Origin of the sequence: Shewanella sairae, from assembly GCF_023283535.1 — a bacterium.
GTDB lineage: Bacteria > Pseudomonadota > Gammaproteobacteria > Enterobacterales > Shewanellaceae > Shewanella > Shewanella sairae.
Map to the genome: position 1 here is coordinate 1 of NZ_JAKILT010000012.1, position 115,214 is coordinate 115,214.

103 protein-coding genes, 1 tRNA gene, 2 pseudogenes and 1 riboswitch are annotated in these 115,214 nt (G+C 42.2%); of the genes and pseudogenes, 76 read left to right on the forward strand and 30 right to left on the reverse strand.

Annotation, left to right across the window (positions count from 1 at the left end; translation table 11 throughout):
• The 4 genes from tnpA to xapA all read right to left on the reverse strand — a co-directional run.
• Positions 1 to 148, reverse strand: a 148-nt coding sequence (gene tnpA / locus L2748_RS06820; protein ID WP_248957677.1) for an IS66 family insertion sequence element accessory protein TnpA, incomplete at its 3' end; no start/stop codon positions are given.
• A 77-nt stretch (positions 149 to 225) separates the two neighbouring features.
• Entirely contained in the window at positions 226 to 954 is a 729-nt protein-coding gene (locus L2748_RS06825) for a patatin-like phospholipase family protein (protein WP_220782300.1), read from the reverse strand.
• A 197-nt stretch (positions 955 to 1,151) separates the two neighbouring features.
• The gene (locus L2748_RS06830) at positions 1,152 to 2,414 is read right to left on the reverse strand and encodes a NupC/NupG family nucleoside CNT transporter (protein ID WP_220782299.1); all 1,263 of its coding nucleotides are present in this window, start codon (positions 2,412 to 2,414) and stop codon (positions 1,152 to 1,154) included.
• A gap of 12 nt (positions 2,415 to 2,426) precedes the next feature.
• On the reverse strand, positions 2,427 to 3,257 hold the full coding sequence (gene xapA, locus L2748_RS06835; RefSeq protein ID WP_220782298.1) for a xanthosine phosphorylase: 831 nt from the start codon (positions 3,255 to 3,257) through the stop codon (positions 2,427 to 2,429).
• A 223-nt stretch (positions 3,258 to 3,480) separates the two neighbouring features.
• On the opposite strand from xapA, the gene L2748_RS06840 reads away from it, so the two are divergent.
• On the forward strand, positions 3,481 to 4,446 hold the full coding sequence (locus L2748_RS06840) for a LysR family transcriptional regulator (RefSeq protein ID WP_246616215.1): 966 nt from the start codon (positions 3,481 to 3,483) through the stop codon (positions 4,444 to 4,446).
• A gap of 68 nt (positions 4,447 to 4,514) precedes the next feature.
• Here the strand turns inward: L2748_RS06840 and L2748_RS06845 are convergent, their stop codons facing one another.
• Complete coding sequence (locus tag L2748_RS06845) at positions 4,515 to 5,195, reverse strand: YccT family protein (protein WP_220782297.1); 681 nt, start codon at positions 5,193 to 5,195, stop codon at positions 4,515 to 4,517.
• Between the two features lie 166 nt (positions 5,196 to 5,361).
• Here L2748_RS06845 and L2748_RS06850 point away from each other — a divergent pair, with 166 nt between their 5' ends.
• Together L2748_RS06850 and corA are read left to right on the forward strand one after the other, a co-directional pair.
• Positions 5,362 to 5,733 carry a hypothetical protein gene (locus tag L2748_RS06850; RefSeq protein ID WP_220782296.1) on the forward strand — a complete coding sequence of 124 codons (372 nt, stop codon included), beginning with the start codon at positions 5,362 to 5,364 and terminating at the stop codon, positions 5,731 to 5,733.
• A gap of 112 nt (positions 5,734 to 5,845) precedes the next feature.
• Positions 5,846 to 6,793, forward strand: a complete 948-nt coding sequence (corA, locus tag L2748_RS06855; protein ID WP_220782295.1) for a magnesium/cobalt transporter CorA — start codon at positions 5,846 to 5,848, stop codon at positions 6,791 to 6,793.
• 52 nt (positions 6,794 to 6,845) lie between these two features.
• On the opposite strand, the gene L2748_RS06860 is transcribed toward corA, so the two are convergent.
• Positions 6,846 to 7,175 carry a DUF3135 domain-containing protein gene (locus L2748_RS06860; protein ID WP_220782294.1) on the reverse strand — a complete coding sequence of 110 codons (330 nt, stop codon included), beginning with the start codon at positions 7,173 to 7,175 and terminating at the stop codon, positions 6,846 to 6,848.
• A 126-nt stretch (positions 7,176 to 7,301) separates the two neighbouring features.
• Positions 7,302 to 8,558, reverse strand: coding sequence for a cyclic di-GMP phosphodiesterase (locus tag L2748_RS06865; protein WP_220782293.1), 1,257 nt, complete (start codon positions 8,556 to 8,558; stop codon positions 7,302 to 7,304).
• A 109-nt stretch (positions 8,559 to 8,667) separates the two neighbouring features.
• Here L2748_RS06865 and L2748_RS06870 point away from each other — a divergent pair, with 109 nt between their 5' ends.
• Positions 8,668 to 9,363 carry a 2OG-Fe(II) oxygenase gene (locus tag L2748_RS06870; protein ID WP_220782292.1) on the forward strand — a complete coding sequence of 232 codons (696 nt, stop codon included), beginning with the start codon at positions 8,668 to 8,670 and terminating at the stop codon, positions 9,361 to 9,363.
• 70 nt (positions 9,364 to 9,433) lie between these two features.
• Here L2748_RS06870 and L2748_RS06875 read toward each other — a convergent pair whose 3' ends face one another.
• Both L2748_RS06875 and L2748_RS06880 read right to left on the reverse strand, forming a co-directional pair.
• Positions 9,434 to 10,786, reverse strand: coding sequence for an ATP-binding protein (locus tag L2748_RS06875; protein WP_220782291.1), 1,353 nt, complete (start codon positions 10,784 to 10,786; stop codon positions 9,434 to 9,436).
• Positions 10,777 to 11,451 carry a response regulator gene (locus L2748_RS06880; RefSeq protein ID WP_220782290.1) on the reverse strand — a complete coding sequence of 225 codons (675 nt, stop codon included), beginning with the start codon at positions 11,449 to 11,451 and terminating at the stop codon, positions 10,777 to 10,779. The genes L2748_RS06875 and L2748_RS06880 overlap by 10 nt, the downstream gene beginning before the upstream one ends.
• Before the next feature lie 283 nt (positions 11,452 to 11,734).
• Here L2748_RS06880 and L2748_RS06885 point away from each other — a divergent pair.
• From L2748_RS06885 to L2748_RS06895, 3 genes and pseudogenes are all read left to right on the forward strand, one after another.
• A pseudogene (locus L2748_RS06885) lies at positions 11,735 to 12,588 on the forward strand (putative selenate ABC transporter substrate-binding protein).
• Between the two features lie 4 nt (positions 12,589 to 12,592).
• On the forward strand, positions 12,593 to 13,309 hold the full coding sequence (locus L2748_RS06890) for an ATP-binding cassette domain-containing protein (RefSeq protein WP_220782289.1): 717 nt from the start codon (positions 12,593 to 12,595) through the stop codon (positions 13,307 to 13,309).
• A gap of 2 nt (positions 13,310 to 13,311) precedes the next feature.
• Positions 13,312 to 14,907: a PhnE/PtxC family ABC transporter permease gene (locus L2748_RS06895; RefSeq protein WP_246616214.1), complete on the forward strand. Its 1,596-nt coding sequence runs from the start codon at positions 13,312 to 13,314 to the stop codon at positions 14,905 to 14,907.
• 63 nt (positions 14,908 to 14,970) lie between these two features.
• Here L2748_RS06895 and L2748_RS06900 read toward each other — a convergent pair whose 3' ends face one another.
• The 3 genes from L2748_RS06900 to L2748_RS06910 all read right to left on the reverse strand — a co-directional run bounded on the left by L2748_RS06900 (position 14,971) and on the right by L2748_RS06910 (position 17,007).
• A complete protein-coding gene (locus tag L2748_RS06900; RefSeq protein WP_220782288.1) occupies positions 14,971 to 15,315 on the reverse strand; it encodes a hypothetical protein in 345 nt (114 codons plus the stop codon).
• A gap of 139 nt (positions 15,316 to 15,454) precedes the next feature.
• Complete coding sequence (locus L2748_RS06905) at positions 15,455 to 16,267, reverse strand: regulatory protein RecX (RefSeq protein ID WP_220782287.1); 813 nt, start codon at positions 16,265 to 16,267, stop codon at positions 15,455 to 15,457.
• An 89-nt stretch (positions 16,268 to 16,356) separates the two neighbouring features.
• Positions 16,357 to 17,007, reverse strand: a complete 651-nt coding sequence (locus L2748_RS06910; RefSeq protein ID WP_220782286.1) for a LysE family translocator — start codon at positions 17,005 to 17,007, stop codon at positions 16,357 to 16,359.
• Positions 17,008 to 17,175: 168 nt separating this feature from the next.
• Here L2748_RS06910 and nadE point away from each other — a divergent pair, with 168 nt between their 5' ends.
• Positions 17,176 to 18,006 (forward strand): ammonia-dependent NAD(+) synthetase, encoded by an 831-nt coding sequence (gene nadE / locus L2748_RS06915; protein ID WP_220782285.1) that lies wholly within the window; start codon positions 17,176 to 17,178, stop codon positions 18,004 to 18,006.
• A gap of 120 nt (positions 18,007 to 18,126) precedes the next feature.
• Here the strand turns inward: nadE and L2748_RS06920 are convergent, their stop codons facing one another.
• A complete protein-coding gene (locus tag L2748_RS06920; RefSeq protein ID WP_220782284.1) occupies positions 18,127 to 18,606 on the reverse strand; it encodes a DUF6942 family protein in 480 nt (159 codons plus the stop codon).
• A gap of 86 nt (positions 18,607 to 18,692) precedes the next feature.
• On the opposite strand from L2748_RS06920, the gene L2748_RS06925 reads away from it, so the two are divergent.
• Complete coding sequence (locus L2748_RS06925) at positions 18,693 to 20,135, forward strand: alpha/beta hydrolase (protein WP_220782283.1); 1,443 nt, start codon at positions 18,693 to 18,695, stop codon at positions 20,133 to 20,135.
• On the opposite strand, the gene L2748_RS06930 is transcribed toward L2748_RS06925, so the two are convergent.
• Entirely contained in the window at positions 20,119 to 22,305 is a 2,187-nt protein-coding gene (locus L2748_RS06930) for a diguanylate cyclase (RefSeq protein ID WP_220782282.1), read from the reverse strand. The two genes, L2748_RS06925 and L2748_RS06930, sit on opposite strands and share 17 nt — an antisense overlap.
• A gap of 466 nt (positions 22,306 to 22,771) precedes the next feature.
• On the opposite strand from L2748_RS06930, the gene L2748_RS06935 reads away from it, so the two are divergent.
• The gene (locus L2748_RS06935) at positions 22,772 to 22,996 is read left to right on the forward strand and encodes a cytochrome c3 family protein (RefSeq protein ID WP_220782281.1); all 225 of its coding nucleotides are present in this window, start codon (positions 22,772 to 22,774) and stop codon (positions 22,994 to 22,996) included.
• A 102-nt stretch (positions 22,997 to 23,098) separates the two neighbouring features.
• On the opposite strand, the gene L2748_RS06940 is transcribed toward L2748_RS06935, so the two are convergent.
• The 3 genes from L2748_RS06940 to L2748_RS06950 all read right to left on the reverse strand — a co-directional run bounded on the left by L2748_RS06940 (position 23,099) and on the right by L2748_RS06950 (position 25,387).
• Positions 23,099 to 23,175 (reverse strand) — tRNA-Pro (locus L2748_RS06940).
• 135 nt (positions 23,176 to 23,310) lie between these two features.
• On the reverse strand, positions 23,311 to 25,095 hold the full coding sequence (locus L2748_RS06945) for a DUF3413 domain-containing protein (RefSeq protein ID WP_220782280.1): 1,785 nt from the start codon (positions 25,093 to 25,095) through the stop codon (positions 23,311 to 23,313).
• A gap of 73 nt (positions 25,096 to 25,168) precedes the next feature.
• Positions 25,169 to 25,387: a YejL family protein gene (locus tag L2748_RS06950; RefSeq protein WP_220782279.1), complete on the reverse strand. Its 219-nt coding sequence runs from the start codon at positions 25,385 to 25,387 to the stop codon at positions 25,169 to 25,171.
• A 464-nt stretch (positions 25,388 to 25,851) separates the two neighbouring features.
• Between L2748_RS06950 and yejK the strand changes: the two genes are divergently transcribed.
• The 3 genes from yejK (at position 25,852) to L2748_RS06965 (ending at position 28,993) form a co-directional block, all read left to right on the forward strand.
• A complete protein-coding gene (gene yejK, locus L2748_RS06955; RefSeq protein WP_220782278.1) occupies positions 25,852 to 26,880 on the forward strand; it encodes a nucleoid-associated protein YejK in 1,029 nt (342 codons plus the stop codon).
• Positions 26,881 to 27,251: 371 nt separating this feature from the next.
• Positions 27,252 to 28,130 (forward strand): 6-carboxytetrahydropterin synthase, encoded by an 879-nt coding sequence (locus tag L2748_RS06960; RefSeq protein ID WP_220782277.1) that lies wholly within the window; start codon positions 27,252 to 27,254, stop codon positions 28,128 to 28,130.
• A gap of 26 nt (positions 28,131 to 28,156) precedes the next feature.
• Entirely contained in the window at positions 28,157 to 28,993 is an 837-nt protein-coding gene (locus L2748_RS06965; protein ID WP_220782276.1) for a M23 family metallopeptidase, read from the forward strand.
• A 58-nt stretch (positions 28,994 to 29,051) separates the two neighbouring features.
• On the opposite strand, the gene L2748_RS06970 is transcribed toward L2748_RS06965, so the two are convergent.
• On the reverse strand, positions 29,052 to 29,558 hold the full coding sequence (locus tag L2748_RS06970) for a DUF2062 domain-containing protein (protein WP_220781965.1): 507 nt from the start codon (positions 29,556 to 29,558) through the stop codon (positions 29,052 to 29,054).
• Between the two features lie 77 nt (positions 29,559 to 29,635).
• Here L2748_RS06970 and L2748_RS06975 point away from each other — a divergent pair, with 77 nt between their 5' ends.
• From L2748_RS06975 to L2748_RS06990, 4 genes are read left to right on the forward strand one after another with little or no spacing between them, the layout of a single operon-like run.
• Positions 29,636 to 31,948 (forward strand): DNA internalization-related competence protein ComEC/Rec2, encoded by a 2,313-nt coding sequence (locus L2748_RS06975; RefSeq protein WP_246616192.1) that lies wholly within the window; start codon positions 29,636 to 29,638, stop codon positions 31,946 to 31,948.
• A gap of 32 nt (positions 31,949 to 31,980) precedes the next feature.
• Positions 31,981 to 33,804, forward strand: coding sequence for a lipid A export permease/ATP-binding protein MsbA (gene msbA, locus L2748_RS06980; RefSeq protein ID WP_220781967.1), 1,824 nt, complete (start codon positions 31,981 to 31,983; stop codon positions 33,802 to 33,804).
• Positions 33,805 to 34,797: a tetraacyldisaccharide 4'-kinase gene (gene lpxK / locus L2748_RS06985; RefSeq protein ID WP_220781968.1), complete on the forward strand. Its 993-nt coding sequence runs from the start codon at positions 33,805 to 33,807 to the stop codon at positions 34,795 to 34,797.
• An 11-nt stretch (positions 34,798 to 34,808) separates the two neighbouring features.
• Positions 34,809 to 34,982: a Trm112 family protein gene (locus L2748_RS06990; RefSeq protein WP_084221416.1), complete on the forward strand. Its 174-nt coding sequence runs from the start codon at positions 34,809 to 34,811 to the stop codon at positions 34,980 to 34,982.
• Between the two features lie 70 nt (positions 34,983 to 35,052).
• On the opposite strand, the gene L2748_RS06995 is transcribed toward L2748_RS06990, so the two are convergent.
• The 5 genes from L2748_RS06995 to L2748_RS07015 all read right to left on the reverse strand — a co-directional run bounded on the left by L2748_RS06995 (position 35,053) and on the right by L2748_RS07015 (position 45,145).
• Positions 35,053 to 35,634: a hypothetical protein gene (locus L2748_RS06995; protein ID WP_246616193.1), complete on the reverse strand. Its 582-nt coding sequence runs from the start codon at positions 35,632 to 35,634 to the stop codon at positions 35,053 to 35,055.
• Between the two features lie 266 nt (positions 35,635 to 35,900).
• Positions 35,901 to 38,996: an efflux RND transporter permease subunit gene (locus L2748_RS07000; protein WP_220781969.1), complete on the reverse strand. Its 3,096-nt coding sequence runs from the start codon at positions 38,994 to 38,996 to the stop codon at positions 35,901 to 35,903.
• On the reverse strand, positions 38,993 to 42,298 hold the full coding sequence (locus L2748_RS07005) for an efflux RND transporter permease subunit (RefSeq protein WP_220781970.1): 3,306 nt from the start codon (positions 42,296 to 42,298) through the stop codon (positions 38,993 to 38,995). The genes L2748_RS07000 and L2748_RS07005 overlap by 4 nt, the downstream gene beginning before the upstream one ends.
• A gap of 22 nt (positions 42,299 to 42,320) precedes the next feature.
• The gene (locus tag L2748_RS07010) at positions 42,321 to 43,385 is read right to left on the reverse strand and encodes an efflux RND transporter periplasmic adaptor subunit (protein WP_220781971.1); all 1,065 of its coding nucleotides are present in this window, start codon (positions 43,383 to 43,385) and stop codon (positions 42,321 to 42,323) included.
• A 470-nt stretch (positions 43,386 to 43,855) separates the two neighbouring features.
• Positions 43,856 to 45,145, reverse strand: coding sequence for a citrate synthase (locus tag L2748_RS07015; protein WP_220781972.1), 1,290 nt, complete (start codon positions 45,143 to 45,145; stop codon positions 43,856 to 43,858).
• Positions 45,146 to 45,557: 412 nt separating this feature from the next.
• Between L2748_RS07015 and sdhC the strand changes: the two genes are divergently transcribed.
• The 10 genes from sdhC (at position 45,558) to L2748_RS07065 (ending at position 57,066) form a co-directional block, all read left to right on the forward strand.
• A complete protein-coding gene (sdhC, locus tag L2748_RS07020) occupies positions 45,558 to 45,953 on the forward strand; it encodes a succinate dehydrogenase cytochrome b556 subunit (protein WP_220781988.1) in 396 nt (131 codons plus the stop codon).
• Complete coding sequence (gene sdhD, locus L2748_RS07025; RefSeq protein WP_220781973.1) at positions 45,947 to 46,294, forward strand: succinate dehydrogenase, hydrophobic membrane anchor protein; 348 nt, start codon at positions 45,947 to 45,949, stop codon at positions 46,292 to 46,294. Before sdhC ends, sdhD begins: the two co-directional genes overlap by 7 nt.
• Positions 46,295 to 48,061, forward strand: a complete 1,767-nt coding sequence (gene sdhA / locus L2748_RS07030; protein ID WP_220781974.1) for a succinate dehydrogenase flavoprotein subunit — start codon at positions 46,295 to 46,297, stop codon at positions 48,059 to 48,061. It begins immediately after the preceding gene.
• 12 nt (positions 48,062 to 48,073) lie between these two features.
• On the forward strand, positions 48,074 to 48,781 hold the full coding sequence (locus L2748_RS07035) for a succinate dehydrogenase iron-sulfur subunit (protein ID WP_220781975.1): 708 nt from the start codon (positions 48,074 to 48,076) through the stop codon (positions 48,779 to 48,781).
• Between the two features lie 206 nt (positions 48,782 to 48,987).
• Positions 48,988 to 51,807 (forward strand): 2-oxoglutarate dehydrogenase E1 component, encoded by a 2,820-nt coding sequence (sucA, locus tag L2748_RS07040; RefSeq protein ID WP_220781976.1) that lies wholly within the window; start codon positions 48,988 to 48,990, stop codon positions 51,805 to 51,807.
• 32 nt (positions 51,808 to 51,839) lie between these two features.
• Entirely contained in the window at positions 51,840 to 53,036 is a 1,197-nt protein-coding gene (gene odhB / locus L2748_RS07045; RefSeq protein ID WP_220781977.1) for a 2-oxoglutarate dehydrogenase complex dihydrolipoyllysine-residue succinyltransferase, read from the forward strand.
• A gap of 78 nt (positions 53,037 to 53,114) precedes the next feature.
• Positions 53,115 to 54,281 carry an ADP-forming succinate--CoA ligase subunit beta gene (sucC, locus tag L2748_RS07050; RefSeq protein ID WP_028766998.1) on the forward strand — a complete coding sequence of 389 codons (1,167 nt, stop codon included), beginning with the start codon at positions 53,115 to 53,117 and terminating at the stop codon, positions 54,279 to 54,281.
• Positions 54,281 to 55,153 carry a succinate--CoA ligase subunit alpha gene (gene sucD, locus L2748_RS07055; RefSeq protein ID WP_220781978.1) on the forward strand — a complete coding sequence of 291 codons (873 nt, stop codon included), beginning with the start codon at positions 54,281 to 54,283 and terminating at the stop codon, positions 55,151 to 55,153. The genes sucC and sucD overlap by 1 nt, the downstream gene beginning before the upstream one ends.
• Before the next feature lie 242 nt (positions 55,154 to 55,395).
• Positions 55,396 to 55,704, forward strand: a complete 309-nt coding sequence (locus tag L2748_RS07060) for a hypothetical protein (RefSeq protein ID WP_220781979.1) — start codon at positions 55,396 to 55,398, stop codon at positions 55,702 to 55,704.
• 435 nt (positions 55,705 to 56,139) lie between these two features.
• Complete coding sequence (locus tag L2748_RS07065; protein WP_220781980.1) at positions 56,140 to 57,066, forward strand: AEC family transporter; 927 nt, start codon at positions 56,140 to 56,142, stop codon at positions 57,064 to 57,066.
• 250 nt (positions 57,067 to 57,316) lie between these two features.
• Here the strand turns inward: L2748_RS07065 and L2748_RS07070 are convergent, their stop codons facing one another.
• On the reverse strand, positions 57,317 to 58,981 hold the full coding sequence (locus tag L2748_RS07070) for an FMN-binding glutamate synthase family protein (RefSeq protein WP_220781981.1): 1,665 nt from the start codon (positions 58,979 to 58,981) through the stop codon (positions 57,317 to 57,319).
• A gap of 153 nt (positions 58,982 to 59,134) precedes the next feature.
• On the opposite strand from L2748_RS07070, the gene L2748_RS07075 reads away from it, so the two are divergent.
• Positions 59,135 to 59,635, forward strand: a complete 501-nt coding sequence (locus L2748_RS07075; RefSeq protein ID WP_220781982.1) for a GNAT family N-acetyltransferase — start codon at positions 59,135 to 59,137, stop codon at positions 59,633 to 59,635.
• A gap of 57 nt (positions 59,636 to 59,692) precedes the next feature.
• Here L2748_RS07075 and fur read toward each other — a convergent pair whose 3' ends face one another.
• A complete protein-coding gene (gene fur / locus L2748_RS07080) occupies positions 59,693 to 60,124 on the reverse strand; it encodes a ferric iron uptake transcriptional regulator (RefSeq protein WP_220781983.1) in 432 nt (143 codons plus the stop codon).
• Between the two features lie 268 nt (positions 60,125 to 60,392).
• On the opposite strand from fur, the gene cobB reads away from it, so the two are divergent.
• The 3 genes from cobB (at position 60,393) to L2748_RS07095 (ending at position 63,097) form a co-directional block, all read left to right on the forward strand.
• A complete protein-coding gene (gene cobB / locus L2748_RS07085; RefSeq protein ID WP_220781984.1) occupies positions 60,393 to 61,118 on the forward strand; it encodes a Sir2 family NAD+-dependent deacetylase in 726 nt (241 codons plus the stop codon).
• Positions 61,119 to 61,173: 55 nt separating this feature from the next.
• Positions 61,174 to 61,632, forward strand: a complete 459-nt coding sequence (locus L2748_RS07090; RefSeq protein WP_220781985.1) for an AAA family ATPase — start codon at positions 61,174 to 61,176, stop codon at positions 61,630 to 61,632.
• Between the two features lie 553 nt (positions 61,633 to 62,185).
• Complete coding sequence (locus L2748_RS07095; RefSeq protein ID WP_248957673.1) at positions 62,186 to 63,097, forward strand: MBL fold metallo-hydrolase; 912 nt, start codon at positions 62,186 to 62,188, stop codon at positions 63,095 to 63,097.
• A 98-nt stretch (positions 63,098 to 63,195) separates the two neighbouring features.
• Here L2748_RS07095 and fusA read toward each other — a convergent pair whose 3' ends face one another.
• Positions 63,196 to 65,280 (reverse strand): elongation factor G, encoded by a 2,085-nt coding sequence (gene fusA / locus L2748_RS07100; protein ID WP_220783410.1) that lies wholly within the window; start codon positions 65,278 to 65,280, stop codon positions 63,196 to 63,198.
• Between the two features lie 544 nt (positions 65,281 to 65,824).
• Between fusA and L2748_RS07105 the strand changes: the two genes are divergently transcribed.
• Positions 65,825 to 66,763 carry a M61 family metallopeptidase gene (locus tag L2748_RS07105; RefSeq protein ID WP_220783411.1) on the forward strand — a complete coding sequence of 313 codons (939 nt, stop codon included), beginning with the start codon at positions 65,825 to 65,827 and terminating at the stop codon, positions 66,761 to 66,763.
• 58 nt (positions 66,764 to 66,821) lie between these two features.
• On the opposite strand, the gene bioA is transcribed toward L2748_RS07105, so the two are convergent.
• Positions 66,822 to 68,162, reverse strand: coding sequence for an adenosylmethionine--8-amino-7-oxononanoate transaminase (gene bioA / locus L2748_RS07110; RefSeq protein ID WP_220783412.1), 1,341 nt, complete (start codon positions 68,160 to 68,162; stop codon positions 66,822 to 66,824).
• A gap of 248 nt (positions 68,163 to 68,410) precedes the next feature.
• On the opposite strand from bioA, the gene bioB reads away from it, so the two are divergent.
• The 23 genes from bioB to L2748_RS07225 all read left to right on the forward strand — a co-directional run bounded on the left by bioB (position 68,411) and on the right by L2748_RS07225 (position 93,666).
• Positions 68,411 to 69,463, forward strand: a complete 1,053-nt coding sequence (gene bioB / locus L2748_RS07115) for a biotin synthase BioB (protein WP_220781989.1) — start codon at positions 68,411 to 68,413, stop codon at positions 69,461 to 69,463.
• Positions 69,464 to 69,698: 235 nt separating this feature from the next.
• The gene (bioF, locus tag L2748_RS07120; protein ID WP_220781990.1) at positions 69,699 to 70,892 is read left to right on the forward strand and encodes an 8-amino-7-oxononanoate synthase; all 1,194 of its coding nucleotides are present in this window, start codon (positions 69,699 to 69,701) and stop codon (positions 70,890 to 70,892) included.
• 69 nt (positions 70,893 to 70,961) lie between these two features.
• Entirely contained in the window at positions 70,962 to 71,732 is a 771-nt protein-coding gene (locus L2748_RS07125; protein WP_220781991.1) for a methyltransferase domain-containing protein, read from the forward strand.
• Positions 71,733 to 71,758: 26 nt separating this feature from the next.
• Positions 71,759 to 72,424 (forward strand): dethiobiotin synthase, encoded by a 666-nt coding sequence (gene bioD / locus L2748_RS07130; RefSeq protein ID WP_220781992.1) that lies wholly within the window; start codon positions 71,759 to 71,761, stop codon positions 72,422 to 72,424.
• Between the two features lie 345 nt (positions 72,425 to 72,769).
• Positions 72,770 to 73,633, forward strand: a complete 864-nt coding sequence (htpX, locus tag L2748_RS07135; RefSeq protein WP_220781993.1) for a protease HtpX — start codon at positions 72,770 to 72,772, stop codon at positions 73,631 to 73,633.
• Positions 73,634 to 73,924: 291 nt separating this feature from the next.
• Positions 73,925 to 74,272 carry a tetraheme c-type cytochrome CctA gene (gene cctA / locus L2748_RS07140; RefSeq protein ID WP_220781994.1) on the forward strand — a complete coding sequence of 116 codons (348 nt, stop codon included), beginning with the start codon at positions 73,925 to 73,927 and terminating at the stop codon, positions 74,270 to 74,272.
• A 501-nt stretch (positions 74,273 to 74,773) separates the two neighbouring features.
• A complete protein-coding gene (locus L2748_RS07145; RefSeq protein WP_220781995.1) occupies positions 74,774 to 77,740 on the forward strand; it encodes a nitrate reductase in 2,967 nt (988 codons plus the stop codon).
• Positions 77,737 to 78,795: a uroporphyrinogen-III C-methyltransferase gene (gene cobA / locus L2748_RS07150; protein WP_246616194.1), complete on the forward strand. Its 1,059-nt coding sequence runs from the start codon at positions 77,737 to 77,739 to the stop codon at positions 78,793 to 78,795. The genes L2748_RS07145 and cobA overlap by 4 nt, the downstream gene beginning before the upstream one ends.
• Entirely contained in the window at positions 78,788 to 80,224 is a 1,437-nt protein-coding gene (locus L2748_RS07155) for a glycosyl transferase (protein WP_220781996.1), read from the forward strand. The genes cobA and L2748_RS07155 overlap by 8 nt, the downstream gene beginning before the upstream one ends.
• Positions 80,211 to 80,774: an ANTAR domain-containing protein gene (locus tag L2748_RS07160; RefSeq protein WP_220781997.1), complete on the forward strand. Its 564-nt coding sequence runs from the start codon at positions 80,211 to 80,213 to the stop codon at positions 80,772 to 80,774. Before L2748_RS07155 ends, L2748_RS07160 begins: the two co-directional genes overlap by 14 nt.
• 360 nt (positions 80,775 to 81,134) lie before the next feature.
• Entirely contained in the window at positions 81,135 to 83,744 is a 2,610-nt protein-coding gene (gene nirB / locus L2748_RS07165; RefSeq protein ID WP_220781998.1) for a nitrite reductase large subunit NirB, read from the forward strand.
• Entirely contained in the window at positions 83,741 to 84,127 is a 387-nt protein-coding gene (nirD, locus tag L2748_RS07170; protein WP_220781999.1) for a nitrite reductase small subunit NirD, read from the forward strand. Before nirB ends, nirD begins: the two co-directional genes overlap by 4 nt.
• A 1-nt stretch (position 84,128) precedes the next feature.
• Positions 84,129 to 85,595 carry a NarK family nitrate/nitrite MFS transporter gene (locus tag L2748_RS07175; RefSeq protein WP_220782000.1) on the forward strand — a complete coding sequence of 489 codons (1,467 nt, stop codon included), beginning with the start codon at positions 84,129 to 84,131 and terminating at the stop codon, positions 85,593 to 85,595.
• Positions 85,585 to 87,465 carry a bifunctional protein-serine/threonine kinase/phosphatase gene (locus L2748_RS07180; protein WP_246616195.1) on the forward strand — a complete coding sequence of 627 codons (1,881 nt, stop codon included), beginning with the start codon at positions 85,585 to 85,587 and terminating at the stop codon, positions 87,463 to 87,465. The genes L2748_RS07175 and L2748_RS07180 overlap by 11 nt, the downstream gene beginning before the upstream one ends.
• Positions 87,466 to 87,659: 194 nt before the next feature.
• Positions 87,660 to 88,031, forward strand: coding sequence for a hypothetical protein (locus L2748_RS07185; RefSeq protein ID WP_248957674.1), 372 nt, complete (start codon positions 87,660 to 87,662; stop codon positions 88,029 to 88,031).
• Positions 88,032 to 88,817, forward strand: a complete 786-nt coding sequence (locus L2748_RS07190; RefSeq protein ID WP_220782002.1) for a tetratricopeptide repeat protein — start codon at positions 88,032 to 88,034, stop codon at positions 88,815 to 88,817.
• Positions 88,818 to 89,108: 291 nt separating this feature from the next.
• Positions 89,109 to 89,657, forward strand: coding sequence for a curlin (locus L2748_RS07195; protein ID WP_220782003.1), 549 nt, complete (start codon positions 89,109 to 89,111; stop codon positions 89,655 to 89,657).
• Between the two features lie 103 nt (positions 89,658 to 89,760).
• Positions 89,761 to 90,396 (forward strand): LuxR C-terminal-related transcriptional regulator, encoded by a 636-nt coding sequence (locus L2748_RS07200; RefSeq protein ID WP_220782004.1) that lies wholly within the window; start codon positions 89,761 to 89,763, stop codon positions 90,394 to 90,396.
• On the forward strand, positions 90,393 to 90,851 hold the full coding sequence (locus tag L2748_RS07205; protein WP_220782005.1) for a curli production assembly/transport protein CsgE: 459 nt from the start codon (positions 90,393 to 90,395) through the stop codon (positions 90,849 to 90,851). The genes L2748_RS07200 and L2748_RS07205 overlap by 4 nt, the downstream gene beginning before the upstream one ends.
• 12 nt (positions 90,852 to 90,863) lie before the next feature.
• Entirely contained in the window at positions 90,864 to 91,274 is a 411-nt protein-coding gene (locus tag L2748_RS07210) for a curli assembly protein CsgF (RefSeq protein WP_220782006.1), read from the forward strand.
• Between the two features lie 2 nt (positions 91,275 to 91,276).
• On the forward strand, positions 91,277 to 92,125 hold the full coding sequence (locus L2748_RS07215; RefSeq protein WP_220782007.1) for a CsgG/HfaB family protein: 849 nt from the start codon (positions 91,277 to 91,279) through the stop codon (positions 92,123 to 92,125).
• A 635-nt stretch (positions 92,126 to 92,760) separates the two neighbouring features.
• Positions 92,761 to 93,117, forward strand: coding sequence for a hypothetical protein (locus tag L2748_RS07220; RefSeq protein ID WP_220782008.1), 357 nt, complete (start codon positions 92,761 to 92,763; stop codon positions 93,115 to 93,117).
• A gap of 102 nt (positions 93,118 to 93,219) precedes the next feature.
• Positions 93,220 to 93,666 carry a hypothetical protein gene (locus L2748_RS07225; protein ID WP_220782009.1) on the forward strand — a complete coding sequence of 149 codons (447 nt, stop codon included), beginning with the start codon at positions 93,220 to 93,222 and terminating at the stop codon, positions 93,664 to 93,666.
• Positions 93,667 to 94,114: 448 nt separating this feature from the next.
• Here L2748_RS07225 and L2748_RS07230 read toward each other — a convergent pair whose 3' ends face one another.
• Positions 94,115 to 94,528, reverse strand: coding sequence for a TetR/AcrR family transcriptional regulator (locus L2748_RS07230; RefSeq protein WP_220782010.1), 414 nt, complete (start codon positions 94,526 to 94,528; stop codon positions 94,115 to 94,117).
• Between the two features lie 188 nt (positions 94,529 to 94,716).
• Here L2748_RS07230 and hinT point away from each other — a divergent pair, with 188 nt between their 5' ends.
• The 21 genes from hinT to lnt all read left to right on the forward strand — a co-directional run bounded on the left by hinT (position 94,717) and on the right by lnt (position 114,299).
• The gene (gene hinT / locus L2748_RS07235) at positions 94,717 to 95,073 is read left to right on the forward strand and encodes a purine nucleoside phosphoramidase (protein WP_220782011.1); all 357 of its coding nucleotides are present in this window, start codon (positions 94,717 to 94,719) and stop codon (positions 95,071 to 95,073) included.
• Positions 95,070 to 95,573 (forward strand): PaaI family thioesterase, encoded by a 504-nt coding sequence (locus tag L2748_RS07240; protein WP_220782012.1) that lies wholly within the window; start codon positions 95,070 to 95,072, stop codon positions 95,571 to 95,573. The genes hinT and L2748_RS07240 overlap by 4 nt, the downstream gene beginning before the upstream one ends.
• Complete coding sequence (locus tag L2748_RS07245) at positions 95,563 to 96,036, forward strand: PaaI family thioesterase (RefSeq protein WP_220782013.1); 474 nt, start codon at positions 95,563 to 95,565, stop codon at positions 96,034 to 96,036. The genes L2748_RS07240 and L2748_RS07245 overlap by 11 nt, the downstream gene beginning before the upstream one ends.
• A gap of 111 nt (positions 96,037 to 96,147) precedes the next feature.
• The gene (locus L2748_RS07250; protein ID WP_220782014.1) at positions 96,148 to 96,537 is read left to right on the forward strand and encodes a YcfL family putative periplasmic lipoprotein; all 390 of its coding nucleotides are present in this window, start codon (positions 96,148 to 96,150) and stop codon (positions 96,535 to 96,537) included.
• A 136-nt stretch (positions 96,538 to 96,673) separates the two neighbouring features.
• Positions 96,674 to 96,804: riboswitch (TPP riboswitch) on the forward strand.
• 52 nt (positions 96,805 to 96,856) lie between these two features.
• A complete protein-coding gene (locus L2748_RS07255) occupies positions 96,857 to 98,992 on the forward strand; it encodes a TonB-dependent receptor (RefSeq protein WP_220782015.1) in 2,136 nt (711 codons plus the stop codon).
• A gap of 76 nt (positions 98,993 to 99,068) precedes the next feature.
• A complete protein-coding gene (locus L2748_RS07260; RefSeq protein ID WP_220782020.1) occupies positions 99,069 to 99,329 on the forward strand; it encodes a hypothetical protein in 261 nt (86 codons plus the stop codon).
• A 123-nt stretch (positions 99,330 to 99,452) separates the two neighbouring features.
• Positions 99,453 to 100,115, forward strand: coding sequence for a nicotinamide riboside transporter PnuC (gene pnuC, locus L2748_RS07265; RefSeq protein ID WP_220782016.1), 663 nt, complete (start codon positions 99,453 to 99,455; stop codon positions 100,113 to 100,115).
• Positions 100,116 to 101,246, forward strand: coding sequence for a phosphotransferase (locus L2748_RS07270; protein ID WP_220782017.1), 1,131 nt, complete (start codon positions 100,116 to 100,118; stop codon positions 101,244 to 101,246).
• A 234-nt stretch (positions 101,247 to 101,480) separates the two neighbouring features.
• On the forward strand, positions 101,481 to 102,326 hold the full coding sequence (locus L2748_RS07275) for a DUF6279 family lipoprotein (RefSeq protein WP_248957675.1): 846 nt from the start codon (positions 101,481 to 101,483) through the stop codon (positions 102,324 to 102,326).
• Between the two features lie 210 nt (positions 102,327 to 102,536).
• On the forward strand, positions 102,537 to 103,130 hold the full coding sequence (locus tag L2748_RS07280) for an HvfX family Cu-binding RiPP maturation protein (RefSeq protein ID WP_220783176.1): 594 nt from the start codon (positions 102,537 to 102,539) through the stop codon (positions 103,128 to 103,130).
• Positions 103,131 to 103,413: 283 nt separating this feature from the next.
• Positions 103,414 to 103,962: an NAD(P)H nitroreductase gene (locus L2748_RS07285; protein ID WP_220783175.1), complete on the forward strand. Its 549-nt coding sequence runs from the start codon at positions 103,414 to 103,416 to the stop codon at positions 103,960 to 103,962.
• A gap of 130 nt (positions 103,963 to 104,092) precedes the next feature.
• A complete protein-coding gene (locus tag L2748_RS07290; protein ID WP_373317239.1) occupies positions 104,093 to 104,695 on the forward strand; it encodes a GNAT family N-acetyltransferase in 603 nt (200 codons plus the stop codon).
• A gap of 60 nt (positions 104,696 to 104,755) precedes the next feature.
• Positions 104,756 to 105,229 carry a GNAT family N-acetyltransferase gene (locus L2748_RS07295; protein ID WP_220783173.1) on the forward strand — a complete coding sequence of 158 codons (474 nt, stop codon included), beginning with the start codon at positions 104,756 to 104,758 and terminating at the stop codon, positions 105,227 to 105,229.
• A gap of 191 nt (positions 105,230 to 105,420) precedes the next feature.
• Positions 105,421 to 105,825: a hypothetical protein gene (locus tag L2748_RS07300; protein ID WP_220783172.1), complete on the forward strand. Its 405-nt coding sequence runs from the start codon at positions 105,421 to 105,423 to the stop codon at positions 105,823 to 105,825.
• Positions 105,826 to 106,124: 299 nt separating this feature from the next.
• Positions 106,125 to 106,514, forward strand: coding sequence for a hypothetical protein (locus L2748_RS07305; RefSeq protein WP_220783171.1), 390 nt, complete (start codon positions 106,125 to 106,127; stop codon positions 106,512 to 106,514).
• Between the two features lie 366 nt (positions 106,515 to 106,880).
• Entirely contained in the window at positions 106,881 to 107,567 is a 687-nt protein-coding gene (locus L2748_RS07310) for an ABC transporter ATP-binding protein (protein WP_220783170.1), read from the forward strand.
• Entirely contained in the window at positions 107,557 to 108,678 is a 1,122-nt protein-coding gene (locus L2748_RS07315) for an HlyD family secretion protein (protein WP_220783169.1), read from the forward strand. The genes L2748_RS07310 and L2748_RS07315 overlap by 11 nt, the downstream gene beginning before the upstream one ends.
• On the forward strand, positions 108,675 to 109,841 hold the full coding sequence (locus L2748_RS07320; RefSeq protein ID WP_220783168.1) for an efflux RND transporter periplasmic adaptor subunit: 1,167 nt from the start codon (positions 108,675 to 108,677) through the stop codon (positions 109,839 to 109,841). The genes L2748_RS07315 and L2748_RS07320 overlap by 4 nt, the downstream gene beginning before the upstream one ends.
• A complete protein-coding gene (locus tag L2748_RS07325; protein WP_220783167.1) occupies positions 109,838 to 111,103 on the forward strand; it encodes an efflux RND transporter periplasmic adaptor subunit in 1,266 nt (421 codons plus the stop codon). The genes L2748_RS07320 and L2748_RS07325 overlap by 4 nt, the downstream gene beginning before the upstream one ends.
• Positions 111,104 to 111,201: 98 nt before the next feature.
• Entirely contained in the window at positions 111,202 to 112,398 is a 1,197-nt protein-coding gene (locus L2748_RS07330) for an ABC transporter permease (protein ID WP_220783177.1), read from the forward strand.
• Between the two features lie 293 nt (positions 112,399 to 112,691).
• Positions 112,692 to 114,299 carry an apolipoprotein N-acyltransferase gene (lnt, locus tag L2748_RS07335; protein WP_248957676.1) on the forward strand — a complete coding sequence of 536 codons (1,608 nt, stop codon included), beginning with the start codon at positions 112,692 to 112,694 and terminating at the stop codon, positions 114,297 to 114,299.
• A gap of 4 nt (positions 114,300 to 114,303) precedes the next feature.
• Here the strand turns inward: lnt and L2748_RS07340 are convergent.
• Together L2748_RS07340 and L2748_RS07345 are read right to left on the reverse strand one after the other, a co-directional pair.
• Positions 114,304 to 114,556 (reverse strand): annotated as a pseudogene (locus tag L2748_RS07340) (transposase); the annotation flags it as partial.
• A 106-nt stretch (positions 114,557 to 114,662) separates the two neighbouring features.
• The gene (locus tag L2748_RS07345) at positions 114,663 to 115,013 is read right to left on the reverse strand and encodes a RidA family protein (protein ID WP_220783549.1); all 351 of its coding nucleotides are present in this window, start codon (positions 115,011 to 115,013) and stop codon (positions 114,663 to 114,665) included.
• Positions 115,014 to 115,214: the final 201 nt, after the last annotated feature.

The window sequence follows — 115,214 nt, forward strand, 5'->3', positions numbered from 1 at the left end:
TTGATAACTGGTTACGCCAGTGATGAAATGCGGATGGTGAAATATTCTCCTGCCGGCAGAATTCGGCTTGCGAGAGCGAGCTGGCACTCCACCGTTCTAAGACCGCTCGTTTCTGGTTAGTGGTGAGGCGGGGACGATACGTAGTCATAGGATGTTCTCAGAATGGGATTTGTTCTGAGATTATCTAAACGTTGCCCCTCAAGGAATCCGTCTTATATTGATCGCTTACATTGCTTTAGGGCATTGCTTAGAAGAGCAAACCCAGGACTTTAAGCGGTTTACCCACGGGGTGTGCGCAGCGTACTGTTTTGGCAGAGTACGTAGGACAACAATTTTACGTGCGCCACGTTTATAGGCTTCTTCAACCGGAAGTGGTGCAGATAAACCGCCATCGACTTGAAAATCATCGTTGATTTTTACACCTTCTCGATAAAGGAGCGGTAGGGCGCTAGAGGCCTTTAATAAGGTTAGCCAATTTTCCTGGTTTGGGTTAAAAAAGCTTGCTTGATAGTTAGAGCTATTAGTGGTCGAAATCAGTAATTGCCGATGTTCTAGTTGTGTTAGCCCTTTTTGTAGATCCAGTTGATGCGTTACTGAATTGTCCGCTGACTCGATAGCCACTTGGTCAAAGTACCAGTCTAAGTCGACAGTACTTTGTCCCTTAAGCGGGCGGCTTAAACTGAAGAATTTAGGCGAACTCGAAAACTCAGTAATGGATCGATTCGCAAAGCCTTTCTGTTGAGTGATGTAACTCGATAAGTTTTGCGCGCCTGCGGACGTACCTATTAATAACTTAAAAGGGTTAAATTTCTGCTCTAACCAAGCATCTAAGATTCCTGCAGTAAAAATTCCACGGTGCCCACCCCCTTCAGCAACTAATGCGGTGTGCGAAATAGGAGTATTGTTCATTAAGTTTTTTGTCTCTGTCGCTTTGGCTGCGATATTTGGTGGCATAACAAGTTAGTTAGTTTGTGGAAATTGATAAGGCTAATCTATGCTTTATTTTGCAACTTGTATAATTGGTAAAATCAATTGATGAGATAGAAAAATCCCATAAGTAATATCTAATCTTCGAGTGATAAAAAAAGGAGCCATTAGGCTCCTTGTGTAAATCGTAATCTGTATCCCGCGTGAGATAAGTTATTGCTAGATTAGACTGCTAGAGAAAAGAATATCCCCGCAATTGCAGCGCTCATAAGGTTTGAACAGGTTGCTGCAACGACGGTACGTAGTCCGTATTTTGCAATGAAATCAGTTCTTGATGGACACAGCGTACCAAGACCACCGATTAAAATGCCCATTGAGGCTAGGTTCGCAAAACCACATAGTGCAAAGCTGATAATCACTTTACTCTTCTCTTGTAATACTTGCAGACCCGCTGCTGTTACTTGGGCGTTATCTTTTAAGTACGGTGCTAAATCGCTATAAGCAACAAACTCGTTAACAATAAGTTTTTTACCTATCATAGAGCCAGCAATTGCCATGTCTGCAGCTGGAACACCCAGTAAGAATGCAAGAGGAGCAAAAATCCATCCTAAGATCCCTTCAAGTGAAAGCTGCATGCCGATGACGTCACCAAGGCTACCGAGTAGGTTGTTGGCAAGAGTAACAAGGCCAATCATGGCGATTAGCATTGCACCAATTGCAGCTGCTAGCTTAAGGCCACTTGCGGCGCCTTCACCTGCTGCTGCAAGTACGTTTACCGGCGGTTTTTCATCGAATTGGATTTTATTATCCATTGTGTATGTCGGTGTTGTTGTTTCAGGCAGAATCAACTTAGCAAACAACACACCACCAGGGGCTGCCATGAATGATGCGGCTAATAGGTATTCCATATCAACGCCCATCATCGCGTAGCCAGCCAATACCGTGCCTGATACAGATGCCATACCACCACACATTACGGCGAAAAATTCAGAGTCGGTCATTTTTGCCATGTAAGGTTTAATCACCAGTGGTGCTTCACTTTGACCAACAAAGATGTTTGATACTGCTGACATTGATTCTGGCTGCGAAGTACCAAGTACTTTTGCCATGCCGCCACCGATGATGCGAATGATAAACTGCATAATGCCTAGGTAGTATAGAACAGCAATAAGTGCAGAGAAGAACACTACAAGTGGCAATACGTTTAATGCAAAGACAAAACCTATTCCCTCTACAGAGAAGTTCACCAGGTTGCCAAACAGGAAGCGAATACCTGCTTTACCACTATCTAAAACAACGTGCACACCGTGTGACATTGACTCTAGAGCTTGTCGACCTAGTGGCACATACAGTACAAATGCACCTATTAATACCTGAAGACCTAGTGCTGCACCAACAGTGCGTAATTTAATAGATTTTCGACTTACAGAACACGCAACACCAATGCCTAAAAGCACTAGCATGCCAACAAATCCCATGAACATCATATCGGTTGCCCTTTATTTCTTTACGCTGCTAACGAACGCATTAATGAGTTTTAGGAAGTCACTTTCAGCGAGCTTGGCGCATTTTAGTGTTTGTTCGTGTGACAGCTTTACATCACCTAGACCTTCAGCCATATTGGTGATAGCACATATTGCTAGTACTGGTAGACCGCAATGTGCTGCTGAGATAACTTCAGGAACAACTGACATACCCACGACATCACCACCGATGATTTGCATCATGCGGATCTCTGCAGCAGTTTCGAAACATGGGCCAGGGTAGGATACAAATACACCTTCATTGACTGCAATGTCTTCTGTTTTAGCAATAGCGAGTGCTTGTTCACGTAGATCTTTATCGTATGCATTAGCAAGACTAAAGAATCGAGGGCCATATTTGTCGTCATTTGGGCCCGTCATAGGCGTACTAGGCATAGTATTGATATGATCAGAGAATACGACTAGTGACCCTACGTCAATGCGCTCAGGGCGAAGTGAGCCAGCCGCGTTTGTCACAAGCAGCATTTCACAACCTAAGGTTTTGAAAGTGCGCACTGGCGGAGTCATTACTTTCATCGACTCATGTTCGTAAAAGTGACCACGGCCCTTCATGCACGCAACAGGAACGCCGTTTAAGTAACCTAATACAAGTTCACCACTGTGGCCTTCAACTGTGCTGACTGGGAAGCCATCAAGTTCCTCATAACCAATGCTGACTTTGTCTTCAAGCGTATCAGCAAGGACACCTAGGCCTGAACCTAAGATCATAGCGATTTGCGGTTTAAACCCTGGTTTGTATTTCTCTATGGTGGCAACAGCATTTGGGACAGGATCGTACAGAGACATTTTTATATTCCTAAGATGGACTTTGTTATTGGCCTCACGATATTCCTAAGCTAATTTGATTAAAATCGCTAAAAATGACGCTATTGTGCTGTTTTTCGGTACATTTGTGGCCTTTAAAAGTAGCGCTAGTCGATCTGATAATTAAAACATCGACTAATGCAGAATTTTGATTACGGTATAATCAAAACAGATTAATGGCACGAAAATATTGGGTACTAAATTTGTGAACAAAGACCAAACTAAAAGTGCGTTAGATCTCAAAAGCCTGTATTGGGCTGAGCGGATCAGTATGAAAATGCTGCGCTATTTCTATGTCGCCAGTCACTGTCAAAGTTTGACGCAGGCTGCTGAGCAATTGCATATTTCTAAGTCGCCGCTTAGCGCGCAAATGCGAGAGCTCGAGTCTGTATTAGGGGTAAAGTTGTTCAATCGTGAACAAAGAAGTATCCAGCTAACAGAAGCAGGTTTGTTGCTTCGTGAGCAATGCCAATCGATTTTTAATGTGATGGAAAGTTCGATTAATCAAGTAACCCAATATGCGCGGCACAGCCAAGGATTATTAAGGCTTGGCATAGTCAGCTCAGTATTCTGGGCGGGATTTGGCCATGCTTGTCAGCAGTTGAAACAAGAGTTTCCGAAATTTCAATTCGAGTTCATCGAGCAGTCACCACAACAACAAAAGGTGGCGTTGTTTAATAATGAAATTGATATTGGTTTTGTTCGTTACGCAGATACGTTAGATATTGCTCCATTAGAATCATGCAACTTATATTGCGAACCTATGTGTGTGGCACTATCGGATAAGCATCCATTAAGTCAACACAAGCAGTTATGTTTGACAGAGCTGGCTAAAGAGCACTTTGTCATGATGAGCCAAAAAAACTCTGCCTCAGCGCAACTGGTGGTCAATCATTGTATTAAAGCGGGTTTTATACCAAGGCTAGTGCAAGAAGTGGTAGAGCCAATGACATTAATGAATGTGATTGAAAGCCGAGAAGGTATCTCTATTGTGCCACAGAGTTTTAGTCGTCAAGGTTGGCAGCATATTCGGTTTGTAGCGTTAAAGCAGCAAATCAATGCTCATATTTGTGCAGTATATAATCCGCAAAAGATTACGCCAGAAAAGCACTCACTTATTCGCTCAATTCATCTTTTTATGAATAATGAAAGCGTTAATCACGTTATATAAATTATAGCTATTTTTCTAGTGGCAATATTTTAAAAAGCCTGCCTAACTGCAGACTTTTTAAACGGTTTTTAGTTATTTATCCGTTCTTTAAAAGCTTTCCGAGTTTCTTCATCAGCTTGCTGATACCAAAAGTCGAGCATTTGGCCAACATTAACTTGCTGGTTAGTCTTTGCTGCTTGAGTAGCGCTCACCTGCTGAGTTTTGGCTGGAGCAGTAACATTCACCACAGCGATGGCGGGGACCGCGACCATTGCATTGTTCATTCCTGTTGAAGGTGTAAGCTGCAGTGAAGCGTTTTGAGACGTTAAGTTGTAGGCAGCAATTTCTTGTTCGTAATCTCGACCTAGTTGTAAGCCTTCTTTCAGTAGCTTGTCTTGCTCAAAATGAACGCTTTGATCATTGCTGTCGACTAAGGTGATCTGCGGGTTTTTATTAAAGTTGTCTGCGGCACTGTTTGAACGGATCCTTGGCAAAGAAAGGCGGATCTCGCTGTTTTGCTCATCGAATTTGAGAATAATAATGTCAGATTTAAACTGTGCTTGAGTACCATGTTGTTGATAGCGCCCAATATAGCGAAAAGCGATTTGATTGGTGCCATTATTAAGTTTGAGTGTGTCATTGCCACTACTATCGTTGCCGTTAACTAACACAAGATCGAGATTTGAAGGCAGATCAAGCGTTACCTCGGCAACAGCATAGGTATTAAAAAGTAATACAGAACTGCATAAGGCAGCGATATAACGATTCATTAGGGATCCTAACTAAGAGTAATGATCTCTTTATAGCAGAATGACATCAAACTTGCATGGCGAGAAGCCTATATTGCAACCTCGCATGCAAATGCTTGGAGCTTAATAACAGTTTATTAATTATTTTGTGAGTATAATCAGTACAAATGCTAATGAGGGAACTTGAGTGCTAACTAAAATACTGATTACCGTGCTGGTTATTGTAGCTGCTATGCTTTATATCCGAAGACCTAAAGAGCAAAGTCAAAGCACGCGGGTTAATACTAAAGAGCTGGCAAGTAATATCAAATTACGGGTTGTAGGCTATATTTTAATTGCACTATCACTTATTGCTACTGCTGCATATTGGTATTGGGATTGGAATGATAGCCGTCAGGTTGTCAGTGTAACTATAGTGTCACCAGTTAGTGATGAGTCGGTTGTTTATCAAGTAAGAAAGAAAGATATTACTAGCAATGAAATAACAACTATTAACGGTATTCGCATCAGATTATCGAATCAAGAGCGAATTATCGTTGCAAATCCTGTAAATGAATAATATTTACGCTCTTTTTTACGCTTTCCCCTTTGTAATATCGCTTTATGCGTTAGAATGGCGCACGTTTTATATCTAGACTATTTGTTGCTACACGCGCTTAAAAGGAGGAGCTATGATTACTGCCTATGCCTATAAGGATCGTAAACTGACGATTTTTGAATTGAGCATAAAGGACACTATCCCTCCCGGTATAATTTGGTTAGATCTATACAAGCCAGATGAGCAAGAGCGTGAATGGTTGAGCAATTTCTCTGTTGAAGATGTACCTGATGAGGAAGATATTAATGAGATTGAAGCGTCTGCTCGTTTTTATCAAAATAACGATGGTTTACATATTAACTCTCTTTTTCCGCAGCGTGCAGGACAAGATGTAAAAGGGGTTAACGTTTCATTTAATCTACGTCAAAACTATTTACTCACTCTGAGAGACGAAGATGTTGGCCTTATTCGTTTGCTACGTAACTACTTGCGATTAGGTAAGATTGAAGCGAGTACACCGGTTGCATTATTACTGGAGTTGTTTAATTTAAAAGTCGATTACCTTTCAGACTTGATTGAGGATGTGTACACAGTTCTTGAAAATGTCAGTGAAGAGGTTTTTAAAAACGAAGAACTAGACAATGTATTTAAGCTTATCACTCGTCAAGAAGACTCGAATGGTAAGATCCGCTTAAGTTTGCTCGATACACAGCGCTCTTTGCGATTTATGCAAAAGTACTATCGTGGTCAGTTGTCGGATGAAGAGTTTAAAGATCTACGAGAGATGTTGTCAGATATTGAGTCACTGATGCCTCATAGCCAGTTTATTTTTGATAAGTTGAACTTTTTACTTGATGCTGCGATGGGCTTTAGCGGATTACAGCAAAATAAGATCATTAAGATTTTCTCGGTTGCTGCGGTTGTTTTCTTACCGCCAACAGTAATAGCCAGTGCTTACGGAATGAACTTTGTTAATATGCCCGAGCTTGATTGGCGTTTTGGTTACCCCATGGCAATAGCCATGATGTTTGGTAGTGCCGCGGGGACATACTTTTTCTTTAAAAGAAAAAACTGGCTGTAAATAATAGTTTCAAACTAACAAAGAAAAGCTCGCACAAGCGAGTTTTTTTATGCTAAGTACTTTGTTTCTTTTGCGCATTTTTTTGAATTGGCATTACCTGCGCTTTATGTTGAAAAAATGCGTTTGGTTGGCTATAGACTTGATTAAGCACGGCTAATTTTTCAAACATTAACAGGCTCGTCACTTCACAGCGCTGGTAGGGAGTCTTGCACAATGCTAAACGTTTATTTAAATGGTCGAGTAAAGAAGTGAGGCTTGCTCGGTTTGCTTTACTGCTTTGAGCTATCGCTTCTTGATTACATTTTTGCTGTAACTCATCAAGTTGATGGGGGTTATTTTTTGCGAGCCATAATAATTTGTCAAAGTTAGGCAGCTCTGTCATGCGCGCCTCCTCTTACAAAACAACTTTAGTACTATTAAAGTTAGTTAGTCAGAGGAGTTACTGCAAGAATTTAACTATCGATATAGGGTTTCGTGCTGTTAATTTGTTCTTTATCGGCGTTTTGGTCTATTTTTCTACACCAAAAAAGTAACTAATTTTATCTCTAGGGTTTAGGTATTTGACGATCTTTTCAGGTAAGCCTGCCACCGGGAGGCAGCGGACAATCGTCAATCCTTCAGATGCGAGATCTACGATAGGAGCTTGATCTTTAGGTACGTGCGGGTCGTAAACTAACACTCTTGGAAGTAGCAATTGGCTTAAGTTTACAGACATGACCATGGCAAATTGGCCTGAGGTTAATTCAACAATACTTCCCGGAGGATAGACACCTAGCATTTTTACTAATCTACCAATAACTTGTTGATTAAGTTTTGTTTTGTAGTTTTTATATAGGTATCCTAGCGCAGCATATGGGGTTCTGCTTTTTCTACTACGATCAGAGTGGCATAAGTTATCGTAGGTATTTACAGCACATACCAATTGACTTAATTTATCCAATTCACTCTCTTTGCGCCCTTTAGGTGTTCCGCTCCCGTCTAAAAATTCATGGTGGTTTACAATAATGGGTAAGGCTTCTGCTGGAAAATTGTCGGCAACAGTGAGCAATTCAACAGCCATCGAAGGATGTTGATTAAAGTAGTTTTGCTCTGCTTGAGTAAATGGTTCTGATTTGCGTAATAACTGGGTGGGGATTTTTAATTTTCCGATATCATGAAATAACGCGCCCATGCCAAGAAGTTCAATTTCTGTACGACTCCAACCTAATTCTTTTGCAATAAGCATTGAAAGCACGGCGATGTTTAAAGAGTGGTAGTAGATACTCTCGTCACCTTTTGCATCTGCCATTAAATGCAGTACAAGTTTGTCATCAGTGAGTAATTGGTTGCATATATCATGAACTAACTCTTGTGCTTCAGTCACTGCAGCAAGTGGGCGATTACGTAACTTATTCATTAAGTTACGCATCATAGCGACATTACGAACGAACTGTTTTTCCGTTTTTTGTAAGTGCCTTCTTAAAGCTTGTTGGGCTTCAATGCTTTTCGTTTTTTGTTCGCTGAGTTTATTCGACAACTGATCAAGATTATTGTCTATAATGCGGGTATTTTTGTTCGTTTCTACCGCAGACATGGGGGCGGTGTCACTTCGTTCAGGTTGAACGACAACATATTCAATACCTAGATTCTTGATTATCTCTATTTGAGCTTGCTGTTTTATTTTGAAGCTATTAAAGATAAATGGATGGTCTTTCCATGCAAGGGGTAACTGGACAAAATTACCGACTTGAAGCTGGCCCACGGCGACTTTACTACTATTTGTCATGATTACTATTTTAGCGCATTTAAGATCTGTTATATTACCTTAGCTTTTATAATTTACAATTACTTAACTGTAATAAATTGGATCTCTAACGTAACTCAAAGGTGGATAAATGGACTTTATTGAGCTTTACCCTAATGCACTTCCGGATGCGTTTTGTGATGAGCTTATTCATCGGTTTGAGCAGCATTCTGGTATCAGACCTGGTGAAACGGGTAATGGAGTCGATAAGGCGAAAAAGACGAGCTTAGACTTAATGCTTGATTCTCACCGTGACTTGGCAGATCTTAAGAATCGGCTGCTTGGGTATACGCTTACTCATGCTACTCAATATTTTGATAAGTATTCAATGGCATTAATGGGCGCAGTGGCTGTTAATGTTGCTGGTGATGATGGTGAGTCACTGACGCTAACACCAGATAACTATCAGCAGCTTGGCAAAGGTAGAGCTGAAGCTCTCGTGAAGTATTTATACCGTAGTGGTACCATTAATATACAAAAGTACTCAAAAGGAAAGGGCGGATACCCTCATTGGCATTCTGAACAGTTTCCACAGCAAGGGCATAACGAGGCGCTGCATCGAGTTGTGCTGTATATGTTTTATCTCAATGATGTAGAAGAGGGAGGTGAAACAGAGTTTTATTACCAAAATAAATCGATCAAGCCTAAAAAGGGCACCATGGTTATAGCACCCGCAGGCTTTACGCATTCACATCGGGGAAATGTTCCTCAAAGTAATGATAAATATATTGCGACGTCTTGGATAATGTTTAACCGGGCTGAACAGTTATACCAAGCCACCAAGTAGCACTATCAATGTAGCTGTGGCTTTAGTATCAAAGGAAAACCTCAGAAACTAAAGCCATTTTTAATAAGCGCTAGATAGGGATAGAAATCCTAAAACAGGCGCCTTCAAGGTCGGATGTTTCTATACTGAGTCGACCGCCATAGCTAATCACGATTTCATTACATACTGCTAGACCAATACCTTGGCCGGCTTTTTGGGTGTCTGCGCGTACCCCGCGTTGGATGATATTTTGGCGAATGCTCTCTTCAACACCAGGGCCGTCATCTTCAACGAGTAATTCAAATTCGCCAGCATCATTGTAGTAAGATGACACTCTAACTTTAGTGATGCATAGCTTAAATGCATTTTCCATTAAGTTACCGCAAAGCTCCATCAAATCGCCTTTATCGCCGGGAAATACGTGTTCCTCGGGGATAACGGATTCAAACTCTACTTGTTTATCACGGTAAACTTTAAATAGCATTTGCGAGAGCTGCTCAACTAATGGCGAAATCTGAGTTTGTTCCTGTTTTAATCCCTTGCGGCCGAGCATAGCGCGTTTAAGCTGATATTTTACTAGTTGGTCCATTTGACTGACTTGCTCCATGATTTTCTCACTGCAAGCGTCTTTATCTAATGTTTTATCATCTGTAATAGCGTGCACTGCAGCCAAGCGTGTTTTAAGGCTATGTGCAAGATCATTCATGGCGTTTTGGTAGCGCTGTTGCTGAGCACTTGATTGGACGAGCAATTGGTTTAGTGCTTGGGTGACACCTTCCAATTCAACAGGGTAACCTTCTGAAAGTGATTTTGACTTACCGCTATTGACCGATTGCAACTCGTTTCTGAGGCGAACTAAAGGACGCATCCCCCAATAGGCGGCACTAATCAGTAAAACCAGTGCTAACGCGAGTACAAAGGCAAGGCGGATATAAGTGAGACGACTGAATTTACTGTATTCTTGCTCAAGCTTTTCAGCATCCTTGAGTACGAGCAAATTATATTTTTTGTTGGCTATTTCTAACGCTAATAGGTAGACAAAATAGCCTTTATTATCAGCCAAAGAAAGGTAATAGGGCGGAGAGGTATTTCTGATTTCATTAAAGCGTTCGCAGGTATCAAACAAGCCTCTATCTACGGCTAACGATGAAGTCCAAACTTGGTTAAAAGTGTGGTCGCAACTGGCTATGATATAACGTTGTGTTGCATTATTATCTTCTAACCATTCATCGCTATTATCAGGGATGAGATCATGCTCCCTAAGCTCTGCGGCAACTTGAGGGATTTCGGCTATCAATTCTGCCGTTTCTTCATTGTAGCTATTTTGCGCATGAAGAATATTCACCATCCAGGCTAGCCCGAAGCCCACAAGTGCGATAATGGATAAAGATGTTAGAAACATCCGCGTTAGCAGACGTTTCTTTGGCTTGAACCTTAACTGCATGGCAAATTAAATTTATAGCCTTGACCACGAATCGTCGCGATAGGGTTTTCAAGACCATCTTTAGTGAGTTTTTTACGTAAGCGGCTTACCATTACTTCAATCGTATTTGGATCCCCTTCTTTATCGCCATAGATAACATCAAGTAAACGTTGTTTGGCTACGACTTCATGACAATGGCGCATAAGGTACTCAAGAATAAGGTACTCAAACGCAGTGACCTCCATTGGCTGCTCATGCAAGGTGACTTGTTTTGCAGCAAGATCAATTTCAAGTGGACCGCTAGTAATTTGCGGTTTTACAAAACCAGCGCTGCGACGAACAAGTGCATCTAGACGAGCAACTAGCTCTTCTTTTTGAAATGGCTTTACAAGGTAGTCATCGGCACCAGCATTGAGACCTTCGACTTTATCTTGCCAATTAACACGCGCAGTTAATATGAGTACAGGCGCTTTAAGGCCTTGATCACGCAGGCTTTGGATCAAGCTTATACCGTCTTGGTCGGGCAAGCCTAAATCGACAATAGCGACATCAATGGGGTAATTAGTCGCTTGGTAAAATCCTTCTTTAGCTGTTAATGCTACTTGAACTTGATTGCCTAACTCACTCAGTTGCACTTTAAGGTGGTGAGATAGGATGGGATCATCTTCAACAACTAATATTCGCATAATCAAAATATCCTTGAATTCAATACAGATTAGTTTACGCAGAATTATCGTGACTGCCAACTATGTGTTTTTACTATTAAAGAGTTTACGCCCTATAAACTTAACAACGGCTGAACTTTGTCTTTTAAGGTTTTTATTGCGCTTTTTATAGCCAAATTAGCGATGTTCCTCTATAGATTTAATCAATTTCGGGGGTGAACGTTATTTTGTACGGTTATTTCTAGGTTTATTGCTGCTTTTTCGTTAAGGTTACGTAAAATTTTACCGATTGAAGGGTTGAAATATGTCAGTTGTTAAGCGATTAGCTGTTTTAGCTATGTTATTAGTGGTGCCGAGCGTAATGGCTCAAACGTTTACATTTACTGCCATTCCTGACGAAGATGAACGTCAGCTAAGAACCCGCTTTGATAAAGTGGCTGACTACTTGCAAACAGAGCTAGGTGTTGAAGTGAAATACGTACCGGTAAAGTCATATTCTGCCGCTGTTACGGCATTTCGTAACAATCAAGTGCAGTTAGCTTGGTTTGGAGGTTTGTCTGGCGTGCAAGCAAGGCGCTTAGTCGATGGTTCTAAGGCCATTGCTCAAGGTTATGAAGATCAGTTTTTAAAAGTTACTTTATTGCACATGCATCGACTGAAATCGTTCCTAGCGACAGTTTTCCAAATCTAAATGGCTACACATTTACGTTTGGCTCAAAAAACTCTACGTCAGGTCGCTTAATGCCGCAGTTTTTTATTGAGCGTAATTTAGGTAAAAACAGTAAAGATGTGTTTAAGCGTATTGGTTATTCGGGCGATCACAGCCGCACAATTACTCAAGTACAAGCCGGTGTTTATCAAGTTGGCGCGGTTAATTACAAAGTGTGGGAGAGTGCGGTTGCGAATGGCAAAGTTGATTTAAACAAAGTGAATGTCATTTGGGAAAGTCCTGCCTACCCAGATTATCAGTGGACGGTTAGAGGGGATGTCGATGCAAGCTTTGGTAAAGGCTTCAGCAAAAAGGTCGAAGCGGCATTGATTGGTATGACAGATCCCAAATTACTTAACAGCTTTCCAAGACAATCGTTTGTCCCTGCTGACAACCAAGATTATGAGCCAATAGAAGACGTGGCGAAAGCGATAGGCTTGATAGATTAATCCCATGTTAGCCCTGAGCAATGTCGTTATCCATTTTGATGGTAAAGAGGCGTTAAATATTGCTAGTTTAAGTATTAAGGCTGGCGAGAAAGTCGCTATAGTGGGCCCATCAGGTAGCGGCAAGTCAACGTTAGTTCATCATATATATGAGTTACTGCGCCCAAGCGCAGCGCTTTGCTCACAAAGGCAGGGGTTAGTCGAAAACTTAAGTGTTTATCATAATATTTTTATGGGGGCACTTAATCGCCATTCTTGGTTTTACAATTTAATCAATCTCGCTTTGCCCTTTAAACAGCCACTAAATGAAATTGGTCAGATTATGGATCGGTTAGAGCTAAGTTGCCCTTTAACACAACCCACGGCGAGTTTGTCTGGTGGTCAGCGGCAACGAGTTGCCTTGGGGCGGGCGTTGTTTCAGCAGCAAGCGGTATTTATCGGTGATGAGCCATTTTCAGCATTAGATCCTATTATGGGACAGCGTTTGCTAGCAGAAGTATTGTCTGCGCATGATACGGTCATTATGGTGTTACATGATGTGAATATGGCGCTCGAGAACTTTGACCGAATCATTGGCTTGCAAGCAGGACAGAAAATCCTAGATTGCCCTGTCGACGAGCTTAATTTTGAGACCTTACAAGATTTCTATCAACAAGCGGGTTCCTGTCAACAGAACTTAACCGCGGAGTATTCATCCGAGCTAGACCTGGCTAAGAACGTTTAATTTTGCCAGCTCAACTTGCTTCTTTTATCGCTAAATTCTGCTTTGTTGGTTATTGGCAAAAAGTCACTCTAGTACTCTGGTCTGTTGCGTGTTTGTGTTTTTACTTTGCAGATACCGAAATTATCGCGCTTGACCCTTGGCATGAGTTGTTGTTGATTGCTAAAGGCTTTATCACTCCTGATTTTTTTGCCACAGAATACTTGCTTTATGCACTGTGGCAAACCGTTAGCTTTGCGCTTTTAGGATGCTGCTTAGCTTTACTTATCGGTACTCCTTTATCTTTGGTATATCACAAGCCTTTTGTCGCTTCTGTGTGTGCATTTATTCGATCAATTCATGAGATTTTTTGGGCTTTATTATTCTTACAAATATTTGGGCTTTCACCATTAACAGGGATTTTGGCGATTGGTTTACCTTATGGCGCCACGTTTGCGCGGGTATTTAGTGATAATCTGCAACAGGCTCCTGCGACAACAATGCAGACCTTACCCCATAATGTCGATCGGGTAAGTCGTTATATATACGGTAAAGTTGTTCACGTTTTGGTGCCCATCAAGGCTTATATTCGTTACCGATTTGAATGTGCATTAAGAAGCAGTGCTGTTTTGGGCTTTGTGGGGATGCCGACGCTTGGCTTTTATTTAGAGTCGGCCTTTCGACAAGGGCATTATCAACAAGGTGCAGCTTTACTGATGTTGTTTATCGCACTGATAGGCACTATTCCTTATTGGGGGCGGGTAAAGCTATTGCCGGTGTATTTTATTTTAGCTATTTGGGCTTTGCCAAGCATTCCTGTTGTTGATAGCGCACTGATTGGGCGTTTTCTGAGCCAAGACATATTGCCGCCTATGTTGCAGGGGCAACAACTACAACAAGCGTTATCGGCAGATAACTTTACTGCCGTTAGCGACCTGCTTTACGAGTGTTCAACTTGGGTTGCAGGCTTGCTTTATGAACAAGCCTTGCCTGGCGTTGTTGGTATGTTGCTGCTGGCGCTCACCGCACTGGGTATGAGTCATATCTTGGCTGTTGTCGGTTGTGCTTTGAGTGACAAGCGATTTAGCGGCAAATGGTTGGCAAGGGGGAATCGGTTTTTGTTACTGATTTTACGCTCTGTTCCTGAGTATATTTTAGCTTTTATTTTTATGCTGTTACTTGGCCCCTCAATGTTACCCGCCATGCTTGCCTTAGCTTTACATAATGGCGCTCTGATTGCGTATCTTAGTCTACGTCAAGCTGATGGGGTTGAGGCCTCTCGTCATTTTAATGGCAGACTCGATGGTTATGCTTATGAGGTATTACCGGTTATTTATCCAAATGCAATGGCGCTACTGTTTTATCGTTTTGAAGTTATCTTACGTGAAACGGCTATTTTAGGCATGCTAGGAGTCGCGACTCTAGGGTTTTATATCGACAGTAATTTTGCAGAGATTCGTTTTAATGGAGCACTACTGCTAATGCTGGTGGCAGCATTGATAAATATTGCAGTTGATATTGCTAGTCGCAAAGTGTTGCAGGCAAGTTTATTGGCGTCAAATCGCAGCGGACTTGCTGATGTTGTACTGAATAAGAAAGCGCTATCAGCCTGTCAGAGGTGATAAGCGCTATCGCTTTTCTAACAGGCTATTCAAGGTTTACTGATTAAATTAACAGTTCAATGACTAGCTAAAAATCTTACGTTTGTTACGAAGGTTAATAATGCCATTCCCGCACCAGGCTGCTAATAGCGTAAAGGTAAAAACGCCTGCCATAATTGCACTTAATCGGTACCATGGCGCCTCTGCTAAGATCCGCAGCTGAATATATTCAAAACTGCTTACACCCCAAACTAAAAATGCTGAAGCGACCAAGCCTAGTTGCAGTAATCTTGTGGCCCAATTGGTTTTTATGAACAGCAGGAGAGGGCTAATGGCAAAAGCAATACAAGCTTCAGTTTGGCCAAAACGTAAAAAGTGTGCACCAATAAGAAGATACGCTAAACAAATAAGAACGATCCGCCACCACATAAGACTTTACCTTAGAAAGAGTATTGCTGATTATGTTTAAAGCTTACGCGAAAGTATAAGGGGTATTCTATAGGTGGCTTCACAATAATGATATTTGGTCATTTGTTAATTACAAAGAGCTGCAAAGTAGGTACTGCGCTTACTCTTCGTCATTACTCATGGCTTGTTTTATTTCATCACTACTAAAGCCTTTGCGGCAGAGATAAGCGTAAGCGTTAGATTTTTGTTTATAGTCAGATAAATCGTAACGTTTTTTATTTAATTCTGCTTGGCAGCTTTGATAAAAATCGACCCGTCCCTCTATGCTAAGTTGATATAAGGTTTGTTCAAAATCACTGACATCGATTAAACGCTGTTTTAACTCTTGAAAAATCAGTGTTTCTCCTTTGCCTTTATTAAAGAGTTTAATGATTTCAGTAGCTAAATCGGCTTTATCGGCTTTGACTGCAAGTTTACAACGTAAGGTATCTTTTGCTGGATGTTGCTCAAGGGCATACTCAATCTCTTGTTTGGAAAAGCCCTTGTTGGTCATCTGGGTATAAACTTTTTCTTTATTGGTTGCCTGAAAGTTTTCATATTTGCTTAGCAAGCGTTCTGTCGCCATGGCGTAACTGTCGATGGCTAATTCGTCAGAGACCTGTTCTAAGGCGTTTTCTATATCGGCAACGGCAACGCCACGAAGCTGTAGCTTTCGTTTTATCGCTATCGCGCCTAGTTGATGACTAAAGGCGAGCTCACAAAAACGCACTGAGAATGCAAAGTCAGTTTTTAAATAACCAGCTTCAATTAACCTTGCCAGTACGGTATCTATCCATGTTTGGTTATCGGTTTTACGCTCAAGTTTGCTGCGCATTTCATTAATCGTAAAATCTTGTTGGCCAAGGTGCCAGTAAGCGCTATTAAATACGTTTTCGATAGTCTTAGCTTGGCGAAGTGGCGGGCGTTGTGTCATGGACAAGTCTTAAGTTAAACAATAGTCAGAGCTAGTCTAGCAGAAGCACGGATGAAAACGTATGGCAGCGAATTTAACGAATGTTATAGCTAAGCTGAATGGCTTGCGATTAACCCGATAATGATGACTGTTGCAACACTAATAAACACCACTCCAGTGATAAAGTTTATAACAGGGCTGGCTTTTTTCATCTTAAGCTGGATATTAGGTTGAGATAACACCACTGCGATAAAGCTAAACCATAAAAACGATAAGCTAAATAGTAAAGTTGCCGCAAGCGTCTTGGTCATTATGGTGACTTGTGGGGTGATCAAAGTGGAGAACAGGGTAATAAAAAACACTAATGCCTTAGGGTTTAATATATTGGTATAGAGACCCTGTAAAAAACCTTGTCGTGCGGACACGCCAGTATGGTGGGTTGTTTGTTCAAGAATGACGGGATCTTGCCAATGCACAACAGCAGCTTTTATTGCACCAATACCCATCCATGCCAAATAACTCGCACCAGCAAGTTGTACAATACTAAAAAGAATAGCTGAGCTTTGAATAATTAAGCTAACCCCCGTTAAACTCAGTAACGTATGTCCAAGAATGGCGACTGCAATTCCTAATGCAGAAGCAACAGCAGCTGCACGGGACTCCTGAGTTGCCAGTCTGACGACTAAAGCAAAGTCAGGACCCGGGCTGGCGAGTGCAACAATATGAATGATTGCCAGAGAGATGAGTAATTGTGATTCCATTAAAAGTCCAGAGAGTTATTTATGCCACTTAGTTCGGATTATTTTTAAGCTGCACTTTCTTGTGGCTGATAAATTAACACGATTGTTATCAATCAGCCCGTGAATAATTGACAGAATTCACCCATAATAGAATCCGATTTTATGCCTATAGTCATTGGAGAGTAGAACGTGAAAGGACAGATCTTAAGAGAAATGAAAGTGCTTAAGGCAATTGACCCAACTTTTGAAATACAAAGACGAGTTGCTTTTATTAAGTCAAAGCTTAAGCAAGCGAGCACCACCTCGTTAGTGTTAGGGATCAGTGGTGGCGTTGACTCTTCATTAGCTGGTCGATTATGTCAACTGGCGATTGATGAACTCAATAAGGATTCTGAGTCGACTCAATATCAGTTTATTGCTGTACGTTTACCTTATGATGTGCAAAAAGATGAAGATGAAGCGCAAATGGCGTGTCAGTTTATTCAGCCGTCTAAGCAAGTTACAGTGAATGTTAAACAAGGCGTAAATGGCGTACATAACGAAACAATAAGTGCGCTCGAGTTGGCAGGAATTGCACTCCCTGATAGTGATAAAGTCGACTTTGTCAAAGGTAACGTCAAAGCCAGAATGCGTATGGTTGCCCAATACGAAATTGCCGGTTTAGTGGGCGGCTTAGTGGTCGGTACCGATCACAGCGCTGAAAACATTACTGGTTTTTATACTAAATGGGGCGATGGAGCTTGCGACTTAGCGCCGTTATTTGGCCTTAATAAGCGTCAGGTTCGTCAGCTTGCCGCCTTTTTAGGTGCACCAGAACGTTTAGTGATTAAGGCACCAACAGCCGATTTAGAAGAGGGTAAACCTCAGCTAGAAGATGAAGTTGCCCTGGGGCTAACTTATGAGCAAATTGATGACTTTCTTGAAGGGAAAGAGGTCAGCGACTTTGTTAATGATAAGCTAGTTGGGATCTACCGCATGACGCAGCATAAGCGTGCGCCAATCCCGACTATTTACGATTAACCCTTGGTTTAGGCATGTGTTATTGATACAAAAGGCGCTTCGGCGCCTTTTTGATGTCTAAGCGCTAACTTGATGTTTAGCACTAACGCGAGAGTATTGACTTCACGAGTTATTGAGCTGTTAGGATAAAAGCGGTAGGCCAACGCTTTGTCTTACGGTATCGATATAACGGTTAGGAAACTGGCGGTAATCAAGGTAAGGACATAAATATATGGGCTGATTAATATGTTTACGGATCAGCGCTTCGGTACCGATTAACGGTTTAAACTCCTCCAGATTAAGCTGCAGACGCTGGGCACTTTGTTGACCACAAACAAAATGCAATTGGGAATGGGCGTTAAGCTTTATCGCCTCGATAGCAATTGATTCGTTTTGTTTTAATAGTTGCAGGTCGCGATAGGTTTTCCAGTCAGTATTCCATACCGAAAGTTTGGCCATGATGGTCATAATTTTACGCCAGTGATTACCATTAGCTTTTATTAACTGTTCCACAGCATCACTACCTTGTGCACACCAACTAGCATCTAATTTAGGTGCGGTAGGAAGATAAAAACAACGGCTCGCCGCAGATTGACCGATAATGCGATTATTTTTATGCAAAGTAAGTCCTCATATTTACTGCCTTAGCCAAAAACGTGTAAGTTAACACTAAACTGATAGCGTATTTAGGATGAATAGCGACATTTATGAAAACCATTATCATCGGTTCGACCAAGCATCTTGCCTTCGCTGTGTTTTATTCTTCTGTCGGTACGGCGATTGCGCTGGTTGCTATGGCAGTATGGTACCTCAATTCAAGACCCGATCTGTCATCTTGGCATACGACAGACTTAACATCAGAATATAACGTTCGCTCAGAGGTCAATAGCTTTGCTGATTACCTTGCGCTTGAAGATCAGTTATTTGCAGAGTTAGACCAGAAACTTCACCAAAATCAGACTCAGCCGCAATATTTCGATATTCTTAATCGTTATGTCAAAGGCAGTTATTCTGACCCTAGTTATTTTTCTCAAGATTGGAATCGCAGTTTTGAATGGCCGCAAGCCAATGCTGAATTCGGCGTGATTTTGCTACATGGTATGTCAGACTCACCTTATGCGATGTCTCACTTCGCCAAACATTACCAAAAAAATGCTTATGTTTTAGGTTTACGGCTACCGGGGCATGGCACGCTGCCGTCGGCACTCACACGCGTTTCTTGGCAGGACATGGCTGGCGCAGTTGCTTTGGCCACTGAGCATATGAAGCAAGTTCTCGGCGATAAACCTTTATATGTTGTAGGTTACTCTACAGGTGCTGCATTAGCGCTAAATCATGAGCTTGAGCGGATTAACAGCAATAAGGAGCGCGATTATGCCGCGATGGTACTCTTGTCTCCTGCAATTGGGCTAACGCCTGTCGCCGCAGGGGCAAAATGGCAAGCAAGGCTGGGGTTGGTATTAGGTTTAGACAAGCTCAGTTGGAACAGCATTCAGTCAGAATATGATCCATTTAAGTATGGTTCTTTTGCGGTTAATGCTGGCGATGTTGTATATCGTTTATCGGAGCATAATTTGGCTCTCATTAACCAACTAGGTAAAGATCGACTTACTGGTTTACCGCCAATACTCACGTTTCAATCCTTAACCGATGATACCGTTGACACTCGCGCTGTGGTTGAGCGTTTGTATCAAAAATTACCGCAAGCTGGGCATGAGTTGGTTTTGTTTGATATTAATCGCAACGAGGTAAACTTGAGCCTGATACTTAATGACCCATTATTGCCATTTGAACCTGTATTAACTCAAGAAAGCTTCGATTACACATTTACGCTGATTGAAAACCAAAGCCCTAAAACAAAAAAAATACAAGCCCGTCGAATTAACGATAGTCGAGTTGAGAGGCTACCACTGAGTTGGCCTAAACAGGTATATTCCTTGTCTCATGTCGCGCTGCCCTTTCCGAAATCAGACCCTTTATATGGACCAGTTGGAGATGACAGTAAGCCACATATTCAAATCGGTATTGCAGCCTCAAGAGGGGAGCGCGGCGTGCTTACCGTTCCGGCGAGTGAAATGATGCGGCAGAAGTGGAATCCTTTCCACTCCTATATGCTCAACAAAATGGATGAGGTTATAGTGGCTCAGTAGGTGAGTCTTTTGCTTCAACTAAGGTGGTAAATACCAGTTTATTGCGCCCTGAATGTTTAGCTTGATAGAGGTTTTTATCAGCCAATTTAACCCAGTCTTCAAGTGATTGACTGTAAGTCCCACTGCCTAATACCGCGCCAATGCTGGTGGTCACATTAAATTGGTGGTTATCTTCACGATCATCAATAACAAGCTGTGATAGCCTCTCTCTAAAGCTTTCTAAATGTTGCTCAATCTTTAATGCATTACACTGTGGCATGATCAATAAAAACTCTTCACCGCCATATCTCACGACAATGTCTGAGGTACGCTTGAAGTCTGTTTTAAGCTGCTCTGCGACCGTTTTTAACGTTAAATCCCCGCTATGATGGCCATAGGTATCGTTAATAAACTTGAATTTATCCAGATCCAGCAAGGCTATGGCAATCACTTCATCAGTGCGTTGGCAAAGGTCTTGGACTTCACGGAACTTATCTTCCGCATAACGTCGGTTATACAACCCTGTTAGCGAGTCTCTTTCTGCTAAGGCTTGCAGCTGGCTATTGGCATGTTCCAACTCAACGGTCCTTATGGCAACTTTTTCTTCTAACTCAAGTTGGTAACCAATAAGTTGCCTTTTACTTTGCTGCAGTCGTTTAAATAGGGTATAGATCTCTTGCGGTGACTCTTCATCAACCGCATAGTCAACACCGCTACCATTTTTATTGGTGCTAAATTTATTGGCGATATTTTCAAGAGGTAGTGTCAATCTGCTACTGATTATTCGAGAGACATATAAGGTTATCAATAGTGATAATACTAATATGGCAAACGTTGCTAAATACATGTCTTCGACCAACTCAACAATGGGTCTAAATGGGTTGAGTATAAACAGTTTCCAGCCGTTTTCTAATGTGACGCTGGCATAGACATACTCCGGTGCCATATCCGTTTGTTGATTGATATTCAGCATTGGGAAAGGACTGATGTAATTAACATTAGGCTGTGAATAGCTAAATTCAGACAAGGTCGTTAGCTTTAGATTTTTAGAGGCATAGATAACTCGCCCCTTTTCATCAATTAACAGCATAGATTGATTTTCACTATGGGTATCAATGTCATCAATCGCTTTGAAAGCGTTTAGGTCTAAAGAGCCTTCAATAATTCCGATTGGCTTGTGCGGTTCGCTGGGGTAATACAGTGGGGCACTCACAGCAACAATAGGATCATTACCAAAACCTTTACCTACAAAAAGTGGCGACATATAGGTGCGCTGATTAATAAAGGCTTCAATAAAGTAATCTCGCTCAGCGATATTTAGCTTTTGAGCGCCGGACACTTTAGAGAGCAAAGATGCGGGACTTGCGGCGATTACATTGGCTTTATTATCAGCAAGTAACATAGTCACAAAACCTGGATAGCTAGCATGCAGTTGCGACAAGAGTATTTGTTCTTCAGCAATAGAATGCTTATTAAGGCTAAGCCATTGAGCAGCATTATTAATCGCTTGAGTGTGAAAGTCTAAATAGGCTTGTGTTGAGGACGCTAAGTGGCTCGCCGAATGGTTAATGTTGTTATAAAGCAAGTTTTGCTGGCGTTCGATAAACTGGTTATTAAACATCATCGCTGCAATTAACAAAGCAATCGTAATCACTAAGGTGAACGAGTAGGTGAGCTGATTGTTAAAGGTACGTCGTTGGCGGTCTTTTACTTTGCTTGTAAAGTGCCAGAAAGAGGGCGTAAGAATGATGATTAATGAAGCAATACTTGCGTATACAAGACCATTAATGCCTTGTTTTAGGCTAACAAATGCAATATGGCTACCTGGGAGATCGGTAAACAGGTAAATGTATAAATAAAATAAAGGCATCCCTAGCAGTAACCAGAAACCAAAACTTGCATAAAGAGCGTATATGTCACGGCGTCGGGCAAAGCCTAAAACGATGGCTTCAACACCAAACAAGATGTAAACATGTAAGCTATCCCAAGCTAGCATTAGACCGCTAACAGCAATGAGGGCTGTGTAAAGCGCATACCAAGGACCCAGCAGTATGGCACTAATAACATAGGCCACATTACCCAGTACGAGCTGAATATTGGCAAATAAGTGAATTGGGTAGAGGTTGACGACTAGGCCAATTAATCCAATTACGGTTGCAAACAGCAACTTGTTTTTATCTATTCTGTGCAAAAGCAATCAACCTTATTGGGTTGCCGTTACTTGTCGACGTATCACGCTATGTCGAAGTTGGCGGTCTAAACCGTTATTTACAATTTATTAACTTTAACAGTTACTGGCAACTATTTTACGCCTTTATGCGATTACTTGTTTAAAAATATCATTGCTTTAGATCTTAAGCTTTGACAAAAATAAGTCGGGTTAAGCTTTTAGATATTTTGAAAAATAAAATTGTAATTAAAAGCATATGTCAGACCTTGCTCACATCCTTTGAAAGTCATCGTGGCGCCATTCAGCATTTGTTCAACTATAACTGCGAATTTAAGTTTCAATTAAGGTTCATTCATATCATAGTTAATTAAGGGCTGCAGAGACTTTAAGTGATTAATTTTTCAAACAGCTTTAACAAAAATAAGCCTTAACAGTACTGTGACATCACAGCTATTAAGTGCGATAACTCCGATTTTAAGGAATGCATATGAAATATTTAACTTTAGTTGCTGCTCTAGCGTTTTCTGCATCTGCTATGGCCGTTAATTGTACTGATTGTCACGAAACAATTAACGTAGAAGAGCACACCGAAATGGAAGCAACCATTGCAACTTGTAATGATTGTCACGACATGGGTAGCGCTCACGAATTAGACAAAGAAATTCACACGCCAGATCTAACAATGAAAGAGTGTGCTGATTGCCACGAGTAATATCGTTGTGATTAAGAAAGCACTGCTAAGGCAGTGCTTTTTTGTTGCTAGGTAATCTATAGTTGCAAAAAAGCCAGCTAATAAGCTGGCTTTTTTAGTATTTGGTCGGGATAACAGGATTTGAACCTGTGATCTCTTGTCCCCCAGACAAGCGCCTTACCGGACTAGGCCATATCCCGAGATATTCATCAGAAGCATTTATAACTCGCTTTTTAAACGAGAAGAATTCTGAAGAGCAAGCACTTTATCAAGTCATAATAACTAGCGCAAGCTCTTCATGGAGCTATAGTATTCAATTGCTTAGTTTATAATCTCTAGTGTACGTAGAGCCGGCGACCTTCACGCATTACTTCAATCAGCTCTGGCGCACTGAGCTTTTTCTTTAGGCGCTTGCGATAGTCGTTGTCGTAAATTCGGTATTTGCCGTGGCGATCAATAACCGTGATTTCAGATTCTTGATAAATCGCAAAAATACGATGGTCACCGACATATACCCAACTTTTGTCACTTGGCTGCATTAGGCTTTGATCTGAGCTGTAATCAGAAGCAGGATTAGTGCAGCCTAATGTTTGAGTCATAATGGCCGGAACTAAACCATTGTGAGTTGTACGATAGTTAACTTGCTTACCTGAAGTTTCGTTCGGCCAGTGAATAATCATAGGTACATGAATACTCGCTGGCGATAAGTTGACGCTGGCTTCATTTGAATTACTGGTAAAGACTTTACCATTGACACCAGTAATGACCACTAAAGTCTCAGAGGGCAAGGTGCTGATCACTTGCTCAAGTTGTTTGTCGACAAAGTTAAGTGACTGACGATATTGGTTAAATAGCACTTTTTGCGCAGGCTTTAATTCTGTAGCTGCTTTAACCGTTTTAATCCCTAAAAAGCCTATTGGGGTGTCGTAGCTTTCTGGTGATTTCAGGTTAAGCAGGCTAAACCAAGGCTTTGTGGCGGCTTTACTCCATTGTTGCCAATTCGCGACCGACTGAAGATCTGAATGGGCAAAACTATCTGTGTGCTCAGCGTCAATACGTTCAAAATCGTTAAAAATCCCTTGGGGGATTGCCAATGTATCTTGTGTACTAAATAGCGCGAGTTGGTAGCCTTGGCTTGTTAGCTCTTGGGTTAATACTGGGCTTTGAAAGTGTAAATCGACGGCGTCAGCATAACTACCTTGTAAGCCGTAAAGCAGGCTAAAAATACCACTGTTAAACTGATTGCCACCGCTTAAATGCTGGGTGAAATTCATGTTATCTTTGGCGTAAGAGGCCAAAAATGGCATGGTTGAGGCGTCAATTAAATCTGCACGTAAGCTATCAACGGCAATGATTAAAATATTGGGCTGGGTGTCAGCCATACATTGCATTTTTGCTAGTGGGTACTTAAGGCTTGTTTTTGGTGGTGTTTGATCTTTACGGTTTTGGGTACCTTCAATACCATAACTTTCCATTAAGCTCTTTGCCGTTGCTGGATAAGAGAGCGGATATGCGTCATCAAAGTGAGTTATTTCAGTCACTTCTGCAGCATCTCCCCAAATATGGATGAGGTGACTAGCAACAAAACAGATCCCCACAACAGCGACAACTTTATTGCCAATATTACGTTTACGGATTTTCTCTACGCGTTTCCATAAAAAATTAGCCAGTGTTAACTCTATTGCTAAAATCGCCATCGGCGTAATGATATAAGAGGTGCCGCGCAACAAGGCATTTAAATCTGCCCAGGCTAGATCAAATACAAATGGACTTAAATGCAATCCATAATCGTCATAAATGACAGTATCGTATAGCAGTAAACATAAGCTCAAGGTTGCGACTAAAGCGGCATAACCTCGAAGGATTTTTGAATAAGGTAATAGCAAGGTGATGGGGAAAATGAGCACTAAATAAACCATAAAAGCTAAAAAGCTAAAATGACCTATGGTGCTAATGACTAAGTATCCCCAGCCTATAAATGTGTCTGGCAGGCCTATGGTGTCGAGGTACCGATAGCCAACAATAATGGCGAGTAATCCATTAATAAAGGCAAACCAATGCCCCCAGCTTACTAAGCGTGAAACGCGATCACGTCCAATTTGTTTTTGTCGCTCGACCATGTTGACCCATTTATTGTTTAGCTTTATTAAAGGCTAGCATTTCTAGCCTTTATTCTGTTCAGATATCTCTATCTTAGTTAGATTTTACTGATTGCGATAAGGCCTTAGCAAATTGCTCTGCCACAACTTCACGCGCTTCAGCTGGTACTTTGTTTTGCAATAAGTGAGTCACACAGTTACCTAGTGCCATTAGGCTTAGGTCTGTTGGTGATTGGTGCTTAGCAAGTACTGCAAGTAATTCTGCAATAATTGACTCAACTTGAGCATTAGAATATTTAGATTGAATAGCCATATTGATAAAGTTTCACTTTAAATCTTAATTAACGGCATATAATAACGGATTTTTTATCGAAGCTCCGCACTTTTTATCGTACTTTTTATAGAGTTTACAGTGAAACAGGCTTGAGGCTTGATTGGATTGGGTAAAATTTTAAGGCGAACGACTGCTGCTAAATTATAGGTAAGGGCATTGCTTAGTACTATAAGTTGTAAAATATTAATGTAATTTAAAGGTTTATGAAGAAAAGTTCGGTGCCTGCCGGTCAATGTATTGAGCAAGGATAACGCTTAATATTCGTTAAGTTCTCGTCTTAACATATATGGATTTATTGGCTCTCTCTGGTATGATAAGCCAGCATTACAGCGGGCCGAAAATAATGACTAATAATATTATTCAGGTGATTGCTGAACACCAATTCTATACAACTGAGCGTGAGCCTAAAGCTGACTCTCCTTGCCAAATTTTATCGAGGCTCAATGAGTATTAACGTCGAACAAGCAATTATCCACTTCATTTCACAAGATGGTGAAGGTCAACTAAGTTGTCGATTGCGTCCACAACCTTTGCTTAATAGCCAAGCAGTTGAGGCGATGCTAGAAGAGTTACACCAAACCTATACTACTAAAGCGGGTAAAGGATTTGGTCATTTTGGTATTAATGGCGAAGACGGCGAAGCAAACACCAAATTCAAAGAAGCGTTAACGACTTACCGTAGTGGTGATCTTGGCTTTGTCGAGTTTTCTGGCATTGCCGGTACCTTGCTTCAAGAAGAACTGTCTAAATATGACTTTAGCACGGGTGGTTTTTTACTCCTATCTTGCTACACCTACATGACAAGTGATTATTTGTTTGTGTCTTTATTGAATGCTAAATCATCAATGACAGTACTTGATGATATGGAACTGTCGCAAAACACTCACCTTGATTTAAATAATGTGCAGCTTGCTGCACGTATCGATTTAACTGAGTGGCAAGCAGAACCGGATTCAAAGAAGTATATCTCGTTTGTGCGTGGACGTGCCGGACGAAAAGTCGCTGACTTTTTCCTCGATTTCATGGGCTGTGTTGAAGGCGTAAATACTAAGGCGCAAAACAAGTCACTAATGAATGCGGTTGAAGACTTCGTTGGTAATAGCGAGTTGACTAAAGATGAACGTCAACAAGCGCGTGAGCGTGTATTTGACTATTGTACAGAGCGTTGTGATGAAGGTTCATCAATTCAAATTAAAGATCTGGCTGATGAATTAGCTGACCAAGGAATGGATTCGTTTTACGATTTTGCTCAAGGCGGTTCATACGACTTGGAAGAAGAATTCCCAGGTGACAAACCAACACTTAGACAGTTGAAAAAGTTCTCTGGTACCGGCGGTGGTGTAACCTTAAGCTTTGATGGTCAGCATCTTGGTGAACGAGTGATTTATGATCCAGTGTCAGATACCATTATTATTAAAGGCGTTCCTGCAAATCTAAAAGATCAGTTAGATCGTCGCTTAAAAGGCGAGTAACGGTGGCGATAAGCCCATTCATATTGCCTCGTCACTACATTATAGCGAGTGCATGATGCGCCATTGCTTTACTAAAAATACCGAGCCATAGTGCTCGGTTTTTTTATGAGCGATTATGATATTTATTTTAGCGCAGTAATTTCTGCATCAAGGGATATAAAGCTCTACAATCAAATCGCTTGTTATTGTATGTAACCTCTGCTTTAAAACACTGCAATCAGCATTAAAAAAGTCGAATGTTAGCGCTGTTCATTGTAAGCTACTGCAATACTCAACGCAGCTTCGTTCTGTCTGCGTTAAACCTTATTCATCCTGCGGCCACTGCTGTATGGACTATGACTGGTAGACTGTTTTTCTACCTAGGAGCAAAAATGCAACTGTTCGTTAAAGATTTGACCGTGATTGATTTTTCTTACCTGTGTCCGATCAGAGGTATGGTAGGTGAAAGCTGGATTGTTGATGTATTACTTGATGGTGGTTTAGACGAGCAAAACATGGTGCTTGACTTTGCTAAAGTAAAACGCACCATAAAAAACACCATTGATGATGTGGCAGATCATCGATTGTTGATCCCAACCGCCTGCAGTGAAGCGCGTTGGCAACAAAAAGGCGATCGCGTATGGATGGACTTTTCAAGTCAACAAGGTGATATTCATCTTGCGTGTCCGTCACAAGCTTTCGCTCTTATTCCTAGTGAACTCATTGATTTTGAAAGCGTGAATAAATTTTTGCGGCAAGCGTTAAAAGAAGTGTTGCCCGACAATGTAGAAGGGATCTCGTTAACACTTAGAAATGAACTGCACGATGCGCCTTATTATCATTATAGCCATGGCTTAAAGAAGCACGATGGTAACTGTCAGCGTATTGCTCATGGTCACCGTAGCCCTGTAACGGTTTTTGAAAACGGCGTTGCAGCACCAAAGTGGGATGAATATTGGGCTAAACGTTGGCATGATATTTACCTTGGCACAGTTGAAGATCAAGTTTCAGTTTCGACATTAGTTTTGTCGCCGCAGACTGAAGTGACAGATGACACTCATTTTGGCTTTCACTATCAAGCGCCACAAGGTGATTTCCAACTGGCAATGCCTAAAGGTCTTTGCGATATTTTACCGCACGATACCACCGTTGAATTACTGGCGGACTATATGGCACAAACCCTGTCAGATAAAGTACCAAGCAGTGACTTTAAGGTGATTGCTTATGAAGGCGTTGGCAAAGGGGCAATAGCAAGCCGACCCGCTCAATAATATAACCAAAGTTTAAAGGAGTCGCTTTGAGAGCAATAACCCAGATTATCTTTACAAGTGTGTTAAGTGGTTTAGCATTTCAGGCCAATGCAGCTGTTGAGCTCAAAGGGGAATTAGTCCAAGGCGCATTAGTGCGTGCTCAAGTCCAGCCTGGCACGCAAGTGTTTTTAAATGATGAGCCAGTGAAGGTTAACGCTCAAGGTGATTTCGTTTTTGGCTTTGCGCGAGAAGCACAGCTTGAGCAAATGCTTAAACTTGTCTATCCAGGCGGGTTAACTCAACTTAAGCCGCTTACGCTAAAAAAGCGCGCATACAAGATCCAAAATATCACCGGGATCAGTAAGAAAATTATGAAGCCAGATCCTAAGGCGCAAGCTAGAGCGGCTGAGGATTCAAAACAAGTTAAGGTTGCGCGTGCGCAATTTACAGCAAGCAACGCTTTCAATCAGGATTTTATCTGGCCACTTACAGGTAGAATTAGCGGGGTTTATGGTAGTCAACGTATCTATAATGGCAAACCCGGTACGCCACATTACGGTGTCGATGTCGCAGCAAAAACAGGGACTGTGGTCGTAGCCCCTGCAGACGGTGTAATTTCGTTGTCAGTGCCTGATATGTTTTATTCTGGCGGGACTATGATTATCGACCATGGTTATGGAGTGAATTCGAGCTTTTTACATTTGAGCAAGCTTTACGTCAAACCAGGCGACATCGTTAAACAAGGAGATAAGGTTGCTGAAGTGGGATCTACTGGCCGCTCTACAGGGCCGCATTTAGATTGGCGGATTAATTGGTACCAAATGCGATTAGATCCAACCACAGTTGTGCCTTCAATGAAAAGTGTCTTAGCAAGAGAAAAGTAATGCCGAGCACCCTTTAATAAAAAAGCAGCCATCAAGGCTGCTTTTTATTTTAAATCAGTTATTTGTAACGTTTTTTCCACTTAAATAATACCGAATATTTCCATAACGTCTGTATTAAAAAATATCCAATCAGTGAGAAAATACCAGCCAATACCACACAGCCCAATAAAAAGGGTGGCCCAATAGTTTCTATGGAAGCTTGAAACCATTGCCAACTGGCTTCAAAGTTGAATGCTTGAGGATCATGCCCAAGTAAAGTTGCCCCGAGTAGATAGGCAATATAAAACATAAACGGCATGGTGATAGGGTTGGTGATCCAAACCAGTGCTACGGCAACGGGTAGATTAACATTAAATAAAATAGCTAAAGCTGCTGCTAGCACCATTTGGAAAGGCATTGGTAGCCATGCGACAAATAAACCAACGGCAAAAGCGCCTGGTGCTGAATGGCGGTTTAATGTCCACAAATTAGGTTTTAAGAGCAGATCTCCGAACATACGCAAATTCTTGTGTTCGCGTAATGTTTCAGGCTTAGGCATGAATCTTTCAATAAATTTTTTTGGCATAACTTCTATTTGCTGTCTTAACTTAGTTCACTATGAATCGATTTATGTGCGGCTACTGCGTCACCATTGTGTCTACAATGTTCTGGCCATCCTTGGTTAATCTATACATCCTACCTTTATTAATCGTAGTGGTTATTACAGCTGGTCGGCGTTTTCCATTTGTCGCCGGTAGCTTGCTAGCTATCTGCTGGATTAGTATTTTTCATTCAATATTAATAGACTGGAACAAAGATAAAAATGCCAAAATATTAAAGGTTGAAGGGGAGATCATATCATTAGTTGGCTCTAACAGCGACTGGATTAGTGTGGATATTGTGCTGATTGATTCAATTTTACCCCGTGGCATGACAGGTAAATTGCGGCTTTTTTGGCAAAACCCACCGCCAATATCAGTCGGTCAGCGTTGGCAACTAACCATAAAGCCTAAACCTATCACCAGTATTTTAAATCAAGGCGGTTTTAATCAGCAAAAGCACTTTGTGGCTAATCATATTATAGCCAAAGGTAAGGTTATTAGTGGAAAACTTGTTTCTAAAAATAGTTCCTATAGAACGGGACTAATTGAAGAATTGACGCCCGTTTTGAGGTTACATGCTAGTGGTGATCTTATATTAGCCTTGGTTTCTGGGGATAAATCATTAATTCAGAACAAGCGTTGGCAAGAGTTAAGGGTCAGTGGTGCAGGGCATTTGTTTGCGATATCCGGTTTACACTTATCGGTTATTTCAATGTGGATACTGTTTTTTACTCGGTTTTGTTTGTACCGGTTTTTACCAGTAAACCATCGTCGAAATTGGCTGCTTTCGATAGGTATCGCTGCAGCAGGAGCAATGTTTTATGGGTATCTAGCAGGCTTTTCGATATCAACGAAACGTGCTCTAGTCATGATACTTGCCTATATATTATTTAGTGCACTCAGTCGGCATTCATCGAGTTGGGAGCGATTGTTATATGCACTCTTTGTGCTTTTATTGCTTGATCCGTTAAGTATATTAAGTGCCAGTTTTTGGTTATCTTTTAGTGCATTAGCTATTATTTTATGGACGATAACAAGGTATTACGACTCAAAGAATACTTTGAGGAACGCAAGAGTAGAGGAGAAAATTGAAAAGTGTGACACTGGCTATTTTGAACGAATGCAGCGGAAAATCTCCCCTGCTGTAAAAACGTTTTGGGCGGTGCAATGGCGGTTAACTATTGGGTTAGGCGTGATTCAGGCGATTTTCTTTTCGGGAACCTCAATGGTTAGCCTATTAGTGAATATTGTTTTGCTGCCTTGGTTTAGTTTTCTCTTAATCCCGGTCAGTTTATTATCTTTGCTTATGTTCATATTGGCTACCCGTTTCGGTTTTGATGGTAGAGGCATGTTTGATCTAAGTGCGCTACTGATGGAACCCGTTGTATGGATTTTAGATTATGCTAATAGTTTGACTTACGCTTGGCTACCGCTATCTGATGAGTTAATTGCAGCGCTCGCCCTCTTATGTTTAGGCTGTTATTTAGCATGCAATATCACGCACAGCCGCTGGCGCTGGGCGTTATCAATAATGATGTTGCCTATTGCACTCCAGAGTTTGTTTTTATTGTTTAGCCTTTATGACACCGCACGGTGGCAGGTGCATATTCTCGATGTTGGTCAAGGCTTGTCAGTCATTGTTGAACACAATAAACGTGCTTTGATATATGACACAGGTGCCCGTTATGGCGATAGTTTTAGTTATGCAGAGCGCGCAATTAAGCCTTTCTTAGTGAGTAAAGGTATAAACGATGTAGATTTTATCGTTGTCAGTCATGGCGATAATGATCATGCTGGTGGCGCTGGTTTTATGATTGATAATTATCCTGCCGCGGAAGTGATATCCGATATTAACCCGCTGCAGAATTTGAGCTGTAGACCGCAGTCGATTGCTTGGCAGCAGTTGAACATTGAAATATTAGCGCCGAGTACATCTTTGCCCGGTAATAACGGCTCTTGTGTGTTACGAGTTGATGATTCGAATAACAGCGTGTTATTAACGGGAGATATTGAAAAGCAGGCAGAGCTAGCACTTATCACTGCCGTTAAATTGCCGCATACGCTAAAAAGCCAGCTGCTTATTGCGCCGCATCACGGCAGTAAAACGTCTTCAACAGAGGGGTTCATTGATGCTGTTGCGCCTGAGTTAGTGGTGTTTCCTGCCGGATTTCGAAATCGTTATGGATTTCCCAAAAATGAAGTCGTAGCACGTTATCAAAAACGCAGGATCCCAAGTTTAACCGTCGGAAATGAAGGACAAGTGAGTGTTTTATTTGAGCAAAATACAATGAAAGTGCGTACATATCGAACAGATTTAGCACCATTTTGGTATAACCAAGTGTTTAGGTTTGGTCTGGTGCAAAATCCAGAGTAGAATGCTTCTTTTGCCAATATGTTAATTTCCCAATGACAACATCCCCTAAAAATGAAGTCTGGACTGTATTTAAGCGTTTACTTGGTTATTTAAAACCCCTTAAAGCAGTGCTGGCTTTAGCCATTTTTGGCTTAGCTATGTATGCCCTTGTTGATGCAACGTTTATCGCTGTTATTAAGCCATTTATTGATGAAGGCTTTGGTGGACAGGCAGGACAAGCTGCACAGGCTACTGGTGGAATTGGCGGTATCGATTTTGGAACCGGTGCAGGCTTTAATTCCGGAAGTGACGTATTACTGATAGCGCCATTAGTGGTTATTGGCCTATTTTCGCTTCGCGGCTTAGCAAACTTTTTGTCGACTTATTGTATCTCTTATATGAGTGCTCGGGTGATTATGGATATGCGTCAGGAAGTATTTGAGCATTACCTGACACTGCCTGTGAGTTATATAGATAAAGAGAACACGGGTAACTTAATTTCTCGTGTGACTTATGACACCGAACAGATTGCTCGCGCTTCGGGTAGTGCGTTGATAACGATTGTACGCGACAGTATTACCGTCATCGGCATGATAGCGATTATGTTCTATTTTTCATGGAAATTATCGTTGGTCATTTTAGTCGTTGGGCCGATTATTGGTTTAGTGATTACTATTGTCAGCCGTCGTTTCCGCAAAGTCTCTAAGCAAATTCAAACGGCAATGGGCGGCGTAACTGCAGCAACTGAGCAGATGATTAAAGGCCATAAAAACGTCTTGTCTTTTGGTGGTCAGCAAACAGAAGCTGAGCGTTTTGCTAAAGTCAATAATCAAAATCGTTACCAAACAATGAAGCTCGCGACAGCGCAGGCTATTAGCCAACCTTTAGTGATGATTATTGGTTCATTTGCTTTAGCGTTTGTGCTTTATGCCGCTAGCTTGGATAGTATGAAAAGTGAGCTAACCGCAGGTACGTTCGCCACTATTCTTGCCGCTATGCTGGCGATGTTGCAACCGATTAAAAACTTAACGCGAGTTAATGCTGAGTTCCAACGTGGTATCGCAGCCTGTACGACGGTATTTGAATTACTTGATACCGAACCTGAAAGCGATAAAGGCACACTTGAAGTTGAGCGCGTTAAAGGTGATTTATCATTTAACCAGGTGAACTTTAGCTACCCTGGACAAGAAAAGTTAGCCTTAGATGGTATCGACTTTACTGTAGAGCAGGGACAAACCTTAGCTTTAGTAGGACGTTCTGGCTCAGGTAAGTCAACCATTGCAAGTTTAGTAACCCGTTTCTACACCGGCTTAAAAGCCGGTGATATTACCCTAGACGGGCATAATATTGACGAATACAAATTAAAAACCTTGCGCAGCCAAGTGGCCTTAGTATCCCAGCAAGTGACATTATTTAATGACTCTATCGCCAATAACATCGCTTATGCTTATCCGGGCGTAGCGTCTCGAGAGCAGATCATTGAAGCGGCAACGCTTGCTCACGCAATGGAGTTTATTGAGCCGATGCCTGAGGGGCTAGATACCCAGATTGGTGAGAATGGTGTGATGCTATCGGGTGGACAGCGCCAACGTATTGCGATTGCGCGCGCCATTTTACGTAATGCGCCAGTACTTATTCTTGATGAGGCGACATCTGCGCTTGATACCGAGTCTGAAAAAGCGATTCAGCAAGGTTTGGATAATTTACGTCAAAACAGAACTTCTGTTGTTATTGCTCATCGCTTATCAACTATTGAAAGCGCTGATCAGATTTTGGTTGTTGACCAAGGTAAGATTGTTGAGCGTGGTAACCACGAAACCCTATTGGCTCAAGGTGGGGTATATGCCAACCTGTATCAAATGCAGTTTGGTAGTTAAATGCAGTCTTGGGTTAATCGACTATGGTATCAAGGTCACCCGCTTAGATTTGTATTGTGGCCTTTATCGTTACTGTTTGCTCTTGTTACAGCAACGAGACGACAGCTTTTTAAAATTGGGCTAAAGCAAGCGATTAAACTTCCCATGCCGGTGATTATTGTCGGGAACATTACTGTTGGCGGCAGCGGTAAAACCCCCACGGTGATCTACTTAATTGAATTGCTGCGCAGCCATGGCATGAAACCCGGGGTGATTAGCCGTGGCTATGGCGTTGAAATCGACGGTGTGAGAGCTGTATTGCCTGAAGACTCGGCTGATAGCGTTGGTGATGAACCTGCAATGATCGTAGCGCGCACCCAAGTGCCTATGGTTGTAGGGGCTAAACGAGTCGATGCGGCGAATAAGCTATTAGCAGACTTTGATGTGGATATCATCATTAGCGACGATGGTTTGCAACACTATCAGTTAGCACGAGATATTGAACTGGTGATCCTTGATGGTGAGCGCCGCTTAGGTAATGGAATGTTACTGCCTGCAGGCCCTCTACGTGAAGGCGCTTGGCGTTTAGATAGTGTTGACCATGTTATTGTAAATGGTGGCGATGCACTTGCTAATGAACAATTGATGACATTAGAGCCCAGCAAGTGGTTGCCTGTGTCAGCACTGCATCATGGTGGCTCAGTTCCTACAAAGAGTGATTCTATTGTGGCGATGGCTGGTATTGGTAATCCACAGCGGTTTTTTGATTCATTATTAGCTCAAGGTTATGAAGTCGAACAGGTTCAAGCTTTTGATGATCATAGTGATTACCAAGAATCTGTTTTGACTGAACTGGCAGATGGTCGAATCTTAGTAATGACAGAAAAAGATGCGGTGAAATGTCGCGATTTTGCAAAAGATAACTGGTGGTATCTCGCAGTTGATGCGAAGCTATCTTCCTCATTTGATAAACAACTACTGACTAAAATTGATCAGTTAGTAGCAGATAAGTAAAGGCATTCAAAATGGCATTTGATAAAAAATTACTCGAAATCGTTGCGTGTCCAGTGTGTAAAGGCAAACTTGAATACAATAAAGAAGCGCAGCAGTTAATCTGCAAGGCTGATAAGTTGGCTTATCCTATCAATGATGGCATTCCGGTTTTACTTGAAAACAAAGCTGAACCGTTAGCTGAGTAGTTTAGTTGCACCAAAAAAGCGCCTTAATGGCGCTTTTTTGTTGTTTAAATTTAGCTATAACTTGTTTTCCTTACTGTAATAGGTCTAATGTTTGCACTTGTAAGGTTGCTTTACCACCATGCTTGTCTGTCATACTTGGCGTCAAATAGAGTGCATTGATTTCATTTAGTATTATGCCATGGTCTACCGAGCTTTTTGGTGTCCAGTCTGGGCGAGAAAAAGTATCAAAACCGACTTCTACAGTATTCCAGTCATTGCTTGCTGGAAGCTTTGTTTGGTAGTGAGCATAAGTCTTGTCACCTTCTTTACCGTAGTGAGATTGCGATAACTTAATCAGTAATGGTATGTCGCATTTATAGGTAAGGCGGATCTTTTTAGTTCCCGCTAAGCTGGTGGCTTCAGGAGAATAAATGACTTCAACCCAAGAGTTACGTTGTGGATCGACTCTTGGGATCCGCTTGAACTTAACCCAAACTCCTTCATCAGTGATCATTTGATTTCGAAATGTGGCAGTACTGCCATATGGATCCGTTGCATAACTCCATTGGGTCGCATCGAGTGCAGGAGTCGTTTCTTTCGCTTGGCTATCGGAAGTATTGATTAGCATAGCAGCGACTAGTCCAATTAAAGCAAATTTCGCAAACGGCTTCATGATTATCCTTGTCATGTTAAAGGTAAACGATATGGGGGCGCAGGCCCTTAATCTGTGCGGTTAATTGAGAGTAGAATAACAAATTCTATTTTGCATATTGTCTTATTTTATAAACAGTTATTTTGCCAAACGCACAAAAGCTAGCTTTTATATTCAGCTATAGAGTAAAAAAGACTAAAACCTGATCATGGTTTTAGTCTTTTAGGTTAGCCGTTAATGCCATCTTTTAATATTAGTAGCTTGTATTGGGGCCAATTATATACGGGCTAATGTGAGCCACTCATCCAAGGCAAAACCTTTCTTGAAAACCTATCGGCTTGCCCGAGACGAATAGCACTGTTATGCCTCATTCTATAAAGCGCTTGATAACAGAGTGGCACTAAATACAAGCTGGTAACCGTTGAGAATGTCAGGCCGCCAATAATGGCAATGGCCATTGGTGAATATGAAGGGCCACCGCCACCAAGTTGGGTGTCTCCCATCGCGAGTGGCACTAAACCGAGTACAGTGGTGCCAACTGTCATCAATACAGGGCGCAATCTTGTATAACACACTGTACTAATCGCATTTGACAGCTCATCTAACGCGGGTGACATTTGGTTTATTTGGTCGACCAATACTATGCCGTTGTTTACCACTATTCCCATAAGAATCAATATGCCTATCATTGCCATAATCGACATGGGGGTGCCAGTAAATAATAAGGCCCAGAATACACCGGTTATTGAAAATAAAATCGAGGTGATAATTGCAGTTGGCAGTAAGAGTGACTCAAATAGCGCTGCCATTACGATATAAATCATCGCGATTGCTAAAATCATGTTTGTCGCCATTACTGCTTCGTCTTCATCTTGCTTTTGAAAGCCACCTCTAAGGGAGTAATCATAACCGGCAGGAAAGTTAACACTATCCATAACCTGAGTGATTTTTTCCTGTGCCTCTTCGGTAGTCAGTTCATCGAGGTTTGCGCCTATCGACAGCGCGGTTTGCCTGTCGTAATGCCTAATGGTATCGAAGCGCGGTAAGATCTCAATTTTTGCCAAGTTATCTAAGGTAAATACGCGATTATCGATACGGATAACCGGTAACTGTTTTAGTTTCTCTAGGGATAGGCGCCACTGTTGCTCATAGGCCATTTCAATGCGGAGTTCACCGCTTGGATCGTGGCGAAATGAACGTAAAGGCGTACCACGTAGCGCCATAGAAATACTGGAAGCCACTTCATTTAGCTTTAAGTCCAGTCTAGCGGCCATTTGACGGTCGATGCGGATCACCACTTCTTGCTGGGCACCGTTAAGCTCTGAGCGCACATCGGTTAAACCATCAATTGCGCTGAGTAACGGTACCACTTGCTGGCTAATACGGATAAGTTCGCTGGTAGAGCGTCCGGTTAATGACACCCGCACACCATTGTTTTCACCGCCCCAGCCAAATTGCGGTTTGGCAATCGCAAATTTAGGAAAGCCTTCGCGTATGGTCTTTTTCAGTGCTTTCATATCAACTTCGGTATCGTCTTTTAAGATCAGTGTTGATTGGCCTCTGTCTGCAGAAAAGTAGCTGTATACCGAGTCAATTTGGAACTTGTCTTTATTGGCATAAAGGTAAGTTTCCATTTTGGTGATCATCGCTTCTGTAACATCTAAGCTATGTCTGCCTTCGACTTGATAATTGATATATAAACGATTATTGCCTTCGCCATCAGACTGATCTTGGCTGACCATACTCAGTGGTAGGGCTGTTGATGCCAATATCATTAGCGCCAAAACCCCAGATATACGCGGGTGAGCCAAAATCCAATTAAGGCTGGTTTGATAGCCTGTTTGTAAGCGGCTCTTTTTGGCGACGGGCTTAACTTTAAAACTTAGTTTACTGAGCATCAGCGGCAATAGTGTTTTTGCAACTAGTAAAGAAGCGGCGAGTGAGATACAAATTGCAATTGCAACGTGCTCTAAAAAAATCGTCAATTCGACTTTAACGCCGAAAATATTCGGTAAAAAAACAATTGCAGTAGTGAGTGTTCCCGCTAGTACTGCAAGTGAAACTTTATCGACACCACGTAAAATCGCGCTGCTTTTTATTCCTTGGTTAGGAGAATATGTGGCAGTAGCGTCAGAGGTATTGTCCCTATTAGCCTGTTTTTCCTGCAGTACGCTTTCAGTCACCACAACGGCGTTGTCAATCAGCATACCTACAGCCAACAATAGCCCCATCATAGATAAGATATTGAGGCTATAGCCTAAAAAGTACATAGCAGCCAAAGTCATACAGATGGAAATAGGTACCGATGAAACGATAACTAAGGTCATCTTCAAATCGCGTAGGAACAGATACAAGACCACAAAAGACAGTAGTGCGCCAATTAAGCCTGCTGCAAGTAAGTCGCGCAGCGATGAGGTTACGCCATATGCTTGATCTTCCATCACAAACAGTTTGATGCCGTCAAATTGAGAGTTTTGTTTAGCCTCATCAATCACCTTCATGACGCGCTGTGATACGTCAACTAGATTCGCGCCAGACTCTTTAAATACATCCAGACCCACAGCATAATTTTGATCTAAATGACGTCCATCGAGGCGTTCTGGCAGTGAAAAGCTCACAGTTGCAATATCTGCAAGGGTAATGCCTGGAGCTAAAACAATCCTATTTATATCATCTAAGTTTCTAAACTCACCTTTAGGTGATACTTGATATACTCGTGATTGAGTCTTTAGTACGCCGGCATTAATAACAAAGTTTTCTTGTTGTAAACGGCGATTAAGCGCTTGCACTGAAATATTACTCGCAGCCAGTTTGTCGGCATTAACACGTATTTCAATCTGCTTTTGCTCAACGCCGTAAAGCGTGACTTGCGATACGCCAGCTACCCGCTCAAGAGGCTTTTTAAGCTGTTTATCGAGTAAGTCAAAGGCGCTTGATAATTCACGGTCGCTGGAAATACGCAGATTGAGCACTGGCATATCAGCAGTACTGAACTGCCTGATAAACACTCGTTCTACATCTTTTGGCAGTAAATGACGCACCGCATCGACTTTTTCACGCGCTTCTAAGCTTTTAGTCGCAACGTTTTCGCCCCACTTCATTCTTAGGTCTATTTCTGCACCATTTTGCGAAGAGCTTGAACGAAGCTCTTCAATGCCGCCCATAGTGGCTAATGACTCCTCTAATATATTGGTGATATCGCGTTCAACTTCAGCGGGAGTTGAACCTTTATAAGGCACCTCAACAATTACTTGCGGAATATCGATGCCAGGGAACATTTCCAGCGGCAGTAATCTGCTTGAAGCTAACCCAAATAACAGTATTGCCATAAAAAACATGGTTGTGGTTACAGGTCGTGCTAAGGCAAAGCGGGTGATATTCATGCTTTACCTCCTTCAAGAGTTTGATTATTCATTGCACCAGTGTCGTTGCTTTTCCCTGATTCAATTTGGTCAAACTGTTTTCGGTCAAAGACGGCATAAAGCACAGGGATAACAACAAGAGTAAGTAGGGTAGAGAGGCATAAGCCAAAGATAACCGTTATTGCCATTGGCGCTCGAACTTCACTACCATCGCCTAGCCCAAATGCCATTGGCGATAAACCTAGCGCTGTGGTCATGGTGGTCATAATGATTGGGCGTAGGCGCGATTTAGCCGCGTTTGAGATTGCACTCAGTTTATCTTCACCGCTTTGGCGCAGTTGATTAATTCGATCAACTAGCACAATGGCGTTATTCACAACAATACCTGCGAGCATGATAAGACCAATGAACACCACCACACTTAAGTGAGTTTGAGTGATAAACAAGCCAAAAATACTGCCGCCAACAGCCATAGGAACGGCGATGAGAATAAGTAGCGGGTGCAGTAAAGATTCAAACTGACTTGCCATCACTAAGTAAACTAAGAATACTGCTAATACGAGTGCAATTTGTAATGACTTAAACGAGTGCTCCATCTCCTCGTTTTGTCCGCCAAATCGAGCTTGAATCGAAGTGGGGAGAGTTTGCGCTGCCAAAATCTCACGAGCAGTTAACACAGCGTCATTTAGATCGCCATAAGCGAGGTTGGCAGACACAATAGCAACGCGTTGTTGACTGATACGGTTAATTGCAGACGGACCTAATTTTAGGCTGACATCTGCTACTGCACTAAGCGATATTGGATGGCTGCTATTTGGATTAATAATCATCGAGTCGATGTCGCTTATTTGGTTGCGTTCATCAATTTCACTGCGCACCAAAATATCAATCTTGCGGTCACGAAATGTGTATTGGCTAGCAATAGTACCGCCAATGCGCTGGGCAATCCGGTTCGCTACCGTTGGCGCGTCCATTCCCAGAGCTGCTAAACGTTGATGGTCAAACTGAATGCTTAGCTCAGGTTGGCCGTCTCGTAGACTCGTATTGATATCAGCGAAACGCTCAGAATCACCCAGTGCATCAACAAGATTGTCTGCCGTTTGTTTAAGCTGAGCTAAATCATAACCAACAAGTTCGATTTCAAGTGGTGTTTTAAAACTAAATAGTTCTGGGTGCTGCACTTTGGCTTCAAGTTCAGGAATTCGCATCGCGGTTGTACGTAATTTATCGGCTACCGCATCAAATGCATTATGGTCGCTAAGTACCACTTGTAAGCGCCCCCAGTTTTCTCCACCTCGAGAGGTGTCAGAGGTCATCAGTCCGCCACTACCTGCTTGACTATAGGCATGTTTAACGTCCTTGCGATCTTTTATCGATAGCGCGAGTTTACGCAGAACGCGATCGGTTTGAGCCACTTCGGTGCCTGGTGGCAATAAAACCTCAACATAAAACTCGCCTTGATTCATAGGTGGGATGAGCTCCATACCTAAACGAGGGAGCAGCAATCCTGCACTCGCTGTAACCATGAGCGCTATAGCTAAAGTGACAACGCGAAACTTAAGCGCTGCGGCTAGCAGCTTATGGTACAAGACCTCAAGTTTGCTGTAGCCCCAGTTAAAGCCACTACTGATCGGACGCATAACCAGTCCTGTTAGCCAAGATAGGCTGCGACCAACAATAAGCACGAGTGTTAACAGCGCGCTTGGCAAGTAGTTAAACAATAATACAAATGGGAAAGAGAATACCGTGGCACTGTAATGCTTTAATTTGGCCATCTTGGTAACGGGTTTTGGTTTGGCTGCTTTTTCTAATAATGGTGGCAGTGCTTTGAATCCTTCACGAGATGCAAGCATTGGGATGGTGGTTAATGCCACAAGTAATGAAGCGAGTAGAGCAAAAGTTACGGTTAATGCTTGATCTGAAAATAGTGCGCCAGCCACGCCATCAACAAACACCAGAGGTACAAATACCGCAAGCGTAGTTAAAGTGGAAGCAAAGATAGCGCCGGCCACCTCTTTGGTGCCTGTTACGGCAGCTTCAAGTCTGTTCATGCCAAGAGATTTGCAGCGGTCGATATTTTCTAATACCACAATGGCATTATCGACCAAGAGGCCAACCGCTAAGGCAATACCGCCAAGTGACATGATGTTTAGACTGATACCGGCAAAGTACATCATGTTAAAGGTGGCAATAACCGAAAAGGGGATTGAGATAGAGATAATCAATGTAGGGATGATATCGCGTAAAAATAGATAGATAACCAGCATCGAAAGCAAACTACCTATAAGTGCAGCGCTGGTGACTTCGTTAACCGCACTTTCAATAAATTCGGATTGGTCATAAATAACTTTTAATTCGCCTTTAGCATTATGCTGATTGAGTTTATTGAGCTCATCAGTCACTTTGCGCGCCACTGCAACCGTATTGGCATCGCCTTCCTTATAAATAGCCAGTTCAATGGATTCTTTATCGCCAATTCGCGTGATGTCATTGCGCTCTTTAAAGGCATCAACAATGGTTGCGACCTCAAATAGGCGCACTAGCGTTTGCTCATCACGGTAAATCACGATTTGCCCCAGCTCATCGAGCGAGTTGAACTGATTTAAGGTACGAACTAAGTATTCCTTGTCACCTTGAATCACTTTACCTGCAGAGAGGTTAATGTTTTCTTCGGCGATACGGTTGCGAATAATATCGGCACTTAAATTTAGTTGGCTGAGCTTTTGTTGATTAAGTTGAATATGCACTTCTTGCTGTAAACCTCCAGAAAGCCTTACAGCGGCTACACCGGATAGGGACTCAAGTTGACGTTTGAGCTCCTCTTCGGCGTAAGTTCGCATCTGCTTTAGTTCTGTTTCACTCGTGCCATCAGTCACAGTATCACTTGCTTCTGGCACTGAGAGCGCTAAACGAACAATAGGGTCAAGGTTTGGGTTAAAGCGCAGTAAGAGGGGCTTTTTAACATCAAGCGGCAATTCAATCGTGTCGAGTTTTTCTCGTACATCAAGACTTGCCATGTCCATATCTGTACCCCATTCAAACTCAAGTACTACATCGGACATACCTGAGCGCGAAATTGAACTGATTTTCCTAAGTCCTTTGACAATACCCGCAGCTTCTTCGATTGGTTTAGATACCAGTTGTTCAACTTCAACGGGTGCTGCGCCCACATATTGGGTACGAATAGTAATGGTTGGGTAACTTAAATCTGGCAATAGTTTTACTGCAAGGCGAGAGAAACCCACCATGCCGAAAAGGATCACTGCAAACATGAACATCCAAACCGTGACCGGTCGATTAACCGCTGTTTTTATTATAGACATAACGTGCTCCGTAGATTTTAAGCTATTTAGCTGACGCTAGATCTGTTGAATTAATGACTTCAACTAATGACAGGTCTTTAAGGTTTTGCTGACCACGGACAACGATTTGCTCGCCAGGCTGAATACCGCTTACCACTTCCACGGTATCGACTTCACGGTACCCGAGAGACACAGTGCGGCGATTAACATTGTCACCATCGAGAACATATAAAGCGTACTCGTTATCTTGGTTGATCAATGCGTTATAAGGCACGGTGATAACATTATTATGGGTGTCGTACTTTAGTTCCACGCGAGTAAACATCCCCGCTTTAAGCGTCGCATTTTGATTAGGGACTGACAGGGTGACTTTAAAGGTACCGCTTCGTGCATCGACAATCGGGCTTATACGAAGCACTGTGGCATGGGTGGTTTCTTGGGTATGTTTGTTGGCAACAATTTGGGCGTCTTGACCTAGGCGAAGGTGTTGTAATTGCTGCTCGGGTAAATGCACTATGCCGTATAGTTCGTCTTGATTGACCACATAAAATAATTCATCAAATTCTTTTGCCATATTGCCCGATTTGACAAATCGCGTTGCGATAACGCCATCAATTGGTGAGCGGATCATGCTTTCTTGTACGTAAAGCGCTGCTAAATCACGTTTGGCCATGGCTGCTTGCAGGTTATATTCAAGCTTTGCCATTGAGTCGGCGCTGAAAAATTCTTTATTGCTGATTTTCTTAAGGCGATTGAGCTCTTGCTCGATGATTTCAACTTCGGCTTGCGAGCGATCTAAATCGAACTTCTGCCTTTTAGAGTCGATAATTGCTAGCAACTGACCTTTTTTAACTCTATCACCTTCTTCAACTTTTAATTCTTGTATCAGCCCTGCGACTCGAGTAACAACATTAGCTTCTTGTGGCGCTTCTAACGTCGCGGTTGTGCTGTAAAAAGAGGAAACATCGCCTTGGATCACCGTGGCAGTTTCAACTGGGACGGCGTATTTTTCTTCTTCTTTAGTTTGTTCTTCACTGCCACAAGCACTTAAAAGTGATACGCCCAATAATAAGGGGAGAATAATGTGTTTTTTGTTTAACGCTTCCATGTAAGCAGACCTTAATTTAATTGTTCCAATAAGCCTGATAAAGCATGATGCGTGCCATGTTGTTAAGTTGTTACTTAACAATGGTTTACGTGTTTTTAAGTTTATTTCTTAAAATTAAATTAATTATTATCTAGTGAAAAAGTTTAAATGTTGGTTTTTTTAACAAAGGTTACAATTGGTTTCTTTTTAGGTGGCTAGTTTTTGGTTTAATTACGAATTGTGTCGATTAATTAAGGTTATATAAATTTTAGTAAAGGCTTGAGGTTACTGCGACTTGGCTTATACAGAGGCGGAGGATTGAAAGAAGCGATTTTTGAGAGAATTGACGTGTTACCTAACGAGAATTATTTTCATGATTAAAATACATAAATAAAAAGCGCGGCAATAAAAAAGGCACTCAATGAGTGCCTTTCAATCAATTTATCAGTCATTTAAGTGACGAGCTTAAACTGACTGCTAAATCATATGTGTTAATCGCGCTTATCAAGCTCAATAAAATCGCGCTTAGCATCACCAGTATATAGCTGACGAGGGCGGCTGATCTTGTGACCAGGTTGATCTAGCATCTCTTTCCAGTGGGCAATCCAACCGACAGTACGCGCAAGGGCGAATAGTACAGTGAACATGCTTGTAGGAATACCGATAGCCTTCATGATGATCCCTGAGTAGAAATCAACATTTGGATAAAGCTTCTTAGAGACGAAATACTCATCTTCTAGTGCAATGCGCTCAAGCTCCATTGCTACATCTAGAAGTGGATCGTTGACCTTAAGTTCAGCTAAGACTTCATGACATGTTTCACGCATCACTTTCGCGCGAGGGTCGAAGTTCTTGTAAACACGGTGACCAAAGCCCATTAGACGGAAAGGATCTTCTTTGTCCTTAGCACGTGCAATAAACTCAGGAATACGGTCAACAGTGCCAATTTCTTCCAGCATGTTTAGACATGCTTCGTTAGCACCGCCGTGTGCTGGTCCCCAAAGTGACGCAATACCAGCAGCAATACATGCAAACGGGTTAGCACCTGAAGAGCCAGCTAAACGTACAGTTGATGTTGAAGCGTTTTGCTCGTGGTCCGCGTGTAGGATAAAGATGCGGTCCATTGCACGTTCAACGATTGGATTCACCTTATATTCTTCACAAGGTACACCAAACATCATGCTTAGGAAGTTACCGGCATAGCTAAGCTCGTTACGTGGGTAAACAAACGGTTGACCGATTGAGTACTTGTAGCACATAGCTGCGATAGTTGGCATCTTTGATACTAAGCGGTATGCAGCGATTTCACGGTGACGCTCATCGTTTACATCCAAAGAGTCTTGGTAGAACGCCGAAAGCGCGCCTGTGACACCACATAGCATTGCCATTGGGTGAGCATCACGTCTAAAGCCTCTAAAGAAAGCTGCAAGCTGCTCATTCACCATGGTGTGTGTTTTAACAGTATGCTCAAACGTTTCGTACTGAGCTTTATTTGGCAACTCTCCGTAAAGAAGCAAATAACATAAATCTAAATAGTCAGACTCTACTGCCAACTGATCGATTGGGTAACCGCGGTGAAGCAGTATGCCTTTTTCGCCGTCGATGTAGGTGATCGCTGATTCACAGGAAGCGGTCGCAAGAAATCCTGGATCAAAAGTAAAGTGACCTTTGCTACCTAGCTTACTGATGTCGATAACATCAAATCCTGCCGTACCTTCTTTGATAGGCAGTTCGATTGAATCGTTCCCTGGTAGTTCTAATTTGGCTATATTGTCAGCCATACCCCATTCTCCTTACTTCATTCTTATTGAGTGCGGCTTATCAAACGACATTACTTTACAGTGAATCTAGATCACATTTCAATTTAAATAAGCGTTTAAATTTGTTAGACCATGGTCTTATTTTGGCTTAAGTGCTTGTGCCAGTAGGTGCTTGGCAGATTTTTTTACCAAAAAAACAAAATTTGCATAATGTGATGTTTGTATTTGATATTTCACCCACGTATACTTGCCGCAGCTCAGAAGAGCTGCATACATTGGCGATAAGTTATCACTTTTTTGCACGCTTAATTAGTGGTTGCTAAATCCGTTAAATGTTTGTTTCAAGTTTTCTTTTGTAAAAGTTCTAAACCGTGATTTAAATCACTGTTTGGAATTTAATCAAAAGCGGTTCATATAACAAAAAATAGCTCAAATTGAGCAGAGTGAGCAGAACGTGAAAAAGCAAAGACCTGTCCATTTAGATCTGCAGACCATACGCTTCCCTGCAACAGCGATCGCGTCGATTCTTCACCGTGTATCGGGCGTAATAATGTTGTTTGCCGTCGGTATTCTTATCTGGTTGCTTAATGAGTCATTAGCATCAGCTGAGAGTTTCGCAGGCGTCCAATCTCTTTTTGATAACTTTGTTGTTAAGTTCATCATTTGGGGAATTCTTACCGCGCTGGGTTATCACTTGATAGTGGGTATTCGCCACTTAGTGATGGATGCTGGCTACTGGGAAGAGCTCTCTTCTGGTGTTTCATCAGCTAAAGTCGCTATTGCTTTGTCAGTAGTGTTTTCAATTATCGCGGGGATTTGGGTATGGTAACGAACGCAGCAAGTCTGGGCCGCAGTGGTGTCCATGACTTTATTCTTATACGTGCAAGTGCCGTAGTCCTAGCCTGTTACACCATTTTTTTGGTTGGGTTTATCGCATGTAGCTCTCCACTAACTTATGACGCTTGGCATGGCTTATTTAGCGCATTGCCAATGAAAGTCTTCACACTTCTCGCGCTTGTCGCGGTGCTAGTACATGCCTGGATTGGTATTTGGCAGGTACTAACAGATTATGTAAAGTGTGTATCTCTACGTGGTGTACTTCAGTTTGTTTTTGTCGTAGCAGCCTTCAGTTATTTGGCAGCAGGCATTTTGATAGTGTGGGGTGTTTAAGTGGCTATTCCAGTTCGCGAATTTGACGCGGTTGTAATCGGTGCTGGTGGCGCCGGTATGCGTGCCGCTTTACAGATTTCTAAAGAAGGTAAGAGCTGTGCGCTGTTATCTAAAGTTTTTCCAACTCGTTCTCATACAGTATCTGCACAGGGTGGTATTACCGTAGCACTGGGTAATGCCCACGAAGATCACTGGGAACAACACATGTACGATACCGTGAAAGGTTCTGATTTTATCGGTGACCAAGAAGCGATTGAGTTTATGTGTAAAACTGGCCCAGAAGCAGTTATCGAACTTGAGCATATGGGACTACCATTCTCACGTTTCGAGAACGGCAAAATCTACCAACGTCCTTTCGGTGGTCAATCTAAAAACTTTGGTGGTGAACAGGCTGCGCGTACAGCGGCAGCTGCTGACCGTACTGGTCACGCATTACTGCATTGCCTATACCAACAAAACGTTAAGCATAAGACTGAAGTCTTCTCTGAGTGGTATGCACTTGATTTAGTCAAAAATGAAGATGGTGTGATTGTTGGTTGTACTGCAATCGAAATCGAAACCGGCGAAATAGTTTACTTCAAAGCCAAGGCAACTATCTTAGCGACTGGTGGAGCAGGGCGTATTTACGCTTCTACCACAAACGCACATATTAACACTGGTGACGGTGTGGGTATGGCGATGCGCGCTGGCGTGCAGATGCAAGACATGGAAATGTGGCAGTTCCACCCAACGGGTATTGCTGGCGCAGGTGTTTTGGTAACTGAAGGTTGTCGTGGTGAAGGTGGATACCTTCTAAACAAAGACGGTGAACGTTTCATGGAACGTTACGCACCTAACGCGAAAGATTTGGCATCACGTGACGTGGTAGCACGTTCTATGATGACTGAAATCCGTGAAGGTCGTGGTCTTGATGGTCCACTAGGCCCGCACTGTTTGCTTAAGCTTGATCACTTAGGTAAAGAGACCCTAGAAGCACGCCTACCTGGTGTTTGTGAACTATCGCGCACATTCGCACATATCGATCCAGCAGATGGTCCAATCCCAGTATTGCCGACTTGTCACTATATGATGGGCGGTTTGCCAGCTAAAGTGAGTGGTCAAGTTGTTCGTCAAAATAATGATGGCAGCGAAGAAGATGTAACCGGCCTATTTGCAGTTGGTGAAATTGCGTGCGTATCGGTACACGGTGCGAACCGATTGGGTGGTAACTCATTGTTAGATCTTGTAGTATTTGGTCGAGCAGCAGGTCAGCACTTAGGTAAAGCGTTAGATGAAACGCCAACACCAAAAGAAGCTAGCCAAGCCGAAATTGATGCTTCTCTAGCACGTTTAAACCGCTGGGAAAGTAACAAAGACGGTGAAGATCCAGCTGTTATCCGTAAAGATCTGCAGCTTTGTATGCAGCTTAACTTCTCGGTATTCAGAAGTGGCGATGCGATGGCTGAAGGCCTTAAAGAGCTTAAAGCGATTCGTGAGCGTTTAGCCAATGCCAAGCTATCTGATAACTCAACAGAATTTAATACCCAGCGTATTGAATGTTTAGAGTTAGATAACTTGATGGCCACTGCGATTGCAACGGCAACAGCGGCAAACTTCCGTACAGAAAGCCGTGGTGCACATTCACGTGAAGATTACCTAGAACGTGATGATGATAACTGGTTATGTCACAGTATTTATGACCCAGTTACTGAGCTTATGACTAAGCGAGATGTGAACATGGAGCCTAAGCTTCGCGCCGCATTCCCGCCAATCAAGCGTACCTACTAAGGAGAAGACCCGATGAAATTGGAATTTGCAGTTTATCGCTACAATCCTGATGTAGACACTAAGCCTTACATGAAGGATTACAGCTTAGAAGTGGATGAAGGTACCGATATGATGGTCCTTGATGCATTGCTCAAGCTAAAAGAGTTAGATCCGACACTTGCCTTTAGACGTTCATGCCGTGAAGGTGTGTGTGGCAGTGATGGTATCAACATGAATGGTAAAAACGGTCTAGCGTGTATCACGCCAGTTTCTACCTTCAAGGGTAAAAAGATTGAAATCCGTCCGTTACCTGGCATGCCAGTTGTACGTGACTTGATTGTTGATTTAACTCAGTTCTACACCCAATACGAGAAGATTAAGCCTTTCTTGATTAACGATGAAAAAACGCCTGCGCGTGAGCATCTGCAATCACCGGAAGAACGTGAGCACTTAGATGGACTCTACGAGTGTATTATGTGTGCATGTTGTTCTACCGCTTGTCCTTCGTTCTGGTGGAACCCAGATAAATTTATCGGTCCAAGTGGCTTGCTACATGCTTATCGCTTCTTGATTGACAGCCGCGATACGGCGACTGAAGAACGTTTATCGGGTCTTGATGACGCATACAGTGTATTCCGCTGCCACGGCATCATGAACTGTGTTGATGTTTGTCCTAAAGGGCTTAATCCGACAAAAGCAATTGGACACATTAAGTCTATGCTGCTGCAGAGAGCCGTTTAGTATGCAGAATAAAGAGCCGATATTGATATAGCTCTATATGAGTCACTTTCCCTGTGGAGGGTGGCTCTTTTTATGTCACGGAAGACAAATATAAATAAGATCTGGAACTATCGGGGCTACAGAGATTACAGAGAGTTTGGCTGAGCTTAACCCTCTGTATTTATGACTTTGGCTAAGCACGTGTATACAGTTTGAAAGGAATAGAAATGCACCAAGGCATCATGAAAGCCTGGCTCGAATCGTCACACCTTAATGGCGCGAATTCGACCTATGTAGAAGAGATGTATGAAGCCTATCAAGTCGATCCACAGTCGGTAACTGAAGACTGGCGTGTCGTGTTTGATAACCTCCCTCTAGTTAATGGTTCATCTGCAGATGTACCAGAAGCTGCCCACTCTAAAGTACGTGACTATTTTCGTAGTCTTGCATTAGATGGACGTCAGAAAGGTTCACCTAAGGTGACCGATCATGAAGTCGATGCAAAACAAGTTAAAGTCCTACAGTTAATTAACGCTCACCGTTTCCGTGGTCATCAGAACGCCAATTTAGATCCGCTTGATATTTGGAAGCGCGATAAGGTGTCTGAGTTAGCCCCAGCATTTCATGGCCTAGATGCCGATGACATGCAGCGTCAATTTAACACCGGTTCATTTGCTCATGGTGGCGAAACCATGAAGCTGGTGGACTTAGTTAAAGCACTAAAAGCGACTTACTGTGGCTCTATTGGTGCTGAGTATATGCACATTACCGACACTGATGAGAAACGTTGGTTACAGCAACGTCTTGAGCCTTCTCTCGGTGCTGCAAATTACTCTAAAGCGGATAAAACTCGAATTCTTGAAGGACTTAACGCCGCAGAAGGTATGGAAAAATACCTAGGCGCTAAATTCCCAGGTGCAAAACGCTTTTCATTAGAAGGCGGCGACGCGCTGGTTCCTATGATGCGTGAGATCATCTACCGAGCAGGTGATGCGGGTACTAAAGAAGTGGTTATTGGTATGGCCCACCGCGGTCGTTTAAATGTACTGGTAAACATTCTTGGTAAGAAACCGTCGGAACTGTTTGATGAATTTGCTGGTAAACACAGCGAATTAAACGGTAGTGGTGATGTTAAGTATCACCAAGGCTTTTCTTCAGATTTTGAAACCCCTGGCGGCAACGTTCACTTAGCGCTAGCCTTTAACCCATCTCATCTAGAGATTGTTAACCCAGTGGTTATCGGCTCTGTTCGTGCTCGACTTGATCGTCGTGGCTGCGATACAGGCAAGCAAGTCATGCCAATCACCATTCATGGTGACTCGGCAATTACTGGCCAAGGTATCGTGCAAGAAACCTTTAACATGTCACAGACTCGTGGCTTTAAGGTTGGCGGCAGTATCCGCATCGTGGTTAACAACCAAGTGGGTTTCACCACTAACTTAACAGAAGATGTGCGCTCTACTGAGTACTGTACCGATATCGCTAAGATGGTTCAGGCTCCGATTTTCCACGTCAATGCAGATGATCCAGAAGCTGTAGCTTTTGTGTCGCAGCTTGCCGTTGATTATCGCAACGAGTTTAAACGCGACGTGGTAATTGATTTAGTTTGTTATCGCCGCCATGGTCATAACGAAGCTGATGAGCCTAGTGCAACTCAGCCATTGATGTACGCTAAAATCAAAAAACATCCAACGCCAAGAAAAATTTATGCAGACCGCTTAATTGCTGAAAACACGCTTGGTAGCGACGATGTCACCTCTATGGTTAACGATTACCGTGATGCATTAGATGGTGGTGATTGTGTGGTTAAAGAGTGGCGTCCAATGACACTTCACTCGGTTGACTGGAGTCCATACATCGGTGCAGAGTGGAATGACTCTTACGATGCTCACATGTCACTTGACCGCATTAAAAATCTTGCTGACAAAATCAGTTATGTGCCAGAAAGCCATAAATTGCAGTCTCGCGTGGCTAAAATCTACAAAGATCGTTTAGCAATGGCATCCGGCGAGAAGCTGCTTGATTGGGGCTTTGCTGAAACCTTAGCTTACGCATCGATTCTTGAAGACAAGCAACGCATTCGTATTACTGGTCAAGATTCGGGCCGTGGTACTTTCTTCCACCGTCATGCGGTATTGCACAATCAAAATGATGCAACGGCTTATATGCCACTACGTAACATTGCTGATGAGCAAGGACCGATTGATATTACTGACTCAGTGCTTTCTGAAGCATCAGTATTAGCGTTTGAGTATGGTTATGCGACAGCAGAACCGGGTGGCTTAACCCTTTGGGAAGCTCAGTTTGGTGACTTTGCTAACTGTGCTCAAGTGGTAATTGACCAGTTCCTATCATCAGGTGAGCAAAAGTGGGGCCGTCTATGTGGTCTAACGATGTTATTGCCTCATGGTTACGAAGGTCAAGGTCCAGAGCACTCTAGTGCACGTTTAGAGCGCTTCTTACAGCTTTGTGCTAACCACAACATGCAAGTATGCGTGCCATCAACGCCTGCACAGGTGTATCACATGCTGCGTCGTCAGGTTGTGCGCCCTATGCGCCGTCCGCTTGTGGTTATGTCTCCTAAGTCTTTGCTACGTCACCCGCTAGCGGTTTCAAGTTTGGAAGAGCTTGCTGAAGGGACCTTCCAAAACGTTATTGGTGAAATCGATGAGCTAGACGCAACTAAAGTCGATAGAGTCGTATTCTGTAGCGGTAAAGTTTACTTTGAGCTACTTGAGCGTCGTCGTAAAGAAGGTCTAGAGAACGTGGCACTTATTCGTGTTGAACAGCTTTATCCGTTCCCTCACGATGAAGCGGCAGCAGCCCTTGCTGAATATAGCCACGTAAAAGATTTTGTATGGTGCCAAGAAGAGCCGCAAAACCAAGGTGCTTGGTATTGCAGTCAACACCATTTCTGGAGCGTCATCCCTGCTGGAGCTCAATTGAGCTACGCCGGTCGTGAAGCCTCAGCTGCGCCAGCATGCGGTTATCCATCATTGCATGCTCAGCAACAAGAATCATTAATCAACAGTGCATTAAAGCTGTAGTAATAGAACATTTATAAGAAGGATCGTAATCCATGAGTATCGAAATTAAGGTACCCGTACTGCCAGAATCAGTTGCTGATGCGACTATTGCTACTTGGCATGTTCAAGCTGGCGAGCAAGTTTCTCGTGATCAAATCCTTGTTGATATTGAAACTGATAAAGTTGTACTTGAAGTTGTTGCGCCAGAAGACGGCCAGATCTCAGCATTTTTAGCTGAAGAAGGTGATACGGTACTGGGTGAGGCAGTGATTGCAAGCTTTGTTGCTGGCGCAGTTGCCGGTCAAGAAGTGACTAAAGCACAAGCGGAAGCAGCAGCAGCTCCTGCCAGCGAAACAGCTGATGAATCAAATGATGCATTAAGCCCATCTGTACGTCGTTTAATTGCTGAGCATAACGTAGATGCAAATGCGGTTAAAGGTACGGGCGTTGGTGGACGCATTACTAAAGAAGACGTTGAAGCATTTGTGAAAAACAAACCTGCTGCAGCTCCGACACCTTCAGCACCCGTTGCTGTTGCACCTTTAGCAGAACGTAGCGAAAAACGTGTGCCAATGACACGTCTTCGTAAAACGATTGCTAATCGTTTATTAGAAGCGAAAAACTCTACTGCTATGTTAACCACGTTTAACGAAGTTAACATGAAACCAATCATGGATATCCGTAAGCAGTATCAAGAGATTTTTGAAAAGCGCCACGGTATTCGTCTAGGTTTCATGTCTTTCTACGTGAAAGCGGTTACTGAAGCACTTAAGCGTTTCCCAGAAGTGAACGCATCAATTGATGGTGACGATATTGTTTACCACAACTACTTTGATGTGAGCATTGCTGTATCGACTCCTCGTGGTCTTGTCACCCCTGTACTGCGTGATACTGACAAGATGAGTCTGGCTGATATCGAACGTAATGTTCGTGAATTAGCTATTAAAGGTCGCGACGGTAAGCTAACCGTTGATGACATGACTGGTGGTAACTTCACCGTGACTAACGGTGGTGTATTTGGCTCATTGATGTCAACACCAATCTTGAATCTGCCACAGAGCGCGATTTTAGGCATGCATGCTATTAAAGATCGCCCAATGGCAGTTAATGGTCAGGTTGAAATCCTGCCTATGATGTACCTCGCACTTTCTTACGATCACCGTATTGTAGATGGTCGTGAATCAGTTGGTTATTTGGTTGCTATTAAAGACTTCCTAGAAGATCCAACTCGTTTGTTACTTGACCTATAGGCCAAGAACAAACAATACCCTCGTGCAGGCCCATTTGGGCCTGTTGAAATACACAAGAAGTATAATGGATAGATCATCATGAATTTGCATGAGTATCAGGCGAAATCTTTATTTGCCGAATATGGTTTACCAGTGTCAGAAGGTTTTGCATGTGATACTGCCCAAGAAGCAGTTGAAGCAGCAGGACACATTGGCGGTGATATGTGGGTTGTTAAGTGTCAAGTACACGCTGGCGGCCGTGGTAAAGCAGGTGGCGTTAAAGTCACTGGCGACAAAGAAGAGATCCGAGCGTTTGCTGAACATTGGTTAGGTAAGAACCTTGTTACTTACCAAACTGATGAGAAAGGCCAGCCAGTTGCTAAAATTTTAGTAGAAAGCTGCACTGACATTGCAAATGAATTGTACCTAGGTGCAGTGGTAGACCGTGCAACACGTCGTGTTGTATTTATGGCGTCTACTGAAGGCGGTGTGGAAATTGAAACTGTGGCTGAAGAAACGCCAGAGTTGATCCACAAAGCAATCATCGATCCGCTTACTGGTCCACAGCCGTACCAAGCACGCGATCTTGGCTTCAAGTTAGGTCTAAACCCTACTCAAATGAAGCAATTCACTAAAGTCTTTATGGGCTTAGCGAAAATGTTTGAAGACCATGATTTCGCACTACTAGAAATCAACCCACTTGTTATCACTGACGAAGGCAACATTCACTGTCTTGATGGCAAGATTGGTATCGATGGTAACGCACTATTCCGTCAACCAAAAATCCGTGAAATGCACGATCCATCACAAGATGATGCTCGCGAAGCACACGCGGCTAAGTTTGAGCTTAACTATGTCGCACTAGACGGAAACGTTGGTTGTATGGTTAACGGCGCAGGCCTAGCTATGGGTACCATGGATATTGTTAACCTACACGGTGGCAAGCCAGCTAACTTCCTAGACGTAGGCGGTGGAGCAACTAAAGAGCGTGTTGCTGAAGCATTCAAGATCATCCTATCTGACGATAACGTTAAAGCGGTTCTTGTGAACATCTTTGGTGGTATCGTACGTTGTGACATGATTGCTGAAGGCATCATCGGCGCAGTTAAAGAAGTGGGTGTTGAAGTGCCTGTAGTTGTACGTCTTGAAGGTACAAACGCAGACCTAGGTCGCGATGTATTGGCAAGCTCAGGTCTTGACATTATTGCAGCAGAGTCACTAACTGACGCTGCTGTTAAAGTTGTAGCTGCTGCGGAGGGCAAATAATGTCTGTACTAATTAACAAAGATACCAAAGTTATCTGTCAGGGTTTCACTGGCGGTCAAGGTACATTCCACTCTGAGCAAGCTATCGCTTACGGTACAAAGATGGTTGGTGGTGTATCTCCAGGAAAAGGTGGTCAAACTCACCTAGGTCTGCCAGTATTTAATACTGTTAAAGATGCGGTAGAAGTGACTGGCGCAACAGCTTCAGTTATCTACGTACCAGCACCTTTCTGTAAAGATGCAATCCTAGAAGCAATCGACGGTGGCATTGAGCTAATCGTTTGTATTACTGAAGGGATCCCAACGTTAGATATGCTTCAAGTTAAAGTTAAGCTTGAAGAAACTGGCGTTCGCATGATCGGTCCAAACTGCCCAGGTGTTATCACTCCGGGTGAATGTAAGATTGGTATCATGCCTGGTCACATCCACAAGCCAGGTAAAGTTGGTATTGTTTCACGCTCTGGTACGTTAACGTACGAAGCGGTTAAGCAAACGACTGACGAAGGTTTCGGCCAGTCTACTTGTGTTGGTATTGGCGGTGACCCAATTCCAGGTACTAACTTCATCGACGTATTGGAAATGTTCCAAAACGATCCGCTAACCGAAGCAATCGTAATGATTGGTGAAATTGGTGGTACTGCTGAAGAAGAAGCGGCTGAATACATCAAGGCTAACGTAACTAAGCCTGTTGTTTCATACATTGCTGGTGTTACGGCACCTGAAGGTAAGCGTATGGGCCATGCAGGCGCAATTATCGCTGGTGGTAAAGGTACGGCAGAGGATAAGTTTGCAGCTCTAGAAGCTGCAGGCGTAACAACTGTTCGTTCACTTGCTGACATCGGTAAGGCACTACGTACTAAAACAGGTTGGTAATTTCTAACTTCGTTTAAAAAGGCGCTTCGGCGCCTTTTTTTGTTGGCCTTAGGGAGTGTTTACTAAAGAAGTTTGAGTGTAAAATTTTCAAGCCTGCTGATTATTTTTAGATTTTAGTTTCACGTTTATTAATCTAACTAGAACGAATGGCGATAAATACGGCTAAATTAAGCCAAATAATGGCGTAGTTTTAACAATCTGTTATACCTAATTTATCTATAGGGAACTTGTAGGTAATTTTTATGTCTATGGTAAGCGCGAAAGAGTTTTCTGATTGGTTACGATTAAGGTTTGGTGATCTTAATGAAGGCGTAGCACTCACTCGTAAAGATATCAATCAGTTAACTGGTCGTCAGAACTTTTCTTCAGATTTTGTAAACGATATTCACTTTGAGCTCATGCGCCATGGTTTGGCATTTGTCACAGATACGTCACGAGAACAGTTTTATCTTGTTCCGATTAACAAGCAATGCTGGCGTGACAGGTTAGAGCAACAATTCGAAAAAGAGATTTTTTGCAATATCATCCCGCTTAATATCTCCAGTCAGTAGCGCAAACTAATTCTGATCCGCGATATTCGCGAACCTTGATTTGAAGTTAATAAACACCGTGGTTAGCACATTCTTGCTCGCTTCATATCCCATGATAAAATCAATTCGATAAGCCAATTTATCTCAATCTGTATTTTATATGAAATACGCTCATTGCAATCGACATGGATGTTGTCAATGTCGCTTATACAAGACTTTTTAACTTTATCGCAGTGAAATACGATCAACTACAAGTGGCTTGTTAGCAGAATTAACCTTGAAAAATTACTACCAGATTAATCTCATCACTCCTTTCGGATAGAGCAGGATCTATTTTGTTAATAAAATAGTTTTTTGTTATCATCATCGCGCAAAATCTCATTTCACTGGTCTTATCAATTGTTTAATAATTGACGGCTCTAGGAGATCTTAAAAGTGGTTACAAGGATCTCCGCTATGTCGACATTGTCTATTATCTTGCCGTTACTTTTGATGGCAAGTTTAGGTTACTTCTTTACCGTGAGAGAGACGTTTACTAAAGAACATATTGCGGGGATAAGCCAGTTTACTTTTTATCTTTCAATTCCTGCGTTTCTGTTTATCAATATGTACCAAGCGGATCTAGCTAAAAGTTTTGATCCAAAAAGTTTGGCCAGTTTTTATCTGCCGGTGTTATTGATATACGCTGTAAGTGCGACTCTGTATGCGTGGCTAAACCGAGACCTGCCGAGTACCAATACTCCTAGCGTAGTATTTGGTTTAGGTTGTAGTTACTCAAACACAATTTTAGTCGGACTTCCGGTCATAGTGGGTGCACTAGGCGAAGCAATGATAGGTAATGTTTTTGCGATTATTACTTTCCACAGTGCATTGTTGTTTTCGTTAACGCTTGTAATAGGACATAAGCAAGATGCTGAAGGGGTTGGACTTTGGTCTCTGTTAAAAGGAATCGTGTTTAATCCTATAGTGTTGAGCTTGTCGGCGGGCTTAGCCTTAAACCTATTGCAAATCCCTTTAGTTGATGAGTTAGCAAACGGATTAACTTTGTTAAGCACACCAGCATTAGCGTGCGCTTTGTTTGTTTTGGGGGCTAACTTAAGTTTTTATAAGATTTCTCAAGATTGGCAGCTTGCGCTGACATCATCGTTAATTAAACTGGTTCTATTGCCATTATGTGTTTATTTAGTGGGCTTATATGGTTTTAATTTGGGAGCTGAAAACCTAGCCGTAGTAGTGTTACTCAGTGCTTCGCCACTTGGGGTTAATGCTTATCTTATCGCTATGCAAGTTAAGGCGCTGCAATCGGTTATTGCGAGTACTGTAGTCCTATCAACAATGCTATCGGTGATAACCATGAGTATATGGTTAGCTATTTTACTGTGATGTGAGCCATGGGCAGCTCTAAGCATAAGTGTACTGGTGTGGTTCAATAAGAGGTAAAGAATTATTGTTTAGCACTCGTGTTTGGCTAGGTTGTGCCATTTTCTGACTATGCTTTTTTACGCAAGTTTACTTGCGAGCAGTGCTTTTTAATTGGTTGAAGATTAGATAACGCCTTTTACTGCATTATCTAACCAACAAATATTACAACGAGGCACTTTGGTTTACTTCTATTTGGTTTACGCCTATTGAGTTAATGGTGCTGTTGAACTTTATTTTTGGGTCGTGACAGCTCTGCTGGGCTAAGAATATAAACATCCTCTGAATAAAAGTCGTTAGTTTGTGCCATGTTCCACCAATCATTCCATGGTCCAGCTATGTCATTGTCATTAAGTAGTTCATTGGGCTTTAGTGGCTCAATCAAACTGCCAACAGACATCAATAAGCCATAGGGGGTGCGGCGTTTTAGCATTTGCGGCTGCAGTTTGTCGGGGGTATCGAGTCCCATGCTGCCCACTAACTCAAAAAAGCTCTTTAACGTATTATGGTGATAATTTTTAACCCGCTCACTTTTAGTCGTGACATTAAGAGCTTTGCTACGGGCAGGATCTTGAGTGGCAATGCCGGTAGGACATAAATTGGTATTACAATGCCTTGATTGAATACAACCAAGAGATAGCATCATGGTTCTTGCAGCGTTGACTGTATCGGCGCCCATGGCTATTTTGGCCAGCAGATCAAAACTTGATGCCGTTTTACCTGAAGCAATAATTTTTATTTTATCTCTAAGCCCACAACCTGTAAGCGCGTTATGGACAAAATATACAGCTTCTAAGCACATCATGCCTAAGCGGTTTGTAAACTCAACAGGTGCCGCTCCTGTGCCGCCTTCAGCACCATCAACAGTGATGAAGTCTGGTGTGATACCTGTTTCTATCATGGCTTTACACAGCCCGAGAAATTCAACCGGGTTGCCCAGGCACAACTTAAAACCGACAGGTTTACCGCCACTGAGTTCCCTTAGAGTCTTAACAAAGTTCAATAGCGCTTTGGGCGTTGTACACTCAGGGTTAACCGCTGGTGAAACACAGTCAACTCCTTTGGGGATTTGACGTATGGTGGCTATTTCATCGGTGATTTTTGCAGCGGGTAAAACGCCGCCATGACCGGGTTTGGCTCCTTGACTCAGCTTTATCTCAATCATTTTTATCTGTGGACGAGTGGCCATGGCTTTAAAGCTATCTGGATTAAAGTTACCGCTATTATCACGACAGCCAAATAGCCCTGAGCCAATTTGCCAAACAATATCGCCTTGATGCTTTAAATGATAAGGGCTGACACCACCTTCGCCAGTATTGTGATAGCAGCCCGCTTTAAGTGCACCAAGGTTAAGTGATTCAATTGCATTGCTGCTAAGAGAACCAAAACTCATGGCTGAAATATTGAAATAAGACGCTTGATAAGGTTGTGTGCAGTCAGGACCGCCGATTTTCACTTTTTTAGCGCTGTCATGAACCTCTTTTGGGTGTAAGGATTGCCATAGGCTAAGGTAATTATCCTCCAGTAAGTTTCGCTGGGTGCCAAAGGCAATGGTATCTCTGACGTTTTTAGAGCGTTGATAAACTAACGAGCGTTGTTCTCGATTAAAAGGGGTTTCCTCGGTGTCGTTGGCAATAAAGTATTGCTGAATTTCGACTCGGTAGGACTCGAGGAAATAACGCAGGTACGCTACAACGGGGTAAAGACGGTTTAATGTATGGCGACTATGATACATGTCGAAATAGCCAACAGCGGTATAGATTAAGGTAAAAGTGAAAACTAAGCTTGGAAATGCGCCTGTACTGTTTAGCATATAGTTGATGGCGAGTAGGTTTCCGAAGGTGGCAATGATCCAATAGACCTTTTGCATAATCGTCATAAAGCATTCCTTTGTTGCTGACTTCTATAAAGCATAGGTTTATTGAACGCTATCGGTAACGTTTAAGCAAACTTGTTTTAATACTTTCTAAACTAAACAAAATATGAGTATATTAGCAAAGTACTTGGGATACAGATGCAAAAGGAGATTATTGTGATTATTACTGAGACAGATAGGCTTATTCTGCGTCATTTTGAAGCTAAGGATACCAAAGCCATCTTTCTGCTAAATAGTATTCCTGAAATACTGACTTATATACCTGGCGAGCCGATGACATCCATTACTCAGGCTGAGCAAATTTTTGAAAATGTCATAACTAAGAGCTACCAAGAGCGTGGTTATGGACGCTGGGCGGTAGAGCATAAAGCAGACGGTAAGGTGATAGGGTTTTGTGGACCAACTTTTATTACTGAGTTTAATGAAGTAGAGCTTGGTTACCGTTATTTACCTCAATATTGGGGGCAGGGTATAGGTTATGAAGCTGGTATTGCCGCTTTAGAGCAATTTAAGGATTATGGCATAGACGAAGCGATAGCTTTGATATTGCTGGGTAACAAAGGCTCAGAAGGTGTTGCGCGTAAGGTGGGGATGACCGAACGCAATAGAGCTAAATTTATGGGTCATAAAGTGAATGTGTTTCATAAAGTGCTCTAAGGTAAAATAGATACAAAAAAACCAGCTATTAGCTGGTTTTTTGTTTTGTATGCAAAATTATGCGTCGCCGTGGTCGCACTCATCGTTAGTGCATACGCCATAAAGATATAAGCTGTGGTTTGTTAGCTTGATATTGTGCTTCATTGCGATTTCATCTTGACGACGTTCAATCATTTCGTCAGAAAATTCGATAACTTTACCGCAAGATAAACACACTAAATGGTCGTGGTGATGTTGAGAAGATAACTCAAATACCGCTTTACCACTCTCAAAATGATGACGAGTTACAATGCCTGCATCGTCAAATTGGTTAAGAACGCGATATACCGTCGCAAGACCGATCTCTTCACCCATGTCGAGTAACTTCTTATAGAGGTCCTCAGCACTAATATGTTGATTCTCTGGCGCTTGCATCAATTCTAGAATTTTGACTCGTGGTAAGGTCACTTTCAAACCCGCTTTCTTTAGCGCTTGATTTCCATCTGTCATTATTGATCTCTTGATTGCAGAACGATTAGCCATAAGTTAATCAGTTCATTTGTGGGTATTCAAACCATTATATGTGTACAAATTGAAAACTTAAACCTTTGATCTAGCAATAAAGCCTCTAAAGCAAATAAAAGCCATTAACTAGATATAAAACAAGCAATTTAAGCATACTTTTTGTATTGTTATTACCCATTTATACTAACGCCTAATGTCATCTATGCCTACAAAAAGGCAAAATAATAACCAAGACCAATAAAAAGGACTGTAGATGTATCAACAGATTGTAATATTGACTGGCGCAGGGATCTCTGCTGAATCTGGATTACGTACCTTTCGAGATCAAGACGGCTTGTGGGAGGAACATAAAATAGAAGAGGTTGCTACACCTGAAGGTTATGCTAATAACCCCGAGCTAGTTGAAGGTTTTTATAACGATAGATGGCAGCAGTTTCATAACGGCGATATAGAGCCTAATGCGGGGCATATTGCGCTGGCTAAATTAGAGCAAGAGTTTCAAGGGGAGCTATTAGTCATTACGCAAAACATTGATGACTTACATGAGAGAGCAGGCTCAAGACGTTTGTTGCATATGCATGGTGAATTATCCAAAGGGCGTTGTCCTCGCTCGCAACAAACTTTTTTATTAAGAGAACCTTTTGGTCCAGAGCATTGTTGCACTTGCTGTATCCCCGCGCAAAGGCTTAGACCACATGTTGTTTGGTTTGGCGAAATGCCTTTTGGGCTGGATAGAATTCAACATGCACTTGATACCTGTGACCTATTTATCGCAATTGGGACTTCAGGTACTGTTTACCCTGCTGCAGGTTTTGTTGATACCGCTAATCATCACGGGGCACAAACTGTTGAAGTAAACCTAGTAACAGCAGATCGCCATAGTCAGTTTCAATATCATTTAGAAGGTAAGGCGAGTGAGTTAGTGCCGAAACTTGTCGATGATATTCTTAGCGGGAAAATAGTCAGCAATGTGCTCTAGCACGTTGCTTGTATTTAGGTGTGGATTATGAAAAGTAAGCTTTGGGGTTGATGAGATGCTACAAACAACGAAATTTAATGGTATTGCTATTATCATGCGCGGACTTCCGGGAAGCGGAAAGAGCTACTGGGCAGAAGAATATGTAAATAGCCTACCAAAGTCTGATGAGACAGAATCATTTAAAATATGCTCTACAGATGAGTTTTTTTATCATGATGGTGAATATCGTTTCAATCCAAAACATTTGTCTAAGTACCATCAGCTTAACTTAACTCGGTTCATTCATGCTATTGCCAGCAAAGTTCCTGTGGTGATTTGTGATAATACTAATATGGCGCAGTGGGAGTTTGAAGCTTATTGTGATGCGGCGAAATCTGAAGGCTATCAAATTCAAATACAACAAGTCGGTGAGCCTAAAAATAAACAGCACCAGCTTTTATGTGCAGATAGGAATAAGCACCGTGTTCCGCTGAAAAGTATTATTAGAATGGCGCAGGGCTTTGAGACGCTTTAACTCGGTAAGTATATGTTAAATAGTCGCTTTAACGGATTACTTTAGGACTCTCTTCTGAGTGCGTTTACGCCATTTGTGGTTGCAAGGCTTAGCACTTTTGACTTCAAATGTGACATAGCATTTTTTATACGTTATCAAGCCAACGCTCACTTATTACCATTTCAAGTGAGCAGCTGGGTTTCCTCAGAGTTAATTTTTACGTTACTTGAATGGTCTCGCTCTCCCTCCTATCTTTTAATCTGATTGACTAAGGTATTGCTTCATTGTTTGGCGAAATGACACAACTGGTCATTGCGCTGACAAGATGACATCGTGTAGCAAAGCCTCCGTCAACATAGGCTCTTATTGCACTTTTGCAATTTGACATTAGCTTATGCCAATCAGTGTAAAAATATGGTAACCATTTTGGAGTGTTTTTAGTCGCAGACTTTTGCGTTGAAAACTTCACAAGGGGACAACCATGCTTGCCGTTATTCGCCTTGAATGAGTTTGCCAAAAACGTTCTGAGTCGATTCATGCTTTATACCGACTGGTATTACATAAAAGGATTCGTATGATGGTACGTAAAATGTTCGGTATGCTATTTATTTCTATTTACCTGTTACTTAACAGTATTACTAACGCATATGCAGTAGGTGATATCTCGGTAGACGCATTTAAAGGTGCGACTGCTACCGTTAACTCCTATCTTTTTTCAAATGGTAAATCTCTGATTGTTATGGATGTTCAGCGCTCAACCAGTGAGGCTGAAAAGCTTGCCGAAGTGATTGACGCCAAAGGGCTGCCTTTGAGTTTTATTCTGATTAGTCATGGGCACCCTGATCACTATATCGGTATGAATTTACTCATGGAAAAATTCCCAGCAGCGAAAGTTGTTGTCGCAAACAATGATATAAAAAAAGATATTATTGGCTTTTCTACCTGGATGGAAAGTGTTGGCTGGCTTGATAATGAACCCGCTCTAAAGCCTAAGTCAGCTCTGAATCCAAAAGGTTTTGACTATGAGAATAATATCTCGGTTATAAGTGGAGATCGACTGGCCTTCAGTGACGGTGGAGAACTCAAGCTTGAAACTCGGTATCTACCTGCTGAGGCAAATCATGTTACAACTATTTATGTAGATGGCTTGAACAGTTTATTTACCTCAGATCTTGGTTATAACAAGGTACATTTGTGGATGGGGCAAGGGGTAACCGATGAACATATTAAAAATTGGAAGGCGCAACTGCTTGAATTTAATAACGCCTATGAGGATCCGACTTTAGTTATCTACCCAGGGCATGGCGACGCGACAAATAGTGGGTTATTCAAAGCAATGATTGATTATATTGATGATTTTCAGTCGATTACTAAAACTGCGAGTTCAAGAGCTGAAGCAATGGCTGCAATGAAAGAGCGGTATCCTGACTATAAAGAAGCAGACTTCTTACTTAAGTACAGCGTTGACTTTCATGTAGAAGAGTAGGTGTTAGCACTTTCCAGTTATTAAAAAAGCCCATAGATTTGCATCTATGGGCTTTTGTTAAAGATTAAAACTCTAAAGAGTCATAACTAAATTAATAGTTACTTCTTAGCAGCTCTTTCTTTAACTTCAGCGATAACTTTCTCAGAAACACTGTTTGGACACTGGCTGTAGTGAGCGAATTCCATAGAGAATTGGCCACGACCAGAAGTCATAGTACGTAGTGAACCGATGTAACCGAACATTTCTGAAAGCGGTACGTCAGCCTTAATACGAACACCAGTAACACCAGCGTTTTGGTCTTTGATCATACCACGACGACGGTTAAGGTCACCAATTACGTCACCAACGTTGTCATCTGGGCTGAATACGTCAACGTTCATGATAGGCTCAAGAAGTTGTGCGCCAGCTTTTGGCATAGATTGACGGAATGCGCCTTTAGCAGCGATTTCGAACGCGATAGCTGACGAGTCAACTGCGTGGAAAGCACCATCTTTAAGTTCGAATTCAACGTCTAACACAGGGAAACCAGCAACAGTACCGGTGTTCATCATGCTAGCAAAACCTTTCTCAACTGCTGGCCAGAATTCCTTAGGAACGTTACCACCAACAACAGAAGATTTGAACGTTAGGCCAGTGTTAGCTTCGCCTGGACGGATAACATAGTCGATCTTACCGAACTGACCAGAACCACCAGATTGCTTCTTGTGCGTGTAGCTATCTTCGATTTCACGAGTGATAGTTTCACGGTATGCAACTTGAGGCTCACCTACAATTAGCTCAACGCCGTATGTACGCTTAAGGATGTCTACCTTAATGTCTAGGTGAAGCTCACCCATACCTTTAAGGATAGTTTCACCTGAGTCTTCGTCAGTTTCTACGCGGAAAGATGGATCTTCAGCAATCATTTTACCGATAGCGATACCCATTTTCTCAGAACCGCCTTTATCTTTTGGCGCTACTGCGATAGAGATAACTGGCTCTGGGAATACCATTGCTTCAAGAGTACAAGGGTGCTTAACATCACATAAAGTGTGACCAGTTTGCACGTTCTTCATACCAACGATTGCGATGATGTCACCAGCTTGTGCGTAATCAAGTTCGTTACGCTCATCAGCTTGCATTTCACACATACGGCCGATACGTTCAGTCTTACCAGTTGCACTGTTAAGAATCGTGTCGCCTTTACGTAGCTGACCTGAGTAGATACGTACGAATGTTAGTGCACCAAAACGGTCATCCATGATTTTGAATGCTAGCGCTTTTAGTGGCTCATCGATAGAAACTAGAGCAACTTCACCAGTTTCGTTACCTTCTTCGTCAGTTAGAGGCTGTGGATCAACTTCAACTGGGTTTGGTAGGTAATCAACAACAGCGTCAAGAAGAAGCTGCATACCTTTGTTCTTGAAAGCAGAACCACAGTATGTTGGGAAGAAAGTCATGTCACGAGTACCGGCACGGATACAACGCTTAATGTCTTCCATAGATGGCTCTTCGCCTTCCATGTAAGATTCCATTAGGTCGTCGTCCATCTCAACCGCAGTCTCGATTAGCATTTCACGGTATTCTTCAACTTGGTCAACCATGTCAGCAGGAACGTCAGTTACTGTGTAGTTTTCAGCTTCGCCAGTATCATCCCATACGTATGCTTTACGAGAAAGTAGGTCAACAACACCACTGAACTCGTCTTCGATACCGATTGGTAGAACCATTACTAGTGGGTTAGCAGCTAGAATGTCTTTAGTTTGCTTAACAACGCGTAAGAAGTCAGCACCCATACGGTCTAACTTGTTTACGAAGATGATACGAGCAACTTCAGATTCGTTAGCATAACGCCAGTTAGTTTCTGATTGTGGCTCAACACCACCAGAACCACAGAATACACCGATACCGCCATCAAGAACTTTAAGAGAACGGTAAACTTCTACTGTAAAGTCAACGTGACCAGGGGTGTCGATAACGTTGAAACGGTGATCTTTCCAGAAACAACTAACAGCAGCAGACTGAATGGTAATACCACGCTCAGCTTCCTGTTCCATGAAGTCAGTTGTTGATTCGCCGTCATGCACTTCACCTAGCTTATGGATCTTACCGGTAAGCTTTAGAATACGCTCAGTTGTAGTAGTTTTACCCGCGTCAACGTGAGCAAAGATACCAATGTTTCTGTACTTTGATAAATCAGTCATTTTTCTACTCTATTGGAGTTACGTTCTAAAATTCCGCGCAAGTATAGCAATACTTTTCAATTTATTTTATCGATTTTTATCATTCAGGGCTAAATTAAACGAAATATCATAAAAAAATCACATTTTATAGCCAAAACTGAGCTGAAAAATATGATCGCCAAGCTAGGAAAATAGCCATCTCTGGCTTTTGTGATAGATTTTTATCTTAGCTACAGAATAATTGGGCATGCGATTGCGCGAAGCTTGACCCAGTTTAGTCAAATTTGGGCTAAATGGATACCAGTAAACAATGCTTAAAGCCACATAAGTGCTGCAGATTAGATAATGATTTCGGCTCAACATTAAAACAGGGAACTTTAGCTCGTTCAAGAATGCTTAAGGTGGTGCTTTATCCGATTTGCTGTAAACGTTTTATCGGTTTTGTTCGTATCCATGGATACAGGGTAGTAATGCTTGCTTATACAACTTTTAGAACATAGAGAGTTAAATGATTAATCGAGTCACTTAATAGATGGTAAGTGTGAATGAAGCAGAGGTTAAGGGGATGACAAGTGTAAAAAGGATCACTTATGGAAATACTCGCAGAAGGTTAGGCATGTTAATGCATGGTATTCGCTATATATCGAAAGTAATGTACAGAATTTTTAGTAGGGCGCTCGGCATCACCACATTCACTGCGGTATTAGCTTTTATCATACCGGTAAAAGTCTTTGCTACAGAGATAGTTATCTTAGAGGAAAATATTCAGGATCCAGAAAAGCTAAAGTTAAATAAGTGGCTTTATCATGGTGTTGAGGCTGTTACAGACACATTAGGTAAACTCCCACAAGATAAACTTGAAATAGAGTTTGCGCATAAACACAATGCAGACGAACCAGTGCCTTTTGGTCAAGTTATACGAGATAAGCCTGTGAGGGTTAAGCTGATGGTTAATACCTACGCGCCTTTGACGGAGTTTGTTGCTGATTGGACCTTGTATCATGAATTGTCGCACCTCTATTTACCTTATTTGGATTACCCATCGTTTTGGCTCAACGAGGGTTTTGCTACTTACATGCAATATGTTGTGATGCTGAAAAGCGGCACGATTAATGCTCAGCAGTTTGTTAGCAGGGTTAGTAATGGGTTAATGCGAGGAGAGCAAAGAACAAAGCGGTCTCCAGGGCGACTTGCTGATGTGTCTGATGATATGTGGCGTAAACGAGCATTTAAGCGAGTTTATTGGACTGGCGCTGCATTTTTTATCGAAGTGGACAATTTACTGATTGCTGAAGGCAACAGTTTAGTCAAAGTGATAGCTTCTTATAGTGAATGTTGTCTTACTGCAGAAAGCACAGGTTCCAAGCTGATGCATGAGTTTGATAAAGTGGGCAAAACAAGCGTGTTTACTGATACTTATAAAAAGTATTTTATGAGAACTGATTTTCCAATTATTAGCCAAGCGCAAATAGTTTACGTCAGCAGCTACTATACTAAGCACTAAGCACTAAGCACTAAGCAGTTTTATAAAGAGCCAACTCTGTTGACTCTTTATAAAGGTATTAACCGTGGCTGATGAAAGCAATGTCATTAGTAGACGGGTTAATGTTGGCAGCAACCGTTTTCATCGCATGAGTCAATTTACTTAGCTGCTCAGCAGTCACGCAGTAAGGCGGCATAATATAGATAAGGTTAGAAAAAGGTCTGATCCACACGCCTAAATTGACAAACTCTTGCTGCAGCTCTGCGGTATTTAACGTTGAACTCATTTCAAGTACGCCCACAGCGCCAAGTACACGTACATCGTTTACATGCTCATAGTTGATAGCATCAGCCAACTCCGTCTTCAGCTGTGTTTCAATCGCACTGACTTGAGTCTGCCATTGGTTTTCTTTTATCAGTTCAATACTGGCAATGGCAGCTGCGCAAGCTAACGGATTACCCATAAATGTGGGCCCATGCATAAATACGCCTGCTGGCGAGTCACTTACTCCTTGAGCGACTTCATCACTACACATAGTCGCAGCCAACGAAATATAACCGCCAGTAAGGGCTTTACCAAGGCACAAAATATCGGCCTCTATTTGACTGTGTTCGTAAGCAAACAGCTTGCCTGTGCGGCCAAACCCTGTAGCGATTTCATCTAATATCAATAACACATTATATTTGTCGCACAATTTTCGTAGCGCAGCTAGGTAATCTGAGTGATAAAAACGCATACCGCCAGCGCCTTGCATTATAGGCTCAACCAGTAACGCCGCTATTTGTTGATGATTGTCTTCAAAAATACTGGCAATTTCATTCAACTCTTCGGGATCAAACTCACCATCAAATCGAGACTGCGGTGCAGGGGCAAATAGCTGCTTGGTGACTAACTCGCCAAACATGGTGTGCATCCCCCCCTCTGGATCACATACGCTCATCGCGGCAAAGGTATCACCGTGGTAACCGTTTTTAATGGTGAGGATTTTTTGTTTATCGGTATTTGCCTTACCTTGCCAATATTGCAGCGCCATCTTCATCGCCACTTCAACCGCAATGGAGCCAGAGTCGGCTAAGAATACTTTGGTTAATTTAGGACTGGTGAGCTCGACGAGTAGCCGCGCCAGTTCAACGGCGGGTCGATGAGTGATCCCGCCAAACATGACATGACTGAGCTTTGCTGTTTGTTGCTGCATCGCTGCAACGATTTTTGGGTGGCTATAGCCATGAACACAAGCCCACCAAGAGCTCGTACCATCGATTAACTTGCTACCGTCTTGTAATTGCAGTTCAACACCTTCTGCAGCAACTACACCATAAGCTGGCAGTGCATTCGCCATTGAGGTGTAAGGATGCCAAAGGTGTTTTCTATCAAATTGAAGGTCGATGCTGTTTATCGTAGACTGGCTTTGTGTGTTCATAAATTAACCGTTAGTAAACCTTTTAATTTGTATGGCGTTGACAGGTTACGGCTTGCAGGTATCCTAAGCAAGCAAAATATTTACTTTTAAAGTTAACTAATTATTTGTAGTTAATTGTTTTTTATATAAAATAGTTTGCACTCTCAAACTCTTGTCAATACGGTTGTTGGTATAAGAGCTGAGTTAAAATGACTGGTGTACCAATAAAATAATCAATAAATTGAACGAGTGAGCGAAAAGGGAACAAGATGTCTGAAGTACAGCTAAGAAATAACTGGAAGCGTGAAGAGATTGAAGCCTTATTTGCACTTCCTATGAACGATCTTCTATTTCAGGCGCAGAGTATCCATCGCCAAGAGTTTGATCCTAATGAAGTACAAATTAGTCGTTTACTGTCGATAAAAACGGGTGCTTGCCCAGAAGACTGTAAGTATTGTCCGCAGAGCGCTCGTTACGATACCGGTCTCGAGAAAGAGCGCCTTATGGCAATGGAAACCGTATTAACAGAAGCACGTAGCGCAAAAGCGGCAGGTGCTTCACGTTTTTGTATGGGTGCTGCATGGCGTAACCCTAAAGAGCGTGATATGCCATACCTAAAGACGATGGTTGAGGAGGTCAAGGCATTAGGCATGGAGACCTGCATGACGTTAGGTATGCTTTCTGCTGATCAAGCAAATACGCTAGCAGATGCGGGCTTAGATTATTACAACCACAATTTAGATACCTCGCCAGAGTATTATGGCGATGTAATCACCACTCGCACCTATCAAAGCCGGTTAGATACGTTAACCAATGTGCGCGCATCGGGCATGAAAGTCTGCTCAGGCGGTATTGTTGGTATGGGTGAAAAGGCCACCGATAGAGCGGGGCTAATTCAACAGTTAGCAAACCTAGAGCAGCACCCTGATTCTGTACCCATTAATATGTTGGTAAAGGTTGAAGGCACACCGTTTGAAAAGCTTGATGATTTAGACCCATTAGAGTTTGTGCGTACAATCGCTGTTGCGCGTATCACTATGCCTAAATCTCGGGTTCGTCTGTCTGCGGGGCGTGAAAACATGACTGACGAGCTGCAAGCCATGTGCTTCTTTGCTGGCGCAAACTCAATCTTTTACGGCTGCAAATTGTTAACCACACCAAACCCTGAAGAAAACGATGATATGAGTTTATTTAGACGTTTAGGCTTACACCCAGAGCAAGGCGTAGCAGCAACTAAAGAACAAGATGAAGCCATGCTTGCGAAAGCGGCTGCGCAACAAGACAAAAAACAGTCTGCGTTTTACGACGCCGCAGCCTTGTAAATCGCTATTGTTAGCAGCGCCAGCAACTTAGATGTAAAATGCTGGCGTCGCGATTAGAGTAAACATCAAAATGTGCGCTGTTTGTCGATAGGCTTGCCCAATCGCTTTAGTTAGAAGCAAACTCGGGTTATCGCCGCAGCGCCATTTTCTACCCTTGGCTATTCAAGTCAGCCAGCTGCGTAAGCCAGACGTACGAAGCACCTGGGCACTTAAGCCTTTTAACTGAGCATAATCAATGTCAGCAAGTTCCAACCAAGGTCAAAAGACTGAGTCGCTTTCTTCTCGAGTAGTGAATAAAAATCAGCAACTAGAACAAGCGGGTTTATTACGAAAGCGTTTGAGTTTAGTGCTTGACCCTAGCCAATCTAATTACTTTGAAGTTGATGCATTGCCTTACGTTAACTTTAGCAGTAATGACTATCTCGGCTTGTCCACATCAGCGGCGCTTATTGAAGCGTTGCATCAAGGTGCAAGAGATTTTGGGGTGGGCAGTACCGCTTCGCCTTTGGTTGTTGGCTATAGCGAAGCCCATGTTAAATTAGAACAAGCATTATGCGATGCAACTGGCCATGAAGCAGCTTTACTATTCTGCTCAGGATTTAGTGCTAATAGCGCATTGATGAAAACATTATTTAACGATTCTGATGTGGTGCTTGCTGATAAACTGATCCACGCGTCTGTGATTGATGGCATTCAAGATAGCGGCGCTAAATTAAAGCGCTTTAACCACAATGACATCGCCAGCGCTAAGCATTATCTTGAAAAATACAGCCCAAGTGCACTATTGACTGAAAGTATATTCAGTATGGATGGTGATCTTGCGCCTTTAGCCGAGTTGTCGGCACTTTGTCAGCAACATAATTGCTGGTTAATTGTCGATGATGCCCATGGTTTTGGTGTATTAGGTGAAAACGGTCTTGGCGCCACAACACTCGCGGCAGATATTAACATTGATGTGCAGTTAGTCACCTTTGGGAAAGCGATGGGCGGGCAGGGGGCAGCGATATTAGGTAGCCAAGCGCTAATAGATTTTTTAGTGGCCAATGCGCGCCATTATATTTACTCAACCGCCTTATCACCAGCTTGCGCTGCCGCAGCCTATGCAGCACTGCACATGATTGATAAACAGCCTGAGTTAAGGCAAAAACTGAATGACAATATTCGTTATTTTAGAAATGCCTGTTTAGAACAAAGTATCGAGTTGTCAGACTCTCAAACTGCAATTCAACCCATTTTGCTTGGGGATACCGCTAAAACGATGGCTGTTGCCAAGCGTCTAAAAGAGCATGGTTTTTGGCTGGGTGCCATTCGACCACCAACGGTACCACAAGGCAGTGCACGGCTCAGATTAACGCTTAATAGCAATCACTGTGAGCAAGATATTCTTGCCTTAGTGAGCGTACTGGCCGATATCTTAAACAATGATTGATATTGGCTGTCTATTATCTGTTTTACGTGTTTATTTTACCTCAATATTTAGATCATAAGGTCCAATGCAGTGAATATAGGATCAAAGCCATTAACGCAACAAGTTGCTGCACGTTTCTCTGCCGCAGCTGATAACTACCATAGTTATGATGTATTGCAAAAACAGACTGCTCGACGTTTGTTAAAGCAAATTAAGGTCAGTGGTCGATTATTGGATATTGGTGCCGGCCCCGGCACATGTTTTGCGCATTTACCAAGCGTTGAGCAGGTCATTTGCCTGGATATCGCCGAGGGTATGTTGAGCACTCTGACAGCTAATTACCCACATTACCAAGCGATATGTGCAGATGCTCAAAACCTGCCTTTGCTCGATAACAGTGTAGACGGCATCTACTCCAATGTTGCTCTGCAATGGTGTCAACAACTGCCTCAAGCAGTAACAGAAGCTAATCGAGTGCTAACTGCGGGCGCAGAGTTCAATATGAGCATCGTCGCCAAAGATAGCTTGCAGCAATTGTCTGCTTTGGGTTTTAAAATAAATCAGTTTATAGAACAGAGCACACTGTTAGCGAGCTTTGATAAATCACAATGGGATATTGAGCTGTGTGAAACGCAGGCGATCAGCTTACATTTTGACACTCTTAAATCAATGTTGCAGTCGATTAAAGGAGTTGGTGCATCAATTGTTAAGCAACAACAAGATGCTAACTTGCCTCAGGTCACATTGAGAGGACGTAAAGATTGGCAAGCATTACAAGCTAAGGCAGAGTTGAGCCGAGCCCCAGAGGGCCTTCCTTTAACTTATAACATTTGCTTTATTAAGGCGCGCAAAAAGCGCTAATTGCAGCTGAGCGACTTGGAGATAACATGACATTTTTTGTAACCGGTACCGACACTGATTGCGGTAAGACGCTTATTTCATCTGCATTATTGACGGCTGCCAAAGGCGAAACTGTTGGTTTTAAGCCTGTAGCATCGGGTTGCACTGAAACAGAAGCGGGTCTACGAAATAGTGATGCGTTAGCATTAATGGCTGCATCAACGATTAAGCTTCCTTATGAAGATATTAACCCTTTTGCATTTTTACCTGCTATTGCGCCGCATATTGCAGCAGAGCAAACGGGTGTACAGTTAGCCCCTAACCGCATTGCGGCCATGATGAAAATGTCTGAATTTGTCGGTGCGGATTTTTGCTTAATCGAAGGTGCTGGTGGCTGGCGTTTACCATTAGGCGACGGGCATTATTTATCTGAAGTGGTGCAAATGATGCAACTGCCGGTTATTTTAGTGGTTGGTATGAAGCTTGGTTGTTTAAATCATGCACTACTTACCGTGGAAGCGATAAAAGCTGATGGCCTCAACATTGCTGGTTGGGTCGCTAATCAGGTTGATCCTGACATGGCGCATCCAGAAGAAAACCTAGCAACATTAAAAACGGCAATTACAGCGCCTTTCTTAGGTTTTGTACCACACCTATCGGAAGCAACAGCAGAGCAAGTAGCCAGTCATCTAGATTTAAGCGTGCTGGGCTAAATCTTCGTTTGAGCTACCCCTATTAATCTAGTTCAGCAAAGCCTAGTTATGCCGTTTTTCTATGGTGGTTAATTAGGCTTATCTTTTTGTTAAAAAAGATTAATCTCACGTCTTTTACAATTATCCGCGTTAGGCAATTAATTTAATCTTGGATTAATGAAACCGACCTAGACTTGGCGTCACTTGATATAAAGTGGATTCAAGTCGTCTATTATTGAAGCAATAAGCCATAAATTGAAGCGACAAAGCAAAATTTTTGCTGTCTCCCCTTGAAATCTCGTTTGCCGGACATATTATGTCTTTTAAGAGTGTATATCAGGTACTTTGTATCCTACAGGAGCTTAAATGAAGCGTATATTTTTACTGATTGCCACCAACATGGCGATCTTATTAGTGGCATCAATTGTGATGTCGATTTTAGGTGTTAACACCTCGACTATGGGTGGCTTACTGGTATTTGCTGCGATTTTTGGTTTTGGTGGCGCATTTATCAGTTTAGCAATCTCTAAGTGGATGGCTAAAAAGACCATGGGTTGTGAAGTGATCACAACACCACGTGATAATACTGAACGTTGGTTAGTTGAAACCGTTGCCCGTCAAGCTGAGCAAGCTGGCATTAAAATGCCTGAAGTGGCAATTTATCAGTCACCAGAGCTAAACGCATTTGCGACAGGTCCAAGCAAGAATAACTCTTTAGTGGCAGTCAGTAGTGGTTTGCTATACGGCATGAACCAAGATGAGATTGAAGCGGTTCTAGCTCACGAAGTGAGCCACGTTGCCAACGGCGACATGGTGACATTGACGCTAATTCAAGGCGTAGTGAACACATTTGTTATTTTCGCTGCTCGCGTCGTTGCAGGCATCATCAATAACTTCGTTGCAAGTAATGATGAAGAAGGTGAAGGCCTAGGCATGTTTGCCTATATGGCAGTGGTTTTCGTACTTGATATGTTATTTGGTATCTTGGCTTCAATCATCGTTGCTTACTTCTCACGTATTCGTGAATACAGAGCGGATGAAGGCGCAGCAAAACTTGCTGGTAAAGAGAAGATGATTGCTGCACTTGATAGATTACGTCAAGGTCCAGAAACCGGTGCAATGCCAGCATCTATGTCGGCACTTGGTATCAATGGTAAAAAGTCTATGGCGGAATTGATGATGAGTCATCCACCATTAGAAAAGCGTATCGCAGCATTACGCGCTAGCTAATATAACGTTTTACTTAAAAAAGCGGTTTGAGCTTATAAAGCTCAAACCGCTTTTTTATTGCTCAAAATCAAGGCGATAAATCGTGAAAACGAGCAAATTCCAAGAGTTAATTTGATTGAGCGCACGTTTTGGCCAGATCCACAATGATATGATCTCGCAGCTAAATTAGTTGCGAATTAGATAATGCTTAGCTAAATTAATCTAAGTCGTGCTAAAAAAATAATGATCGCAAGATGAAAACAACCTGACATATAAGTTTTCACTATGTGAACATCTAATGAGGATACAATTGTGAGCAATAAACTACTAAGCGTAATCTTTGGTGCGGCTTTCGCTGCGCTAGCACTATCTCCATCAGCTTTCGCTGAAGGTCAAGAACTTGCAGAAATGCATGCAGAAATGGACGGTTGTGAAGCGTGTCACGCTGACGGTTCTCCATCTGCAGACGGCGAATATGAGTTTGAGCAGTGCCAAGCCTGCCACGGTACATTGGCAGAAATGGACGCAGTTCACCAACCACATGACGGCATGCTAATGTGTGCAGATTGTCACGCGCCACATGAAATGAACGTGGGGGACAAGCCAACTTGTGACAGCTGTCATGATGACGGCCGTACTGCAGAATCAGTACTTAAGTAATTTTGAATTAATTCAGAATTCTAAATTGAGCCAGCTAAATAGCTGGCTTTTTTGTGGCTAAAATTTGATGGTTATATCAAGTTGTTAGGCGTTCAATCTATCGAGTAAACCTAAAACAAATAGCACTATTTGGGCATGCGTTAGCGTTAACCCATTCCTCTGTTATACGTCTCGGTATCTGCCATTTTTAGCCTTATTTACCGACTATGTAGAATAAAAGTCTGCAATGTTAGTGGATGAAATCGCGTATTTACTCCGGCTATTTGTACTAAAATTCACCTTATCCCGCCTGTATTTGTGATTAGAATAGGAACTCCCGCCTAAAAAATACAAGCTGTGTGCGGCTTTAGTGCATATAAATGCACTTTTTTTGGGCGTTATTTAGTTTGTATTCTTATCAGTCACCCTTCAGCAGCAAGTTTTTACTATTAAAACAGTTGTTTAAATTTTGGCTTGTTATTTGCTTTATCTCTTATATGACTTTCATGGAGGAGCGAGCAAATGCCAAGCTGTAGAACTACTTGTGCTTACTGTGGTGTCGGCTGCGGGATAGAGATCCACCGCGGGACATCTGACGAAATTATGCAAAAAGATTTGATTGCTCAAGCGGATAAGCTTATTCGAAAGGCTAGTGCACCGCAGGCTAACGAGAGCAATCACAAGCATATCGAGCTATGTGGAGACGTAACCCATCCAGCAAATATTGGTGAGTTATGTACCAAAGGCATGAGTTTGCTTGAAGGGGTAAAGGTCCCCAATAAACTGCTTTATCCGAGATTGAACCAAAGGCTGAGCTCTAGAGACCATGGCAAGGCAAACACTGAAACAGTACAAGTCAATGCCAGCAAAACGATTGGCTGGGACGAGGCGATTGATAAAGTTGCATCGAAATTTAACAGCATTATTGCAGAGAATGGCAGTAATTCGGTGGCATTTTATTTATCGGGCCAACTGCTTACAGAAGATTATTACGTAGCAAATAAATTGGCTAAAGGTTTTTTAGGCTGCGCCAATATCGATACCAATTCACGCTTGTGCATGTCTTCAGCGGTAACGGCGCATACTCGCGCTTTTGGTGAAGATGTTGTTCCTGGCTGTTATCAAGATTTTGAATTGGCCGATGTCGTTGTACTTGTTGGTGCCAATACGGCTTGGACACACCCGGTATTGTTTAAACGCATTCTTGCAGCCAGAGAACAAAAGGGAACTAAGTTGGTGGTTGTCGATCCACGTAAAACAGCTACGGCGTCTTATGCAGATCTGCATCTGCAATTACTACCGGGATCCGATCTCGCTTTATTCAATGGATTATTAAGCGCAATTAGTCACTCGAAGCGGCAAAACCTTGATTATATTCAAAGCAATACCCGAGGATTTTCAGAAGCAATTCACGCAGTAAAGTCATGCCGTTCTCTTGAGAAAGTAGCCGTTAAAACGGGATTGTCGGTTGAGGATATTAGCTGTTTTTATCAGCTCTATACTGCAACTGAACCCCTAGTTTCAGTCACAAATAAAGTTGTTACAGCCAGTGGTCAAGGTGTGAATCAATCTCTTACCGGTACAGATACTAGTAATGCGATTATTAATTGTCACCTAGCGATGGGCGATATAGGTCAACCAGGCTGTGGACCCTTTTCATTAACGGGTCAGCCAAATGCAATGGGCGGACGTGAAGTCGGAGGCATGGCAACTCAGCTCGCAGCTCATATGGGATTTACCTTGCAAGAGCGAAGTCTGCTCAGTGAGTTTTGGCAAACAGAGTCAGTAGTAAAAAGCAAAGGGCTCACCGCGACAGAAATTTTCAGCCAGATGGCGTCGGGGGAAATCAAGGCCATATGGATAATGGGTACTAATCCATTAGTGTCAATGCCCGATACGGCTTTAGTTAAACGAGGACTTAAGCGCTGTGAGTTTGTGGTGATGTCAGATATTACTGCTGACACCGATACAGCTAAATACGCAGACTTACTTTTGCCTGCCCAAGGTTGGTCAGAAAAGTCTGGAACGGTGACCAATAGTGAACGTACCATTAGTCGTCAGCGTCGTTTTGTTACACCACAAGGAGAATCAAAAGCAGACTGGTGGGCCATTTGTGAAGTGGCGAAAGCGCTTGGATTCAAACAAGGTTTCAATTTTTCCAATAGTCATCAGATTTTTACCGAGCACGCGATGCTTACCGATAAAGTGGTTAGTCACTTTCCCAATCAGCAATATACCTTAGCTGGTCTAAGCAATATAAGCGAGCAGGAGTACGACGAGCTTGAGCCGATCCAGTGGCCTATTGCCAAAAGGTGCGAGCAATTTAATAGCTTGCAAACTAAGGCGTTAGTTAAAGATAAGGCTGAAGATCTGCCTAATAATCTCCTAGAACAAAAAACACTGCAATCGTCTCAATATTTATCTCAAGAACGCTTATATCAAGATGGTCGCTTCTCAACGACCAATGGTCTTGCCAACTTCATCGCGACTCCTTTGTTAGCACAAGAAGTGGATAAAAAGTCTGCGCCAAATGGAATATGGCTTAACTCTGGCAGAGCGCGAGATCAGTGGCACACCATGACGCGAACGGGTCATATTGCCAGCCTATCGGCAAGTGATTATCAACCTACGGTTTTGCTTAACCCTTTTACCTTGGAGCAATTACAGATTGCTTCTGGAGATCTCGTCAAACTTACTGGGCTTAATTCAAATGAAAACATGTTAGCAAGATCGGTTGCTGATGAGGCTATTTTACCGGGTTCAGCTTTTAGTTCGATGCATTGGTCAACTCAATTTAGTAACAGTGCGGGTGTCAATCAGCTACTGGAAAGTCATGTAGATCCTTGGTCATTGCAACCAGGGTTTAAGCACCAACGGGTACAGATTGAGGCTTATCCTGTTGCGGTTCAAGGGATCATCTGGGGTGCGTCTGTTGTGGATTTCAGACAGCTTATTTGGTGTGTAAAGCAAACCATTAATGATGGTGTTTGTCATCATTTTGCGGCGGCAAAGGCAGAGCTTGTTAGTAAAGCATTTAGTGATGTGGTTGGCTTTTCAAATTTTCCAGCGCAAACATTGGAGTGGCAGTTTTTAGGTTACACGATTACCTGTTTGCTCAAGCAAGGCTCTGTCATTGGTCTATGCATTGGCGATAGCAGAGAAGTCAAAGTTGATGTTAATGCAGTACAAACTCTGCTTAATCAGCGTATTGATAACAATTGGCTTAACAAGCTATATAGGCTTATTCGAGCGGGAGGGAGTCCGTTAATTTGTGCTTGCAACGGCGTAACCCAAGTTGCGATCTCCGCCAATATGCTTGAGACAATTCAAAGTCTTGGCCGTGAGCAAGTTGGGGTAACCCAATTGGTAAATGATGCTAAGCAAGCACTGGGCTGTAGCGCTGCTTGTGGCAGCTGTCTTAATCAAGTCACTGATCTTGCGAGAGCGGCGCTAACATCCGCAGAACTGGCGACACAGGAGGTGGCATGATGCAGGGAATAGAATTTATCAAGCAGATGCTATTTAAGCCTATGAGCAATATGAAATTTATTAACCCTGAGACGGTCGAGGAGTTTTGCACTCAAAAATTGACAATTTCTCAACGTAGTGGGCAGCTGAGCACTGACGAGTTTTGCGCGGTTAAGCGAGTTGACGATGAAAAGGTAAACACACAGGCAAGGGCTCAGCTACTAAAGCAATTTGCCTTACAGTGCCTTAATAGTACTGAGCAAAATAAAGTCATCAATAAACAACATCAGACTGTAAAAATTGTAGGAGCAGGCTGTGGTGACATTGAATTACTCACTTTAAAAGCGGCAAAGGTGATTACACAGGCGGATGCCATTGTTTATGACAATTTGGTATGTGCAGAGATTTTACAATTGGCATCTAACCATTGCAGCCTTATCTACATGGGTAAGCAGTTTGCACAAAAAAGTCGTACCCAAGATGAGATTAACCAAAGTCTTTATCATTTGGCTACCTCAGGGATAAAAGTGGTACGACTCAAAGGCGGCGACCCAAATGTTTTTGGCCGCGGAGGTGAAGAAGCACTATTTCTCGCTAAACGGGGTGTTAAGAGCGAGTTCATCGCGGGTGTCACCGCGGCTTTGGGCTGCGCAGCAAGTAGTGGCATCCCACTGACCCATAGAAAAGTGGCCAGAAGCGTCACCTTTGTCACTGGCAGAACCTGCGATAATAAAAGAGAGCAAGCTGTTATAGATGAATGGCAAGGCTTACTTTCAGCTAATAGCACCTTAGTGTTCTATATGGGTAAAGAGAAGGCATTAGAAATTGCAACGGGATTAATGTTAGCAGGCGCAGTAGGCAGTTTACCTGTTGCTTTTATTACTAATGGTGCAAGGCAATCACAGACAATAAAGTTCAGTCGTGTTGATCAAATGGCGCAAGATGCACTAAGCCTCAAGCAAGCTGGGCCGACACTCATCATAGTGGGAGAAGTGGTCACTATTGGTGCAGAGCTTGAGCATTGCCTGGCGTTTTGTTCACAATCTATTGCAGCCAATGAGAGTCTATATGGATAAAGCAAACCTAAGTGCAGCATCCACAAGCAAGTTACTAATGGGACATATAGGTAGCAGCAAACTCGATAACCATATTGATAAGGCCGGTTATATAAAACTTATTAAGGCGCTTGGACGCGGAAAAAAAGGCTCGCGAAGCTTAACCGTTAATGAAAGTTTTCAGCTTATGCATGGATTTAAACTTGGCGTTGGTACGACCGCTCAATTAAGTGCGGCGCTTATGTTAATGCGAGTTCGTGGTGAAACTGCCGAAGAGATCGCAGGGGTAACACTCGCGCTAAAGCAAAGCGTTGACCCCCAGTGGCAATCGTTAAATATTACCCTTGATTGGCCTTGTTACGCAGGTAAACGTGATCAGTTACCCTATATGCTCTTCTGTGCCAAAGCTTTGGCACAGCAAGGTGAGCGAATACTAATCCATGGTGATAATCGTATATTGCGTCATCGTCATCATGTGGGCGATGTCATTCAAGCTTTAGGGATTGTTGAGGTCAACTCAGCTGCTGAGGCTCAAGTTATATTAGACCGGGATGGGCTTTGTTATGTCAATGCAGACAAGCTCACCGTGTTTGCCGATACCTTTAGAGAGCTTCATCAACAATTGGGACTAAGAAGTCTTTATCAAACGGCGATACGTTGTTTGAACCCCGCTAATGCTCAATTAGGCATACGCAGCTATTTTCACAGTGGTTTAGCATCAAAAAACATTAAGGTTGCGCAACTTTTGGCGCAGTATGTGCCAGCATCAAGAGTGTTGATTTTTAAAGGTTATCAAGGCGAAGCTGAAATTAACCCAAGGTGCAGTACTAAGCTGTTTATTAGTCCGTGGCAGGATATTGATTCTCAATCTTTTGGCGTTAATGACGCTAATCAGGTGTTAAGCATCAATATACCGACAAGGCTAGATATGCTGCAAGGCGACAAGTTACTTGCTAAACACTTGTGCGCAAACTGGTTAACAGCATTGGTTGGAAGCAATACAGGGGATTTGCCTGCAAAAGTAGATGGTCTTGATTCAATGATCGAAAGTGCTATTGATATAAACGAGCGCATACGTGCAAAGGCTGCCATTGAAAGTACGCTAACCGCACTTAACTTATTAATAAAACCATCACTTGCCTTAAATGATGCACGTAGCCAGGCCGAGCATTTAACTGATCAAATCTTTGCCTATTTAATTCGAGATATTTGCAGCCTTGAGCAAGTAAATAACCTTGAGCGGATAGACAGCCTTGAGCAAGTAAATAACCTTGAGCGGATAGACAGCCTTGAGCTGATAGATAGTTCTGAGCGAATAAACAGCCCTGAGCAGGTAAACAGCCTTGAGCAGACAGACAGTTCTGACAGTATAAATCGCTTTGAAACCAAGCAATACCAAAAGCTAACGAGTCGTAATAAGCAAGAGGAGTCTGCAAATGCGCATTATTAGCTTTACGGAATCGCAACAAATTAAGTCAAGGTATCGCGGCGAATGCTATGTGAGCGAGTTAAGTCATGCAGGCCATCAACTAGTGCCAGTAACGAGTTTATTAGAATGTGAACGTATTCATTTTGAAGCACAGTCCGATCTGTTGCTGTTAAACCTTAAAAAAATCACTGAGAGTCATTTAGCGTTTATTGCTCGCTTAATGGAATTCTCCCCAGTGAGCTTGATTGTTTGTAGTGAGAAGATTAGCGAAAACCAATTAACTTGTTTACTGGAATGTGGGCGGATAACGTATACGCCGCAAACATTATGCGTGAGCCGTATTAATGCTGTGATAGAGCTGGCGTTACTGCGTTTTAAAGCGGCTAATCACACATTATCTAAAATTGAGCATCTTGAGCAGAAATTAGCTACTGAGCAAATTATTTATCAAGCGAAAAGTAAGTTGCAATCAGTTGGGCTTAATGAACAGCAAGCACATCAACAATTGCAGCAATATGCTATGCAGCAGGGAACAAGCCTTATTGCTGTGGCAAAAGCGTTGTGTAAATAGCCTTGCACTGTCGATGTTCTACAATGAACCAAATAAGTGCAAGTAAAGTGAGTCAGTGAGTAAAGTAGAAAAAATACGACAAGATAATAAATATCTTAACTCATTTAAAACAGTTAGTTGAATAATTTTTAATACGGGTGTTTAAGCTGGCATAAGCTTTGCGACAGATTGAGTGACACGAGCTTCGTAAAATTAGTTTAGTTAGTGATTATAATGCGATTTAAAAATAGCTTGTTATAAAAAGCGGTAATCAAAATTTAATGGATATCGGGCAAAGGCGCCATCTTCTTTAGGGAAGTGGCGCCTTTTTGTTTTTCTAAAGGTCAGTAACTCTAAAACTCTGGAATACGGGGGCGCTAAATGGAACAAACAAAACAAAAACTGCTGGTGGTTGGGAACGGCATGGTAGGCCATTATTTTGTCGAGCAACTGTGCCGTCAAAATATGAGTCAATATCTAGATATTCAAGTGTTAGGGCAAGAACAGATTGCAGCCTATGACAGAGTGCAATTGTCTAAATATTTTGAGGTAGGTAACGCTGATAATTTGATGTTGGCAAGTCAGGTTGAATATCAAGCCAATGGTGTGACACTACATTTGGGCCAAGAGGTCATAGAAATTGATGTGGTTAATAAGCAGGTTTTTACTCAAGATGCTGATTTTAGTTACGACAAGTTGGTGCTCGCTACAGGTTCATATCCGTTTGTTCCACCGATAAAAGGCAATGATAGAGCTGACTGTTTAGTCTACCGAACGATTGATGATTTAAAAGCCATTGAACGGGCGGCTAATCGCGCGCGCTCAGGTGTTGTTGTTGGTGGGGGATTATTAGGTCTAGAGGCCGCCAACGCGCTGCTATCACTCGGTATCGATACGCATGTTGTTGAGTTTGCGCCACAGCTGATGTCTGTTCAGCTGAATAAAGAAGGTGGTGAGTTGCTCAAGGAAAAAATTGAGGCACTGGGAGTGCAAGTTCATCTCAATAAAGCCACTACGGAGATTGTTGATGGCGAAGAGGCTCTGCATCGAATGACTTTTAGTGACGGAAGTTTCCTAGAAGCTGACATGTTGGTGTTTTCCGCGGGGATCCGCCCTCAAGATAACTTGGCAAGAAAGGCCAATATCAATGTAGGAGATAGAGGAGGGATTATCATTGATGATCAGTGCCTTACTTCTAATGAGGATATTTTTGCAATTGGAGAGTGCGCATTATGGCAACAAAAAATATTTGGATTAGTAGCGCCTGGTTACCAAATGGCAAATGTCGTTGCATCGCAAATCACAGCTGATTATTTACATAATCAACCAAGCCAATTTTATGGCGCTGATATGAGCACCAAACTTAAACTTCTTGGCGTAGATGTGGCTTCGATAGGCGAAAGCCGTGGCTTTGAGAATGCTCAATATGTTGAATTGATAGACCAACAAGCAGGTATTTATAAAAAGTTATGGCTTGATGAAACTGGCTTATACCTAAGAGGAGCTGTACTGATTGGTAATGTTGATGAGTATAGCCACTTACTGAGTTTATATTTGGCCGCAGAGCCTTTAGAACTGCCCGCGGTCAGCCTGTTAACTGCAGATAATTCTGCTCCAATTCTATTAAAAGATAACGCTATCGTTTGTTCGTGCCATCAGGTAACTAAATCAGAGATCTGTGAACAAGTGTTAGCGGGGAATCATACTCTAAGCGATATTAAAAGCTGTACTAAAGCCGCTTCAGGTTGTGGTGGCTGCGCTGCAGTGGTTGAGCAAATTATTGATGAAGCGCTAGTTGGGCAAGGAATAGAAACAGAGCAAGGCGTGTGTCGCCACTTTGAATATGATAGACAAGCCTTGTTTCATCTGTGCCAAGTTGAAAGCATTAAAGATTTCAACACTCTTTATCAGCAACACGCTAAATCTGGTGCGTCAAGCTTAGCGCTTGGCTGTGAGATCTGTAAGCCATTAGCGGCGTCGATTTTTGCCACACTAGAAAACGACTATGTGCTTTCAGAGCAACATGTGGCACTTCAAGATACTAACGATGCTTACTTAGGTAATTTGCAAAAAGATGGCAGTTACTCGGTTGTGCCACGTATTGCTGGTGGTGAAATTACCCCTGATAAATTGATTGCGATAGGTGAAATTGCCAAAAAATATAACCTTTACACCAAAATCACTGGTGGCCAAAGAATTGATATGTTTGGAGCGCAATTATCAGAGCTACCACAAATATGGCAACAACTGATCGCTGCTGGGTTTGAAACGGGTCATGCCTATGGTAAGTCGTTACGCACGGTAAAGTCCTGTGTTGGTGATACTTGGTGCCGTTACGGCGTACAAGACTCGGTTAGCTTGGCCATCGCATTAGAGAATCGTTATAAGGGCCTGCGGGCCCCCCACAAGATTAAAATGGCCGTATCAGGCTGTACGCGTGAATGTGCCGAAGCCCAAAGCAAAGATATTGGTGTGATTGCATCAGAAAATGGCTGGAATCTTTATGTTTGTGGTAATGGTGGCATGCGCCCACGACATGGTGACTTGTTTGCGACTGACTTATCGACAGATCAGTTGGTCAGTTATATCGATAGGATCTTGATGTTCTACTCGAAAACAGCAGGTAGATTACAACGCACCTCTGTGTGGATGGAATCATTAGCTGATGGCCTCGAATATCTGCAATCTGTGATTATTAGTGATGAACTTGGACTCGCTGCGGAGCTTGAAGCGCAGATGCAAAAAGTGGTGGCGAGTTACCAGTGTGAGTGGCAGACTAGTTTAAATGATAAACATTTTCTCAGTCGTTTCGATGAGTTTGTCAATCCTAAAGATGCGCCTGCACCAAGTCAAAACGCCTACCAATATCTGCGCCAGCAGAAATTTCCAATCCAATCGCAAGTACAGCGATTTTCTGAAATCACTCAAGCAAATAAAGGGGCAGGGAATATTGCCGTCACTATTTTAGACGAACAGGAGACAAGTCTATGAGTTGGGTAACATTATGTGAAGAAAAAGTATTACCAACGAATCGAGGTGTGGCAGCTTGGTTTTGTGGTAGAGCCATTGCCTTGTTTAATCTCGGTGATAAAGGCATATTCGCAGTTGATAATATTGATCCAGCTACGGGCGTAAGTGTACTTTCAAGAGGCCTATTATGTGAGCTCAATAATGAGCTTTACGTGTCATCTCCGCTCCATAAACAGCACTATCATTTGCAAAGCGGGAAATGCTTTGAAAATTCAGAGCTTAACGTTAATTGCTTTGAGGTCAAAAAGTACCAAGGTAAGGTAATGGTTCGAAAAAATAAGCCTAAAATAGTGCAAGATAGTCGACCAACAGATACTAAATCAGCTTTAAGTAAGGAGGCATAATATGACTAACCAAAATTTCAGCCTCTTTAGCTTTAGTGGCAAGATGAAAGTGATGCACTTAAGCTGGATGGCATTTTTTATCACATTTGTTGTGTGGTTTAACGCAGCGCCGCTTATTAGTGTTATTGCCGATAGTATTGGCCTCACCACCTCGCAAATTAAAACTTTACTGATTTTAAATGTTGCGCTGACTATTCCTGCGCGAGTCATCATAGGTATGGTCACTGATCGCTTTGGCCCCAGAAGAGTGTATTCATTGTTGTTGGGCTTGTGCTCCATTCCTTGTTTTATGTTTGCTGTCGGCACTAGCTTCGAACAGCTTGCTTTAGCGCGGTTTTTAATTGGCTTTATAGGAGCAGGTTTTGTTATTGGGATCCGTATGGTGAGTGAATGGTTCCCAGCTAAGGAGTTAGGCGTTGCAGAAGGAATATATGGTGGTTGGGGCAACTTTGGCTCAGCCGCTGCAGCCTTTAGCTTACCTGCGATAGCGCTTGCATTTGGTGGGCCAGACGGTTGGCGTTACGCTATTGGCTTAACAGGTTTAATGAGTTTAGTTTTTGCTTTTATTTATTACTTCAATGTGACGGATACACCTAAAGGCTCAACCTATTTTAAACCTAAAAAAGCAGGGGCGATGGAAGTCAGTAGCAAAGGCGATTTTGTTCTGCTAATGGTAATGAAGTTGCCTATGTATGCCACCTTAGGGTTACTGGCTTGGAAGCTCTCTCCAGCGGGTGTTGCAATGCTTTCAGATAATATGGTCAATGGCATTTACCTGCTGTTATTTGCCATTTTTGCGACTGATTTTTTGCAAACAGTTAATGTTAACAAACAGGTGTTTACTGGGAAAGTGCCAAAGTTTGAACGTTATCAGTTTAAACAGGTTGCGGTACTTAATGTGCTCTATTTTTCAACTTTTGGTTCAGAACTCGCAGTTGTGTCTATGTTACCACTGTATTTTGCCGAAACATTTGAATTAGGCATGGCCCAAGCGGGCATGGTGGCATCCTCTTATGCCTTTATGAATCTAATGTCACGCCCGGGCGGCGGCTGGCTAAGTGATCGTTTTGGCCGTAAAACAACTTTACTTATTTTAACCGCTGGGCTTGCTCTTGGCTATTTTGGTGTTGCACAAATAGACAGTAGCTGGGGATTACCGATTGCCATTGCCATGGTAATGCTTTGTTCTTTCTTTGTGCAAAGTGGCGAAGGCGCTGTATTTGCAGCTGTGCCGTTAATTAAGCGTCGCCTAACAGGGCAAATTGCCGGTATGACTGGGGCATACGGTAATGTGGGGGCGGTGTTTTTCTTAACGGTTTACTCCATGGTATCTACTCAGGCATTTTTCTATGTCATTGCTGCAAGCGCGGTATTTGGATTTTTTACACTGTTCTTTATGGCTGAACCCAAAGGCCATATTGCCGAAGTCAATGATGATGGCGAAGTGACATTAATTAGTGTCAGTTAAGACAATGGCTAGCACGGAATTGACAGGCGAGGTATCTCACCTTAAAGCCAGCTTTGCTGATACGCCGGTCATCAAGAGTCAATCATCTGCGATTGATGGTGAGCAGCAGAGCATTCCTTTCGCAACTGAAGCGCTGCTGTGCTTATCGGCTGGCCAGTTTTCAGATAAAGGGGCTAAAGCGGAAAATGAAGATGCTATTGGGATCCGTATTCCTAGTGGCCACCTGCTGACAACTAAAGGAGCGGTATCAGCTATAAGTGATGGTGTCAGCCTTGCAGAAAAAGGCGCTGCAGCTTCAGCGATAAGCGTGAGCAATTTTTTAGCCGATTATTATTCAACTCCAGCTCTTTGGTCAGTTAAGAAAGCGAGCTCAAAAGTACTAACGGGATTGAATCGTTGGCTTTATGGACTAGGTCAAGATTATAGAGATGCAAGGCGCGGCTATGTGTGCACCTTTAGTGCACTGGTGTTTAAGTCCTGTCATTTACATATGCTGCATATTGGTGATTCACGGGTATATCGTTACCGAGAGGGGGAGCTACAACGTCTTTCTTGTGATCATGTCAGTCTAGTAGGTAACGGCAACAAATACTTAGCCAGAGCATTAGGATTAGATCTAAATATCGATGTGGATTATCAATCCATTGCACTAGCGGTCAATGACATTTACTTACTAATGACCGATGGCGTACATGATGTCTTATGCGATATTGATATTAAAAGCAAAATTGAAGCTCGTTTAGTTAGCGGTAAAATTACATTTAACGATAATGATTGTGAGGAGGTTAGCCAGCAACTAGTCGAGTCGGCAATCAATAGTGGCTCGATGGATAATGTCAGTTGCCAATGTATTAGTGTGAACGCGTTACCCGAGCTGACCATAGATGATCTGCATAGTAGTTTTACTCAACTGCCGTTTCCACCTCCGTTAAGTGCAGGGATGAGACTAGATGGTTACACAGTGCTTAAAATTTTATATCAGAGTCAACGCAGCCAAGTTTATCTCGTTAAGGACGTGCAAGGTCAACTCGCTTGCATGAAAACACCGTCACTTAATTATCAAGATGATCCCGCTTATATTGAGCGTTTTTTGCTGGAGAGCTGGGTTGGTGAGCGGATTAATAGTGCGCAAGTTATCACGATAAAAGACAAAGCAAAACCAAAGTCTGCGCTCTATTATCTAACTGAGTATATAGAGGGGATAACATTACAACGCTGGATACAGCTGAACCCTAAGCCTGACATACAAGTCGTGCTTGGTATTTTGAATCAAATAGAAGCTGGTTTACGCGCGTTTCATCGCAAAGAAACACTACATCAAGATCTGAAACCAGAAAATATCCTTATCGACAATAATGGCCAGGTTAAAATTATCGATTTTGGCGCTTGTTATATAAAGGGGATTGCTGAAATCTCAACATCTATAGAACGAGATAGTATTCTTGGTACTGCTGATTATTCAGCCCCTGAAGTTCTGCTGAGATATAAAGCAAACTATCAAGCAGATCTATATTCATTAGCCGTTATTGCGTTTGAAATGCTAACAAATGAACTGCCTTTTAAAGCCAAGCAAGCTGATTGCTTGTTAGAGAAGGACTTTAAACGACTTCGTTATATTCCTAGTTATTCGCTAAATCCTCTGATACCCATATGGATGGATAGCGAATTACAAAAATCCTTGAAATTTGACCCAAAAGATCGTCATAGCGATACGAGTGAATGGCTCTATGAAATGAATACACCTGTGCGTGAGTGGCATAAACCTACGGGGGAGCAATCATTACGGGAAAAACATCCATTGGCTTTTTGGCAAATTTTGAGTGGATTATTACTAGGCATAATATTGCTACTTGTTGTATTTAATGTGTAGTTGAATGAGTGTTTTTCACTATTTAAATCCTGGTTACCTGTTTTAGTTTTGCCTCAATAAACGTACAGTGAAGAGAGTGTCTGATTTGAGTCAATAATACTATTTAGGGGTTAAGCCTTCGACCTGATTGATGAATGGATAGATAGGCGAGTTCAATGATCGGTTAGATAATAGCTATTACAAAGGAATGTTTTATGCGATTAATGTTTATTTTACTATTATCGTTTCTGTTACAAGGCTGCAAGGCGACTACAGATACAACCACCTCAACGCCCAAACTCCCCCAACTAGATTATGTTGCCGCGACATCAGAACAGAGCATTCCAGCAGCAGAAGATTTTTATCGATTAAGCCTTGAACAAACAGCAGCACTCTATGATTTTCTTAAACAAGAGCATGTGGTTAACTTACCTAATTATAAGCAAGCATTTTTGTATATAAAAAAACGCTTAGTTAATTTTAACTATCAAGGTAAAAACTATTATGCAAGTCAGTCGCTTGCAGATAATGGTGGCAACTGCATGGCATTGGCGATGTTAACGTTTGCAATTGCTAATGAAATGTAAGTGGAGCTGCGTTTCCAGGTCATGCATACCATGCCTGTTTTGCTTGATATTTCCGATAATGTCGCAGTGACATCCGATCATGTTCGAACATTAATGTACGAAACGGTTGAAGATCTGGAAGGAGCTATGTTTGGAAGAAACCGAATCAAAATTGATTACTTTCCTGATAAATACGATCGTGGTGGGAAAATAATTGATCAAGATGAGTTTTTTGCGATGTTTTATCGAAATCTAGCAGCAGATGCAATATTTGGGGGTAAGCTGGATTATGCTTATCGGTTACTAAATAAGAGCTTAACGCTAGCACCAGACTATGAGCCAGCGATTAATATGCAGGCAGTTGTATTAAGAAAGTTAGGTGATCTTAAGTCTGCTGAAAAGCTTTATCGTTATGGGTTAGAAGTAGCTGATAACAAGATATCTCTGTTAAGCAATTATCATTTTTTACTACGTTTACAAGGACGAACAGAGCAAGCTAACCGTATCAAAGAACAATTACTTGAGCTTGATGATCAAAGCCCCTATGCATGGTATCTACAAGCTGTAGATGCAATGTCACAGCAAGACTATCAAAGTGCAAAGATATACCTTAATAAATTCCTGAAAAACACCCATTATTTTCATAAAGCTTACTATGACTTAGCTAAAGTACAGGTGAAGCTTGGAGAGCATGAGTTGGCTGAGAAATCTCTTGCGCTAGCACTCACATACTCCTCTTCAAATAAAGATCAGAATTTATATAAAGCTAAAATGGATTGGTTAACAGCGTATGAGTATAAAGATTAGTTAAAGGATCGCACTACGGTGCCATTAGTATGACTATTTTTGATCGAATATTACGGCTGTAACTATGCTGAAAATGCTTATTGTAATTTAAAACAATTACTTATTTCTTAGCGGTGTCCTGCAGTTAGTGTACGACTTGAGATGCTGTATTAGTACTTTAGTCTATAAGTATCACTTCGAATAGCCATTTTGAGTCATACTCTTTAATACTCTGGGTTGATGATGCTTACATCTATTATCGACATAATGACCGCGTGAAATAATTAAGGTCAAAGAAGGCAATTTATTCGAATGGATATTCTTCAAAATTGTAAACATTATTTAAATCCACTAATAAAATTAATGCCTAATTTTATACTGATAATTGTGCTACTAAACATAATAAGTGCAGTGAGTGCACAAGATTTGAGCTTATTTGATGAACTCAATGGTTATGATAACCAAGCATTGATAGATCAACAGGGGAATAATCTCAACGCAAATGTTATTCAACAGGGAGTTGCTAATCGAGCAGCAGCTCGGCAATTAGGGCAATCTAACCGCATTGATATCCAACAAGTTGGTGGCAGTAATTACGCAGGGATACAGCAAAGTGGAGTGGATATCGAAGCCAGTATTCTTCAAACAGGTTTTAATAACATCGTATTGAGTTCCCAACAAGGAACGTATTTAAATCTGGATGTAAATCAACAAGGTAATGATAATACTGCTAATGTTTTACAAGTTGGAGATGAAAGCTCGGTAACTATCTACCAAAATGGGACTGGGCATGACGTATCTGTCATTCAGTATGGGCAGGGGCGTTCAGCTCAAATAACCCAAGGTTACATTTCCAATTAAAGTAAAAATCGTACCAGCAAAATTAAAGCTGTTTGTTGTTATGGTATTGTTTCAAGTTAATAGCCACTAGGATGGTGATATTGAGTCAACAAGGAGTAAGTTAATGTTCAAAGTAACTCATTGGGTGGTTGTCACTCGTTCGCATTTGTTTGCAGATCTGTTGAATACAAGGTGGCCGCAAGAATTTTTGGTCAAATTGCATAGGGTTTCCCCTGAACAGTTTAACGGTGATTTATTAGAGAGCCGCATTACTATTATTTTAATTGATTTAGCTACTGTAGACGTTCAAACAGCTTATCAAATTCAAAAGAGAATAGAGAAAAGCAGTAATGTAGCAAGAGTAGTGTTTTTACACTATCCAAAACAAATAGATGCAAAGTTCCTAATTCAAGCGTCTGTCACAGCCGGTGTTTTTTACTCTGATAGTACTTTAGAAGATATTGGTGAAGGAATGACGGAAATAGTTAAGGGTAAAGTGTTGCTTCCTCAGGCATTAATTGAATCCAATAGCAGCAAAGATACCACTCATGATGATGTCGAAATGCTGACTATAAGAGAAAGAGAAGTTTTACAGGTTTTAAGAAGTGGTAGTACGAATATCGATATTGCTAATAAGCTATTTGTCAGTGAAAGCACAATTAAGACCCACCTCTATCGAGCGTTTAGGAAAATAGGAGTGTCTAGTCGAGGGCAGGCAATTGCTTGGGCACAGACGAATCTTCACGAAGTTACCCAATGACCCGTTTGTGGTTATGCTTAATGCTATTTTCATCCAGTCTGATAGCAGAAGAAATCGTATTAGCAAAACAAGTTACAGAGATAAAAAGTACCAGTGATAAAGCGCCTAAAGAGGAAGCAGATCTTATTGATGGTCTCATTCTAAATCGAGCAATGACTCGTTTTGGGCATCGATTCTACCGTGAGTTTGTTGCTGATTATCGTGATATAGGCGGATTCACCAAACACTCCGGCTTAACCATCGTTGAGCAAGCTACAGCTAGAAGTGGCAGTAAAATTAGTATTTTACATAATCGAAAGCCGATTTATATCACAGTGGTTTCGCCAGCAAGTAGCAATATTGATGAGCAAGCATTGATGGCTGCGAAAAGTGTTAATCAGAGATTAAAACAATATCAAAAGCAAGCTAGTTGGACTCAGTTTATAGATCCTGATTTAGCCCCTGATGAGATTTAACAAGGAAAGTTCATGAAACCTGTTTCGAGAGTACTTATGGGAGCACTGGTGGTTTGTAGCTTCACTACACAAGCTACCCAGCTAATTTATACACCGGTTAACCCCAATTTTGGCGGGAGTTACTTAAATGGCTCTTATTTATTATCAAATGCGTCGGCACAAAATAAGCATACTGGGGGCTCTAGTTATGTGCCACCTACAGCTCTAGAAAGATTAGCTAGCTCGTTAGAGTCTCGTTTAATGAGTCAATTATTTAATGACGCTGCAAATGGTGGGGAAGGATATCTAAAGACAGATGATTTTGAGATCCAAGTGGTAAATGAGGATGGTGCTCTGTTAGTCCATATTACTGATGTTGTTACAGGTGAAACAACGATTATTGAGGTTGGCGGGTTAGTCGATACGTCAACAGGAGCAGGATAAAGATGAAAAAGCTAATTCCATTGCTAATTGTAAGCTTTCTTTGCGCTTGTTCTACAACCAGTGATCTTGAACAAATTGAAGCATCATCAAGTCTTATGCCAAAGGGCGAAACTTATTATGACTTAATTGGGCTTCCGGCTCCTCAGGGAAGTATGGTTGCTGCTGTTTACGATTTTCGCGATCAAACTGGACAGTATAAGCCCATACCATCAAGTAACTTTTCTACTGCAGTCCCTCAAAGTGGTACGGCATTTCTTGCCCAGGCATTGAACGATTCGAGTTGGTTTATGCCTGTTGAGCGAGAGGGACTGCAGAACTTGTTGACCGAACGCAAGATTGTCCGAGCAGGTATGAAAGGAGATGCTGGGAGCTTAAGTCAATTAAACTCAGCTCAAATTCTAATGGAAGGCGGTATTGTTGCGTATGACACAAATATTCGCACAGGCGGCGCTGGAGCACGCTATTTAGGGATTGGTGCTTCGAGTCAGTTTCGAGTTGATAGTATCACTGTTAACTTACGTGCTGTAGATATACGGACAGGAAGATTACTCAGTAGCGTGACGACCACCAAGTCCGTGTTATCGAAGGAGCTTACGGCTGGCGTGTTTAAATTTATAGATGCACAAGAATTATTAGAGTCAGAGGTTGGCTACACCTCCAATGAGCCTGTGAGTTTGTGTGTTGCTCAGGCGATTGAAAGTGCCGTAGTACATATGATAGCCGACGGCATTTGGAAAAGGGCATGGAATTTAGCTGACACGCAAGCAGGTTTAAAAAATGAAGTTTTGCAGAAGTATTGGTTAGAAGCGCACCCAATAGAAAGGGTTCAAGCTAGACTCAATCAGGGATAAATTAATAGAAATAATGAAAAGGCACTGAAATCAGTGCCTTTTTTATTGCCTAGAATTGTAGTTACTTTAATAAACTCAAATTCTTATATTAATCAGAATTTGATCTACTCAGAGCGACTTTTGGCAAACTAATTCAAGCCGAATAACTGAAAGAATGGTTGCTCCCTTGTGTAGCTGCTCAACAAGAAGTAGTCAGCCAAAAACGCTACCCAATAGCGAGTTTTAGTGGCTCTGATACAGTGATTCTTAAGGAACAAGGTCGAGCTTAGTTTCAATATATGCTCTTCATTCTTTGTGAGGAGGATGGCCTTGTATTTTGCCTACATACAAAAGACTTTTGCTCCACTATCCCATAGGGATATGGGAAATGCCTTTAAAGCGTATGCAACGCTTAAGGTCATATAGGTCAGGTTCTTCGAATGTCATTTATGCGCCACTATAATAGATATAGGAGATAGAGTAAGGCAGGAGTAGTTGGCGAGGAGCGCTTAATGAGCTGGTCTCAGAGGGGCTAAATATCTGCCTCAATACAATTCCTCAGATTGAACTTGAATCCCATTTGATACCAATTGCACTATACAGGTGTATACTTTTGAGTTGTTATCTTCTCGAGTTCATAGCTAATGAAGGTGACGATGAATATTAAAACAGGTTTGATACTTAGCGCTTTGGTAACTAGCTTATTGAATTTAGGTGCTGCAAAGGCTGAAGCGGCTACAGTAGGCTGTGAGCGAGCGGGTGGTATTAAGTGCCAAAAAGTGAGGAAGCCTTACCATCGCAGTAAAGTGATCGTAATCCCTAAAAGTCATCGACATTATCATGCTTATCACTCTCCAATGTTAACTGCACTGGGGATCGCCATAGTTTTAGATGCTGCAGGAAATGCTGTTACAGACAAAGGTAACAAAGTCGTGATATTAGGCGAGGGTAATGAAGTCAAAAATGTGTATGAAAAAGACGGTGTTGTTTACTTGGTCAAAGAGAATAGCTAAGAACGACCGGTTTAAGTGCATTTTTAAGGATGTGAGCTAGCCGATTTAGGTAGTTTCCTTGCCGTTGGCACGCATAAAAATTGACGAAAGAGATTGACTAAAGTGAAACGATTAACTGACTTTAAAACACAATTGCCACTTATTGATAAAGCTTTAACTGGTTTAGCGCTATTTATATGTAGCACTAGCGTTATTTATACCATCGTCTCCGAAGGCTCAGCACTGAGTATCATTTTACTTTCTTTCTCTATGGCGATCGCTTTATCAATATATTTATTTAAACGACTTGTAGTAGGCTTGTCTCAAAGCCTTTTGAGCCATTCATTAAACGAAAATCCAAAGCTGATACATAGTCAGCCTAAAGCAGTATTAAAACAAAATCGTGGCATACATTTTGGGTTGTGTACTTTTTGCAATCAGTATGAGACTAAAAATACCTTGGCTGGTCGTTATGTTTGCTCTGATTGCTATCAGGTTTTCCTAAAAGTAAAAGGTGATGGTTTGTTACCAAATCAAAGTACTCTATCGAGCTTGAGGAGAGTGGGTTAATACCAATCAGTATAAAGATTTGGTCGCTCAGCGAGAATTTAGCGCTTCTGAGGCAAGGTCATTAAGTGCTCCTGCTTTAATGACATTCACCACATCCATGTGGTTTGCAGCGAGTGAAGAGCATAGTTGAACTAGGGTTAAGCTCACTCTTTGTTTGTAAAAGTCAGAGCATCAGAACCGCTAAAACTCGCCATTCTGGAGCGTTTTTGGCTGCCTACTTCTACGTTGAACAGCCTCACAAGGGAATAACCATTCTTTCATCTATTCGCCTTGAATTGGTTGCCAAAAAACGCTCTGATTAGATCAACTTCTTATACTGATTGGTATAATAGCTAAGCCTTTAATTAAAAGAGCTAAGTAATCGTGACGAAAATAAAACAGCCGATTAAATCAGCTGTTTTATTAGGACCTGATTTGCAATCAGGTGTGTAACGCGTTTTTTTTAGCGTTATTTACTCATCTCGCGTTCTTTATTCAAAAACTCGAAGCCACTTTTCAAAAAGGTAAAGTTATCATCATCTGGTAGTGAGCGAACTTGAGTCAGCATCAGACCAAATGCTGAGTCTATCATCAGTCTGTCAGATAGCTTTAGGTAGCTATAAACCACGGGTCTTAGTACAACTGAAAAATGACCAGTTAGCTCATCAAAACGCTTTTCTTCGATAGCTTGGGTATTGTTAACTAACTCACGCATGCAAAGCGCCGCAAGCAGGGCATTTTTGTCACTAAAAGATTGATATTGAGCCGCACGCGAATAGCCTGCTTTTTTATGAACATCAGACATATTTAAGGCAATCATGCCTTTTTCTTTGACTAACTCTGTCGCTGCGTTGAGAAGCGCAGTTTCTTTTTCTGTAAGCATCATCATATTCCTGCAAATATTTTTCTTATTAGAAGTGCTTATCTAAGGAATGTCAACCACATTGTGTATACACATGTTTAAAGAGTGTACAAATTGTATCAATGGCATTCAATGTTTTTCATCGGTCATCGCCTTGTTAATCTTTTCGAGTATACTATGGCTAGTAATTTCCTAGTGAGGGCAGATAAATGGCCGAAGAAACCATATTTAGCAAAATTATTCGACGTGAAATTCCAGCAGATATCTTGTATCAAGATGAGCTTGTTACCGCATTTAGAGATATCACACCTCAGGCGCCAACTCATATTTTGATTATTCCTAATCATTTGATCCCAACCGCTAATGACATTAAAGCATCGGATGAAAAAGCCTTAGGCCGTATGATGTCGGTTGCAGCTAAATTGGCCCAGGAAGAGGGCATTGCTGAAGATGGATACCGCTTAATTATGAACTGTAATCAACATGGCGGTCAGGAAGTGTTCCACATTCATATGCATCTAGTGGGTGGCCATCAATTAGGGCGTATGTTGAGCCCGCCTGCATGAAAATAAGCAGTGATAAGAAGCCGTTAACAGCCATGGCGACGCGTTTTGTCGACCAGCTGACCCAGTGCCGAAAACTTAAACTCAAAGTATTAGAAGCCAGTGGCAACCATGTATTAATGGAGTTGCCCTATGATACGCAATTGGTTGGCTACCCAGATACTGGGGTTATTCATGGCGGTGTGATTACCACGTTAATGGATACGGCAAGTGGCTGTGCGGTAGTTTGCTCGATTTTCGACAAATGCGACTTACTTGAGATCTCTCCAACGCTAGATCTACGGGTCGATTACATGAAGCCTGCCGAGCCTCATAAACCTGTTTATGGTCATGCCCAATGTTATAAGTTGTCTTCAAGTGTGGCTTTTACTCGTGCGATTGCTTATCAAGACTCTATAGACGACCCCATAGCACACGCAGTTGGCTCCTTTATGCGAATTAGCCCTGAAATGGTCGGCGAGGAGTTTAGGCAAGCTTTGATGGGAGGTGCAAATGAGTCATGATGACAACACATTTATTGATGATAGCGCTAAACTAGACGTTAAAAGTATTGTCAAAAAAGCCACTGAACTTAATGATTTTGGTCATCTACTTGAACACGTTCCCTACGCTAAATTTATCGGTATGGGAGTAGAGCGTTTTGGTGATGAGCTGGTATTTAAATTGCCAGCGAAAGACGACAACATAGGTAACCCTATTTTACCCGCGTTGCATGGTGGTGTGATTGCCGGGTTTATGGAAATGTCGGCTATTGTGCAATTAATGGTGTTTATGCAAACGACTAAGGTGCCTAAAGTGGTCGATTTTTCAATCGATTATTTACGCGCCGGCTACCATAAAGATAGTTTTGCTGAATGTAAAATCACCCGTCAAGGACGCCGGGTAGCCAACGTCAGCATCAATTGCTGGCAAACCAACCGTAAACATTTAATCGCCACCGCAAGGGCGCACTTTTTGATAGATTAGTGCTAAATTATATTAATAGGGTATTAAGCATTAATTTATCTCTTAAATGAGCACATTAATCTGAGCGTTGAAACTGACAGCTATCATAGAGCGCAGCAAAAGGGGAACGATATGAAAAAAGTGTTATTAGGGCTATTTACTGCACTGATTATTACCGCATGTGCACCGCATACCGCTGGAGTGATGGCGGGATCTGACGGGCAAGTGCTTGTCGATAACAATAGTTTCGGTAAAGAAGTTCAAGTAGCCAATATCATGGCGCGACCTGAAGGTGGTTTTTTACGTGGTACTGGCACGATTGTCAGTCAAGTATCTACCGACTTAAGAGTGCAATATAAATTTACTTGGTACGATTTAAACGGTATGACAATTGACGACGAAGGTGTGAGTTGGAAGTCGGTTAAATTACACGGTAAACAACAGTTGCAGGTCAGTGCCGTTGCACCTAATACAAATGCAACTCGCTTTGAACTTTATGTGAGAAAAGCGTTTTCTAATTAGATAAGCATAAGCTGAGTCCCGTAGCGAATAAGGTAACATCTGTTAAAAAAACGTCAGCTAAGCTGGCGTTTTTTTATGCATGTCGTTCAGGTTTATTAAGAAGTCTGTCACTGAGTTGTAAAATTCATGTATAATCGCGCTCGCCAAGGGGTGTTAAAGTCTATCAATCTAAAGTTTGATTTGTAGATTTGTACTGAGATGTTGAAAAACGAACCCTTTGAACCTGATCCGGCTAATACCGGCGTAGGAATGGGCCACAATTCATTTTCCGATCGCTTCTTTACTGATGCCGGATCTCAAAATTTTACTTTGAGGTCCTATGTTAAATCTAAAGTCATACTCGCCAATTGCGCTAGCCGTCATTGCCGCTATTTCATCTCCAAATACTCTCGCGAACGCACAATCTGCAACGCCTGACGATATCGAAGTCATGGTGGTCACATCTGATTTTCGCGGCTCAGCGCTGGAAAAAATGCCATCAAGCGTTACCGTCATTGACCAGCAACAGATTGAAGATGAGGGCGCGCAGCATTTTGAAGATATCCTCAATAATATTGCCAACTTTAATTGGTCTGGTGGCAGCTCGCGTCCTAAGTATTTTCAAATTCGTGGCGTCGGTGAGCAAGAAGAGTATCAAGGTGCACCTAACTCTTCAGTAGGCTTTGTTGTAGATGATATCGATCTGTCAGGCTTGGGTATGGTCTCAAGCATGTACGATCTGCAACAGGTTGAAGTATTACGTGGTCCGCAAGGTACACGTTATGGTGCCAATGCCCTCGCAGGTCTTATTTACCTAAAAAGTAACGACCCAACAGATGTGTTTGAACATGGCGCAGAAGTGTCACTTGGCGATGATAATTTGCAAACCTTTAGTGGTTTTAGCTCTGGCCCAGTAACGGATTCAGGTAATTTATTGTATCGCGTGTCTTTGCAGCAACATCAACAAGATGGTTACCGCGACAACCTTTATTTAGGCCGCAGCGACACCAATAATCGTGATGAGTTTACTGGCCGCGCTAAGCTACGTTGGTACGCTACCGACGATCTAGAAATTGATTTAACTCTGCTACATGCTAACTACGACAATGGTTATGATGCATGGACTCTAGATAATAATGGTTTTGATACTTTAACCGATGCACCAGGTGAAGATAAACAACGTACAACAGGCTCATCGCTTAAATTTACCTATACTGGGGCAGAAAATTTTTCGGTGACCTCGTTAACCTCTTTAGCGAAATCAGACACCCGTCATAACTACGACGGTGATTGGGCTAACCCTGATTATTGGGCTAGCCGAGATTGTGATGGCGCCCCTTGTGAATATGAATACAACTGGGATAAAAAGGGTGAGCGCAAGACACTCACCCAAGAGTTTCGCTTATCTTCTACTGAGTCTGGCCGTATCTTCGCTGATAGCACGGATTGGTTAATCGGTGTTTATGGCATGGATTTACAAGAAGATAACGATACTGTTGACAGTTACAGTCAGTTATCTGCTGAGTACCAAGCTCAAAACTATGCGCTCTTTGGGCAACTCGATTCGGATTTAGGCGCAAGTTACGCCTTATCGTTAGGTTTGCGAGTTGAACGCCGCGATAGCGATTACAGTGACTCTGCTGGAGACAGTTTTGATCCAAGTGAAACCATGTGGGGCGGTCATATTGCGCTCAGTAAAGCGCTAAGTGAAAACCATGAGTCATACATTCGTGTTGCACGTGGTTATAAGGCGGGTGGCTTTAATATGTCTTTGCCAGAAGAAGTGGCAGACAAGAAAGAGTACGACACTGAAATCCTTTATAACTATGAGCTTGGGTTAAAATCGACATGGTTAGATGGCCAAGCAAATACAAACTTTGCACTGTTCTACATGGACAGACAAGACCAGCAAGTAGCTGCGTCACAGCAATCAACAGTGCCGGGGCAAGAAGGTAACTTTATCTTGTTTACCGAAAATGCGGGGAGCTCTCATAACTATGGCGCCGAGCTTGATGGTAACTGGTACGCCACTGATAACTTACAGGTATACGGCAGTGTTGGTTGGTTAGAAACAGCTTATGGTGATTATGAATACGAAGATAAATATGGCGGCATAGTCGACTTATCTGGCCGCGAATTGGCACATTCACCTAACTTTACCTTTAGCTTAGGCGCAACTTATCGCAGCGACAATGGCTGGTTTGCCAATGTGAATGCTAGCGGTAAGAGTGATTTTTACTATTCTGATAGTAACGAATCTAAATCAGACGCTTATCAGACTTTTAACGCCAAGGTGGGTTATGAAGCTGACATTTGGTCAGCCTATCTTTGGGGACGTAATCTATTCGATGAAAAATACGGCGTTCGTGGCTTCTACTTTGGTAATGAACCAGATTTAGACTGGGCAGATAAGCAATATATACGCTATGGTGATCCGCGCCAAATCGGCGTCACGTTTAACGTTAAGTTTTTGTAATTAAAGATTTAAAGAAATCATAATTCAATTAACCGCATTATAGGGCCGCTGGGTAAAGGCGGCTGAGGTGAGTAAGATGAAATTAACTGCAGAGATCAGTTGTTACCCATTGCAAGATAACTACCTAGAGCCGATTAAGTGGTTTATTGGTCGTGTTGACTCGTATGACAATATTCAACGCGTGACCAATGCAATGGCGACACAAGTTGTTGGTGAATACAGCGACGTAATGTCAATGTTGGCAGTTGAGATGCAAGCGGCACACGAAAAATTCGGTAAAGCTGTTTTTGTGTGTAAGTTTATTGGTGGTGAGCTTAATTTAAGCCATAGCGAATAACTCTAAGTTCCTTAGATTGTCTAGCTTGATGGCCACAGTGCAGTGTTGTTCTGTGGCCATTTTTACTTTGTTATTTCTACAAAACACTATTTGGTTGTTTTTGACTAGATAGAGGGCGTTTATATGTCTGAATTTTGGCTGACGTTAGCTAACAGTTTTACCCGTGCTTTTGGCGAAGCACAAGCGCTGACTGCATGGGAAGCTGTAGCAGTTCTATTAGCTTTGGCATATCTCATTTTTGCCATGAAAGGCAGTATTTGGTGCTGGGCTGCTGCATTTGTTAGCACCGCTATTTACACCATTTTGTTTTGGAATGTATCGCTATTAATGGAGTCGTTGCTCAACGTTTATTATATGGCAATGGCTGTTTACGGCTATTGGATGTGGACGCGTGGTGGTAAAGATCATGATGGGGTTAATATTGTCTCTTGGAGCGCCATGACTCATCTTAAAATTATCGTCGTCACAGGTATTATTGCGCTAGCGATAGGCCATTTTATGGCAACTCAAACACATGCCTCACTGCCTTATTTAGATGCGGCTACAACTTGCTTTGCAGTGATGACAACTTATTTAGTGGCTAAAAAAGTACTAGAAAACTGGTTTTATTGGTTTGTTATTGATGCGGTATCCATCTATCTATACGTTAGTAAGGGCTTGATGTTAACTGCCGTTCTATTTGTGCTTTATCTTGGTATGGTGGTGTTTGGTTATTATATGTGGCGCAATAAAATGGAAGATCAACAAACCCTATCTGCAAACGATTTTTCCCCAGGAAAAGCCTAAGTGGCCGAGTCTGAAACAAAGTTTTTAATTAAGGCATTAGCGAGTTATCTAGCTCAGGCTCAGCTAACTGATGTGAGCTTGATTACGCGATTAAGTCATGGTTTGAGTAATCAAAACTACTGCATTCGTGGCTTTCATCCTAGCCACGATGGCGAAGGTTTATGGGTACTGAGAGTCAATAGCTGGGCAAGTTCACAGATCTGTGACCGTAAGGCAGAGGTCGCTAATTGGCGACTCGCTGCTGATCACTATCTTGCACCTGAGATCGTATATGTTAGCCCTTGCAATCGTTTTTATTTAAGTCAGTTTTATTCGCAAGCCCAGCAATACAATTGGAGTGCTTTAAGCTGCGAAAATGGCGCAAGCTCAATGAGTCATTCCTTGAGCAGTAAGTTTTGCCTGCCGCCTAAAAAAAGTCAGATATTTACATTAAGCAATAGCTGTGACCAATCGACGAGTGCATCTATTGATCAAGCTGGGTTATTACTGCCATTGCTAAACGGATTGGTTAAATTACCAGAGCCAGAGAATAAGATGTCAGTTGATAAGCAATGGCATGTTTACCACCATAGATTACAAAGTATGTTTACTAAAGTGACAGCTTTAGAAGGCATGGATTGTAATGAGTTGCAAACAACCCTATTTGAAGCTTGGAAGCAAAGCTACAGTAAGTTGGTTGCTAATACTGAGCAAATCGAAGCTATGCTTAGGCAGTTAGAACGCTGCATGATCCATCAACAATTTAGCCATAGAGATCTTAATCCATTCAATATTCTATTGGATGATGGCGCGCTTAAGTGTATTGATTTTGAATACGCTTGTAGTTCTCACCCTCTTTGCGATTTAGCTGCTGTGTTAGCCAGTCATTCGTTATCGGATGAACGGCGCCAGTGGCTTATTGGAGAATACCTAGCCAGCAATGCAAATTTAAACCAGCATGCAAGCTCAGCGGTAAGTGTGGCTGTTGATCTATATTGGGTGTTTGCAGTTTGCTGGGCATTACAAATGGCGTTTGATCATTTGCTAAAAGAAGGGGCGGTTGACGTGAATATTGCAGAGTCAACACCTCAATCCGTGCACGGTTATTTAGCTTGTGCAGAGCAGTATTATCAGCTAATTAGCAAGCCTTAGTAAGCACACAGCAAGTCGCAATCTCATATCACTGAGTCCTCTAACAAACCCCATAAACGTTATCTTTAAAATTAGCTGCTAAAAGCCTACTCATCGATTAGCTCAAATTTATCTAACTCAACACATTCGTTATCTGGGCGAAGCAGTAGAACCGTTACAACAATTTGTATCAGAGCGATTTATATTCATTGTTCTATGCTAGGTTAAGGGAAAAGGCAAAGTTCTGGAGGGCTAATGACAAAACGAGCAATGGCAATATTGTTGATAGTTGGCCTTGTAGGCTGTTCAACAAAAATGGGTTATTACTTTTTGGATTGGGCGATTGAGTGGAAACTTGAGGAGTACGTTACCTTAGATGCTAAGCAACAGGAGCAATTCGACGATACCTTAGAACAGTTTTTACATTGGCATCGAAGTGAAGAGCTTTTACGCTATGAAAATCAATTAGCCAAATTATCTAGTGCACTTAAGCAGCAGACATTGACGCCTGATGTTTGGGCTGAGCATGTTGTCGAAGCAAAATCTCACTGGGCGCGTGCTTTTGATTACCTTTTACCTTCCTTACTGCCCATTATTAGTTCTTTTTCAGATGAACAGGTCGCACAAGTTATCGCTCAACTAAGAGTTGAAGAAAAAGAGTTAAATGAAAAATACTTAGGTAAAGATCAGGCTGATTTAATTGAAATGGCCGATGAACGGATAAATAAACGAGTTAAAAAATGGCTAGGTAAATTATCTGCTGAACAAAAAGATGCTATTCACAACTATAATCAAAGTCGTGGTCCAACATTAGATATGTGGCTCGAGTATCGGCATGAATGGATCCGCTTGTTTTCACAGGCACTTAAAAATAGGCACAATAAAAATGCGTTATCTCATAGCCTAACCTTATTAATGACACAGCCAGATAAGTTACGTTCACTCGCCTATAAAAAGGCGCTTGATACTAATACGGAGCAGTTTGGAGCCTTGTTGATATTGCTGAACCAACAGGCAAGTGCCAAGCAAAAACGTTATTTCCATAACAAGATGGCAGCGCTACAAGAGGACTTAATCGAACTTAGTGAAGATAGCGATTAGTCTATATTTACAAATAAGTTGAAAGAAAGTTTATTTTCGCAAGGTCTTTGTTGCTAAATGGAGTTAGCTATTTGCCGAAATTAGGAATTAGCTGAATTAGGAATTAGCCTAAGATGAGCAGATGAAAGTCATCTGCTTGTCTGCAATATTTAAGCTTGAGTACTAAAGCTTGGATACTAAAACTGAGTGCTTAAGCCAAGAGGGATCGACATGCAATTAGTAAAACTTTATCAGCAGTTCTTGAGTGGACTTAAAATTTTTGAAGGGCTGGCTCCCTTAGCGCTACGTCTTTATTTAGCACCGGTTTTGATGCAAGCTGGCTACAATAAGCTAAGTAATTTTAGTGATACCGCGGCTTGGTTTGGTAACCCTGACTGGGGGCTAGGTTTGCCGTTTCCGGAGCTTATGGTTGCGCTTGCTGCCGGAACAGAATTTTTTGGTGGTGCTCTACTCATTGCCGGTTTAGCTACTCGCTTTATATCTATTCCATTAGCGATAACTATGTTTGTAGCCGCTTTTAGCGTCCATATTGAAAACGGTTGGTTAGCGATTGCAGATGCAAGCTCATGGCTCGCTAATGACAATGTCATGGCGTCTGCTGAAAAACTGGCTAAAGCGAAAGAGATTTTACAGGCGAATGGTAATTACGAGTGGCTCACCAGTTCAGGCAATTTTGTGATTCTAAATAATGGTATTGAGTTTGCGATAACCTATTTGCTAATGCTACTTGCGCTTATCTTTATGGGGGGAGGGCGATACACCAGCCTTGATTATTATATCGCTAAACGTAATAGCATAGCTTAACTGCTATCCTAGTCAGTTAGGTGGGTTTATCGGCAGTGTAGTGCTGTATGCTGGCTCGTTTATATTTAGCGACTGACTAGCATTTTATAGACATTCTCTATAGCCAAAAGTCTAGAACCCAAAAAGTCAATTATGCTGATTGGCTAACGATTTTAACAGACAATACGGTAATTTGATTAAATCCCACTAAATAGGTGGGATTTTTTATGCGCAGTTGATATTCTCATTAGCACTCAATATGGGTAATCCTTTTTTCGTGAAAATGTTTATTAAGGACAATCATTTGGACGCATTAGAATTATTATTGACTCGTCAATCAACGCCAAGATTAACTGAGCCCGCCCCAACATCAATCGAATTACAACATATCCTCGATGCAGCAACTCGCGCGCCTGATCATGCAGGGTTAACCCCCTGGGAATTTATTATTGCAGAAGGCGAAGGCTTGAATCGCCTTGGGGAGATTTTTGTCAGTGCTGTTAAAGCCAAAGGCGCTGATGAAGATTTCATTGTCAAAGCCCAGAATATGCCGTTAAGAGCGCCTATGGTGATTACGGTTGTGGCCAAAGTCACTCAGCACCCTAAAGTCCCAGAACTTGAACAGCATTTAGCTGCAGGTTGCGCTGTTATGGCAATGCAACAAGCTGCTTTTGCACAAGGGTTAGGCGGAATATGGCGTACTGGCGATTTCGCTTTCGATGCAAACGTACATCAATCACTTGGATTAGCGGCAGAAGATCAAATCGTTGGTTTTCTTTATCTGGGAACGCCAGTGGTCAACGCACCGACTAAAGCGTTGAAAGACGGAATGACATTTGCGCGATATCTATAAAAGGCCATAAAAAGCCAGCGGTACGTTGGTAATTCTAAGGTGATTAGTGTTGAACAAGCTTCACTCAAAGTTAGCTTAAAACAAATCAATAAACATGCTAGCTTAGACACGCATTTGACAGGAGGTTATGGTGAACAAAGAACTACAACAACAAAGCTTAACTGGCGAGCATATCGTCCTCGAACCACTGACGATGGACCACCAAGCGGCGCTGAGTATTGCGGTGGCTGATGGTAACTTATGGGAGCTTTGGTATACCAAAGTGCCGCACCCTGATGATATGAAAAGTTATATTGCTGAAGCGTTAGCAGCTGAGGCGCGAGGCGAGACGCTCGCATTTGTGGTTCGCTGCCGCCATTCTGGCGAAGTGATTGGCAGTACGCGTATTTGCCGCTGGCATCAGCAGCATCGACGCTTAGAAGTCGGTTACACTTGGTACGCTAAAACTGCGCAACGCACCGCAGTTAATACTGAAGCTAAATTACTGTTGTTGAGCTATGCATTTGAAACGCTTGATGTGATGGCAGTTGAATTTAGAACCCATATTCAAAACCAAGTTTCGCGCCAAGCTATATGCAGGCTGGGTGCAAGCCAAGATGGCATTTTACGTAATCACCAACTGCTGAAAAATGGCACAATTAGAGATACAGTTGTTTATTCGATTATTGATAGTGAATGGCCAGCGGTAAAGCAAGGACTAAAAGACAAGTTACAAAGCCATCAAACTAGATAATACAGTGATGTTAAATCTCGTTTATGTTTGTCAAAGGATGATTTATTAACAAGGAGTTTCATGGGAGCGCAAGCTAAAATTACTCAAGCCTCGCTCTGCCAGCTAGATGCTGCAGCGGGGCTATTTAACTGTTATCGTCAGTTCTATCACCAAGCGGATGATATTGAGCTCGCTAGACGTTTTATTGCAAAGCGGATCGAGCAAAAAAGTTCTGTCATCTACATTGCTTATGCTCAGTTGCCAGCCGGCTCAACAGAGCAGCCACTCGGTTTTATTCAGTTGTACCCTACATTCTCGTCGATATCAGCCAAAGAAAGCCTCATTTTAAATGATTTATATGTTTATCAAGAACATCGGGGGAAAGGCGTTGCACGGCAATTAATGCTTACTGCTATTGAATACGCAAAATCACAAGGCTGCGTGAGTATTAGTCTTGAAACCCATCATCAAAACCATAACGCACAAGCGTTATATGAGTCTTTATCATTTAAAAAAGATGAAGGTTTTTTTAGCTATACGCTTGATATTCAATAAAACCTAAAGTAGAAATGATGTAATTAGCGTACTTAATGCTAGAGTAAGTCATAACAGTTTAAGCAATGCCTATAGCTAAGATGTGCTAAAGAGCATGTGAAACTTTTAACTAAAAACTCATTTAAAAGAACTTAAGAACTCACGAAAAAATCAAGTTAAAAAAGCTAACAAAAATAAAAGGAATATAGCCGATGTTTGCCAAGGTTAATCTCGCAATGTGTGCTGTAACTGCAAGTTTATTGTCTTTCAATAGCTTTGCAGGTCAAGCTGAGGATGCGTTTGTCAGCGAACTTGCTGACTGTGCCGCTTATTATCATATCGCCTCTGATGCGATTTCAGCGATGAATGCGCCACAAATGGCAGCGGTGGTCGATCGCTTACAAGTTTCTGGAGAGCAGGCAGAGCAACTTGCTAAGCAATACCATACCGAAGAGCAAGTCTCGGCAGCGATTGTTGCTGCAACGGAAAAGCACAGAGCCTCTATGCCAAACTCTAAGAGCTTAGGCCCGTTAATGGGCAAGTATAAAGAAACTTGTCAGATGATTATTGCCCAGCCCGAAAAACGTTTAGATTACTGGACGATGGTCAGTATGTAGATGGTCAGTATGTAGATGGTTACGATGTAATTGATGATCATATGACTTGCATAGGCAATATGGCATTTACATTAGCTTGCTCTTTAACGATCAAGCTAGGGTATAAAACACTATAATAAAGAGCAGCGCGAACAGGCTGCTCTTTTTGTATCTGTTACTTTAGTCTTTTTATATTTGGTTGCAATAAGCTAGCGCTAAAGCCTGTCTAATAGGCTATAGATTGCTTAAAACAGTTTTCTGCAAGGGCTAAATACGGATTTGGTGTGGTATTTATGCTCAACAAAAGGGTAGGGAGATAGATGAACATTTATTTATTGATTGCTGGCTTATTGAGTTTAATAACCTGTGCTGGCCACCTTACATATGGTCGTAAACACTTTTTGTTGCCTATGCAACAAGCAGCGTTTGACCCCGCAGCAAAAGCGGTAATGCATTGTGTTTTCCACTATGTATCAGTGTTTCTATTGTTATCGAGCTTGGTATTATTAGCTTGTGGGTTTGCCGCTATTGCTCGTATGCAAAGTTTTGGCATGTTAATTTTTATTGCACTTAACTTTGGTCTGTTTGCCATTTGGCAGCTATATATTGGCTTTATGTCGGAGGCAAATGTGACATTTCGGCGGTTATTTCAATGGCTTTTCTTTGCCATGGTTGCAGCTTTTACTTTAGCGGGAGCAACGTTAGTTTAATGGCGATTTAAGATAGATAGCGATAGTTGATTAATCCTCACTGTGATTTACTTGTATTTTTATTTTAGTCTCAGTATGTTGTATCCAATGTTTCAAATGGATTGAAACATTGGATACAAGGATAGAAAATGCAATACATTCCAACAGCTTCAACTTCTCTCTACGGTAAAAGTAGAAAACCTCGTCACCGTTTAACAGCTAAAGATAATCCATTAAATGCGAACATTCGTTAGAAGCTGTTGTCAGTAGTACATTCGTATTACGTTTATTTACAAAATTTTGCAGTGTAACGACTTATGAGACGCATGCTTAACGGTATGATAAGCGTTATCTGTGAACGTTGTGATCCTGCTATATGAGCCAGTTATGATAAAAGTCCATCAATTAGCTAAAGAATATCCTATGGGTGACAGCTGCGTAAAAGCGCTTAATGGTGTTAGCTTTTCAATTGCAAGAAACGAATTTGTTGCCATCATGGGGCCGTCGGGGTCAGGTAAGTCAACACTGATGAATATCATTGGTTGTCTCGATAAACCCTCATCAGGCAGTTACAGCTTAAACGAGCAAGAAGTCGCGCAGCTGGATGACGATGCCTTGTCTGCCGTGCGTAACAAAGAGATTGGCTTTGTATTCCAAAGCTTTCATTTATTACCACGTTTATCTGCACTGAAAAACGTGTTGTTACCCCTGCGCTTTTCTGCAGAGCCAACTCAAGATACTGACTATGCCCATGAACTATTAGAGCGGGTAGGACTGGGTGAAAGACATGATCACAGGCCTAATCAACTCTCTGGCGGCCAAAGGCAGCGCGTTGCGATTGCCCGCTCTTTGGTTAATCGACCCGCTATTTTATTAGCTGATGAGCCAACTGGCGCACTGGACAGTAAAACTTCGGTTGAAATCATGGCGCTTTTTACTGAGCTGCATCAAGCCGGGCAAACCATTATTTTAGTCACCCATGAAGAAGAGGTGGCCGCTTATGCTCAGCGTATTATTCGCATGCGTGATGGCGATATTGTTGAGATTGAAGAGCGAGGTGAAAATGCTGCTTAATCAAACTTTCTTCACTAACGCGATTTTTAAGATAAAGCCGAGTAGGTGTCTAGGCCTGCTTAGAAAGCCAAAGCTTCAGTTTGCAGCGTCTATATTATTGGTGAGTAGTTTCAGTTCATTAGCGCTGGCGGGATCTGTCAATGCAGGTACAGATGTTAATAGCAATTCAAATGCTCAATCAGCTATCGCGGCACTAAAACAAAAACAGCTTATGCCCTTATTGCTTACCGGCCAGGTTGCATCGGTGATTTCACAAGCGTTTGTGGTCCCCAAAGCGGGTGACGCTTGGCGATATCAAATTCAATGGATGATGCCTGAAGGCACTTTGGCTGAACCAGGCCAAATCGTGGTTATTTTTGATAAAAGTGAAATTGATAGTCGTATCGAGCAGCTAGAGGGTACATTGCTAAGAGTCACGGCTCAGGAGCAAAGCCAAGCGATTGAGCTAAATGGGCAAATATTGCAAGCAGAATTCGATCTGAAGCAGGCAAAACTTGAGCTTGAAAAAGCCAAATTAGATGCTGCCATTCCAGCAGATTTTATTGCAGCTAAAGACTACGCCGACAATCAATTTAATAAACTCAAAGCTGAATCTGAACTATCGAAAAAGTACCAAGCTTTAGCTGAAGTTGAAGATAAGCGTAGCGCGTCGTTATCGCAACTTGCCATCGATAAAAAACGCGCAGAGCTTGAATTGTCGCAAGCACTAGCAGGGCTTGAGCAATTAGAGCTAAAAGCAGAGATTGCTGGCCCAGTTTTATATGGCCGCGATCCATGGAAGGATAAAAAATACTCGGTGGGTGACAATGTACAAATAGGCAGGCAAGTCGCCAATATTCCTGCGTTGAATGACTTAGAAGTGGTCGCATGGGTTAATGAAGTAGATGTTGACCGCATTGAGGTTGGGGAGCCTGTGCGTTTACGACTCGACTCTCAATCGAGCACCGTGCTTAACGGCAGCATAAACCAAGTGAGTCGCCAAGCACGTAAACAAGCAGCTTGGGGAAATAGTAACTGGTTTAAAATTGCGATTAAGTTTGCCGTGGATGACCGGGTGGAGATTATTCCCGGTATGAGCGTGTTAGTTGAAACAGGAGCAAGCTCATCATGAAGCAAACTGTAATAGCATTATGTGTGTTATCTAGCCTGTTGGTGGGTTGTGGCGACAATGTAGTCACTCAAGTTGAATCAGGTATTTTAGATCAACAGATTGAAGTGACAGGCGAGTTGGTTTCGGCCAATACGGTTAATCTTAAGCCGCCGGCATTAAGGCGTGTGTGGCAGTATCAGGTTAAAATGTTAGCCCCCGAAGGCAGTCAGGTGAAAAAAGGCGATAGAGTCGCCCAGCTTGATACCTCAACCTTAACTCAACGTTTATCGGTTAAGTCGGCAAACCTTGCGACAACAGCGCAAGATATTGAAACTTCGAAGCTGCGTAATGCCAAGAAGCTAGAAGAGCTGAAGCTTGATCTGGCTGAGGCTAAGATGAATCAAGAAAAAAGTCAGATGAAAGTCGATATTTCTGATGAAACAGTTTCGGTTATCGATCAGCAAAAATACCTTAGGGATGCCGTTATTTCTAACGATCTCGTCACCTTGATCAACCAGAAAATCCAACTCGAAATCAAAGGTGCTGAGCAGCGGATGAAGATGCTGGCAGGCGATCAACAAAAGTTTGCTGCCGAAGTCGCTGCGCTACAAAAAGGCATAAAATCACTGACCTTAATCGCGCCTCGCGACGGCATGGTGGTTTACGGCAACGATCAGCAAGGCAATAAGTTAGCCGAAGGGCAAAACATTTTTGGTGGCGACTCCGTATTGAGTATCCCCGATCTGCAACATATGCAGGTCAATATGACCATACCTGAAGTGGAAGCGGGCAGGGTACAAGTGGGGCAAGCGCTGAAGATCCGTCTCGATGCAAATCCTGAAAAAACCTTTAATGGCAAAATCATTGAGCTAGGTGCAGTTTTTAGAATTAAAAACCAAGATGTGCCATTAGTTATCTTTGATGCGGTTGCCAGTATTGATGAAGTGGACTCAGAACTTATGCGTCCGGGAATGACGGCCAAAATCAGTATCGACATCGCGAATAAAACCCCAGAGCTACTATTGTCGTTAGATGCCGTGCATTACGACAGTGGTAAAGCCTATGTGATAAAACCAGGCCTATTTAATGACAGTAAACAATACGTCAGTTTAGGCGCCATGGGTAAAGAGCAAGTGGTGATAAGCCAAGGGCTTGAGCAGGGTGAAGAGGTATTATTGCCATGATAAATACAGAAGATTTTACAACAAGTACGGTTCAATGCTGCGGTAATCAATCATCTAAAAAAGTGCTCGGCAGCAGTTTGTTATTGCTGGCAACCTTAGCGTTAAGTGCCTGTAGCGACCCTGCGACTAATGGCGTATTAACCTTTGAAGTTCAACGCTCTGACTTTAAAGTCGATATTCCAGCGTCGGGCGAGCTCGAAGCCAGTAATTCAACCACAGTTAATGTGCCTACAGGTCTTCGTGGACCGCAATCACTTGCTTGGATCATGGATAACTTTAGCAATGTTAAAGCGGGTGATGTTGTTGCGCGGATGGACGGTACACGCGAGAGTTTTCGCTTAGAGATGGAGTCGCTCGACTATGACCGTTTAGGACTAGATAGCCAGATCCAATCACAAAAAGATAAAACCATAGACAAAACACTCAGTACAGACACTAAATTAACGGCACAGGAGCAAGATTTAGCCGATAGATTCTTTAGTGAAGATGAACGTGTTTACACCAAAATCGACATAATTGATCAGATGCGCAACCAAGATTACCTCGAAGCCAAAATGGACTTCTATGGTTGGGGAATAAGCCAACATGGCTCTCAGGCTGAAGCGGAGCAAGAGCTGATTAAGCTAAAGCAGCAAGGTCATAAAGCGAAAATGAATCGCTATTCTAGCAACTTGCAACAAATGGAGATTGTAGCGCCTCACGATGGTTTGTTTGTGGCACAACCTGGCTGGAACGGCGCATTACCTGTACCTGGCGACATGATGTGGTCGGGTATGGCAATTGGTTTGCTACCTGACACCTCTAAAATGCAAGCAAAGCTCTTTGTACTCGAGTCTGAAGCGCTAGGCTTAGCGATTGGTAAACCGGTCACCCTTTATTTGGATGCTTACCCTGAACTTGCACTCACAGGCACCTTGACTCAGCTGGATGCCCTCGCTAAAGCAAAAGAGCAAGACAGCCCGGTCAATTACTTTCAAATTACCGTTAGCCTTGATAATACGCTGATAGAAATAATGCAGCCAGGTCGACAGGTTAACGCCATGGTGCACGCACTGGATGCCAAAGATGTGATTACCGTGCCTAATCAAGCACTGTTTCAAAAGTCCGGAGAATATTGGGTATATATTAAAACGCCGAAAGGCTTTGCCAAGCAAAGTGTAACCCTAGGCAATCGTAGCTTAAACCGCACTGTTATTACTGAAGGATTAAAGCAAGGTGATACGGTTGCACTGACAACACCGCCGAAGAGGAATCGAGTATGACCCAAAATAGACCCGCGGCGGAGCTGACGCATATCCAAGGCCATAAAGCGGTGCCTCTAGCCGTATATTGGGAAGGCATTAAGCAAGCATTTGATGAAATGCGTCATCATAAGCTAAGAACCTCATTAACTTTGTTGGGGATGATCTTTGGTGTAGGTGCGGTAATCGCCATGCTCAGTGTCGGCGAAGGGGCGGAGCGCGAAGCCCTAAAAATGATTGAATCCATGGGGGTCAATAACCTTGTGGTTAATGCCCGCAGTTCAGAAGGTGAGGCGCTAAAATCTGAACGTGAACACAGTATAGGTTTAAGCCTTCGAGACATTGAAAGTGCCCGAGATACCTTACCGTTTGTTGAGAACTGGAGCGCTGAGAAAAACGTTAAGGTATTTAGTTTATTCAGTTTAAAGGGCCGCAGCGATGCAAACGTTGCTGGAGTAACGCCAAGTTACTTTGACTTAAGTGCACTGCCTTTAGGCGAAGGCCGAACGCTAAATCGTACTGATGAAGACTATTATCAGCAGGTTGCAGTATTGGGGCCTGAAGCGGCGAGAAGCCTTTTTCCACAGGGTAATGCCATTAATAGCTTGATTAAGATTAACCACCAATGGTTTACCGTGGTGGGTGTGCTTTCTGAAAAAGAGGGCAGTAAGTCGAGCATTCAAGGGGTTAAGTTGGGTGGAGAGCGTAATCAAGTGTTTATTCCGCTCACTACCGCGCTTAAAAAGCTGCAGTTTAATACCTTAGAAAGTGAGCTTGACGCCTTTAAGTTAGCCTTAGTGGATGGTACAGAGCCATCGCTAGCGGCTAAAAGTTTGCAGCACCTGTTAGACAGGCGTCATGGTGGCGAAAAAGATTTTGAGATTGTGGTTCCGGCAGACTTACTAGCGCAACATCAAAAGACCCAGCAGATCTTTAATATCGTGATGGCTTGTGTCGCAGGGATCTCTTTGCTGGTGGGCGGTATTGGCATTATGAATATCATGCTAGCCACTATTTTAGAACGCACAGGTGAAATTGGTCTGTTACGCGCATTAGGGGCAAAACGTAAAGATATTGCGCGTCAGTTTTTAATTGAAAGTATCGCAATCTCAGCCACAGGTGGCATTATCGGAATCGCCGTGGGCCTACTGTTAGCATTAGTGATCTCTTCTGCAGCAGGTTGGCCAGTGGCATGGTCACCGTTTGCCATCTTACTTGCGCTTGGCGTGTGCATGACCATAGGCGTCGGTTTTGGCTTATATCCCGCCAATAAGGCTGCCAAGCTAGATCCGATAGTCGCACTGCAACGAGATTAATGCTTGGGGCTGATATTCTGATTGAATCATTTTGGCTCCGGCCACTTCAGAGCAGACATTGATTAAGGCAGAAATAGCCGTCAGTAATAAGATAACCCGTGGTTTCGCCACGGGTTATTTTCATTAGAGGCTGAAAAAAAACGCCAAAATTAATGCGGATATATACTAATAAATTGCGATGCTTAGCTGTAAATAGATAAGGCTTTTCGCAAAAAATAATTTTAATATCAGGCTGTTTCGGGTATGGTTGCCGAAATGTTACTGGTTAGTAAGCAGGTAGTTCTGATTGCTTAATGACAAATTTGTTTAAAAAATTTTGGTTTAAAAAATTATTAGCTATTTTTGCTGGTGCGTGTATGACCTTGAGTTATGCACCATTTAATTATTGGCCAATTTCATTTTTTTGTTTCGCAATTATCATCGGGTTAGTCAAACCTACTGATGAAAATACAACGGTAAAAAAATCAGCTCAGCTTGGATTTTATTTTGGTTTAGGCTGGTTTGGTGTGGGTATTAGTTGGGTTCATGTTGCCATAGCTGATTTTGGTGGTTTACCTTTAATTATATCATTGCTATTAATGTTGATTTTATGTGCGTATCTGGCACTATATCCAGCACTTGCATTTGCTCTAAGTTGTAAGTTATATCAATATAAGCGCCCATTAAACTGCCGTTCAAAGTATTGCCTGCTACACTGGTTTAGTTACTTTTCAATCTGTTTTATATTAATGGAAACTCTGAGAGGCATTGTGCTTACAGGCTTTCCATGGCTGTCTTTAGGCTACATTTTAACCGACTCCCCTTTAAACTTTTTAAGCCCGATAATCGGTGAGTTTGGTTTATCTTTCGTGGTATTAATATTCTCTTTTGCGGCTTATTTACTGTTTCAAGCAAAGCAAGTTTGGTTTTTATTAGCAAGCTTAAGCATTTTATTCATAACTTTGCTTATTTCACCTTATTTATCAAATACTCAACATCAAGATAAGCAGGTTAAGGTATTACTAGTACAAGGTAATATCGAACAGCAAATTAAATGGAACCCTGATCAAGCTTGGTCAATAATGCAGAAATACCGAGATCTTACCTACAAGAACTGGGATGTAGATTTAGTTGTTTGGCCCGAAGCCGCCATTTCAAAAGTTGAGTATTTGGCAGGTGATTTTTTAACACAGTTAGATAGCGCAGCGGCATTTAATAATACAGCGCTGATCACCGGAATTGTTGACTATCAAGTTGATACTACAGCGATATATAACAACCTCATTGTGGTTGGAAAACGAAATTTAGATAGTAAGCAAGGTCAATATCATTACCTGCATGACAATCGTTATACAAAGCATAAATTATTACCTATAGGTGAATTTGTGCCTTTTGAAGATATTTTACGACCAATAGCGCCATTATTTAATTTAGCTATGTCTTCCTTTAGTGAAGGCGAAGCAATACAAAAAAACCTAGTTGCTAACGGCTTGAATATTTTACCAGCCAATTGTTTTGAAATTGTCTTTTCTAATTTTTTAAGGCAAAACTACCAAACAAACTCAGATCTTTTATTAACTGTCAGTAATGATGCATGGTTCGGCGACTCACATGGCCCCCATCAACATATGCAAATAGCGAGAATGCGTTCCCAAGAACTAAGTTTACCTTTATTACGTGTTACCAATAACGGTATTACCGCAGTCTACGACCCAATTGATGATATACAGCAAAGTACGCCACAATTTGAAACCAACATACTTAAAACCCAGATAAAAACCATATCAGGTGATACTTTTTATAGCCGACATGGTGATAAACCGATGCAAATTTTATTACTACTTATATTTTTATGCGCCGTATTAGCAACTTATAAGCAAATAAAAACCAACTTAAAATTAAACTTGGCGCGAACAAAATAATAAACTTCGCTTTATCCAAATCAACTCTTAAGCACTAAATGGTAATGATTATTCATGACTGTATAGGCGCAGATATCGATACAAAATATGCTGGATAAGGCTTTTATTTTATCAACAATCCAGCCGCGTCGGTGTTCAAAGCTTTTCCCCGATACAGTATCTTCGCTACACAGGTAAGCTCGTCTTACGCAGCGGTTGATGATGTGATAGTAGGGCGTGGTTTCAGCATCAATTAGGGTACGTCTTGCCGAGGTCATAAAGCCCATCCTTTACTAAGCAGTATCAATCAGAGAAGTAAAAGCATAGTAGAGGAGAGATAAAAGAACAAAGATATGGCTGTCTTGTCTTTTTGTTAGCAGTGTTCTAATTGCGTACAGCTGTAACTGTCACCTCAATAAGTACATCACCTTCAAGAGCTACACCTAAACAAGCTCGTTGAGGCCAATTATCAGGGTTGTTACCAGCCCAATCACACCAAACCCTATCCATTTTGGGCTTATCCGTCATATTGGCAATGTAAACCTGAGCACTAACAATCTGAGTTTTGTCAGATCCCAACTCGGCCAAGTTACTATCGATTGTTTTTAACGCTAATTGAGTTTGACCACAAATATCCAAGCTTGTGTCTGCCGATGTTGCAACCGTCCAGACTATATCTTTGTATGCAGACGACTTATTTCGTCCCTGATAAATCCCACGCTTCCTTTCGATCATATTGCATCCTTTGAACTGCTAACGCCCTAATAACAGGCTAAGTAATGGTTGGCTAAAATTGTGTAGCGAAGCGAAACGTAGCCAACTCTTACGTGTCCTTGTTGATTTTTTTGTGTACGCCCAGCATGGGCATGAACTAATGAGGTGAAAGTCCTCTGTAGGAAGGTCACCGTTCAATAACATGCTGTTATTAAACGTTAA

Excerpts from the sequence above, each read along its gene's own strand:
- L2748_RS06825 (WP_220782300.1), bottom strand. The coding sequence starts at position 954 with ATGCCACCAAATATCGCAGCCAAAGCGACAGAGACAAAAAACTTAATG.
- L2748_RS06830 (WP_220782299.1), bottom strand. The coding sequence starts at position 2,414 with ATGATGTTCATGGGATTTGTTGGCATGCTAGTGCTTTTAGGCATTGGT.
- xapA (WP_220782298.1), bottom strand. The coding sequence starts at position 3,257 with ATGTCTCTGTACGATCCTGTCCCAAATGCTGTTGCCACCATAGAGAAA.
- L2748_RS06845 (WP_220782297.1), bottom strand. The coding sequence starts at position 5,195 with ATGAATCGTTATATCGCTGCCTTATGCAGTTCTGTATTACTTTTTAAT.
- corA (WP_220782295.1), top strand. The coding sequence starts at position 5,846 with ATGATTACTGCCTATGCCTATAAGGATCGTAAACTGACGATTTTTGAA.
- L2748_RS06860 (WP_220782294.1), bottom strand. The coding sequence starts at position 7,175 with ATGACAGAGCTGCCTAACTTTGACAAATTATTATGGCTCGCAAAAAAT.
- L2748_RS06865 (WP_220782293.1), bottom strand. The coding sequence starts at position 8,558 with ATGACAAATAGTAGTAAAGTCGCCGTGGGCCAGCTTCAAGTCGGTAAT.
- L2748_RS06870 (WP_220782292.1), top strand. The coding sequence starts at position 8,668 with ATGGACTTTATTGAGCTTTACCCTAATGCACTTCCGGATGCGTTTTGT.
- L2748_RS06875 (WP_220782291.1), bottom strand. The coding sequence starts at position 10,786 with ATGCAGTTAAGGTTCAAGCCAAAGAAACGTCTGCTAACGCGGATGTTT.
- L2748_RS06880 (WP_220782290.1), bottom strand. The coding sequence starts at position 11,451 with ATGCGAATATTAGTTGTTGAAGATGATCCCATCCTATCTCACCACCTT.
- L2748_RS06890 (WP_220782289.1), top strand. The coding sequence starts at position 12,593 with ATGTTAGCCCTGAGCAATGTCGTTATCCATTTTGATGGTAAAGAGGCG.
- L2748_RS06900 (WP_220782288.1), bottom strand. The coding sequence starts at position 15,315 with ATGTGGTGGCGGATCGTTCTTATTTGTTTAGCGTATCTTCTTATTGGT.
- L2748_RS06905 (WP_220782287.1), bottom strand. The coding sequence starts at position 16,267 with ATGACACAACGCCCGCCACTTCGCCAAGCTAAGACTATCGAAAACGTA.
- L2748_RS06910 (WP_220782286.1), bottom strand. The coding sequence starts at position 17,007 with ATGGAATCACAATTACTCATCTCTCTGGCAATCATTCATATTGTTGCA.
- L2748_RS06925 (WP_220782283.1), top strand. The coding sequence starts at position 18,693 with ATGAAAACCATTATCATCGGTTCGACCAAGCATCTTGCCTTCGCTGTG.
- L2748_RS06935 (WP_220782281.1), top strand. The coding sequence starts at position 22,772 with ATGAAATATTTAACTTTAGTTGCTGCTCTAGCGTTTTCTGCATCTGCT.
- L2748_RS06945 (WP_220782280.1), bottom strand. The coding sequence starts at position 25,095 with ATGGTCGAGCGACAAAAACAAATTGGACGTGATCGCGTTTCACGCTTA.
- L2748_RS06950 (WP_220782279.1), bottom strand. The coding sequence starts at position 25,387 with ATGGCTATTCAATCTAAATATTCTAATGCTCAAGTTGAGTCAATTATT.
- yejK (WP_220782278.1), top strand. The coding sequence starts at position 25,852 with ATGAGTATTAACGTCGAACAAGCAATTATCCACTTCATTTCACAAGAT.
- L2748_RS06960 (WP_220782277.1), top strand. The coding sequence starts at position 27,252 with ATGCAACTGTTCGTTAAAGATTTGACCGTGATTGATTTTTCTTACCTG.
- L2748_RS06970 (WP_220781965.1), bottom strand. The coding sequence starts at position 29,558 with ATGCCAAAAAAATTTATTGAAAGATTCATGCCTAAGCCTGAAACATTA.
- L2748_RS06975 (WP_246616192.1), top strand. The coding sequence starts at position 29,636 with ATGTTCTGGCCATCCTTGGTTAATCTATACATCCTACCTTTATTAATC.
- msbA (WP_220781967.1), top strand. The coding sequence starts at position 31,981 with ATGACAACATCCCCTAAAAATGAAGTCTGGACTGTATTTAAGCGTTTA.
- lpxK (WP_220781968.1), top strand. The coding sequence starts at position 33,805 with ATGCAGTCTTGGGTTAATCGACTATGGTATCAAGGTCACCCGCTTAGA.
- L2748_RS06990 (WP_084221416.1), top strand. The coding sequence starts at position 34,809 with ATGGCATTTGATAAAAAATTACTCGAAATCGTTGCGTGTCCAGTGTGT.
- L2748_RS06995 (WP_246616193.1), bottom strand. The coding sequence starts at position 35,634 with ATGAAGCCGTTTGCGAAATTTGCTTTAATTGGACTAGTCGCTGCTATG.
- L2748_RS07000 (WP_220781969.1), bottom strand. The coding sequence starts at position 38,996 with ATGAATATCACCCGCTTTGCCTTAGCACGACCTGTAACCACAACCATG.
- L2748_RS07005 (WP_220781970.1), bottom strand. The coding sequence starts at position 42,298 with ATGTCTATAATAAAAACAGCGGTTAATCGACCGGTCACGGTTTGGATG.
- L2748_RS07010 (WP_220781971.1), bottom strand. The coding sequence starts at position 43,385 with ATGGAAGCGTTAAACAAAAAACACATTATTCTCCCCTTATTATTGGGC.
- L2748_RS07015 (WP_220781972.1), bottom strand. The coding sequence starts at position 45,145 with ATGGCTGACAATATAGCCAAATTAGAACTACCAGGGAACGATTCAATC.
- sdhD (WP_220781973.1), top strand. The coding sequence starts at position 45,947 with ATGGTAACGAACGCAGCAAGTCTGGGCCGCAGTGGTGTCCATGACTTT.
- L2748_RS07035 (WP_220781975.1), top strand. The coding sequence starts at position 48,074 with ATGAAATTGGAATTTGCAGTTTATCGCTACAATCCTGATGTAGACACT.
- sucA (WP_220781976.1), top strand. The coding sequence starts at position 48,988 with ATGCACCAAGGCATCATGAAAGCCTGGCTCGAATCGTCACACCTTAAT.
- odhB (WP_220781977.1), top strand. The coding sequence starts at position 51,840 with ATGAGTATCGAAATTAAGGTACCCGTACTGCCAGAATCAGTTGCTGAT.
- sucC (WP_028766998.1), top strand. The coding sequence starts at position 53,115 with ATGAATTTGCATGAGTATCAGGCGAAATCTTTATTTGCCGAATATGGT.
- sucD (WP_220781978.1), top strand. The coding sequence starts at position 54,281 with ATGTCTGTACTAATTAACAAAGATACCAAAGTTATCTGTCAGGGTTTC.
- L2748_RS07060 (WP_220781979.1), top strand. The coding sequence starts at position 55,396 with ATGTCTATGGTAAGCGCGAAAGAGTTTTCTGATTGGTTACGATTAAGG.
- L2748_RS07065 (WP_220781980.1), top strand. The coding sequence starts at position 56,140 with ATGTCGACATTGTCTATTATCTTGCCGTTACTTTTGATGGCAAGTTTA.
- L2748_RS07070 (WP_220781981.1), bottom strand. The coding sequence starts at position 58,981 with ATGACGATTATGCAAAAGGTCTATTGGATCATTGCCACCTTCGGAAAC.
- fur (WP_220781983.1), bottom strand. The coding sequence starts at position 60,124 with ATGACAGATGGAAATCAAGCGCTAAAGAAAGCGGGTTTGAAAGTGACC.
- cobB (WP_220781984.1), top strand. The coding sequence starts at position 60,393 with ATGTATCAACAGATTGTAATATTGACTGGCGCAGGGATCTCTGCTGAA.
- L2748_RS07090 (WP_220781985.1), top strand. The coding sequence starts at position 61,174 with ATGCTACAAACAACGAAATTTAATGGTATTGCTATTATCATGCGCGGA.
- L2748_RS07095 (WP_248957673.1), top strand. The coding sequence starts at position 62,186 with ATGATGGTACGTAAAATGTTCGGTATGCTATTTATTTCTATTTACCTG.
- fusA (WP_220783410.1), bottom strand. The coding sequence starts at position 65,280 with ATGACTGATTTATCAAAGTACAGAAACATTGGTATCTTTGCTCACGTT.
- L2748_RS07105 (WP_220783411.1), top strand. The coding sequence starts at position 65,825 with ATGACAAGTGTAAAAAGGATCACTTATGGAAATACTCGCAGAAGGTTA.
- bioA (WP_220783412.1), bottom strand. The coding sequence starts at position 68,162 with ATGAACACACAAAGCCAGTCTACGATAAACAGCATCGACCTTCAATTT.
- bioB (WP_220781989.1), top strand. The coding sequence starts at position 68,411 with ATGTCTGAAGTACAGCTAAGAAATAACTGGAAGCGTGAAGAGATTGAA.
- bioF (WP_220781990.1), top strand. The coding sequence starts at position 69,699 with ATGTCAGCAAGTTCCAACCAAGGTCAAAAGACTGAGTCGCTTTCTTCT.
- bioD (WP_220781992.1), top strand. The coding sequence starts at position 71,759 with ATGACATTTTTTGTAACCGGTACCGACACTGATTGCGGTAAGACGCTT.
- htpX (WP_220781993.1), top strand. The coding sequence starts at position 72,770 with ATGAAGCGTATATTTTTACTGATTGCCACCAACATGGCGATCTTATTA.
- L2748_RS07145 (WP_220781995.1), top strand. The coding sequence starts at position 74,774 with ATGCCAAGCTGTAGAACTACTTGTGCTTACTGTGGTGTCGGCTGCGGG.
- cobA (WP_246616194.1), top strand. The coding sequence starts at position 77,737 with ATGATGCAGGGAATAGAATTTATCAAGCAGATGCTATTTAAGCCTATG.
- L2748_RS07155 (WP_220781996.1), top strand. The coding sequence starts at position 78,788 with ATGGATAAAGCAAACCTAAGTGCAGCATCCACAAGCAAGTTACTAATG.
- L2748_RS07160 (WP_220781997.1), top strand. The coding sequence starts at position 80,211 with ATGCGCATTATTAGCTTTACGGAATCGCAACAAATTAAGTCAAGGTAT.
- nirB (WP_220781998.1), top strand. The coding sequence starts at position 81,135 with ATGGAACAAACAAAACAAAAACTGCTGGTGGTTGGGAACGGCATGGTA.
- nirD (WP_220781999.1), top strand. The coding sequence starts at position 83,741 with ATGAGTTGGGTAACATTATGTGAAGAAAAAGTATTACCAACGAATCGA.
- L2748_RS07175 (WP_220782000.1), top strand. The coding sequence starts at position 84,129 with ATGACTAACCAAAATTTCAGCCTCTTTAGCTTTAGTGGCAAGATGAAA.
- L2748_RS07185 (WP_248957674.1), top strand. The coding sequence starts at position 87,660 with ATGCGATTAATGTTTATTTTACTATTATCGTTTCTGTTACAAGGCTGC.
- L2748_RS07195 (WP_220782003.1), top strand. The coding sequence starts at position 89,109 with ATGGATATTCTTCAAAATTGTAAACATTATTTAAATCCACTAATAAAA.
- L2748_RS07200 (WP_220782004.1), top strand. The coding sequence starts at position 89,761 with ATGTTCAAAGTAACTCATTGGGTGGTTGTCACTCGTTCGCATTTGTTT.
- L2748_RS07205 (WP_220782005.1), top strand. The coding sequence starts at position 90,393 with ATGACCCGTTTGTGGTTATGCTTAATGCTATTTTCATCCAGTCTGATA.
- L2748_RS07210 (WP_220782006.1), top strand. The coding sequence starts at position 90,864 with ATGAAACCTGTTTCGAGAGTACTTATGGGAGCACTGGTGGTTTGTAGC.
- L2748_RS07215 (WP_220782007.1), top strand. The coding sequence starts at position 91,277 with ATGAAAAAGCTAATTCCATTGCTAATTGTAAGCTTTCTTTGCGCTTGT.
- L2748_RS07220 (WP_220782008.1), top strand. The coding sequence starts at position 92,761 with ATGAATATTAAAACAGGTTTGATACTTAGCGCTTTGGTAACTAGCTTA.
- L2748_RS07230 (WP_220782010.1), bottom strand. The coding sequence starts at position 94,528 with ATGCTTACAGAAAAAGAAACTGCGCTTCTCAACGCAGCGACAGAGTTA.
- hinT (WP_220782011.1), top strand. The coding sequence starts at position 94,717 with ATGGCCGAAGAAACCATATTTAGCAAAATTATTCGACGTGAAATTCCA.
- L2748_RS07240 (WP_220782012.1), top strand. The coding sequence starts at position 95,070 with ATGAAAATAAGCAGTGATAAGAAGCCGTTAACAGCCATGGCGACGCGT.
- L2748_RS07245 (WP_220782013.1), top strand. The coding sequence starts at position 95,563 with ATGAGTCATGATGACAACACATTTATTGATGATAGCGCTAAACTAGAC.
- L2748_RS07250 (WP_220782014.1), top strand. The coding sequence starts at position 96,148 with ATGAAAAAAGTGTTATTAGGGCTATTTACTGCACTGATTATTACCGCA.
- L2748_RS07255 (WP_220782015.1), top strand. The coding sequence starts at position 96,857 with ATGTTAAATCTAAAGTCATACTCGCCAATTGCGCTAGCCGTCATTGCC.
- L2748_RS07260 (WP_220782020.1), top strand. The coding sequence starts at position 99,069 with ATGAAATTAACTGCAGAGATCAGTTGTTACCCATTGCAAGATAACTAC.
- pnuC (WP_220782016.1), top strand. The coding sequence starts at position 99,453 with ATGTCTGAATTTTGGCTGACGTTAGCTAACAGTTTTACCCGTGCTTTT.
- L2748_RS07275 (WP_248957675.1), top strand. The coding sequence starts at position 101,481 with ATGACAAAACGAGCAATGGCAATATTGTTGATAGTTGGCCTTGTAGGC.
- L2748_RS07280 (WP_220783176.1), top strand. The coding sequence starts at position 102,537 with ATGCAATTAGTAAAACTTTATCAGCAGTTCTTGAGTGGACTTAAAATT.
- L2748_RS07295 (WP_220783173.1), top strand. The coding sequence starts at position 104,756 with ATGGGAGCGCAAGCTAAAATTACTCAAGCCTCGCTCTGCCAGCTAGAT.
- L2748_RS07300 (WP_220783172.1), top strand. The coding sequence starts at position 105,421 with ATGTTTGCCAAGGTTAATCTCGCAATGTGTGCTGTAACTGCAAGTTTA.
- L2748_RS07305 (WP_220783171.1), top strand. The coding sequence starts at position 106,125 with ATGAACATTTATTTATTGATTGCTGGCTTATTGAGTTTAATAACCTGT.
- L2748_RS07310 (WP_220783170.1), top strand. The coding sequence starts at position 106,881 with ATGATAAAAGTCCATCAATTAGCTAAAGAATATCCTATGGGTGACAGC.
- L2748_RS07315 (WP_220783169.1), top strand. The coding sequence starts at position 107,557 with ATGCTGCTTAATCAAACTTTCTTCACTAACGCGATTTTTAAGATAAAG.
- L2748_RS07320 (WP_220783168.1), top strand. The coding sequence starts at position 108,675 with ATGAAGCAAACTGTAATAGCATTATGTGTGTTATCTAGCCTGTTGGTG.
- L2748_RS07325 (WP_220783167.1), top strand. The coding sequence starts at position 109,838 with ATGATAAATACAGAAGATTTTACAACAAGTACGGTTCAATGCTGCGGT.
- L2748_RS07330 (WP_220783177.1), top strand. The coding sequence starts at position 111,202 with ATGCGTCATCATAAGCTAAGAACCTCATTAACTTTGTTGGGGATGATC.
- lnt (WP_248957676.1), top strand. The coding sequence starts at position 112,692 with ATGACAAATTTGTTTAAAAAATTTTGGTTTAAAAAATTATTAGCTATT.
- L2748_RS07345 (WP_220783549.1), bottom strand. The coding sequence starts at position 115,013 with ATGATCGAAAGGAAGCGTGGGATTTATCAGGGACGAAATAAGTCGTCT.